Origin of the sequence: Wolbachia endosymbiont (group B) of Eupithecia inturbata (assembly GCF_964030915.1) — a bacterium.
Classification (GTDB): Bacteria; Pseudomonadota; Alphaproteobacteria; order Rickettsiales; family Anaplasmataceae; genus Wolbachia.
On record NZ_OZ034987.1, the window covers coordinates 57672 to 173014 of the forward strand.

The following is a 115343-nucleotide window of genomic DNA, read 5'->3' on the forward strand; positions in this document are numbered from 1 at the left end:
ATCTAAACCTACTGTTCCCATTAAGCTTTGCTGATATTGCCTTCCTGGTTCGCTTGCCACATAAACACCAAACAACGAATCAGATATTGTTGAAGATGCCTCAACTAAAGCTTTCATAGCATGTCCCAAAATCACAAAAGCCATCATAGCGGTGATATTAGGTGCATGTTTGGAAGCATAACCATAAATAATACAAGGATTAAAAATCTTTAAGTTAAGATTAAGTATACATGTAGGGCAGACCTCAAAATTAAAGACCGAATACACAATATAATCCATAACCTGGCTTATTAATGATATAAAAATTAAAAGCACTACCGGATGAATTGCAAATCTTGCTAAATTTTTGACCCAATTGTGAAACATCTGTCTAGTATATCCAAATAGAAGGCAAATAATAAAAAGAGGCGCCAAGGAAAGCAATAATGCAACTATTGCTATAGATGTGATAAAAGAAAATAAGGCGTTAAACATCGATAAGCTCACTGTTATCAAACCCCAAATCACCAAGCAAAACGATACAATACCCAAAGGACCAGAGAATATAAGAGATACTATTAGTAACACTGAGTGTGCTGATAAAAACCTATTGAGCGGTAAATCAAGAAATTCAAAAACATTTGATGTTGTACCTCTGAAATTTGCTATTTCTATTAACTGTTTTGGAGCATTAACAAAAATAGAAAATGCATTGTTATAAAAAAAACTCCAACTGTTATCGTTCAGCAATTGGGTAATAACTCCTATCTTTACACATATAATTAAAAATTCATATGTAGAAGCATGAGACAATCCAAAAAAGTAATAAAGGGTATATAAAGTTATATATAACACTAATAACGACACTATTGTGGATCTGATAGTCTTTGTTCTATTTGACGCTACAAAACTTTGATAAAGAGACTTCACGGGACTAGATTCAGAGTGATTCCATTCTGAATTTTTATAACTGGAACCAAAAAATGCAATTTTTACTTTTTCATCAAAAAAATTATATATCGCACTAAAAGTTCTTACAGGTGGCTCTTTAGTTGTAAGGTTAATGCTAAACTGACCTTCATTTTTCTTATAATCACAGCCATGATCTCTTATTCCGTAATATATAGTGCCACTCTTGTCTTTTAGCTTTTCTTTTAATCTTTCCATATACTCAGTATTATGAACTTCACTGATATTCACAGGTATATCCCCCAGAATTTCACCAGGATTGTGCTCAGGAAACTTATCAGAAACATGTATATATAAGTTTTTTGCTAGACTATGGCTCTTTGTGACCCTTATATTATATCCCCCTTTACCAGCATTCTTTTCTTTAGCATTTTTAAGTGTAAATACTAACTCTGTACCCTTATCATAGTTTTCTTTTTTGATCTTATAATCAAAGTTAGTTCGTATACCATCACTCCTTACATATTTAAAACTTTCCTTTCCTCCTATCGACACCTTTAATGATGGAATGTAAGTCTTTATCCTCTTCATTTTCTTTTTTCTTATATCATCCACAGCTCCCTTGGTATTTTTTTCTGTATTTACTTTATCCTTTTCACCATCTGAACTATCGCTGTGTCCTTTAGCTATGTTGCTATCATCTAACACTCCCATTATACCATCTACAGCCTTCTTGATAGCTTCTTCCTTACTTACTTTTCCAACAGCTAGTTCGTTGGCAAGATTTTTAGCTACATTACGTTTATTGCCATCTATAGTATTAGATTCAATTTGCACACAATCTTGACTGGCATAATAACATGTATTCTCACACGCAAGATTTAAAAGGTACGTATCTATCTCAACTTTCTGACTGCTTGAAAGCCTCCTGCAGTCTATATTTTCTCCTTGTTTTATAGAATTAATGATATTTTCAATCTCCTTTTCATCTTGATCAGATTTTACAAAACTTGGATTCCAGTATTCTTTTCCATTCAACCATTTTGCGTTACCTATGATATATTTATTAGGGCATATTTCACCTTGACAATTCTCTTGATTTAAAACATGTGCAAAATACTCCGTCTCTCCTTCACCGCAACTCTCGTCAATTTTTTTATAGGTGACCGTGCCATTATCGTTTTTACACATTTTACTTCCAACAACACTAAAGCTTATCGCATCGCCATCTTTAAGCGCAAACGGTAATGTAACGTTTCCTACTCCAGGTTCAATTGCAAAATCTTTATATTGCGAACAAAAATTAACCTTATTAGGTACTATATTAATCTCTGTTACTTTTATTTTATCCGAAATATAAACTCCAGAATCAACCCATTTCTGCTCTGTTGACACTATATCCAATTTCTCACGCAAGCCTGATGAATCTTCTGGCTTAATACACCCGCACCCAGATAATAAAAAGAGTATCACAAAACTTATGCATAGCTTAACCAAGTTTTGGTTGCTCAAATGTTCAAACATCTGTTACTCACCTGCGCTCACTCTCCACCTGGTTTTATAGATTCACTAGAGGAAGATCCCGATCCCTTATTATCATCTCCACCTCCTCCAATAGCCCCTCTTGCCTTATTTACAGCCGCAGCAGCAACTTGACCAGCACCTCCAGCAGCAGCTTTGGCAGCAGATAAAGCTTTATTCACCATTTGTGCAGGAGTGCTACCTGAACCAAGTGCTGCCCTGTGATTACCAGCAAGCTCAGCAGCCATGCCGGGAAGAACGTTTAAAAAGTGGTAAAAGAGGAATAATACTAAACACAATTTTAATAATTCTCCGATTAGAGAGCTGCCAAACTCCATGTATGTAAAGTCGAATAGACCAAGTATGCTGCTCTTTTTAAAGCTATAATTTTGCATCATACATGCGAGAGTAGTTTCATTTTTATCACATTCCCCATCTTTCAATTTAAACCACTGTTTTTTCTTACTATATGAGATTTCTGCTTGTTTCTTTTCATATGACTTGTCTGGTTGTTCATTTTTATATGACTCGTCCAGTTTAAAATTTAAATTTTTAAAATAGATTTTATCACATGCTATGAACATAAAGGATAAAAACGCAAAAAGGATAACCGGGTATAAGCTATAGGTAATCAACTCTTTCACCCAGCCGTCAAAATATCCTTTGGTGTGTTGGAATAAAACCATAGGAATAAACAAAGGTGATAGAATAACAATTACACTTAAAGCAACTAGAGATAAAATAAATACATAGCACATCCACAAAATAACCATCATCAGCAAAATGGCCATAAATATACAGACAAGAGCTACTAAAATTTGTCCACCAGCGAAAATAATACCAATCACCGAACCTGCAACTAACAAGACAGGAGCAGCGCCAAGCAAAACCGCTAACGTTGCAACACCTCCAGTACCAATTTTGCCACCAATTCCATCTAAAGGGGCACCTAAATAAAATAAAATTCTGCAATCAAGCCTATCCCAAGGTGCAAGATAACTGTAGGATACCTTCTGCCCTGCACGATCGTATTCATAATCTTTACCTGCCTCATAATTACATATATTTTTACTCTCAGATGAAGCTTTAAGCACTATTTCTGATAAGCCGTTCGAAAGTTTTGTTAATTCCCCGTAATAATGAGACATAGTGCTACCTGTCGTAAAGTAAATCACTAAAGCGAATTTAATGATCAACATGTACATTTCTTGCGGACTACGCACTCCACCAGACATAACTTTTATAGAGAACAGTATTAAAGCTAAAACTAGAACAGCAGTTACAGTATTTTTCAACCTTCCTTGTGCTACAGATAAAAAACTACCCTTCTCCTGTCCTTTTTTTTCTCCATCTTCATATTTTAGCTTATCACCATTTGAGTCAATACCTACAACTAAATTATCTAACGATTCCTTAATGCATTGCACTATCATAGAAGTTATAGGAATAGGAGATAATGACTTACTTCCCGCTTGATTGTAGCAAGCTTCAGAGACATACGAGCTAAAACAGCTTTTATTGTCATAACCTACAAAAATTTTTCCTTCTTTTTCTTTTTTCCTGATAAGAGTTTTATAATCGTCATCCCTGTTGATAAAACTCCTTTCTTCACCACCTGTACCATCTTTATTTTTGAATAATATCACAGATTGTTCACACATAGGAGCAATCGGATCAGGTGGTAATTCCGTGCATCCTATATCAATTCCTTGCGGCCAAGCAGTTCCAGCTGCCCTAACTTCAGCCAATTCCACACATAACCTACCCATTTTTTTCACTGCCCTGAACGTTGATCCATATATGTCTTCGCTCTGTCCTGCTTTGAGAACTTTACATTTCAGCTCACCATCGACCGTCGGGGACCATGACCCATCTACATATCCAGTATCTTTTTCCCTTACATCAAAGTCTATGTATCCAGGTTTTTCTCTGGAATCAAAGTCTCTCTTGTTAAAAAGATTACCAAATGTTAAAGGATTGCGATGACATACTTCTATGTATTCACTATATTGCACCCCATTTTTTGGCCAGTAGTAGTGTTCCCTATCAACATTCACAACATCCCAATCAGTAAAGTTTAAAATATCTTTCTCTGTTTGTTTTCCATCTTTTCCTGATCTTTTCTGTAATGCAGAAAAATATTCATCTTCTGTTCGATAATTTTTATCTGTATCACCACTATAACCTGTATCTTTTAGTTTAAAATTTTTATATCTCCCATCATTATCGTATGCAACTGGATGCCTAACAAAACTATGCTGACAAACAATAAGTCCCCCAACTGCCTTCCAGACTCCAACAATTGCAGCTATCATTCCAACGATAACAAGAGCAGTAAATAAACCAGCAGAAGAGACAATCAAAACAATACCAGTAAATATTGCACCAATAGCAATTGCTATCCCAGCAACTGCTGCAGATGTTTCAAACGCCTTACAGTCAGGATTAGAGGCACGGCTAAAGCTACCAGTAGAATTAAATCTGCTAACAAATTCCGTTTTGTCAGTACCACTTACTGTATCTGCAAACACTGGATACGAGAGCAAAAAATCTATATTTAACAAAAATATCGCAACTAACAGTAATGACAGTTTAGTTTTAAACATTTTTCACCTTTTGATAAAACACAGGCAACCACATCTTTGGATCATCTCCGACTTCTTTCAGTATATCATATAACAATAGAACACTTTCCGCACGTCCAGATAACACGTTGACCACATCATCCAAATCTTTCAGATCTATTCTAGCTACTACAGCATTAACTCCCTGCTTTACTAAAAAGAATCTAGTACTTGGATCTGTGTGTTTGATCAGTATGTACTCACGTTCAGTTAACATAAAAACATCTCGATAGACACTAGTAGCTTTCAGATTTGGCAAAAAAATTTGTGTTGCTGTCTGCTGTACAAGCGTATCACTAATAGCACTTTTACTTGCATCTTCAACACTCTGAGTAGCAAAAACTACAAAAGCATTTAACTTTCTCAGCACTTTCAACCAGTCTTTTATCTTAGGTGCAAAAACTGGATTATCTATTAACGCCCATGCTTCATCAAGAACAATAATAGATGGAGTGCCATCAAGCGATATACTAATCCTATGAAACAAATAAATCAAGACCGGACCAAGAGCAACAGGATCTTTTAGCAAGCTAGCCATTTCAAAGCCAAACACTCTTGCTTTTGAAAAATCTAGCAAATCTTCTTTATTGTCAAATATTGCAGCATGAGAGCCATCATCATGCCACATAGATATTGCTCCAGCTAGAGTATCAGGGCCCGCAAGTCCTAAAAATGGTACAAGATTTCTCAAAAATCTGTCTTCTTTTTTTAATTTAAAATTTCCCTCAATTGCATCATTAATTCTAGCAATATCTTCTGAAGTGAATTTATCGTTGTACACTAAAATTAAAGATTTTATCCATTCCATCAAAAATGTTTTATTATCAGGAGTATCGTCAAGTTGCAGAGGATTAAAATTTGTCTTAGTTCTTGGTTCTATTATAGTATAGATACCACCAAGTGCTCTTAAAAAAATTTCTGCACCGCGATCTTTATCAAAAAAGAATATTCTTGGAGAAAATTTCATTGCTTGAGCACATAAAAAATTCATTAAAACAGTTTTGCCAGCACCTGTTGGCCCAATTATCATAGTATGTCCAACATCCCTTATATGAAAGTTGAAGAAAAATGGAGTGCCAGATGTTGTATCAAAAACTGTAACAGCATCTCCCCAGTGGTTATTGAATTTTTTACCAGTAGGATAATTATGTTGAGATGCAAAACCGGCCAAATTAAGACTACTTATTGTACCTTTTCTTACTATATAATCAAAATTACCAGGAATTTGCGCCCAAAATGCTGGTTCTAGATTAACCCTCTCACGAACAGGATAAACACCACAATTAGAAAGCTCCGATTCAACCAATGATAAAGCATTGTCCAATGATTTAGGGCTTTTTTCTATACATAAGATAGTTAAATGGTGTTCACCAAACGCAATTTTACCACTCATTGCATCATCAAGCGCATGAGAAATTTCTGCTATTTGAGAAATAGCTTTATCTGCAGATTGTATCATACGATTTTGCTGTATCTGCATTTTCGCAATTGCCATTTGCCTATTTGTAAATTGAAAAGACTGCGTGATAATAAATTCATAAGGAAGTTGTAAAAAAGAATCAAGCATTCCTGCGGAAGTATTATTTCCATATTCTTTGATACTAACTATTCCAGCATATTTACTTTCATTATGAGTCACAACCTGTATCATCTTATGGCCAAAAAATAACCTATGAACTGGTAAGTATCTTGATATTTCAGTTTTTAGTGGAAAAAGCGTATTTGTAACAAAGCCACAATTTACAATTCTAGACAGAAACTCCATTATTTCACAAAACAGTCCGTTTGGAGTTTCTTTTACTCCAAGGACTTTAGGCGAATAATTCCTAAGGCTTGTTACTATACGATTTGTCGTTTCCTCTAAATCTTCATAGGTATCACGCATATCACTTTCCCAAGCATGTTTTGAAGTTACATGCCCAAATTTTTTCAGTAGATGTGATAAAAATTCTACTCCCTTTGTATCTGCCCTACGAATAATCGTAATGTATAAATCATTAATAAAAGATTGCCTAGTTGCGTGTTTTTCTCTCCATTTTAGATTTACATGGTTAGCAAAAAAATTTGGTAAACTCTGGTTTGCAAATTCATCAGAAAAGATATTCTTCTTACGCCTGATGGTATGAAAGTACAAACTAAATGCTGGAGATGAAATGCTTCTTAGCATCTGATTTCTGATATTATTTTGTATCACCAAGTCTTCATCATCGGCCGTTTCAAACGCAAAGCCATTTAATTTTATAAATTTAACTAACCAATTCTGCTTTGTTATCAAGGTTGTACTATTCCAATAGCAAGAATAAGGTATAAATTCGGCAGCGTGAACCTCTCTACTTAGAATAGATTTATTCTTTGATTGAATAGCTCTAAATCTCAACATTGCATAACATCAAGTAATGTCATAAGAATTGGCTCCATGATAAAACCGATTTAAACATTTGGAACATTTTCCCAACTTTACCATAAATAACTCAATAAACAACGGTTCCTTTGCAGAAGCTATATAGCCAAGTCCATGTATACCTGGTAACATCAGGAGAATTACTCTAAGATCATTTGTATTAATGAAAATTAGCATGCAAATTAGAACGTTTAATATTGCAAACATATAACTCACACCAAAGAGCATTGCAGGTCTTGTAAGACCTTTAAATAATTGATTCGTTTGTATGCTGCCAGTAGACATATCTTTAACCTTCTAATAAGAGCTCTAACACTAATACTACATCATTAATTAAAAATCTATTGAAATGAATAGCACTTTAGGTAAGATAATTAATTTAAATTCAATGATTATAAGCTGGCCATTTCAAGAAGCAGAAAAAATACTACAAGAATTCCCTAATAAAAAAGAGATAATATTTGAGACTGGTTATGGTCCATCGGGTTTACCACATATTGGTACTTTTGGGGAAGTTTTTCGTACCACAGTTATTGCAAACGCTCTAAAAAAAATAGCTCCTAGTATAAAAACCAAAATCATTGCAGTTTCCGACGATATGGATGGTTTGCGAAAAATACCAGATAATGTACCAAATCAGGAAATGCTAAGAGAGAATCTGAACAAGCCATTAACCATGATACCTGACCCATTTGGCACTCATGAGAGTTATGGTCATCACATGAATTCGTTGTTGTGTAAATTTCTTGATTTGTTTGGATTTGAATACGAATTTAGGAGTGCAACAGAGTGTTATAAATCTGGCGTTTACGATGAAAAACTTTTACTCCTGCTGAAAAATTATGATAAAGTGATGGAAGTAATGCTTCCATCATTTCGGGAAGAAAGGCAGCAGACTTACAGTCCATTCTTGCCGATATGCCCAAAAACTTCCCAAGTTTTACAAGTTCCAGTAATTGAAACAAATACAGATAAAGGAACAATCACGTATGAAGACCCAAACGGGGAAAAAATAGAAGTTCCAGTGACAAAAGGAAAATGTAAACTGCAATGGAAACCTGATTGGGGGATGAGGTGGGCTGCATTCGGAGTTAATTACGAAGCTCATGGAAAGGATTTGACTCCATCTGCTGTGCTTTCAAGTCAAATATGTAAAATACTTGGAGAAAAGCCACCGCTTTTGTTTTGCTATGAGTTATTTCTTGATAAAGAAGGAAAGAAGATATCAAAATCAAAAGGAAATGGTATTTCAATTGAGGAGTGGCTAACTTATGCACCCACAGAGAGTTTAGCGTTATACATCTTTCAGAGTCCTAAAAAAGCTAAACGTTTATATTTTGATGTGATACCAAAATCAACTGATGAATATTTAGAGTTTGCTAAGCGTTACAATGAGAGTGAAGAAAAGGATGTAAATAGCCCTGTATGGCACATCCACCAGGGTAAAGTTCCAAGCGTAGAAACTTCAGGCATAAATTTTTCGTTACTTTTAAACCTGGCAGCAGCTTGTAATGCTGAAAATAAAGAGATTCTTTGGGGTTTTATATCAACTTATGCACCAAACGTTACACCAGAAAGCAACAAAATGCTAGATAGGCTTTCGGATTTTGCAGTTAGGTATTATCACGACTTTATCAAGCCAACAAAAGCGTATAAAGCTTCAAACGAAAAAGAGAAAGAAGCGTTACTAGATTTAAAGAACAACCTACATTCCCTGCCTATTACAGCCACTGCTGAAGAGATTCAATCTCAGGTTTTCTCCATCGGAAAAAAACATAATTACAATAACTTACGCGATTGGTTTCAGTTGCTATATGAAACGCTGCTTGGCCAAAAAACCGGTCCTAGAATGGGATCTTTTATAAAGCTTTATGGGATAGATAATACAATCTCTCTTATAGAAAGTGCTACTGAACGTACACTTTAGAGTTTACCTTCTTTCATTTGAGCCCTCTAGTTTTATTACTTGACAAACCTTCCCACTTTCCTTATTATACTAATAAAGGTATTTATCCTTGTTTTTGGGCTCAACGACAAAATTCAGGTGTTTATTGGCAAATTACATAAAATTATAGCAGCTTTTTTTATTTTTTCTACATTCAGCCAAATCGCGCTTGTTAGCACATTATCAATTTACATTATTAAAACTCGCTATACGGGGATTCTTTTGTCTTTTTTTATTTAGTAAATTTCTTAATATTTGTAGCTAAAGTAATTTTAGAGAGCCAGCGCGTGACCAACCTGGTCAGTTTTCTGAATCCCAGTATTGGAATAACAAGAAAGAGGGCGCTGGAATAACACCATTTGCTGTCTTCAAAATGAATGTTAATACACCTAGGATGTTTAAACCTTAATTCTGTTTTGGTGTTAAGCAAGGTATCTAGATACCTTGCTAAATAAAAAATTGGAAAAAAAGGAAGAAGAGACTTCTTCCTTAAATAGCGCAAAAACTTTTTACATTATTTATAAAACCTTTTAATGGTGCCAGTAAGTGTGTTCCAGGATTTTCTAGACTACAATCAGGCTTACTATCGTCCACTGCACTATTCTGACTAAGCTTTGATATTTTTTTTGCAATAGCCTCCTTTAACTCATCACAAGGCTTCAACACTTCATATATAATGCCACCAGCAACAAGTCCTGTGAGTACAGCAGCAGCCACAGCTATCCCAGCCATAGCACCTACTGATAATGATACACCAATAAAATATGCAGAAGTAACTATTATCGCAGCTACAACAGATGCAATAACAAATATACCAACACCCGAGATTATTGCTAGCATAATTGCTTCTTTAGTAAGTTCTTTATCTAGAGTTTTGTTATCACGATTACCTAATAAAGGATCAGCACCTGCTTTTAATAGAGCTCTTACTATCTTTTTATGATGTCCCCGAGCAGCAACGTACAAAGGAGTGCGTCCACATGTATCTGGCAAATCAATAATTGTTAGGCCCCTTAGCTAATATAGCCTCTACTATCTCCATTTTGCCTTTCTCAGCAGCAAGATGTAAAGGAGTGCTTTCACTTTTATCTCGCAAATTAACATCTATACCTTCTACTGCTAATAGAGCGTTTACTATATTTTCGTTACCTTTTCTAATAGCCAAATGTAAAGGAGTGCTTTCACTTTTATCTCGCAAATTCAAACTATCCCCCTTATTTAATAGAGCTTTTACTATTTTTTCATTACCTTTTTCAATAGCCAAATGTAAAGGAGCTTTTCCATATTCATCTCGCAAATTCAAACTATCCCCCTTATTTAATAGAGCTTCTACTATTTTTTCGTTACCTTTTTCAATAGCCACATGTAAAGGGGTTTTGTCAAATAGATCTCGCGAACTAACATCTATACCTTTTACTGCTAATAGAGCTTTTACTATATTTTCGTCACCTTTTTCAATAGCCAAATGTAAAAGGGTTCTGTTACATTGATATTGGAAATTAACATTTATTCCGTCTACTGCTAATAGAACTTTTACTACATTTTCTTGATTATCTATAAATGCTGCATGTAATAATGTTAATTCTTCTTCTTTGCCATAATAATTATTATTACTAAATTTATAATTTATATTAAAATCTTTCTTCTCCCACTCTTGATAAGCAGGGAGGTCTCTTTTTTTTAGTTCCTCTTTTATTTTTTCAACTATGTTATTACCATTCAAATCATTTTCACGATTTACTATACTTAATATCTGTTTCAACAATTCTAAATACATATCAAACTCTCCTATATAATATACTTTAATTATTATATATCTAAGTAACAAAGTCAAGGATTTAATTAATTATCATAAATATTTAAACAAGAAACAGGGGCTTTTGTGCGAGCGTTATTAATCTTCAGTTTAATAGGATAAGATTCGTCAACGTTTCTGTAAGTATCTTCTATATAGAAGAGTTGCTACCAATAAAGCCTAAGCTGACCAAATACATTTCTGTAGATTCAGATCTACTTGACTTTGGTTTGAAGTATCTTACTGTTTTAAACATTTTTTTTAGCTCATTGCAGAAATCTTTATCAGACTCTCCTTGAAAAATTTTTACTACGAACTTGCCATCATGATTCAAAAAATGCTTTGCAAAATTGAGCGCTGCTTCGCATAAAAGCATAATTCTGATATGATCTAACGACTTTAAACCGCAAGATTCTGGTGCCATATCAGATAAAATTACATCAAATTTGTGATCCTTGAATTTTTCTCTTAAAATTTCAAGTTCGCTGATAATATCACACTGTATACACTCTACTCCACTAATTGCGTTTATTGGTTTTATGTCAACAGCAATCACACTCGCTCCTTTCTTAGATGCAACTTGTGACCACCCACCAGGAAAAGCGCCAAGATCAATAATTTTTTGCCCTTGTTGGAGTAGTTTAAATTTATCGTCTATTTCTATTAACTTATATGCCGAGCGCGATCTATAACCGTCCTTATTGGTTTTTTGAACATACTGATCATTCAAATGGCGATGTAGCCATCTTGTTGAAGATAACTTTCTACCTCTAGCTGTTTTTACTCTGGTCTTTATACTAATAACCTACTTATTATTGATTATATCTTTGAGCTCTTTTTCAACTACTTCTTTTACCAATGCATGTAGATACTTATTCAGCCACTCTGAAAGCTGAGGTTTTAAAAGAGATACAACTAATTCTTCAACAGTAAGATCCGCTCTTTTTTGTTGTTTATGCCGTAGTTCGCTTTGCATCTTTTCAAGCAATGTTTTAATTTCCTCCATATTTTCTTTTAAAACTAAATGCTCGTTACTTTGTTCTTGATAGCTCACTTTGTTATTACTCATTTGGATATTATCATACAAATTTTTCTCTTCTGAGTTGTAACTATTAAATTGGTTATTCATTTTCTCACTTTGACAATCATTCTCTTCTTCACTATTTTCTTTTTCTTCGATGTCTTCTGGGTACTCCTCTTCAAGGCATAGTACATCATCATCTTCATCGATTACTTCTGCTTTATCAACACTTGCATTTTTACCCGATATAGCTTTTTTTATATCTTCTAGGATATCTTTTACAGATTGATTATCGCTCATACCATTAAATTTAAAGGTTTATACTATTTATCATAAAAAGCAAGTTGTAAACACTAATTACATAATTGCTTTTTGCTCCAACCAGATCGGAGCGTGCTTTAAATAATGCATCTTCAGTGTCCAAAAGGTCAGATGTACTCTTTAAACTTAAGTTTACCTCTTGCTTAACTCCTTCCAATGCTAAAGCTGCTGCTTTTTCCGCTTCTTGACTTGCTTTAATAATAGCTTTTGCTGTCAGCACGTTATTCCAAGCATTTACAACTGCTTCTTCTATATTTTTTACCGTTTCATAATAATCGTAGGTAGATTTTTTTGCATCCATTTTAGCTTTACTGACACCAAAAGCATTCGCTCCTTTTTTAAAGATTGGAACATCAAGAGTAAAAACTATATGAACATTTTCTAATAGCTTGTCTAATTTTACACCATCTTTCCCAAAATTTTTGTTTGCTCTTAGATTTAAAGAAGGAAGCCACTTGGAGCTTTCAGCGATCACTTCCATTCCAGCAGCTCTTTTTTGATAAACTGCTGCTTTTAGAGATAAATTATTGGTTTTTGCTAATTGTAAACATTCATTTAGCTCTGGAACAGAAGGTAATTTATCATTAGCTTCAGAAAGTTCATCAGCATCTTCGCCAATCAAATGATAATAAGCAATATTTGCCAATTTTAATTTACCTTCAGCATCAACTCTTTCGGATATAGAAGACGAAAATTTTGCTTTTGCTAGCAAAACTTCAGCATTAGTAACTTCTCCAAGGGAAAAGCGTTTTTTCATAGCTGACAAATGTTCCAAAGAAACGCGTTCTCTATGTTCTCTGAGCTTTAATATTTCTGTCTTTTGTAAAACACTAACATATGCTTTCACAGCATTAAGTGCAAGCTCTTGTTTTGACTGCTGAAATTGCATTTTTGCTGCTTTGAGAAGATTACTTGATCGACTGAATGTAGCAAAGGTGCCACCACCATCTATTATTCTTTGACTTAATATTAGATCCTTTCCAGAGTTTTCCAGGCTAAAACTACTATCGAAATTATATTGTAAATTAATGTCAGGTAAAAATCCAGCTAACCCAGAAGATTTATAATATTTTTCTGCGCTTTTATATTGGTAAAATTGAGACTTTATTTTTGAGCTATTTTTGATAGCTTTGCTTATAGCCTCTTCCAAATCGATTGCATAGCAATCTATAGCACTAAAAGCGATTACAAATATAATAATCAATCGAAACATTTTGCTTTCTAGCATATTATTAAAGTTATTAGCATAAATTACTTTAATAATCAATAACTAATGTTGTTGACACTATCAAGCAATTTAGTATATCATAATCTACTGTTATGTATTGATATATGAAAACTTTTTTCTTAAAAGAGAAACAAGTCGATAAAAAATGGCTTGTTATAGATGCAGAAGGATTAGTAGTAGGAAGGCTTGCAGCGTTTGTAGCAGCGCTATTGCGTGGAAAGAATAAGCCTGAATACACACCTCATATGGATTGTGGAGATAATGTAATTATTGTTAATGCAGAAAAGGTACATTTTACCGGAAAGAAACTTAAAGATAAAATCTACTATAGGCATACAGGTTATTCTGGTGGTTTAAAGAAAACTACTCCAGATAATATTTTAAATGGCAAATTCCCTGAGCGTGTGGTAAAAATGGCAGTAAAAAGAATGCTTGATGATGGTCCTATGGCACGTAGACGGTTTGAAAATTTGTATGTTTATTCTGGTTCAGAACATAAGCATCAAGGACAGCAACCTGAAAAAATAGATTTTGCCTCTTTAAATCGTAAAAATAAGAAATAATGGAGCAAAAAGTGAAAATAAATAATAATGATCAGCCAAAAAAGGCAATGATTGACTCACTTGGTCGTTCATATGCCACAGGTCGAAGGAAAGAATCTGTAGCAAGAGTATGGATAAAGCCAGGAAGTGGAAAATTTAGTGTTAATAAAAAAGATGATTTAATTTCTTATTTTAAAAGAGAATCAGTGTGTCAAATGATTAAAGCGCCATTCATAGTAACTTCTATGTTAGATAGGTATGATGTGTTTGCAACTGTAAAAGGTGGAGGACTATCTGGCCAAGCAGGTGCCTTAGCTCATGGAATAAGCAGAGCTTTAAGTAGTATAAGTCAAGATCTACACTCTATATTACGTAAGGGTGGATTCCTAACTAGAGATTCACGTGTTGTTGAGCGTAAGAAATATGGTCAACATAAAGCTCGGAAAAAATGTCAGTTTTCTAAGAGATAATTGTTTCATAATGGTATTTTTTTGTAAATATTATACAAGTTCTTACAAGGGTTTATGACATTTTCTCTTTTTATGACGAATTTAGTTGACTATTGGCATTAGCATAATATGCTGTTTATGTAATTTTTCAATATTAAGGTAATTTATGAGTAAAGAAGATATAGTAAACCAACTGAGTCAAGAGTGCTCTAGTCAAGGTATAGATATAACAAAAGCTAGTTTGGGTAAGCTTCATGATATTTTTATGGAAATAATCAAGAACGATCTAAATCGTAAAGGTGAAATACGTTTGCATGGAATAGGGACATTCTCTACTGTTATAAGTAAGGAAAGACAATGCCGTAATCCTCAAAATGGTGAGATTATGACCGTTCCTGAAAAGAAAAGAGTAAGGTTTAAAGCAAGTCAAGCTCTTTCAAGTACTTTAAATACCAAAGAGAAAGTATAAGCTACTTAGATATTGTCATTTTCATCTTTTTAGTTACACTATGTAAGCCATGAAATATAGCCTCGCTGATTAAAGAATGGCCTATATTAAGAGCTGAGATGTGAGGTATCTCTTTTATTCTTTTAGCATGTTTATAATTTATGCCATGCCCTGCGTGGCATTCTATTCCTAGCTTATTAATGTATTCTGCAGAGTTAGTAATAAGTTTTAATTTTTCTTCTGATGGATTATCACAGTAATCCCCTGTGTGAATTTCTATTATGTCAGGCTTTCTTTCTAGCTTCTCAAGATATTTTAGTTGATTAATATTTGGATCGATAAACAGTGAGACTTTTATGTCAAAGCTATGCATTTCCTCTATTATACCAGAAAGTTTACTGTGCATATTCACGATATTCAGGCCACCTTCGGTTGTTAATTCTTCTCTTTTTTCTGGTACTATACAAATCGAATAGGGTTTTACTTCTTTTGCTATTTTGAGCATTTCTTCCGTAGCTGCGATTTCAAGATTTAACTCAGTGCTAATGTTTTGTTTTAGATTGAATACATCCTCATCTCTGATATGCCTTCTGTCTTCTCGTAAGTGTACGGTGATAAAATCTGCTCCAGCATCAATAGCTATTTTTGCTGCTTTTAATGGATCTGGATAAGAAGCTCCACGTGCGTTGCGAAGGGTTGCAACGTGATCAATATTAACGCCCAATTTCACAATTTACCTCAAAAATTATTTATAAATTATACATATTATTAGATCTTATGCATGTCATTGTTTAATGCCATAGCTGAAAGACGGAGCTAGCAGTTATACCAATTCTCATTGTTGGCAAGTCAAATAAGAAACATTCAAAATTGTTTGATTGTGGAAGTGGAAAGAGAAGTAATAAATTTGCATACACTTGCCCTTTTTTACAGTTAATCTAGTTTATAGAACTACTCGTGGTAATCCAAACAAGATTTTTTCTCATAATCAAGTTATAGTAAACGGGGAAAATTTTTCGCATCTAAAAAATTTTAGATTTAGGATTGAAATTAATAAGTGGAGTGATTATGTAATGCATGTATTAGTAAAAGGAGGTACAACATGAGTAATATAGTTCATTTAAATAAAAACAATAATCGTGATAATTTTAGTGTAAGAGGGTTACAAAGAGCCGTTGATGACATATTTGATAGCTTCTTTACAGGATGGAACCCAGAGCTTTCCAAAAGAGGCAGTAGTCTACTACCAGTTTGTGATTTTTATGAAACAAAGGAAAGCTATTGCCTATCATTAGAGTTACCAGGTATTCCTAAAGAAAGCATAGACATTAGTATATCTGGCGATAACTTAATAGTGAAGGGTGAAAAAACATTTGATAATGAATCAAAAGATAAGCAGTTTTACCATAAAGAAAGGTACTATGGTTCTTTCTATAGATCTATTCAACTTCCAACAAATGTAGAGCAAGATAAGGTATCTGCCAACTTTTTAGATGGGGTATTGCATGTAACCATACCTAAATCAGAGAAACACATCAAGAAAATTGATGTAAAGTAACCAGTAAGTAATAGCAGGCTTCTGACCTTGAGGCTTGCTATTTTAATATCTGTTCAGCAGAGTGGCAAAATAAGGTAAACGAGAAAAGACAACTAAATGAGTGTCATGAAAGTAGCTGATGCTGCCTCCCTTATGAAGGTGTCATCTTAGCACCCAGACACTGATTTTTTAATTGAAAATGTTGTCTTGTTTGTGATAAATTTTGCTCGATGCCAGTGTCGAGCACTGGCATGACATTATAGAAGCTGGAATTACAGTGTCAGCTACTTGAATAACAATATTTGCTGTGTAATTTACCTTAAAAAATGAAATTCCTACAGCTACGTGTAAGCTACTTTCATGATACTCATTTACTTGTCTTTTTTGCCACTTTACTGAACAGATATGTAAAATATTAACTTAGCAATACAAAAAATTATCTATAGATTAGACACACCATTAGATCTTATGCATAGTCATTTTTTAATTCCATAGCTGAGACGGAGCCTGCTCCCCTTATCATGAAACTGAAGTCTATATGGTACCACAGTATAATGATATAATAAAATATGAAAAAAATACCAATAAAAAAAGGCAAAAAAAGCCCGTATTAACTTTAACAATTTAAAATGATTTAATGTGAAAACCATAGGCGCCAATTGTTTTTTTAACTTAAAAATAAAAGTCAAGTATCAGGAATTCTAGACATAAACCCTCCTATATGAATAAAGAGCTAGCAAAAATAAACTTATATATTTTTTGCTGAAATTTGATTATTTGGTGAAAAAACCTGCAGGTGAAGATAGACTTTGGATCCTAAAAAACCTTCATTCTCCACTATAATGAAGCTACTAGAGTCTGTCAAGCAATTTTTTATTTAAACTGCTCGCAATCTTTTTATACACTCATCTTTACCAAGAATTACCATGATATCGATGATTCCAGGCGCATCCATTATTCCAGTTATTGGGGCGCGTAATGAGTGGTATATATCGCTCATTTTTATATTATGTAATTTTGAAAATTCCTTAATCTGAGAAGATAAAAAATTCTTATTCCAATCTTCACTACCTACACTCGAAAGAAATGATGCAAGTAACTTAATTACATCGAGGTTAGATTTGACAATTTGCTGAGCTTCTTCACTAAAATCAACTTGAATATAAAATTTTGCTAAGTCCAATAATTCGGTCAGATAGTTTGCTCTTTTTTTCAGCTCTGTCAGTCCCTGCAGTAAATAGCCCTTTTTTTTGTCAGTTAGAGTATTTTCTCTAAGCATTAGAGTCAGAATATCTTCATTGCTCATATTACTAATATAGTGGTTATTCAAATGCTCCAGTTTTTTGAAATCGAGCCGTGCAGGTGAACGACCGATGCTTTCTAAATTAAACCACTCTATTGCTTGCTCATCGCTAATAATCTCATCGTTGCCATGACTCCAGCCAAGTCTTAGCAAGTAATTACGCATTGCCTGTGGCAATATTCCCATCTTTTCATAATCGCAAACACTTGTAGCACCATGCCTTTTAGATAGCTTATTCCCGTCTTCTCCATGGATAAGAGGTACGTGCGCGAAGCGTGGGACATCAAAATCAAGAGCTTGGTATATCAGTAATTGTTTAAAGGTATTAGTAAGGTGATCAGAACCACGTATAATATCAGTTATTCCGGCATCATGATCATCAATTACCACAGCGAAAATGTATGTTGGAGTATTGTCAGAACGTAAGATTACTATGTCATCAAGCTGGTCGCTACTTATTGTAACTTGGCCGTATATTTTATCGTCAACAACAATATCTTCTGAGTCTGGCACTTTGAAGCGAACAACAGGCTCTGCATTTGATGTCGAATGAGTACACTTATGCTTATATATTTTTCCTTCTTCCCTTGCTTTTGCCTTCTTTTCTGCAATTTCATCTTCAGGGCAATAACAATGATACGCCCTACCCTTTTCAACTAAAAGATTTGCAACTTCAATATGTCGCTCTATTCTTTTTGACTGATATACTATTTCTCCATCATAGCTTATTCCAAGCCATTTTAACCCATCTATTACTGCATCAATTGCTTCTTGTGTTGAACGTTTTCTATCGGTATCCTCAATCCTTAGTAAAAACTGGCCACCATGACGCTGCGCATAGAGCCAATTAAATAAAGCTGTGCGAGCTCCTCCAATATGTAAAAATCCTGTTGGTGATGGAGCGAATCTAGTGACTATACCTGGCATATTTGTCTATTGTGATAACGTAACCGATGATAACTAAAATTTGTACTTGCAACAACGTGGAACTATAGTAAATTTGAAAGATCAATTTACATTTATTTTTAACAAACTGCATTGTATAATTTAATATTAGTGAATGCAGTGAGGTGTATATATGGATAATTTATTTGAAATTGCAAGAGGAGTTGTAACAAAAGAGGATGAAAATAAATTTATTGAAGCTTGCAAGAAAAGAGTTGCTTGTGTAGCTAAGCATAGAATTGATGAAAATGGAAACCCATTTCATATAGCAGCAAGTAAAGGGTTTCTATTATCTGCGTTACAGGGGATCATAAAGTATTTAGAAAAAGATACTGAGAGCAAAGTCAAGAAAGCAAAAGAAGCTAAAGATTGGGAAAAAGTAAAAAGATTAGAAAAGGAATTTAAGAATAACAAGAAATATATTAAGGAAGCACTCCTCGATAAAAGCTATATTAAGGATAATAAGGCAGTATCACCTCTTTACTTCTTGGATCCTTCAGAGCAGAAGGAAGTTAAGCAAATTGCAGATATAAAATGTGGCTTTATATGTAATAAGAAGTTTCATATATGCTTATATATAGTAGGAGCTATAGTGTGTGCTACCGCTATGTGTGTATCTTTGTATCTTCTATTTTCGGCTTCTCAATCTCTTGCATTGGCTTCAATAGCGACAATAGCTTCTGGAGGGTCTTCATATCTGTTATTTAAGGCATGTAACGAGGTATATGGCCTCTATAACGAAAGTACTATAGTGACAGATCCTAATGTTATGCAACTTTTAGAGGGTGGTTTAGCCCCAACATGAAGTACTTGCAAGGAATAATATAGAAATTTACTTTCTTAACTTAAGAAAGTATACTGATAAGATGATAAGAAAGAAGTATAGTAAAATTTTAATAGCAAATAGAGGAGAGATTGTTTGCAGGATAATCAAAACTGCGCGCAAGATGGGTATATCTTGTGTATGCGTATATTCAGATGCAGATGTAAATTCTGTGCATGTAAGGCAAGCAGATGAGTCGAAGTACATTGGTCCTTCACCTTCTTGCCTGAGTTATTTAAATATTGAAAAAATATGCGAGGTGGCAGTTGAAACAGGTGCTGAAGCGGTTCATCCTGGCTATGGGTTTTTAGCAGAAAATCCAGATTTTCCCCGTGCTCTGGAAAAACATAACATAGATTTCATTGGTCCAAGTGCAGAAACAATAGAAGTTACAGCCAATAAAATAACAGCAAAAGAAGAGGCAAGAAAAGCTGGAGTAAATGTAGTGCCAGGATATATGGGTAAGATCGAAGATGCTGCCCACGCAGCCATCGTTGCTGAAGAGATTGGTTTTCCCGTTATGCTCAAAGCTGCATCAGGTGGTGGTGGCAAAGGAATGCGAATTGTATATTCCAAAAAAGAAATTGAACTAGCATTTACATCAGCAACAAATGAAGCAGAGAAAAGTTTTAAAGATGGCAGTATTTTTATAGAGAAATATATAGAGCTGCCAAGACACATTGAAATACAAATCATAGCAGATAAATATGGCAATATAGTGTGTCTTGGAGAGAGGGAATGCTCGATACAAAGGAATAACCAGAAAATAATGGAAGAAACTCCAAGTCCATTTATTAGTGAAGAAGTAAGACAAAAAATGTATGCCCAATGTGTTTCTTTGGCAAAGCAAGTTGGTTATTTTTCAGCAGGTACTGTCGAGTTTGTTGTAGATAAAGACCAAAACTTCTATTTTCTTGAGGTAAATACGAGATTACAAGTTGAGCATCCAGTAACAGAATTTATAACTGGAATAGACATAGTAGAAGAAATGATTAGAACTTCCTGTGGAGAAAAATTGAGATTCAATCAGGATGATATTAAACTTACTGGTTCTGCAATAGAAAGCAGAATTTGCGCTGAAGATCCATCAAAGAAATTTTTCCCTTCCAGCGGAAGAATAAAATATTACGATAAACCGGATGAAAATAATTATGTAAGAATAGATGATGGAGTAGCTAGCGGTTCAGAAATCAGCATGTTCTACGATTCGATGATTGCAAAAGTTATAACATATGGAAAAGATAGAATAGAAGCAATCAGCAGAATGCAAAAAGCTTTGTCTGAGTGCTATATAGGGGAAGTAATAAACAACATAGAATTTCTAGAATCCATCTTCCATAATCCAAATTTTATTGCAGCAAAACTCCACACAAGATTCATTCCAGACCATTATCCCAGTGGGTTTCAAGGCGATTTTATCACAGAGGAATATATTAAAATATTTATCTTTACTGCACTGTATATTCACTTAGAAAATGAGGGAAAGTATTACAGTAAGTCAATAGATGAAGCATTCATAGTGAAAATAGACGATAATGAGTACTCCGTAAATGCAAAATATCAAGATAACACATTAACAACAGTATATAACCACAATAAATACTCCGTGGTAGGTAGGTGGAAATCAAGTTATAGATTGCTACATATCATAATTAATGGCGATACCAACATAGCACTTAAAATAGAAAGGCAAGGCAGCAAATACTTTATAAGACACGCAGGTATGAAAGCTAAATGTTGTGTATTGAAACCTCATGTAGCTAAACTAAGCAAATTAATGCTAAACAACAAAACAGAAGGGATTTCAGTAGACACTGTGAAATCTCCAATATCTGGTTTATTGGTTAAATTACATGTAAATGCTGGAGATCATGTAGAAATAGGACAACCCCTGTTTGTTATAGAGGCAATGAAAATGGAAAACATTATATGTGCCGAATCAGAAATGGTGATAAAAAATATCCCTGTTAAAGAGGGGAAAAATGTACAGGCTGGTGATTTGGTATTAGATCTGGCTTCTTAAATAACATAAGCAGTATAAACTTGACCCAAATAAGATAAATGAAAACATTTGATGAGCTATGGCAATGGCCATTGGTATATGCAGCAACAAAGTTACTACTCCTAAAACTATCTGAATGATGACGGAAAGTAGCATAATATATGCTGGTTTTACACTAGCATTTTTTATTGTGAGTATTGCTGTCAGAACTAATATCAGCAATGCCAATGCCCGGTGTATGAATTGCACTGTTACTCTATTTTCAAAGATATTTAGCCAAGCAGGCTGTAAGTAAAATAAATCTTCTGGAACAATTTGTCCATCCATCAGTGGAAAGGTATTGTAAATTAAACCAGCATTTAGCCCTGCAACAAATGCACCGAAGATTATTTGTACTGTCACTAGGATTAAAATTATCCATATGTAACATGTACTAACCTTAAGTTTAGTTTGCCTTGGTTTGATTTGGTAATCAAAAAATTGATATGACAATAATGCAAAGATAACCAACGCAAGCAGTAAGTGAAGTGCAAGCTTATAGTGACTAACATGAGGATTAGATACCAAACCGCTTTTTACCATATACCAACCAGCAAAAGCTTGTAAAATTCCAAATAATAGTGCTGTAGATAACCTTATTACTGCATTTTTAGGTATTCTTTTTTTTAGTGTAAAGTATATAAATGGTAAGATAAAAACTAAACCTGTCAGCCTTGCAATCAACCTATGCACATACTCTATTAAGTATATGGTGCGGAACTCTTCCATACTCATACCATAATTAAATGCTTTATATTCAGGTGTAGCTTCATATTTTGATTTTTCTTTTAGCCAGTCTTGTTCACTCAGCGGTGGCAATGTTCCGGTAATTGGTTTCCATTCCGTGATTGACAATCCTGCTTTTGAAAGTCTGGTAAATCCACCAATTCCCACCATGCAAATCACCATGAGAGAGCAGAGAAAAAGCCAAATAGCTACAGGTTTTGCTTCCATAATCCATGCTGAGTTTTATTCCATTGCTGAGGGTGAATAACAAATTCCCACAAAGCGAGAAAAGCTGCAACGCTATGTAGTAGACTATAGACGGGAAAAAATATTGATACTATATAAAAATAAAAAGGCATTTTTTGTTGTCTGATAGCTATTATCAAAAAAATCAAGTTAATACCGTATACTATTATAAAATAATATAAGAATAATTCATTCAAAATTTGAGTCAGCACCAATGAAAGTAACAAAAAAGGAGTCGTGAAAAATATAAAAGCTGAGGAACCAACAAAAAGGTTTAATAGCAAAACTCCCTTAAGCCCAGTGTGCTTAAAAAGTAATTTTATATTTTTTAAATGAACGATATAAGTTTGCATATAACCTTTAATCCAGCGTGCTCTTTGTTTGATCCAAGCAAACACAGTAGTTGGTGATTCTTCCAATGTTTCTGAATCAATAATCCTGGTTTTATATCCCATTTGCGCAAGTCTCAAACCAAGGTCAGCGTCTTCAGTGACATTGTAAGCATCCCAAAAAAGCACTTTCTTTAAAATTTCCACTGAAAAATGGTTACTGCTACCACCCAAAGGTATTGGCATGTTCATTTTTTGAAATCCAGGCAAAAAATATTGAAACCAGTTCATATACTCGAGAGAAAAGAATTTTGTAAGAAAATTGCAACCAAAGTTATAGTAATTTAATTTCGCCTGTACACAAGCCAACTTTTCGTCGCCCTTATTAAATTCAATTAGTGCTTTTTTTAACTGCAACGGATCTGGCTTGTCATCTGCATCATATATTACCACATACTTTCCTCTAGCAAAGCTCATAGCATAATTGCATGACTTAGCTTTTGTTCTAGGCAGAGAATGAGGCACTTTTATTACTTCAAAATACTGTGGTAAAGTGCATTTTTCTATAGCTGCCAACATTTCTTGATCATCGCTCTCTATCACAAGCTTTACATCTAATTTTGATTTTGGATAATCCAAACTTTCAATGCTCTTAATCAATTGCTTTATAACCGCATTCTCTTTAAAAGCAGGCAATAAAATAGTATATATAGGTTCATTCATCTTATCATAATCTGCTTTTTGGTTAGAAATTTTACGCAAGCCAAAAATTTTAGTTACAAATTTGAATAAAGAACTAGAACATCCGATTATAAATATCAACACCAAAGCAAAATATGCATATTTTTTTGTCAGTGTTAAAGTCGAAATCATAACAAAGAAAGAGGAAAAAAAGATTGAACTGAGCCTAATGCTTTTAGCTGAAAAATTAGGATTCTTATAATATAAGTAGTTACTTGCGAATTCTGAAATACCAAAGTGTGAGTTAAGAAGATTTAAAATCTGTTTGCTCTCTACTTTTATCAATACATATTCAATACCGTAATGAGATTCGACCCAAAGGTTGATATCTTGGCTTATGTCTTCAACCATAAAAAAAGTAGTATCACTTAATTTTTGCCAAGGAATTATATTAAACCTATAGTAGAAAAGTTTCTCTTGTTCTTTGCATAAACTAGAATCAAATTTAATTTTTTCTACATTATCAGTTTGAAGTACAGGCATTAAACTTAATGCAACTTTTTGCTCAAGTCACGTGAAAACGAAGATATAACCTCACTACTACGCTTATCATCTTTACGTTCATGCATTATTTTTTTTACAGCATCAGCAGCTATACTCGCTGTGTTAGCTTGTAAATCCCCAAGAGCTTTTTCAACTTGGTCAGTAACTTTCTTCAAATTAGAATGGGCATTTTCATCTAACGTTTGATCGAGTTGCTGTCTATTATGCTTAATAATACTATTAGCCTTATCAAGTGCTTCATTCATCATTTTGTTAACTTCTGCATCTAATTTTTTGTATTTTTCAGAAGATTTTTTGTAATACTCCAACATATCTTTTCTGAATTTTTCAGTTTCTTCACTTGAAAACTTGCTTTTGTTACGTTTATTGTTAAGCGCGTTTTTTATTACCTTCCTTAGCAATTTATATGAGAGGATAAAACCTACTAAAAAAGCAAGGCTTATAACTAGTAATGTAGACATAAAAACCCTAAAATTCTTTTGACACCAAGTCAGCAACAAATTCCTCTTCAATCTCAGAATTAGTTAACTTAGTATAGTAAATCAAAGCAATACTAGTAGCCATTTGTTTTAATTCACTAATATACTTAGATTTAAATTGTACTACCTTTTCTTCAACAAGTTTAATCATCTTCTTGTCTTCCTCTTCCAATATATCCTTAACATTCGCTCTCATTTCTTCTACTTGAGCAAATGCATCATCTATGATTTTTTTTGCCCGTACTCTAGCTTGATTTAAAGCTGCATTATACTTGGCAATTTGCTCTTCTGTAAGTCTTAAAAGGTGAATAGAACTATTAAATGAATCTAACACTTCTTTACTTCTAGTGCTTATTATTTCATCTAACTTCGGTAAAAACAAACAACTCACTACAAAAAAAAGTGAAGAGAAAAAAATTAAAAACCAAAAAATTTGAGAAGAGAAAGTTGAAACATCAAGCTGTGGCATCTATTAAGCAGCAAATATTAATAACATTGCAAGTACAAACGCAAGCAACCCCATGATTTCAACCATGGCAGCACCAATATAAACGTAACTTTTCATTTTACCTTCTGATTCAGGATTTCTCGCAATCCCATTTAACATAGCAGAGAAGATATTAGCTATACCTAAACCAGCACCGAGCATTCCAAATACAGCCAAACCAATTGCTATAAATTTTAAAGCCACTAAATCCATATATTACCTTTAACTATTTCTTTATAATATAATTGTAAAATATTCTGCAAGGAAGTCAATTACTTTACTGCATCTGACAAATATACACATGTTAATATAGTAAATATATAAGCTTGCAAAACTGCAACAAATACTTCAAATCCTATTAGTGCAATTATAAACAAAAAAGGTGCAGGTGTAAAAAATATGTTCATATTTATGACGAATCCTGCTATCACTTTGATGATTGTATGACCCGCAATCATATTTGCTGCAAGCCTTATTGATAAACTAATCGGTCTTACTAAATAAGCAAATAATTTAATAATGATGATTATAGGTGCAAGCCACGAAGGAGTTCCTTTTGGTAGCAATATGCGTAAAAATTCTACTCCTCTTTCTTTAAACCCAACAATCGTTATATAAGTAAAAACCACCATTGATAAAGCGAAGGTAACTATCACATGACTTGTAACTGTGAAACTATAGGGAAGAACACCAACTAAATTACACGATAAAATGAAAATAAATACTGTAAATATCAAAGGAATGTGCTCCAAACCTTTGCTTCCAGTGTTACTTTCTATTATTGAAACAACAAAATCATATACATATTCAACTGCAGCTTGCAAATATCCTGGTATTACTGCACCTTTTCTTATTCCAAGGAGCAAAAACAGTACCATTAATATCACCGAGATCATCATAAAAAGAGATGAGTTGGTAAAGTTTATGTCATACCCAAATAATTTTGGTAGTTCTATTATTGTATATACTTTAAATTGTTCTAGCGGATTTAACGCCATTTTGACCCTGTATACTTAAACTGCAGCAGTAAATAAAGTATAAATTTTATAGAATAAAGTCAAGAATTAATATAAGGAGCTCTGTATTATTATAGCATTAACATATTAACAAAATATACAATTAAAATGCAAATTATAGTCAGCTACCAATCTTATTCTAAATTCTTGACTTAACATCTTATTTTAACTATAATTTAATTTTAATATGAGGCAATTATGAACGAAATAGATTTTACTAATCCACCTTTAAATTTAGAACAGGAATGTGGTAACGGGTACATCAAGTTTACAGATTATTCTTCTAACTCAGACACTGGTCTTTTCCACATGGCAGGTGAAATGCTAAATGAAAGCCATGATGTTATAGGAAATTTCACTGGTGATGCTTACATTTATAATTTCCATATAGATGATCACAATATGAACATTCAACTCTGCATGAAAATGGACTGCAAAGGTGATATAAAGAAAATTCTTTCTTTGTAGAAAGAGTAGGCTTCTCTGTTGTTTCTTGCAATATAGAAGCCACTTATTACAACAAACTTTAAAAACATCACATTTTACATTACAATGAATTTTTGTTTCTTGTTAGATAAATGAAGTTCACATTATCTTGGTTATTAGAGTACTTAGAAACCAATGCTAGTTTAGAGGAAATTACTGATAAATTAACTCACATAGGGTTGGAAGTAGAGAATGTGATCGACAATTCCAGATTGGCCGGGTTTGTTGTTGCAGAAGTATTAGAAGTCGCACCTCATCCAAATGCTGATAAATTAAAATTATGTAGAGTAAATGATGGAAGTAAAGTTCTGCAGATAGTTTGCGGAGCAAAAAATGTTAAAGAAGGCATGAAGACTGTACTTGCATCTCTTGGTAGCACATTGCCAGAAAGCAACTTTACAATTAAGCCTACAAAAATAAGAGGAGTGCTAAGTGAAGGGATGCTCTGCTCTGCCTCTGAGCTTTCGCTGACTCAAGATGAAAGTGAAGGAATAATCGAGCTTTCTGATGATTATAAAACAGGAGATAAATTTTTCAATTGCGATCCTGTAATTGACATAAACATCACTCCAAACCGTGGAGATTGCTTAGGTGTTTATGGAATAGCACGTGATCTAGCAGCAACTGGAATTGGAACGTTAAAGACTTTAATCATTCCACAACTTACCGCTTCTATGAACTCACTAATAAACGTCAAAGTCATCGATGGGGAGAGTTTTATTAGTGGAGTATATATCACTAATGTAAAAAATAAAGAGAGTCCAAAATGGCTAAAAGATAGTCTGGAATCGATAGGAATGCGCTCCATTTCTGCAATAGTTGATATTACTAATTACATCATGATATCCTTTAATCGCCCAATGCATACATATAATGCAAAAAAAATAGAAGGAGAGCTCACAGTACGTAAAGCAAACGATGGAGAAAAATTTATTGGTTTAAATGATAAAGAATACTCATTGAACAAAGACATAAGCGTTATTTCTGATGATAAAAACGTTCAGGCAATTGCTGGAATTATGGGAAGTAAGTACAGTGAATGCACTCTTGAAACTACTGATATCTTTTTAGAGTCTGCTTGGTTTGACCCCATCTCCATCACTAAATCTTCAAGGCAGCTAGGCATCTCCACAGACTCAAGTTACAGATTTGCACGTTCAATTGACCCTGAATTTACCCTTGATGGACTCAATCTTGCAGCCAAAATGATTTTGGATTTATGTGGCGGAGAAGTGTCAAGCATAGTGTCTGCTGGCAATTTGAATAAGGCTTATACCAAGATAAATTTTGATTATCAGAATGCAAACAAACTTGGAAGTGTATCTGCATCACCTAATGAGGTATTCGATATTTTAACAAAGCTAGGGTTTAGTATCGATAAAAAAACCGAAGGTAATTGGAATATACAAGTACCAAGCTGGAGACCGGACGTAACCATACCTGCTGACTTAGTTGAAGAGGTAGTAAGAATATACGGCTATGATAAAATAAAGGAAGAGCAACTAGCAGAAGACGTTACAGTAGAAGAAGAGACACAAGATGATTTGCGCATTTTAATGACAAGCAGAGGGTTTCATGAAGTGATAACTTGGTCTTTTATGAGTGAATCAACAGCTAAGAAGTTTGGTTACTTGAATAAATTATTTATTATCGACAACCCATTTAATAATGACTTTAATATAATGAGACCAAGCATCATACCAAATTTGTTAAAAGTTACTGCAGATAATACTGCCCATGGTACACCTGATTTTGCAATTTTTGAAATTGGGCCAATTTATAATAACGAAGCGCAATCTAAGTACGTTTTAAGTGGAATTAGATCAGGAAATAATTCGCCGAAAAACCACTATAACACTGATAGAAAAATAGATATTTTTGACGCAAAGGCTGACCTCATAACAGCTTTGGAACTTTTTAATGTCAATTGTGATAATTTAGCAATAGAGAGAGCAGAAAAAGAATATTATCACCCAGGAAAATCAGGCTCCTTATCTTTTAGAAGTAAAATAGTTGGTTATTTTGGAGAATTGCATCCGAGTATATTGGATTTTTTTAACATCAAACAAAAAATTGTAGGCTTTGAGTTGATATTAGAAAATATCGAAAATTTACCTATAAGTAGAAAAAAATTTATCGATTATAAATATCAAAGTGTAAAACGCGACTTTGCATTTATTGTAAATAAAGATGTAGCAGCAGGCAGTATAATCAATATGGTGAAAAAAAGCTCAGAGCTCATCACAGAAGTTTTGATATTTGATGTATATCATGGAAACAATATAGAATCGAATAAGATGTCTATAGCATTTTCAGTTACTTTCTGCTCTCCAACTCACACTTTAACTGAAGAGGAAATCCAAAAAGAATCAAATATGATAGTAAACTTAGTGTGTGAAAATACTGAAGGAACTTTGAGAGCTCATTATTAAGCCGTAATCGCCGTTTCCTGATTTTGCTGTGTCACGTTTACTTCATCCAATTTATTCCCTATCTTGAATTCAATATCCTTGAAAAACCTATCCCACATTCCATGCAAATGCTCTTCTACTTTAGGCCAGACATCATTTTTAAATGTCGTTCCATCATCAGAAAATAAATTACCTAAAAAAACTCCAATTTCTTCATAACTTGATTGAAAATGTTGAAGAAATGTCTCTACTTCCTTATTAGTATCATGTGCCACACTCAATGCTTTCCCTTCTGTGCTATTATCTTTGTTTACAGTAGCTGACCATCCAATCACATTATAATTAAAACCAACTTTGAGAGAGTTCCAAATCCTCCACACACCACTCTCATTATCTTTTGGTACATTATTTATTATAAGATTTGCTAATCTATCTACTAGAGGAGACAATAAATCTTGACAAAAGTGTTTGATATTATCTTTCATTTTAATTACAGGACTTTTTATGCACTTTTCTGCCAAATAGTACCCAAGCTCTGCTTTCTCTAGCAACTTCTTAATTGCTTCTTCATCAAAAATTTCATGCTCGAACGCCTCCAGTAAATCATCCTCTATTATTGCAAATTTTATTTTTTCACGAGATTCTAGCTCTTCTCTATAATTATTTTTTGTTTTTTCATTTATCAATAATCCTTCTTTTTCTAATTTTAACTGTTCTAATGCTTTTAGAATTTCTTTGTTATTTTCTAAGTGCTTCTGTATTAGCTTTGCATTTGGATGCTTTTCTCCTTTTCTCTTTCGCTCATCTTCTAAGTACTTATTTAAATCCTCACTTTCTTCTATTACTTCTATTACTTCTCTTAACGATATAGGTTGATCTAAGCATTCTGCAATTTTCACTCGGTGCACATTAATCCTCTGTACTAAATCCGGCTCCTTTTCCTCTAACAGCTTACATGAATTCTCTATACCCTTTGCTTGACTTTTAAACAAATCTTGCGTTTTACGTTTCGTTATTTCTAAATACATCTTTGCTATAAAATCATTCACTTTACCTGAAGCTTCTTCTAAACTTTCCCCATTCAAAGGACCTTTTATCTCCTCTTCTAAATCTCGAAACTGGTCTATTAAGCTTAGTATTCCTAACAGGCTTAACTCACCCTTTGCTTTTCTCATTACTGATTTTACTAGCCTTCGCTCAACTTCTTGATCACCATACTCGAACTTAAAAAGACCTTCTAATTTCCTTTTTAAATCATTGTCTGTTAAGTTATTTTTTCCTTCATCATATATTGCTTTCAATTTTTCATGTATCCTAATATATCTTTCCTGTCCTTCTTTTTTTAAACACTTAATCTCTCTTTTAGTGTTATCTAGAGCTTTCTTCGTTTCTTGAGGATATATATCCTTATAAACATCAATGATTGTACTCTTAGCTATTTTCCCTTCTTCTTTAAGTCGTTCCCACTCTGCTTTAAATACAGGAAGTGCATCATCACTTATATCTCTTGTTATCCCACCTACTTTTCCCAATGCTTCTAATCGATCATCTTCATCAGCTAAATCAAGTGCCTCTTTATTTTTCAGTTTTTTTATATCTCCTATTATCATCTCTTTCTCATTTGGTAATTCCTTACCTTGACTTTCTAATTTCTGTTTCACTAAAGTATTTTTTAGCTCATCCTCCAGTGAAAAATCTTCTCCCCGTCTATTTTGCTGAAACTTAATTGCTTGTATGAAGGCAACTTGATAAGCATTTTCTATCAAATGAGTTGTCAATTGATGGCCTATACTATCTACAACTTTCAGCCTGAATTCGTTCAACAATTCCTTCAGTTTATCATGTGTAATATCTTTCTTTTCTAGCTTCATCAGCTCTTCCATAGTTCTTGCGCATTCTTGAATCGAAGTTGCAAGCACACTCTTGATTTTATTACGCAAGGGCTTAAGACCATTTTTTAAATTGATGTTAGTTGACAATTTCAGTACGATATTGCGCTCTGAATCCCGCGTTACACTAAACCACTGATTATTTTCATTATCGCATAAATCTCTAAGTAATTGTTTAAATTGCGGTGGAAACTTTATTTCCATATCATATGCAATGCTTGACTCAGAAACCTCCATTTCATGAAAAGATACCTCTATATTTTGGTGCTTATTAGAATACTGCCCCATAGTTATTTTAAGAGCAGTAACTAAAGAGTGAGATAAATCTCTATTTAAAAGATAAAAAGTAGCCAAAGCAACTGTTGCAGGAACGATTAAGGCTACAAGCACAGTCACATTAACAAAAATTGCCATTGCAGCAAGAGCGCCATATGCCAATCTTTTTGGCACACCTGTTTCACTCTTTTTTGTCTTATCTTCCACTACACCTTCTTGTGTCTTGCTATTTGCTTTAAATCTACTGTATATGACTAACCCCAGTGCAGTAAAAGCAATATAAGGGAGCATTAAAACTGACAGAGCTAAATTTAATATTTTCTTCTCTGGGCAAGCTCTGTTTATCTCTTTCAATATTTCGCTTGACATATTATACCAGGAGGTAAAAAAGTCAGAATTATAATCTTTATAATGAAATATACTGAGCGGAACATTAAAAGCAGCTATTTGTTTAATTAACCAATCCTGCTTACTTACAGCATCAAAAAACTCTTCTTCCTCTTCTGAATTAGCAAGACCTAAATCATTCCCTTCTTCTACATTAGAAACATCTTCCATAGCATCAAAAAACTCTTCTTCCTCTTCCAAAGCAACATTGGAAATAGATTCTACTTTACCTAAACCATCACTATTGTTATTTAAATCAATAACTTCTCTATGACCATCTGCAACAACTTGATTCATATCACCACCCTACTTAAAGCAATTTAAGTATAGCATAAACATTACTAACTTTGCAACTTTATTAACTTAATACCAACTGTCAAACCTTGGTATTCCTTAGAATAGAAATCGGCCTCGATCTCTTTATTAGTGTCCAAAGATAAGGCAAGGGTCTGATCTTTTATATATTCAACCCATGTATTTATTGCTTCCTTAATTTTCTCATCTTCTGCTTTGATTATTACTCTGATTCTATCTGATATATAAAAATCAGCCTGTTTTCTAGTTTCTTGAATAAGCCTCACAATATCTCTTGCCAGCCCTTCTAGAATTAGTTCATTATTTAATTCAGTATTTAGAATAACAACTCCTTTGTTATTATCAAACACAGCAGAATATTCACTGTTTGCTTTTAATAATAGTTCATATTCACCTTTTTCCATAGTATAGCTCTCTGTTTCATCTCCCAAAAATATCTGTTCGTTTTCAACTTGCTTCCACTTTCCTTCCTTAACGTATTGAACTAGTTTCTTGATTTTGTCTGGAACTTTTCTTCCAAGCACAGGAAAATTTAATTTTAACTCTAGTGATGCAACCTCTTTCAATTCACTTACTATTTCTAGTTCTTTTACATTCACCTCATCTCTTACCATCTCTTGATATTCATCTTCAAGAAAATTGCAGGAAGACTTATGATAAATAGTCATGCTACCAAGTGGCTGCCTTATACGTATGTTAAACATGTTTCTAATAGAGAGTGCAGCATTACATATTTCCCTTACCAAATCCATCTTGGCAATGAGTTCACTATTATATCTATCTAATTGTGGAAAATCAGCCAAATGAACAGATGTTTCTTTATACTTCAGCCCCTGCCATATAGTCTCTGTTATAAGTGGCAACAAAGGAGCTGCAGCCCGTAGTATGTAATAAAAAACTGTGTACAGAACATTATAAGCGTCGGTTTTATCTTGATCTAAGTCACTTTTCCAAAAACGCTCGCGACTGCGACGAATATACCAATTATTTAGCACTTCAAAAAAATCTGTCAAGATTTTGCAAGCTTCCTGAGAGTTATAGTTGTTCATAGAAGCTCGCATACCTTCCACAGCTTCAAAACATTTTGAAATCATGTAGCAATCAATAGTATTCTGATAATCCCTACAAATCTCAGCTTTAATTCCATCTGCATTTGCATACATAGTAAAAAAGTGATAACTGTTCCAAATAGGTTTTATTACGTTTTTCAGAACATCACACACTAAATTTCCTTCTTTGTCGAGTAGTAAATTACCACCGCAGACAATGGAACCAGACAGCATAAGAAAACGCAGCGCATCAGAACCATATTTGTCAAACACTTCCATTGGGTCCGCATAATTATTCAGACGTTTGGATAATTTCTGCCCTTTCACATCAAGAACCACACCGTGGCATATGCAGTTCTTAAATGGCTCACTGTCAAATAAAGCAGTGGAAAGCACAAAAAGCGTATAGAACCATCCTCTTGTTTGTGCTATATATTCAGTGATAAAATCCGCAGGGAAATTTTTCTCGAACCATTCTTTATTTTCAAACGGATAGTGAACTTGCGCGAACGGCATCGAGCCAGACTCAAACCAACAATCAAACACATCAGGCACACGACGCATAACTGATTTTCCTGTTGGATCATCAGGATTTGGTCTCGTCAAAGTATCGATAAACGGTCTGTGCAAGTCATCTATCTTAACATTAAAGTCTCGCTCTAGTTCTGCTATTGAGCCATACACATCCACTCTTGGATATTTTGCATCGTCTGATTTCCACACAGGAATTGGAGTACCCCAGAATCGATTGCGTGAAATAGACCAGTCGTGCGCTCCTTCAAGCCATTTTCCAAATTGACCATCTCTTATATGATTTGGCATCCAATTAACTCTCTTATTTAGCTCTGTCATTCTTCCCTTAAACTTTGTCACAGCAACATACCAAGAAGGCATAGTGCGGTAGATTAAAGGAGTGTCAGTTCTCCAGCAGTGTGGATAATTGTGAATATATTGCTCAGTTTTAAACCAGCTCCCCTGCCTTTTTAATTTCTTGATTACTGTATCATTGGCATCAAAAACATGAACTCCTGCCAAATCTGAAACTTCAGTAGTAAATTTTCCAGCGTTATCAACTGGACAAACAGCTCGAATATCATGGCTTTGGCAAAGGTAAAAATCTTCTTCACCAAATCCAGGAGCAGTGTGCACAACACCAGTACCATCTTCTCCTGTAACATAATCAGCAATGAAAACACGGAACGCATTCTTTGTATCTTTAAAGTAATCAAACAGTGGTTTATAGGAAAGACCTGCAAGATCACTCGCTTTAAGTTTTGTATTACAGTTTTCATATTGAATATTGCTTTGTTCACAGTGGCTGACAAATTTCTCTAAATAACTTTCAGCAAAGATGCAGACTTCACTATTTACTAACACCATACAATACTCAATATCCTCCCCTACTGCCAGTGCAAGATTGCTCGGCAACGTCCAAGGCGTTGTAGTCCAAGCAAGTAATCTACATTTTTGTTTAAATTGCTTTGGATTTTCTAAAAGTTCAAAAGCAACAGTTACAGCTTTGCTAATTTTTTCTCTATATGCATTATCAAGCCTTGTTTCAAAATTAGAGAGTGGAGTTTCGCACGCCCAGCTATAGGGAACAACGCGTATTGATTCATACACCAGACCTTTATCATAAAGCTGCTTAAATGCCCACATGACCGACTCCATGAATGACTTATCCATAGTCTTATAGTCATTGTGAAAATCTACCCATCTTGCTTGTCTATTTACATACTTCTCCCATTCTGATGAAAATTTCATCACAGAAGTACGGCAATGATTATTGAATTTTTCAATGCCAAATTTCTCTATCTCAGTTCTACCAGATATTCTAAGTTCCTTTTCCGCGCCCATCTCAGCCGGTAGCCCATGGCAATCCCAACCAAATCTGCGTTCAACCCTTTTTTGCAGCATAGTTTGATATCTTGCAAATGCATCTTTTATAAAACCAGTAAGCAAGTGTCCGTAATGCGGAAGTCCATTTGCAAACGGAGGCCCATCATAAAATACAAAACAATGATCCTTGGAACGTTTCTCGACTGACTGCTCAAAAATTTTATTTTCCTGCCAAAATTTTATGATTTCCTTTTCTAGCAATGAAAAATCAGGACTGCTGCTTGTATCAGGATAATACTTCATATTCATTTTAACTGGATAAAATCAAAGAATATAGAGCTTTCTGGAAAATTACAAATCCAAAAACTCTGTTTCTATAAACATTGATAGGTGTTGACATTATTATACAGCATATTAATAAATCAGACTTATTTACTTAAGTTAAAGATGAATAAAGACAATAACAGTTGGCCTTATCAGAAATTTCACGATGCTAACAAAAATAATAGTAAAAGCAGCGTTATTTGGAGATCGCTTTCTTATGAATATAATAATTCTGGAAAGGTTGAAAAAGTACACTATCAGTGGGAAAAGAAAAAAAATCCCGCAAATCTATTATATCAAGTCTCATATGATTGCGTAACAGAGAGTTGTAGTCCCTTAAGGATTAAATCTAGATAGCTTGTAAACTTATAAAAACACACAAAGTGCTTCTACATGAGACCATGGGAGCACTTTTCTCTAATTAGGCAGCGCATCCCAACAAACTATTTTGCCGAGCTTCCAATATCCTTACATTTACTATTTTATCTTTGTATTTATCGTCAGGATCATCAACGCATACTGATTGCATGTATGGGCTTTTACCAATAATTTGATTTTGGTGTTTACCTTTTTTATCACTGAATAGAACAGGAATAGTTTTTCCTATCATACTCTGATTAAATTCAAGTTGTTGCTTGCTAATTAATTCCTGTAAACGAAGAAGACGCTCTGTTTTAAACTCTTCTGGTACTTGATCTTTTCTTTCCGCCCCTGGCGTTCCTGGCCTTGGGCTATATTTAAAACTATAAGCCTGAGCGTACTTTACTTTTTCTACTAACTTCATAGTTTCCTCAAAATCTTTTTCAGTTTCTCCAGGAAAACCAACAATAAAATCAGAAGAAAATTCGATTTCAGGTTTCAATTTGCGCAATCTGTCTATTATTCCCAAATATTCCTCTGCCGTGTGTTTTCTATTCATTGCATGCAATATTTTATTCGAACCTGACTGCACAGGCAGGTGAACAAACGGCATGAGTTTTGATTCCTCCGCATGTACCAAGTAGAGAGATTCGTGCATATCTCTTGGATGAGAAGTTGTGTAGCGGATTCTTTCTAGCTTTTCAATTTTAGCAATGTGACTAATTAATTTTCCTAAATCCCACACCTCTCCTTCGCACTCTCCATGATAAGCATTAACATTTTGACCGAGCAAATTGATTTCCCTTGCCCCATTTGCAACTAACTTCAATGTTTCACGGAATATTTCATTTACTGGTCGTGAATACTCAGCCCCGCGTGTATATGGTACCACACAAAACGTACAAAATTTATCACAACCTTCTTGTATGGCAAGAAACGCAGAAGACCCCTGGCTATTGCCATAGCATTCATCTGGCAATTTATCAAACTTCGCAACTTCTGGAAAATCAGTATTTATTACATGACCTTTACTTCTGCTTGCTTTGACTATTAACTCCGGTAAAGCAGAAATACTCTGCGGACCAACAACAATATCAACAAAAGGAGCCCTTCTGAACACTTCTTCTCCCTCTGCTTGCGCTACACATCCAGCCACCACTATGGTCATTTCCTTATTTTTTTGTGATGAATGGATTCTTCCAAGCTCTGAGTAAAGCTTTTCTGCTGCCTTTTCTCTAATATGACAAGTATTTAATATCACCAAATCAGCTTGTTCTGCATCACTAACAACGTTGAACCCTAAAGGCTTAACTATATTCTCCATTAAAATGGAGTCATAAACGTTCATCTGACAGCCGTAAGTTTTAATATATAGGCCTTTCATATTTAAAATTCTTCACACAAATTCTAGCAAATTATACGAAAAACTGAATTCTAGTACAACAGCCAATAAAGATTGCTTGACAAACCTTCTCGCTTTCCTTACTCTAACAGTATAGGTATTTTAAGAGCTCAAAAATCTATCTTCGCCTGCAGACTTTTCAGTCAATTTTTCAAAAAAAAACGTAGTGTATCTTCTTCAGTACGTGTTCAAATTCTGTTGTATATGCGCTGCATTTTCTTTCTAATCTTTCAGGAGGATTTTATGTCCAGAATTCCAGATACTTAACCTTTATTCTTAAGCTAAAAACCGATTGGTACCTATGGTTTTTATAAAGAAAGTGCAAAAAATACTTTAAAGAATATGAAATAAAGGTAGAAAAGGTTTGAGTAACCAAAAACTGTTTCCAGGCATAAATTTGTTATGTATACAAAAAAGTAATTACACTAATATAATATTCACACTTATATGCTAATATAGATATAATACTAATTAAAGAGCATGTTATGCAAGAAGAAGTATCAGATTTTACAGATGCTCTTTGTCAAAATAAATGTGATTCCTTTCGAGTGACACTCTCCTATATCTTTCTTTAGGTTATACAGAAGTCTAACACAATTATAGAACAAGCGTAAAAGTTCTGGTAAAGTAGTTTTATTTACAAAAAATATGCTACTTGATATTGAAAAACGCAGCATAACAAATGCACTGTGGAAGTTACAAGAAGCAGATCAAAGGGAGATTTTTACTCTTATACAGAGATTTGAGTTGCCAGAAATATTAGCAAGAATATTAGTTGCTCGTGGTGTTAACATAGAAAATGCACATGACTTCTTACACCCACTAATCAGATCGCTATTACCAGATCCCTTTCACCTCCTTGATATGGATAAAGCTGTTTCTCACATAATAAAAGCAATAAACAATAATGAGAATATTGCAATATTTGGTGATTACGATGTTGATGGTGCAACGTCATCAGCATTGATTAATAGGTACCTAAGAGCGATTGGAACACACTCTATAATCTATATTCCAGATCGTGTTGATGAGGGCTATGGATTGAACACAGATGCTTTATTACAACTTAAAAAGAATGGTATTGATTTATGTATTTCTGTTGATTGCGGTACGCTTGCATATCAACCAATAGAAGATGCAAAAGTCTTTGGACTTGATATTATAGTTGTCGACCATCACCTTGGAACAGAAAAATTACCAAGTGCTGTAGCAGTTGTTAATCCCAACCGCCTTGATGAGAGCTCTCCTTATACTAATCTTGCAGCAGTTGGAGTGTCATTTCTGCTAATTGTTGCTCTTAATAGAAGCCTACGTGAGCAAGGATTTTTTACCAACAAAAAAGAACCAGATTTATTTGATCTACTGGATTTGGTTGCTCTTGGAACTGTTTGCGATGTTATGCAGATTACAGGCCTAAATAGGGCTTTTGTTTTACAAGGATTAAAAGTTATGTCAGCAAGAAAAAATGTTGGCTTACGTGTTTTGTTTGACGCTTTGGGAATCCTTGAAAAACCAAGTGTTTCACGATTAGGGTTTAGCATTGGACCGTGCATAAATGCCGGAGGAAGAATTGGAGAAGCATCGCTCGGTGCAAGGTTGCTTTCCACCGATGATGATGATGCACATTCAATCGCGCTAAAATTAATAGATTTAAATAATGCAAGAAAAATGCTAGAAAATGAGGCTATTTTGGAAGCTACAACACAAGCAGGAAAATTTGCACAATTAGGTGTAAATTTTATAATGGTAAGTGGCAACTGGCACCAGGGAATAATTGGTATAATTGCATCAAGACTAAAGGAGCAATTTCACTTACCAACGATAGTAATATCTTTAAATAATGGAATAGGAAAAGCAAGCTGCAGATCAATTTCTGGGGTAGATATTGGTGCTGCGGTTCTTTCTGCAAAATTTACCAACCTAATCATTGAAGGTGGTGGTCACAGTATGGCAGCAGGATTTTCGATTAAGGAAGATAAAATAAGTGATCTACATGATTTCTTTACTGAAAGATTTGCAAACTCTACAAATGACAAAATCATAAAAGCTGATGGTATAGTAACAGCTAAAGCAATAAACTTATCCCTTTGGAATCAACTGCAGCGCTTAGAGCCATTTGGAGCTGGCAATCCTGAACCGAGATTCATCATTCAAGGAGCAAAGATAAGAAAGCCGGAAGTTATAGGAGTTGACCATATAAAATGTTTTATTGCTGACGATAATGTTATGGTCAAAGCTATTGCGTTTCGCTGTGCAAATACTGAGCTTGGCTCTGCTATTATGCAGGGTAATGTTAAAGCCATTTTGGGTAAAATCTCTATGAATTACTGGAATGGCAATGAATTTATACAATTTATGATAGAAGATGTCTTAACCATTAGTTAAGTTACTATTTTAAAATAATTACCTATCAATCTCACCAAAGACTATATCGAGTGAACCGATAATTGCTGCAATATCAGCAAGCATATGTCCTTTTGCCATGAAATCTAAGGCCTGTAAATGTGCAAAGCCAGGTGCTCTTATTCGACATCTATAAGGTCTATTGGTACCGTCTGAAACTATATATACTCCAAATTCGCCTTTTGGCGCTTCAACAGCCACATAAGCCTCACCTTCTGGCACATGATATCCTTCTGAGTAAAGCTTAAAATGATGAATCATAGCTTCCATGGATTCTTTCATTTCTGCTCTTGGCGGTGGAGAAATTTTTCTATCTTCAGTTTTTATTGGCCCTTCAGGCATCTTCTCTATGCATTGCTTCACCAAGCTGATAGATTGTCTGATCTCCGCCATTCTTAATAAATAACGGTCATAACAGTCACCATTTTGGCCAATTGGTATATCGAAATCTAATTGGTCATATATCTCATATGGCTGGCTTTTTCGCAGATCCCAAGCAAGCCCAGCAGCACGGAGCATTGGTCCACTAAAGCCCCAATCAAGCGCCTGTTTTATTGATATTTCACTAATTCCCACAGTGCGTTGCTTCCATATCCTATTTTCCGTTAAAAGTTCATTAACATCATCTATATACTTTGGAAATTGCTCTATAAATTTTGCAATATCTTCAATCAAACCTTCTGGGATATCTGCTGCAAGTCCACCTGGCCTTATATAAGCTGCGTGAAATCTTGCACCTGAGGCCCTTTCATAGAACTCGAGTATTTTTTCTCTCTCTTCAAAGAGCCATAAAAGAGGAGTCATCGCCCCAACATCAAGTGCTTGGGAAGAGATATTTAGTAAATGATTTAGTATTCTTGTCAGCTCACAAAATAGAACACGCAAATATTTTGCCCTAATCGGAACTTCGCACTGCAATAATTTCTCTACACATAACGAATATGCATGCTCTTGTGACATTGGTGACACATAATCAAGGCGGTCAAAGTAAGGCAGAGCTTGAAGATACGTTTTATGTTCTATTAACTTCTCAGTGCCGCGATGCAAAAGTCCAATGTGGGGATCTGCCCTCTCGATCACTTCACCATCCATCTCTAAAACAAGACGTAACACCCCGTGTGCAGCTGGGTGCTGAGGGCCAAAGTTTAGCATCATTGTCTTTAGATCAGGCATGCTTGGTAGCTTAAGGTATTGGAATTGTATAGGGTAAAATGTGCTTAAAGTCAATAGGCTTCTTGTACAAGCTATAACTCATCGTTACAATAGAAAAACTCTCAAAAACTTCACCACTTCTTCATAATCTGATAGACAATGTTTATGTGTCACATACAATTATTGCACTTATGTTGATCAAGGCAGCGAAATTATGTATAGATAATTTTGATTGAGAAATAGTTTTTCTACTATATAAATTCTACTTTAGAGTAATCAAAATTAATGAAAGACAATAAATATAGTTTAGGTTTAAGGATCATTCATTGGTTAATGTCTGCTTTTATTATTGGCATGCTTTGTTCTGGGCTGTACATGAAAAGTTTGCCGATTAGCAGTGAAATTAAATTCAGCATATACGCTGTTCATAAGGCTTGTGGTATCACCGTTCTTGGATTAATTATAGTACGTATATTTTTTCGCGTCTTTACTTATGTTCCGCCATTACCAGCCAATTTTTCTCGATTTGTAATCAATGCGAGCAAAACGATACACTTTGGTTTATATGCTTTGATGGTGCTAATGCCACTATCTGGTTATGTCATGTCTTCTGCTTCTAGCAAAGAGATCAAATATTTTTTCCATATCCCTTTATTAATTAACCATAATGAAGATCTAGCTAGTGCAGCTAATCAGTTACACTCGATACTTGCATATTTTATGATACTCTTTATAGCCTTGCATATAATTGGTGCTTTAAAACACACATTTATAGATAAACAAAACATTTTTAAACGTATGATATAGGTTATATGTTAAGTAGCCTCTGGAAAAAAGGAACAAATTTTCTCGGTAGTGAGTTTGCCATAATGGGTGGAGCTATGAGCTGGGTTTCAGAGAGAAATTTGGTTTCAGCAATCTCAAATGCTGGTGGATTTGGCGTGATTGCTTGCGGTGCAATGTTTCCAGACTTACTGAAAAAAGAAATCATAGAGACACAGAAATTAACTAACAAACCATTTGGTGTAAATCTAATTACTATGCACCCAAAGTTGAGTGAGTTGATAGATGTGTGCATTGAAACGAAAGTAAGCCATATAGTGCTTGCCGGTGGACTACCAACGAAGCCTAATATAGAAAAAATCAAGAGTGCGGGCATTGAAGTTATGTGTTTTGCACCAGCATTAAGCCTCGCGAAAAGGTTAGTAAAAATGGGAGTAGATGCGTTAATAATAGAAGGTATGGAAGCAGGAGGACATATCGGTCCTGTTAGCACTTCTGTTCTCGCACAAGAGATATTACCTCATTTTAAAAATGAGAAAACACCGGTGTTTGTTGCAGGTGGAATAGGAAGAGGCGAAATGATAGTGAACTACCTAGAAATGGGAGCAAGTGGCTGTCAAATAGGTACATTATTTGTCTGCACGAATGAGTCAATCGCTCACAAAAATTTTAAAGAAGTATTCATCAAATCAGCTGCGCGTAATGCTGTATCTTCTGTGCAGATTAGTGCTGATTTCCCTGTAATTCCAGTAAGGGCTATAGTTAACAAAGCAAGTGACGATTTTATGGAGCATCAAAGAGACATTATTGATAAATATCAAAATGGAGAAATCTCAAAAGAAAATGGGCAGCTTGAAATAGAAAAGTTCTGGGCTGGAGCCTTAAGAAGGGCAGTAATTGATGGAGATGTTGAAACAGGATCTTTAATGGCCGGTCAAAGTGTTGGCATGGTTGATAGAGAAAAGCCTGTAAAAGAAGTGATAGATATGTTAGTTCAACAGGCAAGCAATTATGTTGAAATGTAAAATCAGTAATCAGCAAAGAAAATAGTTAGCAAATTGCTATAATCATCCGCAATAAGGCATAACTGCCCAGTTTTAATGTAAAATTAACGCTAAAGAGGTATTCATACATTTTATTTATATGAGAGGAATGTTATGTTTGATTCATCATATGAGAAAAGAGTGCTATTTGATAGCGCAGTAGGAAACAATACTTACTCATCTACTAGCGATCCTATCAGAAGTTCACAAATCTCAGATAAGAGAAAGGAGAAAACAGGGAATTCTTCAGCATCAAAAACGAAAGAGTTGCACGAAATTATACACAAAAAGGTCACAAAAAAAAGACATAATCATGAAAATCTAAAAAAGGGAGATGGAACTATCGCAAAATGCATAGAGTTGTTCAACAAAGGAGCTGATCCGAACATATTAATTAAATTAGAAAAATTACTGAGAGAGCAAGAAAAATATTATAATTATTACACCGAGAAATTTCTTCCAGCATTGGAAAAAGAAGTGATAGAGTCAGAGGAATTAATGAAACCTTCAGTACTTAACAATAAAGAAAAATCATCACAAAGATCACCAACAAGAAGAGGAAAAATATTAGGAATAATTTTAGAGATTACAGGGATTACTAATAAAAGTAGTGACAAAAATCATTCTAGTAGCACTATTCAAAATCAAAAAAGTCGTAAAAACAATCAAACAGATAGGCAAGATAATGCTATGGGATTATTTAAGAAAAAAAGTTTTCCTGCTGAAGTTCCAAATTCTACAAGTTCGGACATGACTCCTCAGGAAGAGGATTCTGCAGGCAAGGGTGTAAGTGGAATAGGAATCTCTGGAACATATAATTCCTTGAGAAGTTTAGATAGTTATGATGCTTCAACAATTCTTACATCAAAACAATCGCAAGCAAGAAAGAAGATCACACAATCACAATTGAATAGTCAATCTGATCTTTCGATTGATAGTAAAGATTTAAAAAATGAAAAGCCTAATATAACTGTGAATGCTGTAGAAGTGCCAAGTGGTGCAAATACTTCTAAACTCAGTAGTAGTAGTGATTTAGATAGTCGAATAAATTCATCTAGCTTGGCATCAAGTAGCAGAAGGAACAGCTTAACTTCAGTAACAAGCATTTCATCTGAGGAAAGTGTACACTTAAAATTAAACCCTGCTGAGGAAGATAATAGTTTGCAACTAGAAGATGAAGGAAAAACAAAATTAGCACATCCGAACAAAACAAGGCCCAAAGGCCCAAGCGGAAGAAGATCCCCTTCTAAACATTATAAGAAGACTGAAGAAGGGCCTCATTGTGTGATCTCAGTGACAGGCAGTAAGGTAAAAGATACAATGCAATCCAATAATTATGAAAATAATAGTAAAATCAAAAACAAAAATCTTCACGTCGCACTTGTAACAAGTTCTGCTCTCTTAGCAATAGGGTGCATTGTTGCAGGAGCAATGACATCAGGATTAGTAGGAGCAGGACTGTTTGTGGTGGCTGCAGTGTTTGCTACAGCTGCTGCTGCTGAATTGTGTTCAAATATTCTGTCAAGTAAATTGATATCCATTAGTGTGAGTCCTCTTGTTGATAATAAAGGGCTAACACAGTGATAAAAGTTAAATATGAGTTACTTATGGTGAGCAAGTGAATTCGGTTCTTGCCTATTGATGTAAAAATTGTTACAGTTAAGGAGTATCTTAAAGGTATTTAGCTGATGCGTATTCAATTGGGTAGAGTTTTTGCTATTGTAGCCCTGTTAAGTTTTATCTTCATGTCATGTTCTAGCAAAGCAAGTGATGAATTGAAAAATATACCAGGAACGTTGAAAGAACTTATTTCTTCATTTTCAGTTAAAGATACTATGGAAAATATGAATCCTTCAACAATTATAGGGTTATGTATAGCTACAGTGATACTTGCAGTAGTGTTCAGAGGTCTAATTTTCTTCATGATACTGTTTGGTGTACTGATCATGATGTTTGGGAGTACAGAAAAAGCAACAGATTACTTGAAAGAAAAATTCAACTTTGCAAAAGATATAAAATTACAGCCCGACAGCGAAAAAAAAGATAAAAATTAAGATAGTATTTTTATGTTTTTTAATTATCTTTTTATTGAATACACATAATGTTGTATGCAACCAAAAGTACCGGCCACTAGCTCTAATTCTGAAAAAAAGAACAATTTAGCGTTACTAGAAAGTATTAATTTAGATTTTATCCCTTATGCTTGCCACTACGATGAAGAAACTATACTAACAAAACAGGGGGAATTGTTAAAAATAATCAAGTTAGAAGACTATTCTTCAGTTGATAACTATGGTGATCTTAGAACTGAAATTAGAAAAAGTATATCAAAAAATATCCAGAGTTTATATTTTACAGTTTGGATTCACACTGTCCGTAAGCGCAATAAACTGAGCTTACAGTGGAATAAAACTGCAGACTTTTCCGATCAGCTACACTCAACGTGGTTTAATAAACTAGTTGATAGTAAACTACAGTATATAAATGAGTTATACATTGTGGTGTTACTTAGTGATTTTGGCAAACATATTAATAATGCATTTTTTTTTGGCAGGATAAAGAATAGGCACAAGTTATTTTTACAAAAAAATCATCAAGAATTACAAAAAATAACTGACCTGATTCAAAAAGATTTAGAACCTTTTGGAGCTAAAAAACTGAGCCTTAGGTCTAGTGAAGGCAAAATATATTCTCAAATGATGGAATTTCTCCATTACATTATTACATTAACGCACAAAGATTATCCAATATGTGAAAGGGATCTATCGCAGCATGTGAAAAACCTAAAAGTAGCTTTTGGTTTCAATAAATTTCAAACATCGTTTGAAGGTCAACAGAAGTTTGGTTCTATTTTTTGCATAAAGGAATATCGAGAAATCCCCTTAGAAAATATAGATAGGTGTTTGCAACTTGACTCTGAGCTTATCATCACAGAAATAATAATATTTACTAGTAATAATAAAGCAGTAAAAGAATTCAAAAAACAAATTAATATACTGCAAATCAGTGAGGACAATACCTTACTTCAAAACTCAGGAATAAATGAAATAATAGAGCTTGAAAAAATTTCTGCTATGGATTTTTGTCAACAGAAAATTATTGTTACAATCTTTGCAGATGATAAGAATAGGTTAGCTAAAAATATCAGCGATTTATCCTCTGTAATGTCGTTAATCGGGTTGATGATGTTTAGAACTGATCTGCACATGGAAAATCATTTTTGGGCACAGCTTCCTGGAAACTTTGCTTTTGTTACACAACCAAAAAATATATTAGAAAAATATGCTTGCAGCTTTGCTATGTTGCATGATTTTACATCAGGTACGTTAAAAGGAGGAAGATGGAAAGAAGCAGTAACAGTTTTTTTTTCAAAAAAAGGCAGTCCTTACTTTTTTAACTTTCATGGAAAGAAAAATAATGGTCATACCACAATACTTGGAGCTCCAAATTCAGGTAGAACCTCACTGATCAATTTCTTACTTTCGGAATCAAGAAAATTTAACCCTAGGATTGTTATATTGGATAATACTGGAAAATCAATAATATTTACTAAAGCAGTAAGCGGCCAATATTACATAATTGATCCAAAATATAAAGATAAAAGTCTAAAATTTAACCCACTGAACATTGAAGATAGTGCTTCTAATCGCAATATGCTTGTTGAATTGATCAAAAGGATGGTTGCAGATGCAAGTTTGGTAGACGTAGAAGAAAAGACAAAAAAAATTGTAGATTCTATATTTGCTATACCAAGAGAATCGCGATCTATTTCTCAAATTTCTGAAGTGCTTTTACTTCTTGGAGGCAAAATAAGTAAATGGTGTGGTGAAGGTGAATTTGCTTACTTATTCCAAGATGGTGATGAGTCAGATATTGACTGGGGAACAAAAACTATATCCCTCAATACTGCAAATCTCACTAAGCAAAAAGAATGTATGTCCGTGATACTTTACTATTTCTTATACTCTTTCGAAGCAAAATGTGATGGCTCACCTGCAATACTTGTTTTGGATGAAGCATGGGAGATAAGTAATATTTTTCCTACAGAGGGAGAGTTTGACGACTGGATGCAAAGAATGACAAAGTTAAATGTTGTAGTAATTCTAAGTACTGAAAACTTAAACCTAGCATTTGCTAGCAAGTTTACTCAATATTTAGATAAGCATGTCGATACGAGAATCCTGATGCCGAACATAAATGCAAACAGGTTATACATGAAAGCATTTTCTCTGTCGAAAGAGGAACTGAATGTCATTTTGCAAACACCAACACAGGAAGGTTTATTTTTGATAAAGCAATACAAAGGTTTAGTAACTTTAAATCTAGATTTGAAGAATATGAAAGAAATACATGTACTTTCAGCTAATAAAGAGACTATAAAGTATATGTATGAAGCAATAAAGGAAAAAGGCGAAAAAGTGAGTAAGTGGTTACCGGCGTTCTATGAAAAATGTAAAGCTTAATTTTTTATTGATATTCTCCTTGATATTTTGTCTTTCTTATCAAGGATATGCTGATTGTCCGTATTTTGTAAAGAGCAATACTGAACTTGAGGTTGTAGGAAATAAAACAGGAAAAGGTATTGCAAATTTTTTTAAAGGCAAGTGGAGCGATTTAGACTTTGACAAAAAATTATTGCAATTTATTAAAGTTACAGCAGTAAATAATCAGGGACCAGAAGGTTACTTCGATCCAAAGATTAAGGTCTGCAATTACGAAGGGAACGACAACTGTTATATATTATCCAGTGGAACATCTTGCCACAAAATATATGGCACACAAGCCACAGGTGCTGGAGTTTCTGCAGCAGCTTTTATCGATTGGGAAGGAGATAAAATGTTAGCTGATGGAACAATTAAGACAGATAACAGTAAAGAAATCAAAGAAGGAATTGCGAAACGCCTTGAATGGGAATGGGCAGATGGTGTTACTGATGAAGAAAAAGTAAAATTTGTTAATGCCCCTAAAATATGCGCTTGTAGTCAAAAGGGGGCTTGTATGTCAGGAATTTCTTCATGGGGCTCTAGAGTATTTTCAGGGGAAAATATTTTCCGTCCAGGGAATATGGAAAATGTTTGCGATACCTGCTATCAAACCAAAGTACAATGTGTGCCTGTACCACTTGCACCTGGCCCACCTCCATTTTGTGAACAACTTGCGATGTCACCACCACAAGTTAGAATTGTTCCTATAACAAATGAAGAAAATGATTATTTCCATCCAAGAGTTGGAGTCATTATTGGTGAGCTGAAAGAAAGAAGGGAGCTACCTTTTCCGCGCGGTTTTTCAAATAGTGAGAATACTCCAATTTATCCATTTACTATTAAAGATACTATCCATTATCTCAAAACCTATAGAAAAAAAGGTCAGCTCTGTGCTGAATACTATGGTACTGAGGAAGAAGAGTCCGAAAGAAAATTACAATTTCCTGCTCGCTGCTTCCCAGCGCCACCTGCTCCAAAGATTGAAGAAGTGAGCATACCAAAGCCTAATGAGGGTAAAGGCGAAAATACGCTAAAAGTAAAAATGAAGATGAGTGAGAACGTTTGTACTTATGACGCACGTGGAACTCACAGTAATGGCATCTGTACTTTTTATGTTAATAAAAATTCTCCTACATATGTTGGCCATCTACCTTTAAAAGTAGTAAAGCCAGCAATAGTGGCAAAAACAACTGATAGCAGTAACAGTAAAAGCGACATCGATAGCGTAATAGAAGGTATATTAAAAAATAATTCGCAATTTGAAGTTCTAGAAAAATATGGGTATGTTCCCGATATCGAAGCAGAATGTAAAGAGCTTCAGAATGGTAAGTGCAAACTAGATGGCTCAGGATATCCAAAAGTAGAAATAAAATATAAAGAAAATCCTAAAAGTAAAATGCTATGCCTTTCTGGGTGGCAACCAGAACCAGAGGAGTTTGTTCTTAAAAAAGAAAGTAAGCTAATATCGCTAAAATCAATGGGGGCAAGATACAATAAATACAATACTGTTTATTCAAAGGAGTCTGATCAGCTTTATTATTTTCCCTGTAACGAAACAATTGAGGTTTTAGCAAAGCCACAAGATGCACTGAATGAAATAATATTTAATAAAAAAGGATATATTTCCATTCCTGCTGAAAATAAGTCTAGAGATAACTGCATGGCAAAAGAGGATAAAGAGGTAGATACAAAACAAAATTGTGACAAATGCAAAATAGTATATGAGTTAACAGATGGAAAGTATGAAGAAAAAAACTGTAATCACGGTGATGATGGTTGCCTCTGCTTTGATGGAGTATGTAGTCGCTCAACACAGTATGTAGATAAGAATGATAAACTATTTTACTTAAGATATGAGGAAGTGGATTGCAAGGATAAGGATGGTAAAACAGTAAAAAACGAGAAAGGTGAAATACAAAAGTGCACACAATTAAAAAATCAACCGATTAAAGCAAATAGAACAGAAGTCTTTTATGCTGATACATTGTGTAGGTTCGATTTAGAGGGTTTAAAAAAGAGATTACGTGAAATAATAATAGCACAATTGAAACATAAGAAGCAGATTATTGAAAACAGGGATCAAAAACTTTATGAGCTTGGAGATGGCTATACAGATGATCTGTCAATGTATGATTACGTTGAAATAGAAGCATGGGGAGGTGGTGAAGCTGGTCATATAGCTGATAAAGCTCAGTCTACTGTAAGTAGACTAGGAATGCCAGGTGATTACATTAAAGCTAAACTAAAAATCAACCCCAATTATCCCTATATTAAAGTAAAAGTGACAGAAGGAGGTGGTGGACAAGAAGATGATGAATCTAACAAGGATGGGGGACCAACTTTAATAAAAATGTGCAGAGACTCTTCAGAAACAATTTGTAAAGATTTAATTACTGTTGCAGGCGGAGGTACATACAGAACCTATGGGGGAAAGAATTACAAAGATACAATAATTCATGAACAAAGTTTAAAATTAAAAGAAGAAATTAAGAAAGGGGACAAGCTAAACTCTAGTAAAGATAATAAAATAGCATATATAGAAAATGGTGAGATTGGGTATAAAGATGTAACAAAATGTAGTAAAAACTACGTGAATAAAACATATGGTGCTGGTGGTTGTATCAACGAAAGCAGCAAAAGTTATAGCAAGGGCGCTCCTGGTTACGCAAACATTAAACCTATATTTGAGGAAATTAATGAAAAAAGAGTAAAAAAAATAGATGATGCTATTGAAAAAATGATACAAAATCCAGATGATATCACAGGTATTGATGATTCCTTAATAAATAAACTTGATCAAAAGATTATTGATACAATTAAAGAAGAAATTAGAAAAGAATTGTTAGGATTATAGTCAAAGGACCCTGATGGTTGCAAATGGGGTAAAGTTGAATTTACATCACTGAGGGGAATGTTCAAAAAAGTGTGTCAAAGCGAATTTTTAGTTCAACTCAATTTTTAACCTATCAGGAAAAAAGATATCAAGTTGAGATATAGTTAGAGCCCAATTAGGCAAAGCCATAGCCCATTTTTGCTCTATCTTTTTTATAGCACAATATACCAATTTGTACAAGGCATTTGTACTGGTAAATGAACCTTTGGTTTTAGTAAATTTTCTGATTTGTCTGTGCAACCCCTCAATTGGATTGGTGGTATAAATTAGCCTTCTAACAGGGCCAGAATACTTAAAATAACTAGACAAATTTTCCCAATTGTTTTGCCACGATTTTATGACTAAAGGATATTTTTCACCCCATTTTTCCTCCAGTTCAAGTAAATAATTTTCGGCGATTTCTCTACTTGTAGCACGGTATATTTTTTTCAAATCATTCATAAAAACTTTTATATCTTTGCTGGATACGTATTTTAGTGAATTTCTTATTTGGTGCACAATGCATAACTGTACCTCAGCATTGGGAAATACGCTATTTATAGCTGTAGGGAAGCTTTTCAGACCGTCAACACAAGCTATCAAAATGTCTTCTACTCCTCTCTCTTTTAAGTCATTTAATACGCCTAGCCAGAAGTTAGCTCCCTCACTTTCTGCTAAGTAAAAACCCAGTACTTCTTTTCTGCCATTTTGGTCTATTCCTAATATATTGTACATGCATTTACTTATGCAATGTCCATTCTCTTTGACCTTAAAAAACATCCCATCCATAAATACTATCGGGTATACTGATTGTAGGGGACGACTCCTCCATTCATTGATTATAGGCAGTAATTTATCTGTAATTCCAGATATCTCTGCTGCAGATATTTTATGGTCATAGATTTCTTCCACATAGGATGCTATATCCCTGTATCCCACACCGCTTGCAAACATGTTCAAGACCTTTGTTTCAAGTTCTGGATGTAAGCTTGTTTGCCTTTTTTTCACTATCTGTGGTTCGAAACTTCCCTCTCTATCTCTTGGTGTCAATAGTTCAAATACTCGTCTTCAAAGTTTTGCCATTCTTTCCGTTTCTTCGATTCTTTTCTTCTCTTTCATTGGATAAATGATGCTCTATTTCACCTTCTAGACTTGCTTCCAGCAGCCTTTTTACAAATGGTGTTAATGCTCCATCTCTCCCCATCAATGGTTTACCTTCCCTTATTGATGACAGTATATTTGCTTCCAGCTCTTTGTAATCTACCAGGCCAGTCGTTCCATTTTCTATTTTGTAACTCATATATCAAACCTCTATTTTTTGTTTCTATTTTATTTTTATTTCTCGGTTTGACACACTTTTTTGAACATTCCCTAAAAATCGTACTTCCTAGCAATGTAAATCCGTATCCTAGTCCTACTGCTACAATTTTTAAACTTATCAAGGCTGCTACAGTACCCATGATCGCCGTGGTTAAAGTTGGATATTTTTCTGCAAACTCTGCTATATATCTAGTTTTTTCTTGTAAAAATTCAGCTATAGATTTTAAAGTAGGCAACATCACTGAGCCCAGGTTCATACCAACTTCAGCTATTGCATTTCGAAGAAGTCGTAATTTATTAGCTGTAGTGTCTGCACGATTTTTGAATTCTTCTTGTAGAGAGCTCTTGTACTTTTCTGTATTAGCCAATAACTTTATTGCATCCTCATACTTATTAAAACTTCCAGCTAATAATGCAATATCATCTTGATATTCCTGACCGAAAAGTTTCATAAGGATTGTAGAACGTTCCTGGTTATCCATTTTCTTTAGAGTTTGAAAAAAATAGAGTAATGCTTCTTCGCCGTTTTCGCTTATTCTTTGTACTATTTCTTCTGCAGTTATTCCCATTTGCTCTAATGCTGCTTTAAAATCCCCTCCTTGTTCTTCAGCAGTCTGAAGTTTACTAAGTAGAGCATTTATAGCAGTTGCAGCTTTTGCTGGTTGTTTACCTAAACTAACGAAGGCATTTACTAAACTACTTGTTTCCTTGATGTCAAGACCAAATTGTTTTGCAGTACCACCAACTATTGCTAGAGCTTCAACCATATCTTTTGCTTTGGCAGCAGTGTTATCTGATAAGTGATTGATTACATTACCAACGTATTCCATTTTACTAACATCAATTCCATAAACGTTAGAGAGTTTAGCTATAGAATCACCTGCTTGCTCTGCAGACATATCAAATGCTGTAGACATTTTTGCCACTGTTTCTGTAAACATAAAAAGATCTTCTTTCTTGATACCAAGTTGACCACCACTTGCAGCTATTTGTGCCAGTTCTGCGGCTGATAATGGTATAGTACGTGACATCTCTTTTAACTTCTTTGCAAATTTAGTTGCTTCATCCGTCCCTTTTTTAAAATCTACCACTTTTGTAACATCAGCCATAGCACTTTCAAAGTCAATTGCAACTTTAACTGGAGCTGCAAGCGTTAGCCCTAGCCCAATAGTCTCTATAATTTGTGACTTAAAATGTGCTTTGCTTGCTAAAAAACTTTGGTGACTACGTATTGCAGATCCAAGCTTACCATACTTACCTTTTAATACTTCAATAGAAGAGCCAAGTTTATGTTGGTCACTTACTAAGTACTTAATATTTCTTCCACTTTTTCTTACTTCTTCATTAAATGAATGCAAAGCATCTCTCTTTTTCAAATATGCTTCTTTTGCTTTTATTGCAGAGGTTTTGGCCTTGTCAAATTCTGCTTTTAAAGTTTTGCTCGGTTTCTCTATTGCCTTCATTTGTTTAGCTAAAGATTTTACTTGATCTTCAAAGCCTTTCCATGACCTCTTGCTAGTCAAAACATCATGACCTAACTGCTTAAACTTTGATACTGATTTTAAAGATGAGTCAAGCTTTCTTATATTCTCACCAAGATGAGTAAGTTGACTGCTACTTCCTTTTATTACAGTACTGAAACTGCCATCTAAAACTGCTCCGATTTTTATAGATAATGTTGACATTGTACCTTCCTCGCTGCTTTATGCCATAAGATAAATTCATTAATCTCCATATCAAGTATTTGTTCAACCCCGCCTCCTACAACAGAGCTGAACATTAATACTTCTAATCTCAAGTTTTTTGGATAATCGGTGAAAAAAAATCCTTTAATACCTCTTGAATTTTCACATAATCAGCAATATCTAACTCTTCAATTGCTTCTTTTGCAACTGATGTCAAATTGGCAGTCAAAGTTACTTCTTTACTAAGGTCACTACCATTTAAGCGTTCAATTGCAAGATAGTCTCTAACTTTTGGACGTCTAACAGTAAGTTCTAAGACAGAAATTCCATCAACTGTTATTGGGTTATTAAGTGTTATAGCTTGCATGTTCCTCCTTAAAAAGTTAATTAAATAAAAGTCTATATCGGCTTTTACATAACTAATTTCTTTGTATGGTGCTATAAATAGGATTAGCTTTGATAAGAATCTTTTCTGTGTTCAATTGAAGTAATAACTACTGTATGTTCTGGTACATCTATATAATAAAGTATACGATAGGTACTCACCCGTAGACTACGTTGCCCACTTAAGTTGTGCTTTAATGGCTTTCCAAGTCCAATTGGATCAACTGTTAGACGCTCCATTATTGCCTTCTTAATCATTAACTTTACTTTTGCTGGAAGAGCCGGAATGTCTTTCTTTATAACAGATTCTGAATAGTCTATATTGTAAGGCTTAATCCCAGAAGGCATCTTGATGTTTAACCCTCTTTTCTTTATAGCGTTCGTCAGCAATCTTAGATAATTCCATATCTTCGATTTCTTCTTCCATTAATTCAGTTAATAACTTTAAAACGGACTTGTCTTGAGATTGTGCTACACTAACAAGTAAACCAGTTAGCTGCTCTATGGAATTTGTATGAGCTTTAGAATCCATATTAACTATATACCTACAACTTCTTATATTTTAACATTTTTATGTAATTTTGTCAACCATATTAGATCCCTAGAATCGTTTGTAGCAAGGCCATTTGATCAACGCCATTTATCTTTCTAATCATATTTTCAGCATCGATTTCTATCAGCTCATTACCGCCTATAGTAAGTTTATAGTAATGGGCAGCTACAGTACATTTCAGCGTTGCTTTCTCAGCAGGTTTCCAGTTACCAAAATCAAATTCTTTAAAAATGCCTCTTAAATTGATTATTACTGCTCCAATATCATTACTTCCACTACCTTGCATTCCACCTCTGAGCGTCAAAGATACCGAATTTCCATTTATCAACCCAAATAGCCGAAAGAGCTCTGTATCGTATTCAGCAAAAGTGAAATCTGCTTCAAGCTTTTCCATGCCCATGTCAATATTTATTGGAATATCCATACCACCAGCACGGTACTCTTCTGTTTTTATGGTAAGCTTTGGTAGCGTAATTTCATCTATTTTTCCTGCATAACCACGACCATCTACAAATACGTTAAAATTTCTCAGTATTTTGGGTAACACTTCGCTTTCTCCTAACTTATTACACTATTATTTACAAGATGGGATCTGAATATTATTTGCTCAGCTGGATATGGCGGTGTAAACTCACAATCAAAAGACACTTTTCCGCTTGCAATATTTGCCGGTGTATTGAGTTCGGGAGTTGCATAACATTTTCCACTGATAATTGCTCCTTGCGCTTTTAAACTTGCAAGGTAAGAATTCACCCCCTCAATCACATCATCTATATAAGTTTTTGTGATATTGCGATCAACTGCCCAGAGATGAGCTCGAAGTAAACTATCGTTAATTAAATCTGCAGTGCGCCTTACTGATAGAAAAGCCCATTTCGAATCGTTTGAACATGTTCTATTTCCCCAAAGCCTATAGCCATTTTGATGAATTATCGTTGTTACTTCATTTTCATTTAAATGGTTTGCTCTACAATTTGTATTACCGAGCGTAAAATCAATAGGCCTGCTTGTTCCAACAATACCATTTATCTCTTTATTTGAAGGTGAGTGCCAAAATCCTTGTTCGCTATCTACTTTTGCTATTAAACCAGCTACAAATGGGCTTGCTGGCAAGGTTCCTTCTTTTCCTTCAATAAATACCTTAACCCAAGGGTCAACTACGTAAACTCTTGAGCTGCCTACACTTTTTCTCCATTTTATTGCTTCTTCATCATTAGTATTTGGTCCATCTGCAACAATAATTGCTCTTAATTTTTCTGCTATGGAAATTAAAGCACTCACTACTGGATTTACTCCATCTATTTCAGGTAACTGATGAGTAAACTGAGGTGCAATTAATATTCTTGGAGCAATATGAACTATGCTTTCACTACTGAGGAATGCCTCTATCCCTTGATACTCTCCAGTCTCTTTATCAACACCGCCAATTATATTTTGGATAGTTTCACTTTCTTTGAGCTTTGAATCGCTGTTTTCACTTTCTTTAACTCGAATAACTACTACTGTTGCACCAATCTGGGAAAATATTCCGTTTGTTGCAGAAGGTAAACTGCCACTCTTTCCAAGTCTTGCTGCTTCTTTTAAGCTTCCTGCAATTAACACTGGTTTATTTAGCGGAAACTTTTGCTCATCAGCTTCAGGTGCAGTACCAATTACACCTATCACTGATGATTTAGCTGTACGTACTGTCTTTGCTCCTGAGGTTACCTCAATAACATTTACTCCGTGTAAAAATTCTTCAGCCATTTCTTTGTATCTTTTGTTTAAAATCGTTTAGTAAGTTCTCTAGCTCATTTTTACTTTTGGCTTCTGCAATTTTCTTCTTGGTAATGTCTTCCAACTCTTCACATTTAATTATTTCTTTTACTGCTTTTTTTGCTTTTTCTTCAATTATTCTTGCCATTTCAATAACTGTAATACCACGGACTTTTGCTAATGGTTCTATAATTTCTGTATCCTTTTTACTTATAGACTCTGGTGCTGCTAGAATGCTTTTTGCGGCTTTTTCTTGTATTTGATACGATTTAGCTTTTTGGTGAGAATTTCCAGCGTATTCGTTAGTATAGTTATTAAAATAAAAACGCACACTATCAAGTGCAGAAAGTTTCGCATTTTCCAATAACTCCAGCTCAATATCTTCCTTATTCCTTTCAACAATTTTCTCTCCTTCTTTTAAACAATAACTTTTTTGCCAGTCAAAATTCTTTGGTGCTTCATACCAATCATTTCCAGTTGGCTTGTTTTCAAGTGTTGTTGTTTCAATCTGCTTGTGGTTTTCAAAACGTATATAAATAGTCACAAATTCCTCCTCATTGCCATATTTGATCAGTTCGTTCTAACCCTGGACATTGCCAACCCCTGAGCGTCCTTTCCACATCTACCTCAAGCCCTGTGGTGAGAAAATTGCTACGTATGTTATAAATCCCCCACTGAATAAATTGACCATAGTTGTGTACATAATTTGATGCAAGCATACCTTGACTAACTTGTGTTCTGGAATACAGGTAAGATGATGTGTAAAGTAATATTGCAACTGTTTTTCCTGCTGGAATCTCCACATTACCAGATCCAGCTAATTTGCTATCAGAACTCGTGTATTGGTAAACATTTTTCCATATTATTCTTGAAATTCTTGATTTATTAGAATTGGTATTATCTGGTGTTCCCACAAATAATCCTGCTCCCCCATACTCCGTACTCGAATACGATGATCCAACAAATTCCATTGTCTTATTTATGTTCACATTGGTTGTATTTTTTACAAATACTACTCCAAGTGCAGCATACGGGTAATAGTATATCTCATCATAACTACCCGAAAAACTTTTTGTGCATAACTCTCCGTAAATAAATGTTCCTTTACTTCCCTCTATAAAACTTAGTTGTCTTGGCCGATAAAAACTAACGTAATCTGTATTGTACGTATGGCTACCTGCTAGTAGTTGTAACATATAGTCAGTTTTTGTTATATCACTACTCCACTTTCCAAGCTCTGTCGTAAAAGTTCCGTGGCCAAAATAATTATTTTTTCTGCCAAGTACACCAAATAAGAAAGGTAATGACCCTGGTTCAACCATGTTGCGCTTTCTTATTTCATTTATAAGAGACACTTTTAACTGTTCATCCCGAGTTTTTACCTCATTTATCAGGGATGTTTTTAATTGGTTATCACGAGTTTCTATTTCCCCAATAATTGATGAGCCAGATGGTACATTATTAACAGCACGAAAATCTTCTACTAAACCTTTAAGACCATCTTTATGACTATTACTAATGCTATTTATTGCTGCAATATTGGCATTCTTTCTCGTATCAAGTAGCGATAAATTTGTTGTTCCTTTTTCATCAATGCTGTATTAGAGGATTTAAATTTAGATTGGAAGAAGAAACATTGCCGTGGATAATAGAAGAATATGGTTTAGAAGAAATACTACGCTGGGTAAAAGATAGAAGAAAAGCAGTAGTAGAAGGAGTAAAATTTCAAAGACTGCGAGGAACACCTAAATCACTTTAAATAGCACTCAAGTGGGCAAATATAGAAGACATTACAATCATCGAAGAACCACCCGGTAAACACTTTTTTGAGTTGCAAGTAGGGATAAAAGAGGTACCAAATGACTTCTTCGTAGATGCAGTAGTAGAGCTGGCAAAACTATCACTGCCTGTAAGATCGAGGTTGATGAGGATTTTTAACGATTATTATAATGTGCAGAGATTTATATTGGATGAGAGTTTATTTGGAGATCTTCTTTCTGATTATTCAGGGGTAAAAATAGAAAAAGATGGACCAGTGTTATCATTTGGAAGAGTAAATTTTTTCAGGTCTAGTGGTCCAGTTATTAGGATTATAGAAAACTATCTACGCGATCATTATGAACGAGCTTTAAGCAATGATATATATCGCCTAGATGTAGCAATCCTTGGAGAAACAGAGCCTCACACAAAGAATTATAACGGTATTTATGAAAGAAATCATTTGTGGTACAACTTAAAAGCACTATATCCATTACCACAGAGTTTATTACCATCGATTAAATTTGCAAAAGCGCAGATAGTATTATCAGACAGTTGGGATTTAGGAGACATAAATACGTGCTTTCCAGTTAGTAGCGTAGAAGAAAGAGGAAATAAATTTGTATTGGGAAGCGATAAACTTTCAGGGCAATATTGGAATTTAAAACACAAGCCAATTTTAGAAAGATTTAGCGTTACTCACAACTATAAAGTAGAAAATTATACAGATCAGAAGGTCAGAAAATATGTTTTAGCAGAACACAACGTTTACTATAAAAACGATTTAGATTCAGAGCAAAAAGACTCAATACACGAATTAGAAAAGCACATTTTAGTATTTTACCCGGGAGTACTGAAGTGGCACGAACATCGACATTTGCACAGAAGTTGGAAAGATAGTCGAATAATATCTCTAATAAGTTAAGCACTTATATTTAGATCCTCATATATTATATTAATAATAGGTAAAAGTGTATGAAATAAAAAGAAAAGGACTTGCTTTCTCATGCTAAAAAGGACATGACTTGAATAGCAGCAGGTAAATATAAGAAATTTGTCTGGCGCTAGAAAAGCTAATTTTGTGAGGTATGAAATGAGTTTTAGCAAGAGTAAGTTTTTTAAAGAAGTATCAAGTAACGGGTTTAAAAACATTAATAAAAGAAATGAAGAAGGAGAGACGATCTTGCATCAAGCAGTAGAAATCTCCGATTACACAACAGTGAGGTTATTAATAAAAAAAGGGGCAGAGGTAAATGCAAGAGATAAAAATGGTTATACACCACTACACTGTGCAGTATTTGCAAAAAGCTTAGAAAATGTAAAAGTGCTGCTAAGGGAAGGAGCAGAAGTAAATGCCACTCAATATGTCAGTGGATGTACGCCATTGCACTCTGCATGCAAAATAGGAGGAGCAGGAGTTGAAATAATAAAAGAGCTAGTAAAAGCGGGAGCTGAAGTTAATCAACTGAATAAATATGGTGCAACACCAATGTATTACATCTGGGAAAGTGAAAAGTATTCTCTGTGTGATAGCAAAGAAAGTGAAAAGGCGAGTAAATTTCTGAGAGAAAAAGGAGGAGTAACAAAAAGTAGAGAACTGACGTGCTATGGAATAGAGGGGCTAGTGGGAGAAATAGCAGACATGTTGAATGGGAGCTATATGCCGGAGCTAAAAATAATAGAGATAGGAGAAATAAGGAAGAGAGACAAATCGCTAATAAAGGAAGAATGTAAAAATTTAGCAAGCAAGATAATGAGCCAAGTGAACGAAATGATAGATGAGGTAGCGAAAAGGAAGGTTTAAAAGAGGGATTTAAATTTAAAGAAAAGGTGAGGTGGATTATGTTAAAGCTTGGCAAATTTAATAAATCAGCAAAAGAATTATTAGAGAACTCATTTAAAAGTATTTATGCAAGAGACAGAACAGCTCTGCATTATGCAGTAGACGCAAAAACAGTGAAGTTATTAGTTGAAAAAGGAGTGAATGTGAATGCAGCAGATGTGAAAGGATACACAGCACTGCACCTAGCGGTAACGGAGAAACGTCTAGAAATCGTGAGGGAATTGATAAAATCAGGAGCAGACGTAAATGCTGAGGAATATGGAAATAAATGCATACCTCTACACCTTGCGTGCATGGTAGGTGAAAAAGAAATAGTGGAGGAGCTGGTAAAAGCTGGAGGAGAAATAGAACAAGAGGATGAATTTGGAATGACAGCGATGGATTATGCGAAAAATAGCAAAGAAATAGCCGAGGTATTAAAGAAAGAAACAGAGAAAATGGAAAGTTTGTTAAAAAAATAAGAGTCGTATCAGAAAGCGCAACAGCAGTTGGTAAAGGAAGGGCTAGACCAAATTTGAAGGCTGTAGCTGATAAAAGTTGGTCTTTTTCATAAGAGTAAATGGATTGATGGAAAAAAGGAGTGGTAAGGCTCCTTGCACTACAAAAACATTTGCAGGAGAAACTATGAGAAAAAGAACATTAACTTGCCGATACGAGCCAGATGAATTAGCGGAACAACATCTAGCAGACGCCTATGAGCTGTTACTAAGGTATGCGGTAAAAAGAAACAATGAAAAGGAGATAAAGAAAAATGATAACAGTGGCCTTATATGCAAGAGTTTCATCGAAGAGTCAAGCGCAGAACAATACAATAGAGAGTCAAATTGCCGAGCTCAAGCATAGAATTGCTGCAGATAAGCATGAGTTATTGAATGAGTATGAATTTAAGGATGATGGGCTTAGTGGGTGGAGTTTAGAACGTGAAGGTTTAGATGCATTACGTGATAAAGTAGGAGAAGATCAAATTGATAAAATTTATATTCATTCACCTGACCGACTATCAAGAAAATCTGCACATCAAATGATACTACTTGATGAATTTGAAAAAGCAGGAGTAGAAGTAATATTCTTAAATCATAAGACTGAAAATAATCCAGAGTCTAAATTGTTATTGGGAATGCAAGGATTAGTGGCAGAATATGAGTGTACAAAGATTATGGAACGTAGTCGTAGGGGAAAACTCCATAGAGCAAAAAAAGGCTGTGTAAGTGTAATTGGCATTGCACCTTTTGGTTATAATCGTATAAAGCATGTAGATAGAGAAAAGACAAAGTTTGAAATAAATGAAGAGGAAGCAAAAATAGTAAAGCAGATATTCATGTGGGTAGGGCAAGAGAGAATAAGTATAAGGGAAGTGATACGTAGACTAAGAGATAAGTCAATTAGAACAAGAACTGGAAAGAAGGTGTGGTGTCCAATAATAATTTGGAAGGTGTTAAGAAATCCAGCATATAAAGGACAAGCAGCGTTTGGTAAATTAAAGAGGGTTGAAAAAAGAGAAAGAAATAAACAAAAGATTTCTATCTGTCGCACAGATGAGGACAGCTGGATTTATATACCAGTACCAAAAATAGTTGATGAAGGGTGATTTAATAAAGTACAAAAGCAACTGGATGAAAATAGAAAAAGAGCAAGGATGCAGAGAGAGGGAGGAAAAAAGAAATACCTATTACAAGGTCTAGTTGTGTGTCAAAACTGTGGATATGCGTATAGTGGTGCACAATGTGGAGTTGAGGGAAAAAAGTTTAGCTATTATCGCTGTAGTAGTACTATACGTATTACTGATGGTAGGGAGAAGTGTACTAATAAATTGGTCCGTACAGATATGTTAGAAACAGCTATATGGGAAAAGGTGAAAAATTTACTAAAAAACCCAGAGATAATAAAAAATGAGTATCACCGTAGAATTGCAGAAAATAAAAATGATGAATCATCAGATAAGAAGCTTGCAAGAAGAGAAAATCAAATAAAACAAGGCATCGAAAAGTTAATGGAAGACTATTATAGTCAAGAAAATGTAGGAGATAAAGGATATATAAGTGAGGAAGAATTTAAACAGACGATGAAAAGAATGAGGGAACGCTTAAGAGGTATAGAAGAAGAGAAGAAAAAGGTAGTTGATCAAAAAGCGATAGAGAAGGGAATGAACCTTATCATCAACAGTATAAAGAGTCTTTATTCCAGTGTAAAATCTAATTTGGAACAGCTAGATTGGCAAACTAAGCGTGGCATCATTAAAGCATTAGTAGAACGAATTCAGATTGGTTATGACCAGGTAGAAGTGGCGTTTAGAATAGAAGAACCAGCACAGGATGGAGAGATTTTTAATTTGCAACATTGTACTGGACGTCATGATAATAAGAGTATTTATCCTTATTTTTGACCTGCAGGCTCAATCAAAAAATCAGTAAAAAACTCAAATATTTATTGGCAAATTACATAAAAATTATAGCGGCTTTTTAAATTTTTTCTACATTCAGCCAAATCACGCTTGTTAGCACATTATCAATTTAAATTATTAAAACTCGTTACACGGGGACTTTTTTGCTTTTTTTTGCTTGGTAAATTTTTTAATATTTGTAGCTAAAGTAATTTTCGAGAGGTGTTATGTAAGTAGCTGACACACAGCTGTACGAGCATTCATTTTTGAAAGTAAATTGCGTAGCAAATGGTGTCATTCAAGTAGCTGACGCTGGGATCCATCTCTTAATACAGCCTCATCAAAAATGTTGTGTTTTAACATAAAATTAACTGCTTCTATGCTCATAAACTTAATATCTAATCAAATTTCCTGGATCCCAGTGTCAAGCACTGGGATGACAAGGGAGGGACTACTCGAATAACACCTTTATGGTGGCTTAAGTCACAAGTTCGTGCAATGATGGTGCTCCTTAAAGAAGCACCATTTGCTAATGTTTTGAAGCTTTAATGCTTATTATACGCATGTATTTTTTGTTGCATCCCATCTTTTACCATCAGGGCAAGCAGTTGCACCATCTTTACAGATCACACCACCTGGTACTATTTTTGAAACAACTACAGGTGCACCAAAAAACACAGCAGTAAATGCACCGAGTGCAAAGAGCGCCGGCCACGGCATTCTGCCAAATATCGCAAGCAAAGCTGCACCTATTATCACTATTGTAATCATAGGCCCACCTATACCGTGAGTATAGCCTACTATTTTGCATATTGTATTGGTTGTTGCATCATCAGTAACAGCAGCAGCAAAAACATTATCAAATGCAAAGGAAAGAATTAAAGCTACAAGTAGAAGAAAATTTTTCATTATGCCTCCGTATTTAACGCTGGATTATCTATCATTTTGATTAAATTTAAGTAAACGGTGAGGATTTTTTGCTTAAAAGTATGCTTTATTTCATTTAGAATACTTTTCTTAGTTTATTTATATTACAAGTGCTACAGAAATTTTATAGTATCGTTTATTGCCTTTATCGTGCTTTAATTGACACAATTTATAATGATGGAGTGGAGCACGCAGGGTATCTATCATTTTTAATCCTGTTATCAATATTTCCTTTTCTTATTGTTTTAATAGCCATGGCATCAACGTTCGCAAATTTCTTAGATCAATACAATGTCGGCTGGGCATTTATTATTGATAACATGCCACAGGATATTTTATCATCTTTGATGCCACGTATTAGGGAGATAATATCAGGCCCTCCGCAAAGCTTATTAACCTTGGCAATTGTAGGCGCTGTTTGGACTGCCTCATCGACAATTGAAGGATTTAGAACGATATTGAATAAGGCCTATAAAGTTCCGGTTTCATCGCCTTATATATGGAGAAGGGTGCTTAGTATATTACAATTTTTAGTAATTACGCTTGTTACAACTCTGACTATAGTATTTTTTACATTAGTGCCAATGTTAATTGATTTTTCTTACCAAGGGCTAAGTTATACTAGATATTTACTTATTGAGTTTGTGCTTTTTACTATAGTATCTTGGCTATATTTCACATTGCCAAACATAAAGCAAAACTTATCAGACGTATTTCCCGGATCTTGTGTGGCTGTTATTCTTTGGACGATCTCTGCTTCAGCTTTCAAGCAATATTTAAAAGCTTCCTTTGATCAACTGAATTTGATATATGGAAGTTTAGGTGGTGTGGTAGTATCGTTACTATTTTTTTATGTGCTAAGTTTGATTTTTATATATGGAGCAAAATTTAATTTTCAGCTAAAATATTTCAATGGATCTTGCTAAGGAGAAAGAAATGGGTAAGTTAGAAGGTAAAGTAGCTTTAATTACCGGGGCTTCAGGTGGAATAGGCTCTGCTGTTGCAAAAAGGTTTGTAAGAGAAGGTGCATGTGTGATTCTGATTTCAAGGTTTATCGATCACCTCAAGCCACTGTATAATGAAATTGAAGAGCTTAAAGAAGGCTATGTGAAACTAATTCAGCTTGATCTTTTAGACTTTGAAAACGTAGAAAAACTGGCAAATATGATAGAAAGCCCAAAATTATCAGAATCTGGCACACTTGATATACTGATTACATGCACTGAAATTTTATGTAAGTTGAGCCCTGTTCACGATTGTGAGCTTGAAGATCTACAGAAGGTAATGAATACAAATTTTACTGCCAGTTGGTACTTGCTAAAAAATTTGGGTCCGATACTAAAAAAGTCTAATGCTGGAAGAGCGATATTCATGACCTCAAAGATAACACTTTCTCCTTCCTCTTATCCATATTGGATGCCATATGCTGCAAGTAAAGTTGCACTAGAAGCAATGGTGAAGATATATGCATCTGAGACAAAACATACGAATTTGTGCATAAATGCCGTGTATTCGGAAGAGCCTATCGATAGTGAAATGTATAAGCAAGCATTTCCGGGAAAAGATATATCTGAATTGGTGCCACCTGATAAACTGACAGACAAATTTGTGGAACTTGCTTCTGAAGATTGTAGCATATCAGGACAAATCTTACCACTTAGCAAATCTCCCGAGTAAATTACCATAGTATCTGCAAAGATACCGTTAAGCCCACAACTGTATGAACATTGTGATTTGAGTCCACTAGGAAGGATGTCATCCCAGTGCCTCTATGGTGTCATTCCAGTGTTTGACACTGGAATCTAGTCTTTATTGTGCGGCCACTTATTTAAAGTTAAGTTTTCTGGATCCCAGACTGGGATGACACCTCTGGGCACTGCCGTCATAAAGGAACCAGTGTCAGCTACTTGAATGACATCATTTGCTGTGCAATTTACCTTCAAAAATGAATGTTTGTACAGCTGTGTGTCAAGCACTGGAATCTGCCACGCAAATTGCAATGTTCGTACAGTTATGCGTCAAGCCTAAAAGTAGTTAGCTAATAGGTTTAATAAAAATTCACATATACAGGAAAGATTGGTAACATTACTTGAATAGAGATCGTTATTGTAATTATGCCAAAACGCACAGATATAGAATCTATATTAGTAATAGGAGCAGGCCCAATAGTTATAGGTCAGGCATGCGAGTTTGATTATTCTGGAACGCAAAGCTGTAAAGTATTAAAAAGTGAAGGTTATAAAGTCATTTTGGTTAACTCCAACCCCGCAACTATAATGACAGATCCTGAATTCTCTGATGCAACTTATATTGAGCCGGTACTACCTGAAATCATAGAAAAAATTATAATTAAGGAGAGGCCAGACGCAATATTACCAACAATGGGAGGGCAAACAGCACTTAATTGTGCAATAAAACTTGCAGATGATGGAGTGTTAGACAAATACAACGTAGAATTAATAGGGGTAAATAGAGAAGCAATAAAAAAAGCGGAAGATAGAGAATTATTTCGCCAATCCATGGATAAAATAGGGCTAAAATACCCCAAAAGTATCATTATAAAAAATCAAGAACAAATAAAAAAGGCTTTGGATTACATTGGATTACCAGCAATCATCCGTTCATCATTCACTCTTGGTGGCGCAGGTAGTGGCATAGCATACAATAAAGAGGAGTTTTTCAATATCACAGAAAGTGCTCTAAAAATTTCACCAATAAATGAAGTTCAGATAGATGAATCAATTATCGGCTGGAAGGAATATGAAATGGAAGTTATCCGTGACTGCAAGGATAACTGTATAATAGTGTGTTCAATAGAAAATGTTGATCCAATGGGAGTGCACACCGGAGATAGTATCACAGTTGCTCCTGCTTTGACTCTGCGTGATGCTGAATATCAACAAATGAGAAATGCATCTATAGCAGTGCTGAGGGAAATTGATGTTAGTGCCGGTGGTGCAAATGTTCAGTTTGCAGTGAATCCTAAAGAAGATGGAAGCCTCGTTGTAATTGAAATGAATCCAAGGGTTTCTCGCTCTTCTGCACTTGCCTCAAAAGCAACAGGCTATCCTATTGCAAAAGTTGTCACTAAACTTGCTATTGGCTATTCGCTCGATGAAATACGTAACGACTGTGCTCCAATAATACCAGCAGCATTCGAACCAGTGATTGATTATATCGTCACTAAAATTCCTCGATTTGAGTTTGAGAAATTTAAGGGGACAAATTGTGAATTATCAACCTCCATGAAATCAGTGGGAGAAGTGATGTCAATCGGCCGTACTTTTAATGAGTCACTGCAGAAAGCTTTTCGCTCACTTGAAACAGGGCTCACGGGACTTGATGAAGTGTTTTCTGAAGACACAGATATTAAATCTCAGTTAGCAAAATTGCTGCCAAACAGATTACTGATTGCTGCTGACGCAATGCGCCACGGAATTAGCATAGAAGAAATAAATTCGATTACAGGTTATGATTTATGGTTTTTGCAAAATATACAGCAAATTATATTAGCTGAACAAAAAATCAAGGAAAACGGCCTTCCTGAAACTGCATATGAAATATTAGAGCTGAAAAAAATGGGCTTCTCAGATGCAAGGCTCGCAAAGTTAAGTAATAGACCTACCTCTGTCATCCCAGCTGGGATCCAAGAAAAAAATAGGTGGATTCCAGTGTCACGCACTGGAATGACATCAGAGCAAATTGAAGCAATGAGGAAAAAATTTGGTGTTAATCCAGTTTATAAACGTGTAGATACCTGTGCAGCTGAATTTGAATCGAGCACTGCTTATATGTATGGATGTTATGAGGGAGACATTACAAACAGGACAGAATGCGAAGCGGACATTTCTGACCGAGAAAAGGTTGTCATTTTAGGAAGTGGTCCAAATCGCATTGGTCAAGGTATTGAGTTTGATTATGCATGCGTTCATGCAGTTTCTGCCACCAAAGAAATGGGATACGAAACAATAATGATTAACTGCAATCCCGAAACCGTTTCAACTGATTATGATACCGCTGATCGTTTATATTTTGCACCACTCATTGCAGAGGATGTGCTTGAAATACTAAGTAAAGAGCAAGAAAATGGCACACTAGTTGGTGTAATAGTTCAAATAGGTGGTCAAACGCCTTTAAAATTAGCCAAAGTGCTGAACGAAAGAGGTTTTAATATCTTGGGTACATCTTTTGATTCTATTGACCTTGCAGAAGATCGCATGAGATTTAAAAATCTTGCTTTGCAACTTAATTTAAAACAACCTGAAAATTCTATCTGTCATTCAGTGGAAGAAGCGTTAATCAACGCAGAAAAGGTGGGGTTTCCATTAGTAGTGAGGCCATCCTATGTCCTTGGTGGTCAGTCTATGTCAATTTTGCATGATATTGATAGCTTCAAAGAGTACGTCCTGAATCACACTAAAATCTTTGAGCATGGTTCGCTGCTTCTTGATAAATTTTTAGTCAATGCAGTTGAGGTTGACGTTGATGCTGTATGTGATGGGGAAAGAGTTTTCATTGCAGCGGTTATGGAGCATATTGAAGAAGCTGGTATCCACTCTGGCGATTCAACATGTTCAATACCGACAAATACATTGAGTGACGAAGTAATAAAAGAGATCGAGCTCCAAACTGAGAGAATAGCATTAGCATTAAAAGTGAAAGGTCTGATAAACATTCAGTTTGCTGTTCAAGAGAGTGATGTATACATACTTGAAGTGAATTTAAGGGCTAGCCGTACAGTTCCTTTTATTTCCAAGGTAATCAATATTCCTATTGCAAAGCTTGCCACTCAGGTTATTTTGGGTAAAAAATTGAATCAGGAAAACAAGCCTTTCAATCATTTTGCAGTTAAAGCTGCTGTTTTTCCATTTACGCGTTTTTCGGGAATTGACACTTTACTTGGTCCTGAAATGAAATCAACAGGAGAAGTGATGGGAATTGACTTATCTTTCGGAGCTGCACTTGCAAAAGTGCACATGGCTGCAGGATACAAGTTACCAACAGAAGGAACAGCTCTGGTTTCAGTAAAAGATGATGATAAAGAGTATATATTGCCTGTTGTACTAATGTTGAAAGAACTGAGTTTTGAAATATATGCCACCAAAGGCACAGCTTTGCATCTGAACAATAACGGCATTGCTGCAAAAGCTGTAAATAAAGTGAGAGAAGGCAGACCCCACATAGTTGATATGCTCAAAGATGGAAAAATAAATCTAGTAATCAATACTTCAAAAGGTGTGAAATCAGTCTCAGATAGCAAAGATATCAGGAGAACTGCTATTTTGCAAAATATAGCTTATAGCACCACAGCTTCTGGGAGTAAAGCGTTAGCGCTTGCAATTCAATATGTAAAGAATAGCAAATTGGAAGTGAAATCATTACAGCAGATACAAAATATTTAAATATCAAGACTATAATAAATTATTACTTATTTCAAAATGAGGATCGTGTAAGCTAAGGAGAGAGAAATTTAATTAAAGGATTTTTGTGTCAGTATCAATATATAACTGCCTTGAGCGTTTGTTGAAAGGCTTTGTACTAATTTTCTTGATTCAAACAATATGCTAGACTTTAACTTAAAAATCTTTGTAAGTGATCACGACTGAAAGGTGTTTTCATGCATTTTTTACCTGAGTGCAATAAGTGTAATTCATTGAGTTTCCAAAATTGATAATGAAGAAAAGCATTACTCGTCTAATAAAAGCAATTCAATACTCCTGTGAAGGAATAAAATCAGCTTTTGTATCAGAAGTTGCGTTCAGACAGGAGTTACTGCTTTTTATAATATGTGTTTCAACTTTGTTTGTTTTAGATGTAAGTAATTTAGAACGTGCAGTAATGGTAAGTAGCCTATTTTTGGTGTTAATTATAGAAATTATTAACACTGCTTTTGAAACAATAATTGAGCGTATTTCCAGTGAACAACATATACTTTCAAAAAAAGTGAAAGATCTAGGTAGTGCAGCAGTTTTTCTCTCATTAATTAACTTCTTGATAACATGGATGATAATATTGATATGAATGTTGTTAAGATATATTTTCAAAGGGAATGTTCAAAAAAGTGTGTCAAAGCGAATTTTTAGTTCAACTCAATTTTTAACCTATCAGGAAAAAAGATATCAAGTTGAGATATAGTTAGAGCCCAATTAGGCAAAGCCATAGCCCATTTTTGCTCTATCTTTTTTATAGCACAATATACCAATTTGTACAAGGCATTTGTACTGGTAAATGAACCTTTGGTTTTAGTAAATTTTCTGATTTGTCTGTGCAACCCCTCAATTGGATTGGTGGTATAAATTAGCCTTCTAACAGGGCCAGAATACTTAAAATAACTAGACAAATTTTCCCAATTGTTTTGCCACGATTTTATGACTAAAGGATATTTTTCACCCCATTTTTCCTCCAGTTCAAGTAAATAATTTTCGGCGATTTCTCTACTTGTAGCACGGTATATTTTTTTCAAATCATTCATAAAAACTTTTATATCTTTGCTGGATACGTATTTTAGTGAATTTCTTATTTGGTGCACAATGCATAACTGTACCTCAGCATTGGGAAATACGCTATTTATAGCTGTAGGGAAGCTTTTCAGACCGTCAACACAAGCTATCAAAATGTCTTCTACTCCTCTCTCTTTTAAGTCATTTAATACGCCTAGCCAGAAGTTAGCTCCCTCACTTTCTGCTAAGTAAAAACCCAGTACTTCTTTTCTGCCATTTTGGTCTATTCCTAATATATTGTACATGCATTTACTTATGCAATGTCCATTCTCTTTGACCTTAAAAAACATCCCATCCATAAATACTATCGGGTATACTGATTGTAGGGGACGACTCCTCCATTCATTGATTATAGGCAGTAATTTATCTGTAATTCCAGATATCTCTGCTGCAGATATTTTATGGTCATAGATTTCTTCCACATAGGATGCTATATCCCTGTATCCCACACCGCTTGCAAACATGTTCAAGACCTTTGTTTCAAGTTCTGGATGTAAGCTTGTTTGCCTTTTTTTCACTATCTGTGGTTCGAAACTTCCCTCTCTATCTCTTGGTGTCAATAGTTCAAATACTCGTCTTCAAAGTTTTGCCATTCTTTCCGTTTCTTCGATTCTTTTCTTCTCTTTCATTGGATAAATGATGCTCTATTTCACCTTCTAGACTTGCTTCCAGCAGCCTTTTTACAAATGGTGTTAATGCTCCATCTCTCCCCATCAATGGTTTACCTTCCCTTATTGATGACAGTATATTTGCTTCCAGCTCTTTGTAATCTACCAGGCCAGTCGTTCCATTTTCTATTTTGTAACTCATATATCAAACCTCTATTTTTTGTTTCTATTTTATTTTTATTTCTCGGTTTGACACACTTTTTTGAACATTCCCAAAATATCTAAAATTCTGTCAATTTATTTGCACAGTCAATCACTTGAGAATTCGGAAATTGATTTTTAAACCAAGTGTACTGGCGTTTTGCATAATGCCTTGTGTTTGTTTGAGCAATCTGTATTGCTTCGTCTAAAGTAATCTCCCCTTTTAAGTATCTTATAATTTCTGGTACTCCATGTGCTTTCATAGCTGGCAAATGTGGAGATGGGTTCATGCTAAGTAGGTTTTTTATTTCATCAATTGCTCCATTTTCAACCATTTCAATAAAACGAGAATTTATTTTTCGGTATATATCCTCACGTTTAGGTAGAATTGTATATACCTTAAAATTATTGAACAAAGGAGGCTGTCTATTTTCTTGCCATACAAAGATTGTCTTGCCAGTTTCAGTGATAACTTCAAGTGCTCTTGAGAGGCGATGTGAGTCATTAATAAATATTTTACCTTGAATCCTTGGATCTTTGCTTAGCACTAATTTGTAGAATTCCTCTTTACTTAAATTTTTCCTAAGTTCATTTACGTTTTCTCTCACTTCCTGGCTTATTTGTGGAATCGATGATAATCCCTTGATTAAGCTGCTAATGTAAAGCCCACTTCCTCCAGTGATGATGGGTATTCGTGAATTTTTCAGCGCGTTGTTAACTTCCCTCTTTAAATCCTCTAGCCATAAACCTACGGAATAATTTTCTCTTGCTGAAACATAACCGTATAGCCTATAAAATTCTTTCTGCTTTGGTGGTTGAGCAGTAATTACGGGAATCTCTTTGTATACCTGCTTTGAGTCACAGTTTATTATGCTAATGTTTTTATACTTTTTTATCAAGTTATCGCATAATTCTGATTTACCTGAGGCTGTAATTCCTGTAATAATTACTATATTATCCTTCATTTATATTAATTTAACTAACCTATGATAGGGTGTAGTAAAAATTTGGATTCTACAATCTAAAATTTGGAGACTTTTATGGCAGAAAATGATAACGATAACTCGTTTACTAAGCGTTTTACAAATAGGACCTCTAATGAGACAAGAGGAGGTTTTTCCAGTAAGTATTCATCTCAAAATACCAAAGAACATGCACTAGGAGCAAAAGGAAAAATTTCTGAATTGGCAAACAAAAAAGCTGAAGCCAAGGAAGCTTTTTCTGAAAGTGGCGGCATAAAGAGTAAAAGCAGAACTATCAACGAAAGATCCTTTGCTGATGCAACAAGAAGAAGTAGATCAGATCTCATATATCTAGTTCGTGGTAAAGATCGAGGAAGATCAGCTTGGCACTATGTATTAGTTGATAAAGATAAAAGAGAAATGTTTCTGGCAAAAAGTAGAACTGGCTCTATAGATGTTGCAGATTATGGAGAGATTTTATATTCAGGATGGGGAGATGATCCACCACAGGAGATAGTCGATAAAATCAATGCGGAGTTCGGATTGTAGTAAATCTGTTGTAAAAACAACAAGGACAACATTGCAAATTTAGAGTTCAAAAGGGTTATTCCTCGAGAACTCCTGCGTCAGAAAGCTGGCGTTGAATTTGTATATAATGTTGATCTTGGAGGTTTTTATGAATAATAGTGAGAGAAAAGAGAAATTAGAAACTCGTATTCTATCAAGCAGAGGTAGGTCTTTGCTTGACCATGAGCTACTGGAACGTAATCTATCTGCATACACAGAAGGAAGAGAAGTTGCCAAAAAGCTAATGGAGCTCTTTAGTAGTTTAGGAAGGGTAATTAATGCTGATCTTCACGAGCTAAAAAATGTTACAGGAATGAACGATGGAGCAATAGCAAGTATCTTTTGTCTGAAAGAGATTTTTGATAGGATATTGAAAGGTAAGTTAAAAAAGCTGTCGATTCTTGATAATAGAGAAGAGCTACTAAAATACTTTAAAGCAGCAATAGGGCAGTCAAGAAAGGAAAGCTTACGAGTGGTATACTTAGATCGAGGTGGTCATTTAATATATGAGTATATTCAAGACTGTGGAACTATAGACAGAGTGCCTCTGTATGTGAGAGAAATAATAAAACAGGGATTACTGATTGATGCAGCATCTGTTGCAATTTCACATAATCATCCAAGCGGAGATATAGAACCATCAAAGGAGGATGAGGATAACACACTCACATTAGCTGCAACCTGCGAAAATGTAGGAATGAAATTGATAGATCATATAATCGTAACACAGAAGAGCCACTTTAGTTTTTATGACAGTGGCTTATTGTAATCTGTAACCCGGAAGGAAAGTTCTCTAGCTTTCCTTCTTTTTTTTCCACTTTATGAATTAAGAAATTCGCTGTAAGCTTGAACAAATAAAATTAGCAATGAAAGGTGGAATTAGGCAAAAAAATAAAGGAACTTAGGTTATACTGTGGTTTGACACAAACTGAATTAGGAAAAAGAATAGGTGTTTCATATAGACAGATACAAAGGTACGAAAATGATTCGAATTACATTTTAGCCAGTAGACTATATGACTTAGCAAAAGCCCTATCGATAGATGTTGCTAACTTTTTCACTGATATGCACGCTGACTCACATGAAGCTTACGATGAAGAGGTGTTAAAGTTAGTCAAAGGATATAATGAAATTAAGAGCAAAAGGTTGCGTAGTGTAGTTTATATGTTAGTAAAATCTTTTTCTCAAAGTTACAATAAGAGTTAGTATTGCTTTAAAAAATGGGTATGCAACATCCTATTGATAAACAAATAGGTGAAAGGATAAGGAAAAGAAGGCTAATGTGTGGTTTTAGCCAAAGAGACTTAGGAAAAAAGCTTGGAATTTCATTCCAGCATATACAAGGATATGAAACTGGAGAAGTAAGGCTTATATTTGATAGGTTGTATAATTTGGCAGAAGCTTTGTCAGTTGATATGTCATATTTTTTTACAAAAGCCTCTGAGGATTTACATGATAAGGCCTTCCATAGCGATACAAGTAGTAAAGAAATATCAAGGCTAGTGAGGGAATACAGGAAAATTAAGGATGGAACGTTGCGTGATATTATTCATTCAGGGAATGTTCAAAAAAGTGTGTCAAAGCGAATTTTTAGTTCAACTCAATTTTTAACCTATCAGGAAAAAAGATATCAAGTTGAGATATAGTTAGAGCCCAATTAGGCAAAGCCATAGCCCATTTTTGCTCTATCTTTTTTATAGCACAATATACCAATTTGTACAAGGCATTTGTACTGGTAAATGAACCTTTGGTTTTAGTAAATTTTCTGATTTGTCTGTGCAACCCCTCAATTGGATTGGTGGTATAAATTAGCCTTCTAACAGGGCCAGAATACTTAAAATAACTAGACAAATTTTCCCAATTGTTTTGCCACGATTTTATGACTAAAGGATATTTTTCACCCCATTTTTCCTCCAGTTCAAGTAAATAATTTTCGGCGATTTCTCTACTTGTAGCACGGTATATTTTTTTCAAATCATTCATAAAAACTTTTATATCTTTGCTGGATACGTATTTTAGTGAATTTCTTATTTGGTGCACAATGCATAACTGTACCTCAGCATTGGGAAATACGCTATTTATAGCTGTAGGGAAGCTTTTCAGACCGTCAACACAAGCTATCAAAATGTCTTCTACTCCTCTCTCTTTTAAGTCATTTAATACGCCTAGCCAGAAGTTAGCTCCCTCACTTTCTGCTAAGTAAAAACCCAGTACTTCTTTTCTGCCATTTTGGTCTATTCCTAATATATTGTACATGCATTTACTTATGCAATGTCCATTCTCTTTGACCTTAAAAAACATCCCATCCATAAATACTATCGGGTATACTGATTGTAGGGGACGACTCCTCCATTCATTGATTATAGGCAGTAATTTATCTGTAATTCCAGATATCTCTGCTGCAGATATTTTATGGTCATAGATTTCTTCCACATAGGATGCTATATCCCTGTATCCCACACCGCTTGCAAACATGTTCAAGACCTTTGTTTCAAGTTCTGGATGTAAGCTTGTTTGCCTTTTTTTCACTATCTGTGGTTCGAAACTTCCCTCTCTATCTCTTGGTGTCAATAGTTCAAATACTCGTCTTCAAAGTTTTGCCATTCTTTCCGTTTCTTCGATTCTTTTCTTCTCTTTCATTGGATAAATGATGCTCTATTTCACCTTCTAGACTTGCTTCCAGCAGCCTTTTTACAAATGGTGTTAATGCTCCATCTCTCCCCATCAATGGTTTACCTTCCCTTATTGATGACAGTATATTTGCTTCCAGCTCTTTGTAATCTACCAGGCCAGTCGTTCCATTTTCTATTTTGTAACTCATATATCAAACCTCTATTTTTTGTTTCTATTTTATTTTTATTTCTCGGTTTGACACACTTTTTTGAACATTCCCTTTTCAAATTCACCGATTAAGACTTGCATGTCTTGTGGTAAATCAGAAACAAATTCTATATATTCTTTATTTTTTGGATGATATAAGCCTAGCGTGTGAGCATGTAGTGCCTGTCTATTGAAATTACGGATAAAGTCAGAGTTTTTAGCATGTTTTTCACTTTTACTACTATTTTTTCCGTAAACTTGATCACCAACTACAGAATGTCCTATGTGGCTCATGTGTACTCGAATTTGGTGTGTTCTGCCTGTCTCTAAAGTACATTTAACCAGGCTTGCTTGCCCTATAATTTTCTTCACTGAATAATGAGTGATTGCTAATTTACCTGCTGTTTTTGTGACACACATCATTTCTTTATTACTGCGTTTTGGAGCAATATGGGTTTTTACTGTTCCTTGCAGATTAGGTAATGCTCCCCAAATTACTGCTAAGTATTCCCGTTTTATTTTACGATTTGATAGCAGTTCAGACAAGAAGCTGTGGGATTGTTCATTTTTTGCAATTACCATGAGTCCACTAGTATCTTTATCAAGCCTGTGAACAATTCCTGGTCTTGTATTTATATATGGAATTTTGCCAAGGTGAGCGATCACTGCATTCAGGAGTGTATCATTGTTTGTTCCAGCACCTGGGTGTACTGTTAATCTACTTTGTTTACTCAGAACTATAATGTCCCCATCTTCGTAGATGATATCAAGCTTTATATTATAGTTAGGTTCAATTGATGTGGATATGTCAGGTTGAACGAGATGTACTATATACTCTTCACCTGGTTTTACTATGTGGTCATTATTAATTATCGGCGTGCCAAGTAATGTTACCCGCTCATCTTGTATCAATCTTTGTGCTTTACTGCGTGATATGTTACACTTTTTAGCTATGTAAGTATCTAGCCTTAATTTTTTTTCGTCACTATTAACATTTAAGGTTATATCTATGGTCACTACCCTGCGCAAGCTACTTTGAATGCTGCATGAACATCTGGATTCACAAAATCAACTTTTGTACTAGGTTGAATTTGAAGACCGTCTTGTTTTTTAATATGGCAAATTGTTTGAGAGCCATCTTTCCAGTAAATTATTATTTTATTATCAAAATCCCGTAGCGTTAACTCCCTCTTTTCTTCTTTTTTATCTTTTTCTTCTAGCTTAATAGACTCTAATAAATAATATAGAAAGTCACTTGCTTTACCGTTAACTTTTTTTCTCCATTCATCCATTTTTTCTTGTTCAGATAATTCTTTTTCCAATTTTGCATTTTCTTGCTCCAGCTCTTTCATCCTTTTTTTTGATTTTAATAATCTATGTTTTTCTATTGCTTTTTTCTCTTCATCTCGCTGTTTTTCAAGAGAAGTAGCAGTAATACTGCCTTCACTGCTATTAGGTTCATTTGATTGAGTCTGTTTATTCTTTAATTCTGCTAGCTCATCTTTTACTTTTTTTAGTTCTTCTTCTAATTCGTTCTTTATCTTTTCCGCTTCTTCTTTTTGTTTTTCCAATGTATCTATGAACTCACGATCATCGCTAATTGTTCTTTCTCCAGATTGAAAAAAGCCAACTAATCTGCTTGGTTCAAATCGCTCAACCTTATCTTCAGCGATTTTAATAGTATTCTCTAAACTAGAAAAAATGCTTTCAATTTTTAGTGAATTTGTTCTTTTTGCCAGCTCTTTAGCTTCGCTTAAAATGACCATCATTTCCTTACGCAACTTATCTAAATCTTTTTTGATGTCTCCTCTAATTCCTTGTAGATGAACAAGTGTTTCTTGAATTTCATCATTTGCAGGTTTTAGAAGTTTGCTATCAAGTAGATCTTTAGCTTCATCTAAGCGCTTATCAAATGAGTCAACAATTTTATCTGTAAAATTAGTCAAGTGCTTATCTAGTAATTTTATTAATCGAGATATTGGATCATTTTCTTCCTCATCTTTTGTCTTTTTTTCCATTACCGATACAAAACCACCTCTTCTGCATGGAAAGAGAATATCTAAATTATTAAATTTTTTAATAATATTATGATTATTGTTTATCTCATTGGTTTTTAGCTTGCTGAATGTTATACATATTCCAACGATAGCAATGATACTAGCCAGTACAACTGGAACCCATTCCAAAGCCTGAATATTGGCAAAGCTCAATCTATTTTGTATTAACGCACCAACTATAATTACAGCACTAATTACATATGGTATGGTAAGAAAAATGGCCTTATTTTTATTCTCTTGTATTTGATTATCTAATATTTTTTTCTGATTTTCAGAAATTGGCAAAACTATTGAAAAGTTTGCTTTTTTGGAATCTATAAGACTTAAATTTGGTTTTATCTCTATTTTCAGAGCATTTTCAGCGATTTCACTCATCTCGTTGTCTTTGCCACCTCTAATTTTATTATTTATTAATTCCTCTATCAACTTTTCTCCTTCTTTTATCTCCTGCTTATGCATATATCTCATAGCAGAAGAGGCTACAAAAGTTGTTAAAAGAATAATAGAAACCAAAGTGTAAATTGGCATGAATGTTGGGTTAAAAATATCTGTAATAAACCTTAGATCATTATGGGTTATTATTATTGCAGCTACATAAGCCAAAGAAAATTGAAGCCAAATATTTACAATCGCTATGGGTAGAGTGTTACTTACAGAATATTTCTTTGTTGCACGCCATAACCTAGGAAAAAAACCAATAGCATCATCTATTTTGGCAAAATTATGATCTACTTTAACATTGAAAGGATTTGTTGTATCTAAAGGCATAAATTTCCTTGCATCCTAATTAAGTAATTATATATAAATGATACTTTAAAAACAAGTTTTTGGCTTATGCCAAGGACGATTAGAACGGACTTTGCTAACCTTTATGCCACTATTTGCTAGCCAAACAGAGTGTGTGCCATATGCCTCTAAGTCAGAGTATTTGATGATTTTAGTATTGCAAGCTGGATAGTTAAACTTGCTTAACTGAATTACTAGATCGACATTGTTACAATTTTCTAAAATATCTTCTCTTTTATGAGCTAGCAACACTGACTTATTATTTCCTTTATTATATGTACAGTCATAATCATTACATTTTAGCCTTTTGTTTGAATTACTGAATTTAGTATGATTCACAATTTGATTCTGCCCGTTTTGCTTTGCCCACGTTTTGACAACAAAATTTCTGTTTTTTCTAGTAAGGGAATATAGTAAATTGTCATCTTCTTTTACAGCAAGATTATCAGCACTGACTAGAATGTCAGGAGTTGTATACATAGCGCTAGAGAAAATACCTAGCACAATAAAGAAAATTCCAAAGAAACGCCAATTCCTTTCCCACAAGCATAACCATAATAGCCCAAGCGTTATTATAATAATTAATGAGGCAGGAAAAGTGCGAATAGGAATAACCAAATACTGAAGACTGGCAATTGCGTTTGTTATATATAAAACGCTGTCAATTGGGCGTTCCATGAGAGGCGTTATAATCCACTGAGTACCTAAAGGAATCAATAAAACATATATTATTCCAAGTGGAATAATAATGAGTGTAACTATTGGTATAGCAATCAAATTTGTGATAATGCCACTGATTGAAAAATAGTTAAAATTGTATATTGTGTACGGAACAGTTGCTAAACTTGCTATTATTGAGCTGATCATTATCGACACAAAATATTTTATTATTTTTATTTTGAATAACTTATTAGCATTGATCTGATAGCTGGCAACTAGTGCCAAAACAGCAGAAAATGACATTTGAAAACCTGGCTTTAAGATTGCTTCTGGCTCCACTATGAGTATCACCGAAGCAGCAAACGCAATTGCTATTAATCCTCGATATTGACCTTACCCAGAAAAAGTAGACAGAAAGTTAAGACGTTTTTGAAGTAAAATAAAACGTTTTTTCAAAGAGGTGTGGTATGACAAAAAGAAAAGAATATACAGCAGAATTCAAAATTGAAGCTATAAGACTAGTAAAAGAAACAGGTCAATCATCAGCAAAAATAGCAAGAGATTTGGGTATTAGCGGTGATTCATTAAGCAGATGGGTAAAAACATACAATGATAGAATGTCTGGAGTAGATGCGTTTCCAGGAAAAGGGAAAGTAGCTCATTGTGACAAAGAAAAGTTTGATTTAAAGAAAGAGCTGGCAAGAGTAACGAGGGAAAGAGACATTTTAAAAAAAGCCCTGGGATATTTTGCAAACCAAAAAGAGTAAAATATTCTTTTATAAAAGAACATGAAAACTGCTATAAAATACGGGAATTATGCAGATTTTTGAACGTATCTGCTTGTGGTTATTATAAATGGATTACTAAGGAAAAAAACAACAAAAAATCAATAAGAGAAGAGCTCATACAAGATATTCAGAAGGTATATCGAGCATCACAATGCAGATACGGAGCTCCTAAAATTCACGCTGAATTAAAGGCTTTAGGTAAAAATTATAACATCAAAACAGTGCAAAATGTTATGCAGAAAAATGGCATTCAAGCTAAGCTTAGACGAAAGTTTAAAAGTAAAAAACCACAAATAGACAATAGAGTTATAACTCCTAACATATTAAATCAGAATTTCATCGCTGATCAACCTAACAAGATATGGGTAACTGATATTACGTACATAAAAACTAATGAAGGATGGTTATATTTGGCAGCAATAATAGATTTATATTCACGCATGGTGATTGGCTGGTCAATGAGTAATGCAGTAAATAGGCAATTAGTTATAGATGCGTTATTCATGGCTATTGGTAGGCGCAAATCTGCTAAAAATCTACTATTTCATAGCGATCAAGGATCGCAATACACCTCTAAAAATTATCAATTTTTACTAAGTACAAAAAATATTACTTCTAGTATGAGTCACAAAGGTTGTTGTTATGATAATGCTGTTTCAGAGAGCTTTTTTAGTTCACTTAAGAGAGAGTTACTCATTGATACTTCACAACACTCTGCACAACAAGCTAAAACCGCAATATTTGAATATATAGAAATTTTTTATAATAAACAGCGTAGACATTCTACTATTAACTATTGCATTCCTGAGCTTTTTGATTCATCATTCTCATAGCAAAAACGTCTTAACTTTCTGTCTACTTTTTCTGGGTAAGGTCAGGTTGCCCGATTCGCACTGATGCGTAGACTCAGACGGCAAAACATCTGGTTTAATAAGTTTTAGAATCCTTTCAGTTTCTTTCTGAATGAATTCCTCTCCTTTTAAACAATATGACCGAAGACTTTCAGGTCGCACCATCTCAACGATATACCAGAAGGCATGTCCAAAGAACATGAACAAATTTTGAGAGAATATAGCAACAGCGCTGAATATAAAATTAAAAATTATGTACATACTATCAGTAGTATTGGTGTTTCTTTTGGAGTTGGAGCAGGACTAGTTGCTCTTGGTTTTACATCACCAGCAGCTATAGGTGCTTTAACTTTTGTAGTGAGTATGATTCCTTATATTTCTTTAAGTTTCTTAATTGATAAAGCAATTGAGTGCTTTTTTCCAGAAGGAAATAAACAGCCAGGTAGCTCAGTTGATAGTGATGTGAAAATTGTTGGTGGGTATACGTGCAGGGAAGTATTTTAAGAAACGATAGATAGAAGTTTTTGAAGAGGATTTAGCTCATTTTTTTCATGTTAAGTATAATTGAATTATCCGCTCAAGTCCTAATCCTGCATAGCTAGTTGATTTTTCCATCCAAGAATCATTTTATTAGCTTGCCTCAATGTTTCAATAGAAGGCAAGTCTTCTGTGCTTAGTGGTAGACGAACAGTTTTGTGTTCTATAAGCCCAATGTCATGCAAGAGTGCTTTAGTAGGTATTGGATTGCTGGCAGTAAATAGAGTTTTGCAAGCTTGTTGCCAACTGTCTGCCTGAGGGTTCTCGCCACTCATGCATTGCTTAACATATTCATGTACTACACGTGGCCAAACATTGGCAGCAACAGAAACCAGACCAGCCGCACCCTTAGCAGCCATATCGGGTATCATATTATCATCTCCGCAAAAGACCTCAATATTTGGTGCAACTTTCTTATACTGAGTTAAAGTATCAACGGTGCCACTTGAATCTTTGATAGCCCAAAATTTTTCGTGGCTGGATAAGTTGCGTACAGTTTCAGCGTGAAGACTCACTCCTGCTCTTGATGGAATATTGTAAAGCATGGCTGGCACATGTGCTTTTTCAAGCAGCTTTTCAAACCATAAAGTTTGCCCCATGATTCCAGGCTTTGCATAAATGGGAGTTGTCATTAGATAGCCATGAATAGGCATACCCTTGCAAAAATCAAGCCATTCAAGAGTCTGATATAGATTCACTCCTGGTACACCAATTATAATTTTCGTATTTAATTTTAGCTCACATACAAATTCAACTAATGTGCGCTTTTCAGAATCAGTAAGTGATAAGCTTTCACCTGTGCTACCTAGCAACACTACACCATTTTCAGCTTCAGCTTGCATTGTTAGTAAACGCTGCAAGCTTTGGTAATCTATACTATCTCCACTGCAATTAAAAGGAGTAACACAAGCAGTCCATAAAAATGTAGATTTCAATTGAAGTTATTAAAATGGTATTTCATCATCGATTAGTTCGTCTTTTATATCGTTGTCAAAACTTCCGTGTTTATCTTTTTGTTCTGTTTCATTTTGTTTGTATTCACTTGGCTTGTAATCAGAGTTTGACATACTGTTTCGTGAATCTAAAAGGGTAAGGGCACTATTAAAGTTATATAGCACCACCTCTGTCGTATACCTTTCGCTACCATTTTGGTCAGTCCATTTTCTAGTTCTCAGAGAACCTTCAACGTAAACTTTACTACCTTTGCGCGCAAAATCCTTAACAATTTTTACTAATCCTTCACTAAAAATTACAATATTATGCCATTCTGTCTTTTCAGAGCGCGTACCAGAAAATTTGTCAGTCCAACTTTCAGATGTGGCTATCGAAAAACTTGCCATCTCTTTTCCATTTTGTGTAGTCCTAATTTCAGGATCTTTTCCTAAATTACCAACTAATATGACTTTATTTATAGTACCACTAGACATAATTATGCTTTAAAATAAATCTCTTTATTATCTTATGTGAGAGTATTATTGTCAAATTTAATTAAAAACGCGCTTGGAGGGATTCGAACCCACGACCTTTGCCTCCGGAGGGCAACGCTCTATCCAACTGAGCTACAAGCGCAGATGTATTAGATTATTTAATAGATAAACTATCTAAATCAAATTTTTGTTCTGGATAAAGCGTAAACATAATACCTCCATGTCCAAAATGTACATTTTTAGAATTGCTTATCCGTTCTTTTGTTATCTTTTGGTTTACAGCCCATGAAAAAGTTACATAATTTTCAGTTACTGAGTGCACTTTTAAATCCTTAGTATTTATAAACAACTTTCCATTTACCCATATTTTCCATGTATCGGGGGAAAAGTATAAAATTGAATCTAAACTGACTACTTTACAATTGAAATTTTCTTCCTCTGTAACTACTGAAGACTGTAAGTTAAACTTTTCCATCTCACTAACTATTCTATTAACCTGCTCTTCATCAAAAAAAATGCTTTTTATGCTACCATATTGCGATAAAGTACTCTCTGCTGCCTCTTTTATTATATCGTCTCGATCTATATAATAATTGTTGATAAAAAAACACTCCTTCGCACGCAAATTTGCTATATCAATGAAGTCATTTATTTCTTGATTTCCAACTTTTAAAATACTTTTTAAGTACTTCTTTTCTATAATCATTCCATCATTAGAATGATGACAGACCATTTCATCATTGCCTTGTCTTTCTATATATACACATAAATTTTCACTATTTAACCCTAATATTTTATGCTCAATAAAATCTTCATTACTAATATGCTGTTGGCAAGAATATTTTTTACAAATCCCTATATTTTCTACAAGATCTTCGCAATTGCAATATGCACTAAAATTAAAAAATAGCAGCGTAAAAATAAAAAACAACTTTATATTCATCTACTTAATATGGTATACCAATCAAAAACTATACTAGCTCTCACTATCTCTATCATATTACCACTTAAAATCTGGTTTATAACTTTAGCATCTATATTTCTCTGCTTATTCAAGGTAAGAGATCTGATCATAACATAACCAGGAAGATTTGGAATAGACTGTAGAAATAAAAAAATATGCTTATCGCTAATTGAGCTTAAACTTAGAACCACTTCACTTCTTATTACTTTTGTATGTTCACTTTTATTGTGGAGTTCAGCTTCTTCAGGTATAGAAATTGATATTTCAGGTTCTAACATGTAGTGTTTTTTATATAGCTTGTTAAGCTCAAAATTTAAATTTGTAATGTATCTGCTACTATGTAAGTTTGAAGAAGAAATTCTTTTCCATAAATCTAGGTTTTTATTTAGAACGACTTCTTTCTTTTGAATTTCAATGATCTGTAAATTAATAGAGCGTATTTCCTCAGCTGCAGTTTGATTTTTATTATAAACCTTTTTGTTATAGATAATAAAACACGTTGATAACCCTATTAATACAATAGATAACAATAAGTAATATATGCACTGAATTGTAGCTTTTCTTTTTAGTTGAGAGATAGTCATCAATCTACATTGCCTCTCCTATTTCAACATCAATAGATAGATTTTTCTCTTTAGTAGTAGGTAAGCTAGAAATACTAATATCATGAGTACGGAAATTATCGTTTAAATTTTTCTGTAGTTTCTCGTATTGATAAGAAATGTCTTTACCAGATTGAAAATTAAACCTTAAAGTTGTGGTAATATAACTTTTTGCCTCATTATAATTCCACTCAAATAATTGAAGCTCTACATCTGGTACTTTTAGCTTTTCTACATACTTAACTTGTGTGAGAGGAGAGTACTCTATTTTTGATAAAATATTATTGATATTAATAAAATCGTAAACTTCATCTATCTTTTTTACATTATAGCTTTGGCTAAGTTTTATTAGTTTGTTATTTAAAGCACTCCGCTTTGCAGATAAATTATCAGCAATATTAAAATTCGAATACAAATTCCGCAAACAAAAGGTGTTAATTACAATTAAAGTCAAAAGGAGGTATAGAAAAATCCGAGGAGAGTTTAAATAAAGGTAATTGAATAGATAAAATTCTTTAGTTTCTTTTGTATTAAAAACATCTGTTGGCTTATTCTTAAAGCTATGGAACAAAATTGTAGTATCACAAAAGCTATCTTTTTCGCATATAGCTAATTCTGCTCCCAATAGTTTACCTAGCTCATATGGAGTCAATATGTTCACACTATTCTCTGAAAAATTTATAACTGATAAACTAGATTTAATAGCTTCTGATACTATGATGCAAAGGTCGATAGGGTCATTTTTTTCAAATCCAAACTTAGTTAAAGATTGAATTGTATTTTTCACTTCCTGATATATTTCACCAGCAATGATTCCTGGTAAATTATCATTAGTAAATGGTATTAAACGTGTAAATATCATTTTGTTCTCTTTAAGAACCACTTGTCTATAGCCACCTGTTTTAGTTGCAGCAACTATAATTTTCCAGTTACTAGGATCTTTGTGTAGAATCTTTTTTGCTATACTGACTAGTTCTATAGGAAACATTAATATTCCTTTAAAGTTAGAGCCTATTTCAACAAACACGTCCAACCAATATTCTATTAAATGATTTGCTTTTGATGAAACAAATAGATACCACCAGTTTTGATTAAATTTATTCGGCTTTTCGACCAAGAGAATAGAATTTATATCGTTATTATGAGCAAAATGCTCTACTTTTGTTTTTGCTGATAGATAAGCACTAATCCTATTTACTCTTGGGATAGACTGTAGCAAATAGTTCTGATCAGTGTGATTGAGAACCAGATATAAGGGTGCTTTTTTATCTGATGAGAGACATGAAATTAAGTCAGAAACAACTTTATTATTTTTGTCCTTAGCAAAATATCTTTTATTTAAAGTATCATTTTTAAAATATAGTAACATTGTGCCTTCTTTTCCTATAGAAAGCATAAACTTACTTTTGGGTTTTGACCCAAACATATTAACAAAGTGTATACTCATCTAGAATTAAAAAGGTAATTTATTGAAATTCATTAAACATTAGATGACAATATTACTTATATTATAAGTTTTTGATAAAATTAGTAGTAATATTAACCCTTTTGTATGATGAAGGTTTTTTATATTTGTGCTAGACACAACTTAACCTGACAAACGAGGATTAATTATATCTCAGCTTGATATTTTATTCTCCAACAGACTGAAAATTGAATTGAGCTAAAGACTTGATTTGACGCACGTTGTTGCACATTACCATTTAGTATACTTGAACTGAACATTTTCAGTGAATCCATCTGGCATGACTGAAACTTTTGTATTCATATTTATTTTTAAGTAATTTACTAGCTCATCAACTAATATATCAGGAGCAGAAGCACCTGCAGTAATTCCTATTTTTTCTGCGCCCTGCAACCAATTTTTGTTCATACATTTATAATTATCAATCAAATAGGCTCTTTTTCCTCTGGAAATACACAGGTCTAATAAACGGTTTGAATTTGAACTGTTTTTGCTTCCTACAATTAACACTACGTCTGTAATTTTAGCCAATTTTTTAACAGCGTTCTGCCTATTTTGTGTTGCATAGCATATATCTTTTAAGTCGGGGCCTGTAATGCTTGGAAATCTGAGCTTCAGTGTAGCAATAATTTCTTTGGTATCGTCAATACTTAACGTGGTTTGTGTTACATAAGATAAATTATCTGGATCTTTGATTTGTAAATTGTATACGTCTTGCATAGTTTGCACTAGAGATATAGGATTACTTACTCTTCCTATAATTCCTTTAACTTCTGGATGATTTTCATGTCCAATTAGAATTAATTCTTTACCACTATCCTCATACCTTTTTGCCTCTTTATGTACTTTGCTAACTAATGGACATGTTGCATCAATCACTTGAACACCCTTTCTTTTTGCCTCATCCTCTATACTTTTCGACACTCCATGTGCGCTAAAGATCAATATTCCTCTATTGTCTTTAATGTCTTCTATGCTGCTTACAAAAACCACTCCTTGTTTCTTGAAGTCCTCTACTATATACTTATTATGAACGATTTCGTGTAGTACATAAACTTGGCGTTCATTTTTGTATTTCTCTAAAGTGATTGCTAATATGTCTACAGCTCTTTTAACCCCTGCACAGAAACCGCGTGGTTCAGCTAAGATAATCTCCATTTTTTTTCAAATCAAGTAAGTATGTAAACATTGCTAAAAAGTAAGCTCCGCTCACTATGTTTCATATCATGACTGCTTTACTATAATTTCAAATTTATCATTACCAAGATTCTTATTAATATACCAGGAACCGTCATCTTTAATTACAAATTCAGGACCCTTGAGGTCTCTTGTTATTGTCCTTCCATCTTGGTCATCCATGGCAATATGGATATCGAATGTAACGATGTCTAGATTTATTATAGCTTTTTTTCCACTGTATGAATTTAGACTAAACTTGCCCAACATGACATCATTAATACTCACTTCTCCTGCATAAGTATCACACTGACCATCTATACAACACTCACTTTTAATATAAAAAAGATCTAACATATTTAAATCTATAAAAAAAAGAACTAAATTTATATACTAAATACAATTCATCATTAATAAGCAACTATAGATTACTTTGGCTACAGCAATAATGCAACTGGAAGTATAACATAATTAATTGTATAAGAAACTACACTTTAGAGAAATGGTTGTTTGGTTTTTTTATTAATTTTTTTCACCATACTGTCAATCATGTGTTTTATTCCTTGATATACAGAGTGTGTACTTTCATCACTACGCATATAAGCAGAGCAGGAAAATATATTATGCTTTTCGTCTTCTATTGATAGCTTTGTATCGCATGTTATATGTTCGCCGCCGAGCTTCTCTATCAACTGGTCTTTGTCGTTTCCTATAGTTACCTTAATCTTACTTTCTTCTTTACCTATCTTGCTACTTAAAATTAAAACAATAATGGCTGGAGATATACATATAGTTCCTATTGGCTTTTTTGCAACAAAGAACTCTGAGACTAATCTTTCAAACTCAGGCATTACTGTTTTATTTTCAGCTAAGTCAGATAAATTTTTCGCAACTCCATATCCACCAGGTACGACTAGCATGTCAAAATTTTCAGCTTTAGCTTCTCTTAAATCATTTATCTCACCTCTTGCAATTCTTGCTGATTCTACAAGTACATTCCTTTTTTCTTTTACTGCTTCTTTTGTTTTGTGATTCATAACTTGTGTGATATCAACATCAGGAGCAAAGCACGTGACTTCAACTTCCTGCTGATCAAGCACAAGCAGAGTTAAGACCGCTTCTCTCACCTCTGTGCCGTCGAGGTGGCCGCATCCTGATAAAACCACAGCGGCTCTTAATTTTTTCTCACCCATAAAATACCTTGATTTCATATAATCTAGGTATTGTAATACAAATTCCATATTTGGAAAGGAGTAATTATTTTATGTCAATTATAATATAATTAATAATTAGTATATATAATTAGGCATGTTTATAATTTATAGGAATTGAATATGGTACAAGGTGGTGAAGTAGATACTGGCAACAGTGAGTATCTTACACAAGGTGTACTTGAAATTATTCAGGGAAGTAAAAAGTTACAAGAAGAAGCAAAAAATTTTCTGGATAAAAATAAAGATTTAAAAGATCTAGATTTAACTGAAGAGGGAAGCGTAATTCTTTTATTAAGTAGTAGGAAAAGCGAAGAATTTTTGGCAGCTATGTCAAAAGGATTATCAGAAGAAGAGAAATTCAAAAAACTAGCTGAGCAAGTTGGTAAAAATCGAGTAATGGAGGAAAAGCTTGAAGCTTTAGGTAACCAACTGTTAGCTCAGGGGGTAATAAGTGGAGCAGCAGTTACAACACTAACAGGTGCACTAGCAGGTACATTAGCAATAGGGGGAGTGACTGGTGCATTAATTGTTGGCGGAGCAGCATTTGTAGGATTTATGGCACTAGTTGCTATAGCTGCTATTGGTTATGCTATATATCAGAATAGAAGTGAGATAAAAGAGAGCGTAGGTAAGGGTACCAGTAAAGCAGTCCAGGGTATAGTTGAATCGGGAAAAGAAGTGAAAAGTTTTGTGAAAAATGTGATCGATAAATTACCTACGATTCAAGCAAGAGAGAGTAATTTTGATAAGTTCAAAAATGACTTGTCTGGGCGTATTATAGAAATTGATACGGCACAAAAGCGAGAAGGAATTGGAGAAGATGAAACTAAAAACAATCTTTCTAATAATCTAAAAATGGTAAAAATGCTTCAAAACAAAGAGCAATTAATGGCCATAAAGGAATTAATAAAAGATTGTAAGTTAAAAATGTGATATAAAAGAGATAAGAGGGAAAGATAGCCCTACTCACTATAGGAATAGAGCTATCACGGGCGTGTGCGACCGAAAAAAAGTTGGTATTACAACCGTTTCCATCAAGGTACACTAGCCCATCTCTCGATACGTTTGAATAGTTGTGTGGGACATATATATGCACCCGTTTACAATCTTAAATTAATAAAACTATCGAGGTTATAATGGTTAGATCTTATCAAAATTTTATTGGTATTGACATCGGAAAATTCAAGAATGTTGTTGCAGTTCACAAGCAGAAGAATGCTGTTGAATTTGACAATAATACTTCTGGTTGGCAACAATTGTGTCAAAAGTTCTCAGATATCTTACCTAATTCTTTAGTGACTTTAGAAAATACAGGAAAATATGAGCTTGGTTTGTCACATTTTCTTATTGACAAGAATATCACCGTACATCGAGCTAATACCCGTAAAGTAAAAAGTTTTATTTTATCTCACGGAACTTTAGCAAAATCCGATAAATCAGATGCAAGAGCTCTTGCTCAATATGGATTTGAACGCCATAGAACTCTCTCTCTATTTGTACCTACTTCTGAAAAACAATCAACCTTAGTTGCACTTTGTCAACGTCGTGATGACATCACGCAAATGAGAACTCAGGAAAAATGTAGACTGGAAGCACCTGAAAACGACCATATAAGAGAAAGTTGTCAAAAAACTATTGAATTTTTTAATGGCCAAATAGATGAACTAAATAATACTATACAAAGAATCATTGATGAAAGTCATGAGTTACAAGAACATCAAAAAATCCTTAAAACAGTTCCTGGAATAGGTAAAAAGTTATCACAAGATTTTCTGTGTTTAATACCGGAGCTTGGTTACTTAAACAGAAGGGAAGTAGCAAGTCTTGCTGGAGTTGCACCTCATCCTAGGGAAAGTGGTAAAGCTGTTGGTTATCGAAGGATTATAGGTGGTAGAAGTAATGTCCGTAAAAAGCTTTTTACAGCTGCCATGTCTGCTGCAAGGTCCAAATCTGTACTTGGTGCCTTTTATTCTAAGCTTGTTGAAAGTGGTAAGAAGAAAATGGTAGCTATAACAGCTCTAATGCGGAAAATCATAGTAATTGCTAATGCAAGACTTAAAGAAGCAATTAATTTGCATACTCTCACAACGGTGACTGAAATTGGCTAATGAATATGTGCGTCTACACAGACTTAAAGCACATATTCATTAGCTAAACAGAAATTATTATGGCAGCTGTTTGATATAAAATTTTATTTCTATGACACACGGGTTTTTATTGTCCACATGATTGAACAAAGTTACAGAATTACACAAATAAAAAATTTTTTAAAAAACATAGTTGATTGTAAAGTGTTTACCAACTTAGTTGGATTGTAAAGTGTTTACCAACTTAGTTGGATCCCAGTGGGCTTTGTTGCATCGCTCAAGTGAAAAGAACTGGCAGTTACTGACAAAATTCATTATAAAACAGCCATTTAACTGTTGAAGAAAAAATATGCCACAGAAAATGAAAGTCAGTAACCAAAACGAATATAACAAATTCCTTGAAAAAAGGGGGAATATTTTTTGTTACATCGATGAAGCTATCGAAAATTGGTATGAAAATAGTCCAAAAATGCAGGGCGGCAACTATATTTATAGTGATAAAGTTGTGATTTTAGTGCATATAATCGTCAGTTTCTTTAGAATTGGTTTAAGACAAACAGTCGGGTTTATAAAAGGGTATTTGCAACAAATAGGAAGAGATTTGCAGCTATTCACAAGCATCAAAAAAAACTTAATATTAAGATAAATGATTGCAGGATTGATAAAAGCAACATGGAAAATATTGAAATTATCATAGATAGCACAAATTTACAGTAACACTCCTGGCCACAGTAAGGAAAACAGTGCAGATAGAAAGTACCGAAGCTACGAGCAAGTAAGAAAGTTACATGTTATGTTAAGTGTGAATAGTAAAAAAGCTATAGCTGCAAGATACAGTAATGGCGTCTACTCTGACCACTTGCGATTTGCTTGAAGAAGTTAATTTTCAGCACAAAATAAAAGCATTATATGCAGATAGGGCATACGATAGGCAAAAACTTTATAAATTGTGTAAGAAATACGATATAAAGACAAAAGTTCTACCAAAAAAGGATGCAGCAGAACATTCAAAAATAGATTATATGTCTGACAGAAATGCTGCTATTAGGTTAATAAAATTATATGGACAAGATGGTGTAAAAGAGTGGAAAAAGGAAGTACATTATGGGAAAAGATCTTATATAGAAGGATTTTTCTCAAGGTTGAAGCAAGTATTTGTTTAGGAATAAATCTGAAGTAAATCGTGAAAAAGAATTACTAATTAAGTGCTATTTGCTCAACAAATTCACTGGTATTGGTATGGCTAAATTTGAAATCATTACATAAATTTGTCGTAAACCATCACTGCTTAAGGTGCTATGCAACAAAGCCATCCCAGTGTCAGCTACTCTGATGACACCAAAGGGGCACTTGGATAGAGGCTACTTGAATAACACCATCATAAGGTGAAACTAGATTCCAGTGTCAAACTGGAATGACATCATCTGCTATGCAATTTACTTTCAAAAATAAACGTTCCAGAATTTCCTTCTGCTGTCATGACATCTCATTGAAGATCAAGATTTTGAATGATTTTAATGAGATGTTCTATAAAAGTGATGAGTTTGTATAATAAATATTATTATTAATATATTAATTGACTAATGGTATAAATTATTCTATTATTAAGATATATAGTTAATATCTTAATAACCAATATGCCAAAATATGTTAATCATATTGCTGAATCTACTGTATTGAAAGTCTATACTGACAAGGAGAATGCTAAAATTAGAGTGTTTTCTAAAATTAAAGATGGAGAGGTTGAGAAAACACTTTCAAAGCAGCAAATTGTAGAATTTTTAAATTTATTTACTAATATAAGGAATCAAGGAAATAAAGAAATTGCTATCAGTAAAAATATAGAACGTGGTATCGTTGAAGATATAGAAGGTATACGTAGAGAAAATGGTAGATATGTATATAAAGCGCCAGATTTATCAGCTGAAGAACAATATAATAAATTATTTGAAAGTGAGCAAGCCATTCAATTTCATTTGAATGATTTCATGTCAGATAGCATATCTGGAATTGGACAATTAAAAAGTAGATTTGAAGAAATTTTAGATTTTGACCCTGAAGAAGGGTTATGTCACCCATTAAATTACTTTATTACCTTTATAAGATTAGAGAATAGGAAAGATTTTGTTCAATTCCTCGAGTCTGGTAATATTATATCTGAACAAGATTTTATGGACTATATTGATGGAAGAAAAGAACAAACGATTGAGTTATTAATGATGCAGTTTTTATTGCAATTCTTACCTGTTCTCGATGTTCAGAGCATTGAAAGGCGAGAAGGAGATCCATTTTATGATGAGACGATATATGAACAAGCATGTAACGATTTATCTTCAACAGAGGTATGGGTCTATACTAATCAAGAACAAATCAAACGTGCTTTAAATGATGTAGAGATAGGATGCTACTTAGAATTTAGTTTTTCTTGTTATGCTTGTAATGGAGCAGATGATGAAGATGACGAGAATATTGCTCATTCTATGTTGGTATATAAAGCAGAGAATGATAAATACATATTTTTTGATCCTAGTAAAGGAGCGATTGGCTTTTGTCCTGATACAGGAGTTGCTAATTTTACATTAGAGGAAGTTTGTAGGGCAATAGAACTTGCTGTAAACCATTATTCATATAATATGTATGTTGAAAATTCTCCAGATTATTGCGAAATTTTTATTACGCTTAGAAATGCAACACTGATGTTAAAGAAAGCTGAAAAGCTTTATGAAATAACAGAAAGAACAAATTCAAAAATAATTGATATATCAGTTGATAAAGGCATGAATCAATTGTTGTTCACACCTGCAAGTCTGTGAACGTACATATCTTGATCTTTTTGGTTATTTACAAAGTATAGACATCAACTTATCCCATTCTCTTTTACCAATACCACTTTCTTCTCTCGTAACATTTTCTCCTTTTATTAGCTTGCGAATTATTTCAAGACCAGTTTTTGAAATACAGGCTGATTTTAAGGAGTATTCAATGAAAGCATTATAGGCCAGCGGGACCCATTTCTTTACTATGTCCAACATAACTTCTGCATAGACTCTAATTTCATATTGGGCGTGCTGATCAGCTCTAAGCCTTAAAAAGTGAAAAAGGTTATGTAAATCTATTTTCCAATAAAACTGAGTATAGTAATTAAGTGTTAGATTAGTTCGGGCAATTTCCCTTGCAAGGCCCTGTTCAATAAATTTCTCATAATGAGAATATACTAAATTAGAATCATTTATTAGAGAATCTATTATTTCTTTTGAAGTACTTGAGTCAAAAGCTTCACCGCTGCCTTGTTTATTATTATCAGATTGTTTTGCAACCTGTTCTGGTATATAAAATTCATTATCAAGTATCGAATACCTTCCGGAATATTCATTCACATTTGCAGTTCTGTGTCTTATCCACTGTCTTGCAATAAAAATTGGAAGTTTCACGTGAAACTTAATTTCACACATTTCAAATGGAGTTGTATGATGATGTCTCATCAAGTATTTTATAAGCGCTTCATCTTGATTTATCTGTTTCGTTCCTTTTCCATAAGAAACGCGAGCAGCTTGAACTATGGCGCTATCAGAGCCCATATAATCAATTACTCGAACAAATCCATGATCTAACACCTTATGTTCTTCGTATAGAATTTTATCTATCTCTTTTACTGTAGTTCGCTTAGTTGTCTCATTCATAATATATTCTCAAGATGAAACAGAGATATCAGCTCCACATGAATTGAGTTTTTCGTGCATTGCCTCATATCCTCTCCATAAATGATGTGAGTTATTTATTGTAGTTTCTCCTTTAGCTACCAAAGAAGCGAGAATTAAAGCTGCTGTTGACCTTAAGTCATTAGCATGCAGATTAGCTCCAGATAGGCTCTTTGTTCCACTTATAGTAGCTTTACTTTTTTCGATGCTGATATTAGCGCCTAATTTTCTTAGCTCATTTGCATGTGCAAATCTACTTTCAAAAATGTTCTCTTCAATGATTGATATTCCATCTGCAATGCACATTGCAGACATTAGTTGTGGTTGCATATCACTGGGAAAGTTGGGATATGGATTTGTTGCAACGTGAGCAGATTTAATAGAGCCATTTTTTCTAGAAATAATAATACCATCATCATGTAACTCAACTCTGGCTCCTATAGTCTTCAATTCATTTGCAATACATTCTATATCAGACAAACTTACTCCTTCTAACTTTAGCTCGCCGTCGGTAATGATAGCAGCCAAAGCATAAGTACCGGCCTCTATGCGATCTGGTATTATTTTATGCTCACACCCATTTAATGCTTCAACACCTTCTATTGTGATTTTTGTATTATTAACTTCAATATTGGCACCCATAATCTTCAGAAACTCTATTAAATCAAGAACTTCCGGTTCGATTGCAGCATTGTTTATTATTGTTACTCCCTCTGCAAGTGTTGCTGCCATTATTATATTTTCTGTTGCACCAACACTTACTTTTTCAAATGTTATTTCTTTGCCTTGCAATTTCCCCTTTGTTGTTGCAGTTATATTACAGCTATCAATTTCAATTTTAGCTCCCATTGCTTCAAGTGCCTTAATATGAATGTCAACAGGACGTTTTCCAATATTACATCCACCAGGAAATACTGTTGAAACTCTACCAAATCTGCTGAGCATTGGACCTAGCATTAAAAAAGATGCTCGCAGTCTGCTTGCAATTTCATGTGATATTAAATAGTTATTGATATTGCTACAGTCAATTTCCAAAGTGTGATTTGCTTTATAGTCTTTATTGCATATAAAATTTACTTCTGCACCAAGACTCTTAAGCAGCTCAGACATCAAATGCACGTCAATTAAATCAGGTACGTTATGCAAAGTTATTGAAGAATTACTAAACAAGCTTGCCGCCATTATTGGCAAGACGGCATTCTTTGAACCATTAATCTTGATTTTTCCAATCAAGGGCTTATGGTTACTTCTTACTAATATTTTATGCATTTAATCAAGCGATAGAACTTATCAAGTAAGTATAATAGGTTAGCGGTAAAAGGCAAAATTTTGCTTTTTCTTCTTCTGTCATTCGAGTAGTTGACACTGGGATCCATTTCTTCATCATCATCAAAATGTTATATTTCAACATTACTTTTATGCTGACCAATTTAACTGGATTCTAGTTTCAGCTACTCGAATAACATTTTCGTAGTCGATTCAAAATAGCATAATTAACTACACCTTTCCAAAGATGAGAGACGCGTTGGTACCACCAAAACCAAATGAATTAGAAAGCGCATATTGAATTTTATGCTCTTGAGCTTTAAGTGGTACAAAATTTAAATCACACCCTTCTGAAGGTTTGTGTAGGTTTAAAGTTGGTGGAACAATTCCATTGTTTAATGCAAGGATACTAAATATTGCTTCAACACTTCCTGCGGCACCAAGTAAATGTCCTATAGAAGATTTAGTCGAGGAAACAGGTATTTTATAGGCATAGTCACCGAATAACTGCTTCATTGCTATTACTTCAACTTTATCCCCAAGTGTTGTTGAAGTCCCATGTGCATTGATATACCCAATTTGACTTGGGCTTACTTGTGCACTCCTTAAAGCAAGTTCCATTGCCTTAAGTGCGCCTCTTCCTTCTGGATGTGGTGCTGTGATGTGGTGCGCATCTCCTGTTAACCCATATCCAGTGAGTTCTGCATATATTTTTGCTTCCCTTTTTTTTGCATGTTCATATTCTTCCAGAACTAATATACCGGCCCCTTCGCCCATGACAAATCCATCGCGTTCTTCGTCCCATGGCCTTGAGGCCTCTTCAGGCTTATCATTGAATTTAGTTGATAGCGCCTTCATCGATGCAAAACCTGCAATTCCAACTCTGCATAACGCACTTTCTGCTCCGCCTGCAATCATAATGTCAGCTTCACCGAGTTTTATAGCTCTTGCTGAGTTTATAATCGCATGCGCACCTGTTGCACATGCAGTTACCGCTGAGTCATTTGGACCTATAAATTCGTATTTAATAGAAATATGACCAGATATCAAATTTATTAGACTTGCAGGAACAAAAAATGGGCTAACACGTCTAGGCCCCTTCTCCTGCATGGTAATTACATTTTCCTGAATTGATGGAAGACCACCTATACCAGAACCAATAGCTACACCTATTCGCTCTTTATTAATATTTTTATTTTCCAAAATTAGTGAATCTTCTACTGCCTGAACAGCTGCTGCAATTCCGTAGTGAATAAAACGATCTGTTCTTTTTAGGTCTTTTTCAAAAATATAATCTGGTGGATTAAAATAGTGCTCAATGTTATCGGATTGCACAGGCACCTGCCCTGCAACCTGACAAGCAAGATCAGAAGAGTCGAACCTATCTGTATTGATTGCTTTGATGCCAGATTTACCTTCTTTCAGCTTTGACCAGGTGTTATTAACATCTGCTGCTAGTGGAGTAATTAAGCCAACACCGGTAACTACTACTCTTCTGCTCATTCAACATCAATTGTTTGCTTTGTTTACTACATATTCAACTATCTGTTCCATAGTTTCCATTTTTTGTGCATCTTCATCAGGAATCTCTATACCAAATTCTTCTTCAGCTGCCATGATTATTTCAACTGCATCTAAACTATCTGTGCCATGGTCTGAAAGCTTTGAAGAACTACTAAATCCCTCTACATCCTTACTGATGTGCTCTAGTATAATCTTCTTTACTTTTTCTTCTATATCTTCCCTAGTGCTTTTTGCCAATTCGCTCATTTCTTACTAAAAAATAACCTATTCTCTGATGTTATAAGAAATTTTGATGTTTGCAATAGCTTTTATGATTATATAAACTATTAAAAACTTCCTATCTCTTAGCACTCGATAATTAATAAATTTAAAAATGCTAGACGAAACAACAAAAAATTTGCTTGTTGTAGAAGTGAATAAGCTCTTACCTGAAAATAGCGAGAATAGACTTATATCAGCTATGCGTTATGTGCTTCTTGCTCCTGCAAAACATATACGTTCTTTTTTAGTTATAAAATCTTCGTCGATATTCAACATAAAGGTTGAAAAAGCAATAACAGCAGCAGCAGCGATTGAATTTATTCATGCTTACTCCCTAATTCACGATGATCTGCCATGTATGGATAACAGTGACACCCGCAGAGGCCAACCAAGCTGCCACAAAAAATTTGGTGAAGCAACAGCAGTACTGGCCGGAGATGCATTACTTACCCTGGCTTTTGAGGTATTATCTTTGTTAAATTGTGAGATCGTAAAAGTGCTCTCTCAAGCAATAGGAATGAAGGGAATGGTGGGAGGGCAGATTTTAGATATAGGTGCAGATTTTGACAAAATAAAAGAAATTCATTTGATGAAAACTGCAAAACTATTTGCAGCTTCATGTGAAATAGGGGCTATAATAGGCGGCGCTACAGACAAGGAGCGGGAAGCATTATATAACTATGGAATAAATCTAGGGCTTATTTTTCAATCCAAGGATGATATCGAAGACTATGAGCAAGATAAAACAAACAATTTAATGTCCGTGCTTGGCAAAAATGAAATGGAAAACTATATAGATAGTCTCTTTAAACAGGCCTCAGATAATTTAAGTACGCTTTCAGGGAATACTAATGACTTATATGATTTATTGAATCAAGTAAAAAAAGATGGTTAGAAAAATTATATTACAAATGTTTATCTCTGTAGTAATGATTCTCACTTTAGCTTCTGCTTTTATAATTACGATTGTTTATATAAACAAAGATAAACCAGAGAAAAGGGAAAAGCTTTACGAAATAAATGCTACACATGGTGGTTTGACACAGATGATAGCAAGTTATTTGGTCAGGCCGATACTTGAATCAGCTCTTGATCGTTATATTGAAAAGCATGGGTTAGCAGAATATTTAGAAGAAATAACACAGCAAAAAGAAGAAGAGATGATAAACTTTTATGAAATTACTGAAGGCAGTGGCAGTAAAGTTTTCTGTGGCCAAGAAGTTCTGCTACAAATGTACAAAGTCTCCAACAACCTAGCAACGCTACTTCCGACTGATGTCAATTTGAAAATAGGTCAGGATTACTTAAAAGAAGTGAGTTTAGGGGTAATAGGTATGAAAGAAGGTGGAGAGCGTGTAGTTACTATTGCCGCTGATGACAACAAAATGAGTTTTAACTCTTATTACATCAAACTGATTGAAGTAAAAGATAAATATCCTGATTCAGTAAATAACCTAATGATTTTTAATGACTTAATTAACAAAACTGGAAAACGAGTAAAATGTGGCGATGAGATATCAGTTCAATATAGCATAAAGAGACATAATGGTGAGTATATAATCAAAGATCAAATAGTGCAGTTTAAGGTTGGTGACAAAAAAATACCACTTGCTATAGAACTTGGAGTTGTGGGAATGAGAGCTGGTAATAAAAGAACAGTTCTTTCTCCACCTGATCTTTTAACTGATGTGTTAACAAAAGGCATAGATTGTGATATTGCAATAATTGATTTAAGCTTGAATTCTACTATTGGAAAATAGCTTGAAGAATTACGAAGTAAGAAAAAATAAAACCTCTTGAATGCTCTATATTACTTAAAGTAGGCTTCCTCTAAAGTATAAATTTAGATAAATCAAGCTGCTTTGAAATTGACTCTAGTTTATCTCTTACATATTTGCTATCTATAACAAATTTTTCACTATTTTTTTCAGAAGCGATAAAACTTATTTCATCCAAAAGCTTCTCCATGACAGTATGAAGTCTTCTTGCACCTATATTTTCCACTTCTCTATTAACTGTAAATGCTATTTCAGCTATAGTCTCTATACCATCATCAGTAAACTCAAGTGTTACATTTTCCGTTTTCATTAACGCTATATACTGTTTTAACAAACTAGATTCTGGTTCCTTTAATATTTTTATTAGATCCTCTTGAGTAAGCGCCTTAAGTTCCACTCTAATTGGCAATCTACCCTGTAATTCTGGTAAAAGATCAGATGGCTTAGATAAATGAAAAGCACCAGATGCAATAAATAATATATAGTCTGTTTTTACGGGGCCATACTTAGTTGAAACAGTTGTTCCCTCAAGTAATGGTAACAGATCGCGCTGCACTCCTTCTCTGTTGACTTCACCTTTTATTTCTGTACGTGCTGCAATTTTATCTATTTCATCTAAAAACACTATGCCTTCATTGCTAACAAGATCAATCGCTTCTTTGATTATCTTGTCTTCATCCATTAACCTTTCGCTTTCTTCATTAATCAATATTTCACGTGCTTCTTTCACTTTAACTGTAATAGTTTTTGTTTTTTTGCTCCCATTAAACATCTTGCCCACGATTTCTGTTACGTTCATCACACCAATTTGCCCACCTGGCATGCCAGGTATATCAAAAGTGGGTAACATACCCTTGCTCTCCCTGACGTTAATAGAAACTTCTCCATCTTCAAATTCCTTATTTCTCAGTCTTTCTCTGAAAACTTTTTTGCTTTCCTCGGTTGCATCTTCACCAACCATGGAGTTGACTATTATCTTTTCAGCCAAACCTAAAGCTTTTTTAGTTAAGGCTTTACGTGCTTTTTCCTTAACTAAAACTATTGCTGCGTCAACTAAATCACGTATTATCGAGTCAACATCACGTCCAACATATCCTATTTCAGTAAATTTCGTTGCTTCAACTTTTATAAAAGGTGCACCAGCAAGCTTTGCTAAACGGCGAGCTATTTCAGTTTTACCAACTCCCGTATGGCCTATCATGAGTATATTCTTAGGTATAATCTCTTCACGTAGTGGAAGTGGGACTTTATTTCGACGCCAACGATTTCTGAGTGCAATAGCAACAGCGCGCTTTGCATCATTCTGCCCGATTATAAATCTGTCTAATTCTTTAACTATCTTCTGTGGTGGTAGATCATCTAATAAAGCTTGTGAGCTTTGAATGCTGCTACTTCCTGTACCTTCATTTTCATAGAGGCTATTTTTCTCATTATAGTCATCATTATTATCAAATTGACCTACTACAGATTGACTAGAAAAATTGGCACACAAAGTTCTTGACATATTACTCCTCTATTTTTTCGATAATTAGATTATGGTTTGTATAAACACATATATCGGCAGCTATCTTCATAGCCTTTTTTGCAATCTCCTCTATTGATATTCCTTCAACGTCAATCAAAGCTTTTGCTGCAGATAAAGCAAAATTTCCTCCAGAGCCAATGGCTGCAATGCCATCTTCAGGTTCAAGAACATCACCCGTTCCTGTAATGACCAATGAAATGGACTTGTCTGCCACGATCATCATAGCTTCTAATTTTCTTAGATATTTATCCATTCTCCAGTCTTTTGCAAGTTCAACACATGCCCTCATTAACTGTCCTGGGTGCTTATCAAGTTTAGATTCTAGCCTTTCGAAGAGAGTAAATGCATCAGCTGTTGCTCCAGCAAAACCGGCAATTACGGAATCACCAGAAAGACGCCTAACTTTTTTTGCTCCAGATTTTATAACGGTATGGCCTAGCGAGACTTGCCCATCACCTATTACTACTACATTTTTGTCTCTTCTAATTGACAGTATAGTAGTACCATACATTTTACTGCTGTCATGATGAATCATTTTTTTGTTATTTTAATTCGTTATATTATATTAAGATTATAACTTATAATATAGTACTTTTCTTATAACATTTAAAGTGTAGATGCAAAACATAATTCATCCAAATCTGGAAAAAGATATAAATAATTGGTTCAAAACAAAATTTAATGGTTTTACATTACCATTTTATAGCTCCATAGATCTTAGGAATTCAGGCTACAAAATTGCTCCAGTAGACGCCAATTTATTTCCTGCAGGGTTTAATAACCTAAGTGAAGTATCAAAAGCGATAGCAGCAAAATTGATAAAAAGCTACTTCGAAACAAAACAATATAAAAAGGCCCTTATAATACCGGAGAATTACACACGAAATAAAATGTATATAGAAAATGTATTTGCTATAGAAAAGGTACTGCAACTCGCAGGTTTTGAAACTAGAATTGGCCTCTTTCATAATGAAACGTACAATTTAATAGAACAGTATGAAACTGTTGTGAAAGAAAACTCTTTGCTGAAGACAACTTCAGGATTTGTGCCTGATATTATTATACTGAACCGTGATATGACGAGCCACATTCCAGACACGCTAGAAAACGTAAAACAAGAGATAGTGCCAAGTCCATTATATGGCTGGCACAGTAGGCAGAAATTTCAATATTTTGAAATCTATCAAAAATTAGTGTCCGAATTTTGTGGCGAATTTAAAATGGACCCATGGCTTATTTCTGTGCTTACAGAAAGCTGTAATGGAGTTGACTTTAATGATGATTCATCACTAGGAGCAGTAGCGACTAAAGTTGACCAAATATTATCTCTAGTGCAAAAAAAATATGAGGAATATGAAATAAAAACACAACCTTACGTTTTTATCAAAGCAAGCAATGGCACATATGGAATGGGCATTATAACAGCAACAAGTGGAAAGGAAATATTAAATCTCAATAAAAAAAAGCGTCATAAAATGAAAAAGATAAAAGAAGGAATAGCAATCAATAGTGTTATTATACAAGAAGGTGTACCAACTATTGACATATTTAAAAGTAGTTCTGCAGAACCGCTAATATACTATATAGGAGATACTCCAACATGTTACTTATACCGATGTAATAGCAGGAAAGATGTATATTCTAGCTTGAATTCCACTGACTGTGAATTTTATGACATCAGCCAAGAAAATAAAACTTTGCCACTTTGGAATATTGTTAGCAAATTAGCAGTGCTAGCATTGGCAGTAGAAATTAAGTCTTTTCATCTCTAATAATTAATTTCTACAATGCTGCCATTATGCTGAATATGGTGAGCGTCATCAAGTCCAGTAGAAGGATCAGTACCATTATTAGGTTGATTGACAAACTTATCGATGTTTGATACTAGATATGCTATGCTTAGTATCAAACTGACCGTAACAGTTAAGTTGAAATTATAGATTATGCCACCACCCAAGTCTATTGGTATGGTTGGAAGTTCCATTCTTTTTAATATGAAGCTTAACAAGCCCAATGACAAAGCGAATGTGCTAAAAATAACTTCTTTGCCATATTTAGCAGACTTTTCAGAATCCTTATTATCTAGATACTTCTTCCATGTATAATAACAGTTTATGCATTCTGAAAATAGAAATAGAACTGCTGATGTTAAGCTAATATAACTTATTACATCCTTGTTGTTTCTAGCTAAGAAATGAATGATTTTTGTCTGCATCAATATTCCTATGACACAGTTTGCCAAGAAGGCTAAGCTACCCACAACCTGTATTGGTTTTTCAGGTTCATTTCCCCCTTTACCATTCTGAAGTTTTTTAGATTTATATCCAGCTAAATTGAGACCAAAGTGAAGAGCAAATATTATTGATGTTGGTAGTTTTATGAACTTAGAAATATCTAATATAGTACAAATATTGGATCTGTTGTTATCAATAAACTCGCAACAGAATTGCAATGAAATTTTACACAATATGCCTGTTAAACCTACTGCAATACAATACATCTTTCTAATATCATGATTGTGAGCATCATGTATACTTTCTATAAATGTATTTGGCTTACCTTTTGGCATAAGTAGATAATAAAATAATAACTTTTTAATATTATACTATAAAAATCTAAAAAGAAAAGTGCTATAAATCAGTACTTTGAGAGTGATCTAAACATAAATCGGCCAAGCACTTGATAAATAAGAGATCAGTACTGAGAGTTGGTACGCGAAAGTAATATCCGTCTTTGATAATTGCTTTATACTCTATATCAAGTTCAACCAGTGTTTCAGAATGCTCAGAAACAAAAGATATAGGTGATAAAACTACAGGTATATTATCGTCTTTTGCGCGTGATAGCTCACTTTCAGTGCTAGGCTCCAACCATTTTACAGGGCCAACCTTACTCTGATAACATATTCCCCAATCAAGATCTTCAATATTCAATTTTTTTACTATTAATTTTACTGTTTTTTCTATCTGTGAAGCGTAAGGGTCGCCTTTTTTAATGATACTAAGAGGTAAGCTATGAGCCGAGAATAGGACTCTTGGCTTACCGATTTTGCTAGCTAATTTATAATATTTAGACGTCAGATTAACATGAGCTTCAATAAAGTCTTCATTGTCATAATAATTATTGATTATTGTTGTGTTACATTCTAGGCTATGTTTTTTGGCATTTTTTTGCCAATTCTCGATGGATGATAGAGTTGTGGTGGTTGAATATTGAGGATATAGTGGTAACAGAATGATTTCGTCAGGGTCGAATTGCTTTACGCTTTTAACAACTTCATCAGCAAATGGATGCCAATAACGCATGCAGATGAATATCTTATACACATGGTTTCCATCTTCATTTAATTTTAGTTCTAAAGCATCAGCTTGTGCTTTTGTATTCTCCAAGATTGGCGATTTACCTCCAATGTGCTCGTATATTTCTTGTGCAGTACTTTCTCGCCTTTTGGAGATAAACTTTGCTAAAAGGAAGCGAAAAGGATTTGGTAGATTTATTATTCTTTTATCGTAAAAAAGATTAAATAAGAAAGGACGGACCGCACTTAGTGAATCAGGTCCGCCTAGGTTAAATAAGATTACTGCCTTCTTCACTGACAGCACCTTTCTTCAGGTTTGCCTATAAAATCAGCTACACACTCATCAAGTTTAGTTACAGGCACTAAATTTCTTACACTGGCATACAATAGATGAGCAGATCTCTTCATGTTACTCTGTGTAGATGCAAAGCCTCTATCGAAAACCACATCAACACAAAAACTTGGCACTGCTTCAAGAAGTTCAACAGCAGCCAAAGATATCATTATGCAGCTTTGTAGAGCCTTCAGAAAAATCGTAAGGGGGAAAAGTAAAACCTTAACAAAAAGAGAGGGAGGACTTTCATTCATTAGTTGTCCTGGATTAGGAGAATTATATTCAATATGCTGTCTGTTTTTATCAAAGATAGGAAATTTTATAGTGTCTTTCTTAAATTCCTGCTCTATTTGTTCCTCGGTATAATTTTCATTATTAGTCATTTTTTTCAATAACTTTTCACGCAAGTAAAAGGTTCTCACAACAAAACATGTTGCAACCATCAGTGCAGCACATATAAGCGCACAATGCATGAGGTTCATCCCACCTATCATAGATGGTAATGCAAGACAAACAAATGGCACTATGATAGCCATTTCGAAAAATGGAATAGTATTCCTTTTTATTGCAAAAACAGCGCCTTCTTTTAATTTTGTATTATTGTGTAAGCTATACTCTAAATAACTCAAAAATGCCAAATTAAAAGTTAAAAATCCTTTTGTCCCACAAAAAATTGATGACTTGAATTGATTAACCCATTCTTTAGCAGTAAGTGTAGTTTCAATTGATTGTTTAACATTAGGATCGACTGGTTTGTTGTTTTTTTTATTACAACACCCCATAAAACACCTCCTTGATGGTTTATTCTTAACTATAAGTGAAAAATTGCTTTTATCAAATCAAAGTTTATAATAAAATAAATCTATAAATATACGATCTTAATATAAGGGAATGATATGGCAATTGAGAGAACACTTTCGATATTAAAACCTGATGCAGTAAAAAATAATATTACAGGCAGTATAAATTCTTATATTGAAAAATCTGGACTAAAAATTATAGCACAAAGAATGATGATGCTGACAAAAAAACAAGCAGAGCTGTTTTATGAAATTCATAAGGATAGGCCTTTTTTTGGAGAGTTGGTGGAATTTATGACTTCTGGGTCTGTGATAGTTCAAGTTTTAATCGGTGAAAATGCAGTCAGTAAATACAGGCAAATCATGGGTGCTACAGATCCAAAGCAGGCAGATAAAGGTACAATTAGGGGTGATTTTGCTGATGATATTAGTGAAAATAGAGTGCATGGTTCTGATAGTCTAGAGAATGCTCATAGAGAAATAGCTTTCTTTTTTGCTGAATGTGAATTGGTGTAGTTTTACTTTTTTACATATTAAATTTCTGAATTTTATGTTGAACTGTATAATATTAGCCCAATTTTTAGTTTAAGCAATATTAAGGGAAAGCTTTTTCATGCACAGTATAGATAATATTTAAAATGGATCATGTTGTTAACGCTTATAATAGATCTGAAGCTTCTATAGTTAGAGGAGAAGGAGTATATCTCTTCGATAAGGATGGTAAAAAATATTTAGACTTTGCTGCAGGAATTTCTACAACCTCTCTAGGGCATTGTCATCCATACATTACAGATAAACTGAAGGAGCAACTGGATTCATTATGGCACTGCTCTAATATTTTTACTATTCCTCAGCAGGAAAGTCTTGCTCAGCGTTTAACAGAACTTACCTTTGCCGATAAAGTTTTTTTCTGCTCAAGTGGACTTGAAGCAACAGAAGCTGCAATTAAATTTATTCGCCGCTATTTCTACTTAAATGGACAAGAAAAGCGCAGTCACATCATTACAATTGAAGGAGGTTTTCATGGCCGCAGTATTGCTGCAATTTCAGCTGGGGGAAATGAAAAATCACGCGAAGGTTTTGCTCCACTCCTTTCTGGTTTTGATAAAGTTCCAAGAAATAACATTGAAGCATTAGAAAAGAAAATCAATAGCGAAACAGCTGCCATATTTTTAGAGCCCATACAAAGTGAAGGCGGAGTACATCCATTGGACGTAGAGTATCTTAAAAAAGTAAGAGAGATAACAAAAGCTCAAGGAATAATTTTATGCTTTGATGAAGTGCAATGCGGATATGGACGGATTGGCTCTCTATTTTACTATCAAAATATAGGAGTTGAACCTGATATGCTCACTTGTGCGAAGGCTATGGGTAATGGATTTCCTCTGGCTGCATGTTTAGTAAAAGATTATATAGCAGAAGCAATCACTCCAGGAACTCATGGGTCAACTTATGGAGGTAATCCACTTGCCATGACTGTTGGTAATGCAGTACTCGATGTAATGCTAAAGGAAGGCTTTTTTGACCATGTTAAGAAGGTCAGTAAATATCTAAAAGAAAAGTTGTTGCCTTTGACTGAAGAATTTCCGAAGATCGTTTCAGAAGTTCGTGGGGAGGGTTTATTGATAGGGATAGAGCTTAGAGTACCTTTGGCTGATAAAATTGTTAAACAATCTCTTGACAAAGGCTTAATAATGACTAAAATTTTAAATAATAGGGTAATAAGAATAACTCCTCCACTTGTTGTTGAGAATATGCATGTGAATGCAGTGTGTGATATATTTCATGATTTATTTTTTTATATTAAAGATATATAGACTTGCAAATGCTTCTTACAACATATAAAATCAACTCTGTTTCTATATCGCAATAACATCATACTTTAATGGATTGGTTATTGATTTCAGTATTGTCAGCAATTTTTTTCTTATTGATTTTATCGTTTTTGTTCTCAGGAGCAGAAATAGGGTTAACCTCAATTAGCCGATCCCGAGTGAATAAACTAAAGCTAGAAGGTAACAAAAAAGCCAAGATAATAGAGCTTTTGTTAGGTAAAAAAGAATTAACAATAGGAACAATATTACTGTGTAATACAATTATTAACATTACTTGCTCTGCTTTATTTACAGTAATATTTATAAATTCTTTTGGGAGTGAGGGCATATTTCTTTCAACATTCATGATGACGTTTTGTATTTTGCTATTTTGTGAAGTTTTACCAAAAACTTACGCCATGCAAAATCCTGAAAAATTTACATTACTTTCTGCTTATTTTATGCTGTTTTTTGTCAAGGTTCTTTCTCCATTGACATTAGGCATTCAGTTTATTGTCAATATCATTCTGAAGTTATGTGGGCTTCATAAGAATAGGGAGGTAATATCTGCAGCAGATGCAATGCGTAATATGATTACTCTTCACCGCAGTGAGGGCACTATGTTACAACAGGATTTAGATATGCTAAATAGTATACTTGATTTGGCTGAGACAGAAATATCACAAATTATGACCCACAGGAGAAACTTATTTTCTCTTGATATAGATCGAAACAAAGAAGAGTTAATAAGAGAGATTTTAACCAGTAGCCATAGCAGAGTACCTTTATGGCAAAAAGAACCAGATAATATTGTTGGAGTGGTTCACGTGAAAAATCTAATAAATGCCTTGCGTGAAAAGGATAATAAAATAGAGATTGCCAAAGTTATGTCAAAGCCTTGGTTTATACCAGAAAGTACGCCACTCAGTGTACAACTTCACAACTTCCGTAAAAACAGGAAACACCTTGCATTTGTTATTGATGAGTATGGAGCACTACAGGGAATCGTAACTCTTGAGGATATACTGGAAGAAATAGTTGGAGAAATTTCAGATGAACATGATTTGATCACAGAGAATTTTATAAAAAAGATATCCGATAATATGTATCACATAGAAGGAAAATCTACTATTAGGGATATTAATAGACAGTTACATTGGGATCTTCCTGATGAAGAAGCTACAACTCTAGCAGGTATGATTGTAAACGAGATAGAGCGCATTCCTGAAGAAAATGAAGAGTTTTCCATGTACGGTTTTTACTTTAAGATTTTAAAAAAAGATAAAAATATTATTACTATGATTGAAGTACAAGTAAAAACTGATAATACTGTAGTAGCAATTAATTAGTTGGGTTCTATGGAAGATACAGTAAAAATAACGGCTGAAGATTTGAAGAGCTATATAGAGAGAATCGAAAAACTTGAACAAGAAAAGAGGGATGTGCAAGATCACATTCGTGATGTATATGCAAAAGCTGCAGATGAAGGTTGGGATATAAAAGTGATGAAACAGATTATTAGGCTAAGAAAGATGGATGATGATGACAGGGAGGAACAGGAAATATTACTTTATACCTACAAACGTGCATTGGGAATGAATTACGAAGGTGAATAGTAGGATTGTAATTGGAATAAGTGGAGCATCTGGTTCTATTTACGGTGTACGGATTCTAGAGGCACTAAAAAATACCAATCATGAAACTCATTTAGTGATCAGCAGTGCTGGAAAAATAACTATAGCTCATGAGATTAAAGAAAAACTTGAAGATATTATATCGCTTGCAGATTTTTACTATTCTGAAGAAAAAATAGGAGAAAAAATAGCAAGCGGCTCATTTAAAACCTCAGGTATGGTTATTGCTCCATGTTCTATGAAAACAATGTCTGAAATAGCATCGGGGGTGACTTCCAATCTATTAACAAGGGCTGCAGATGTAACTCTAAAAGAAAGAAGAAAATTAGTTCTTATGGTGCGAGAATCTCCACTACATCTTGGACATCTCCGAAATATGTTAAAACTAACGGAGATGGGAGCAATTATTGCTCCGCCGATGCCTGCTTTTTATATTAAACCAAAATCTTTGGATGATATTGTAAATCATGCTGTTGGTAAAGTATTGAATTTATTTGATATTGCATTACCTGACTTCAAGGAGTGGCAAGGAAATGTCAATTATTATTAACGGTAAAAAAATAGCAAATGATCTCTGTGAGGAGCTATCAAAAAAAATTGATATTTTAAAGAAAGAGTATAATGTTTTTCCTTGTCTTAAAGTAATTCTTGTGGGTAGCAATCCAGCAAGTCAGGTCTACGTTCGTAATAAACAAAGAAAAGCAGAATCAATAGGCATAAGTTCTGAAACTATTGTTTTGCCTGATAGTATCTCAGAAGATGAATTGATTGAAAAAGTTAATACATTAAATGAAGATTCATCTGTGCATGGAATTTTAGTTCAGTTACCTTTAGCAAAGCACATCAGTGCAAGTAGAATAATTAATACAGTAAGTGTTGAAAAAGATGTAGATGGCTTTCATGATGAGAATGTTGGCAGGTTAGTTAAAGGTGAAAAAAATTGTCTGATACCTTGTACTCCCAAAGGTTCTTTGCATTTAATTAAGTCAGTTGAAAATAATCTGTCCGGTAAAAATGCGGTAATCATTGGCAGATCAAATATTGTGGGTAAGCCAATGTTTCACCTATTGTTGCAAGAAAATTGCACTGTTACCATCTTGCATTCACAAAGTAGGGATTTAGCTGATTATTGCTCTAAAGCGGATATAGTAGTTGCAGCAGTTGGAAAGCCAAATTTTGTTCAAGCAGATTGGATAAAAAAAGGTGCAATAGTGATCGATGTTGGCATAAATAGCGTTAACTTGGGAAATCAAAGTAAGCTTGTGGGTGATGTTGACTTTGAGGGAGTAAAAGAAAAAGTCAAGGCTATTACTCCAGTACCCGGGGGTGTTGGCCCAATGACAATAGCATTTCTTATGATGAACACTGTAATTGCTGCTTGCTTGCAGCGGGGAGTTGATGCTTCTGATTTCATTAATTGAGGGCATAAGAAAAATAGATACCCGTCTCTAGATAATAACATCGAATTTTTATCCAAATAGCAAACCTCTTTGCAGGATTATCTTATTCACTACAAGAAATATGCAATTTAGAACATTAAAAATTATAACGTATGCCTACTTCTATGATTGCATCTGGTATTTGTACTGGTGGCTTGAAGGCACTTAATTGCCCACTTGCAGCAATAGCAACTGTAGCAACTATCTGCGGAGTAAATTCATAATCAACACCTACCTTTAGTTTATAGGAAATAGAACTCAGTATTTTGTCTACTAAAGATGGATCAGACGTTACTTTGCTTCCATCAGCAGCTAGTAGAGCTGGAGCTTCTTGATTCTCTTCTTCCTCTTCCCTTTTATTATCGTTTTTTGTACCATCTCTATTCACAATGTTACCTGAATCACCGCTATCTGCAACATTTTTGACTGTAGTTTCACCTGTACTACTGCCACCGAAGCCAAAAGAAGGCAATACTTGGATATATCCACCTAAACCTACACTAGCATATAGTTTAATAGGATCAATTTCAAGATCAGGATAGTAACGGTAATTCGCCAACAAGCTAGCTCCTACTTTCCTTTTTTGTTTATCAGTTATATCACTTATGTTGGCAAGAACCTCAAGTTCAAATTTAGAATTTTTGTCATAATTATAACCAAAAACAACGCTAGGTTTCATTTTAAAAGTATCACCCCATCCAGCACCAAAGTTTAAACCTACATAGTACTGATCTTCGTACCGATCTTCTAACTCACTTGCACTACTACTAGCTGTACTTGCTAAAGATGAAGCAAGCAATATAGCAAACAATTTTTTCATTTTCATATTACTCATATGTAACATTCCTTAAAACATACTAAAATAAGTGTTCAAACATGCTAGCAGCAAGTTTTGAGCATTGCTTATGGTTACACCTAAACATGTACACAATGCCATCCAGCATTAAAAACTATAACGTACTCCTACTTCCAGCATCGCATCTGGTATTTGTTTTGCTTTTAAACCACTCAGTTGCCCGCCTACGGTTAAAGCAGCTGTACCAACTATCTGTGGAGCAACTTCATAATCAACACCAACCTTCAGTTTGTACGAAATAGCACCCAGTATTTTATCTAGTGTTTCAGTGCCAACAATGTCAAAAGGATATACTTGTAGATGTCCTCCTAAACCTCCACTGACATATAGTTTCACAGGATCAATGTCAACGTCAGGATAATAACGGTAATTTGCTAATAAACTAGCTCCCATTTTCTTGGTTGCCTTACCAAACATATCACTTACGTCGGTGAGAATCTCAAGTTCAAACTTAGAGCTTTTATCATAATTATAACCAAAAACTAAGCCAGGTTTTATTTTTAATCCAGTGCCCCATCCACCACCAAAGTTTAAACCTGCGTAGTACTGCTCTTTTGCACTATTACTAGCTGCACCTGCTAGAGATGAAGTGAGCAAAACAGCTAAAACACACAATCCTTTTATTTTCATATAACTACCCATACAAAAAAATATATAATGCACAAGTATATATCCTTTATATTAAAAAAGATATAACCTCATATCAAAAAAAGTATACCTACGAAATTAGGGACATGCTACTCAAAATTTTTATATAACTATGTTTACTACCTTATTTGGTACAGCATATATAGTGCGAATTTTGCTTTGATCGATTTTGTTAGATACAGAATCTGTTGCTATTTTCTTCAATTCTTCTTGAGATAAACCAGTTGCTACTTTGATGGTCGCACGCAACTTTCCATTGATCTGCACTGCCACAATTACCATATTATCAATTAGTAGTGATTCATCAGCTTGTGGCCAAGGCTTTAGATATAGCATACCTTCGCCTCCTATTTTTTGCCATAAATTTTCAGCCAGGTGTGGCATGAATGGCTCAATTACTCTGATTAGTATGCATATACCTTCATCAATAAGAGATTTTCCAGTTTTTACGTCTATTTCAGCTATTAAATTTGTCATTTCACGAAACTTTGCTACCACACAGTTTAATCTGCAGTTTTCCAAGTCATCTGTAAGCCCTTGCAATAGTTTATGGATTTTTTTTCTGTACTCTAGGAGTTTACCTACAATGTTTTCATTGTCATAGTGTATGTTTACGGGCCTAAGTTGCACTACCATACGCCACAATTTATTTATGTAGCGAAAACAACCTTCCACGCCATCATCAGACCATTCCATATCTTTTTCTGGGGGGGTATCGGATAATACAAACAAACGAGCAGTATCAGCACCGTATTTTTCTATGATAAAGTTTGGGTCAACTGTATTCTTCTTTGACTTACTCATCTTTTCGACTTTTCCAACTTGGATCTTAGCACCCTTCGCAATCAACTCTTTTGCTTTTTCGGGAAAGAGCCATTTGCCATTCTCATCTTTATAAGTTATATGGCAGACCATTCCTTGAGTGATTAAAGTAGAGAAAGGCTCTTTAACGTCAAAATAGCCACATTTAGTTAAAGCACGGCAGAAAAACCTTGAGTAAAGCAAATGTAGAATTGCATGTTCTATTCCACCTATGTAATAATCAACAGGCATAAAACGATTACAAGTATCTTTATTAATCGATTTATTTTCACTGCAAAATGCAGCAAAATACCAAGAAGATTCAAAAAAAGTGTCAAATGTATCAGTTTCACGTTCTGCTTGCTTTCCGCACTTTGGACAATCAACAAATTTCCAGGTTGGGTGCTTATCCAGGGGATTACCACCACTTGTAAATTCTACATCCGTTGGTAGAACAACAGGGAGGTCTTTTTCTGGAACTGGAACAATTCCACAATCTTTACAATGTATAATAGGTATAGGACATCCCCAATAACGTTGCCTTGAAATTCCCCAATCGTGTAGACGATAGTTTATTGTTTTCTTACCTATTCCTTTTTCTTCAAGTTTTTTTATGATTACTTTTTTTGCCTCATTAATCATTAGTACGTTTAAGAATTCAGAATTGAACATCACTCCATCACCGAAGTACGGTTCTTTTAAGATCTCTGTGCTCTCTTCACAAACTACAGGAATAATCGGTAAACCATACTTCTGTGCAAATTCAAAATCACGCTGATCATGTGCAGGGCAACCAAAAATCGCACCTTCTCCATACTCCATCAACACAAAATTCGCTATGTACAGTGGCAACTCTTTATCAAGAAATGGATGTTTGACATTTAATCTTGTGTAAATCCCGATTTTTTCATCATTCTCCCTCTTTACCTTCACACTGTCGATAAAGCCTTGTATGTCTTCGTCCTTAAGATCTCGCACAATAGGATGCTCTGCTGCTATTGCAAGAAAAGAAGCTCCAAATAAAGTATGAGGAGAAGTTGTAGAAATCTTTAACTTCTTATTCAAGCCAACTATTTCAAAATCTATAGTTGCCCCTTCAGATTTTCCTATCCAGCACTCTTGCATAGTTTTGACTTTTTCTGGCCAATTTTTTAAACTTTGCAGACAATGAAGCAAATCTTCAGCAAAATCAGTAATCTTTAAAAACCATTGGAATAACTTACGTTTTTCAACAACTGCACCTGATCGCCATCCTTTTCCATCAACCACTTGCTCATTTGCAAGCACTGTTTGGTCCACTGGATCCCAATTAACCCACGACTCTTTTCGATAGGCAAGACCATGCTTTAAAAAATCCAGAAAAAATTTCTGTTCGTGTTTGTAATAATCAGGCTCACATGTGGAAAGCTCGTGATTCCAATTGTAGGAAAGACCTATAGATTTTAGCTGTGCACGCATATTGTCTATATTCTCTTTTGTCCACGCTGCAGGGTTAATATTATTGTCCCTTGCTGCATTTTCAGCTGGTAATCCAAACGCATCCCAGCCAATTGGGTGCAAAACCTCAAATCCATGAGCTCTCTTGTAACGTGCTATAACATCTCCTATTGCATAGTTACGCAGGTGCCCCATATGAATCTTACCAGATGGATATGGAAACATTTCCAACACGTAACATTTCTTCTTTTTACTATCTTTGCTTACAGAAAAATCCCACTTATTTTGGTAGAATTTTTCAACGTTTTTAAAATCATATTTCATAAATTCAATCACAGTTTATATGTACTAAAGGATCGACTGCTTGACCATTATGCCTTATTGTGAAACACATCTGCGGATCTTTATCTTGTGTGCTTGATTTACCTGCAGATCCAATTACTTGACCTTGTTTTACTTTATCACCAATTTCAACTTGTATGTTTTTTAAATAGGAGTACATAGTCATGTAATTATCTTTATGTTCCACTATAATTAAATTTCCGTACCACCTCAGGCCTTTGCCTACGTATATTACTTTGCCAGGTGCAGAAGCAATAACCTTTGTTCCACTTTGAGCAGTAATTTTTATGCCATCTTGACATATTTTATCAGAAGAGGTAACTGCACCTTTAACCGGTATTACAAATTTACACATGCTTTGTGCATTATTGTTATATACCTTATCTACAAAGGCTTTTCTACTTTCTTTTCGCAGCGAAGAATCAACATTTTCTTTAATCAAATGATACTCCCTTGTGTACTCTAGGTCTCTTTTCCCATAAAATTCTTCGCCTTTAAGTAGTACAGGTGCAGGTTTTTGCAGGCCACAGCTTATCAGTATTGCTGATAATATAAAGAACAAGGCTATACGACACATACACTTATCTCTAGATATATCAACTTTCACAAAACTTTATAGTGTTTTTCGTCTATTTATTACTTTCTTCATTTATTTTATCAGTCAAATAGTCTCTTAAATCGGTAAGTTCTTGCAACAAATTTCTTGAATAATGATCAATTCTTACATCGTTACCAAATTCCTTTTGTACTCCTTTTATTGTATATCCTTTGTCATATAGCATATATTTTATTTTCTTTATTGCCTCTATACACTTATGATCATATAGTCTTCTTCCCTTCCGTTTTATGGGTTTAATTTGATGGAATTGACTTTCCCAGAATCTTAAAACATGCTGCTCCAAATGTAGTTCTTCAGCTACTTCTCCAATTGTGTAAAATAATTTTTCCTTATTCATCGGTTGTTTATTAATTTCTTCATCATTTTTGAAGGTCTAAAAGAAATTGATTTTCTCGCTTTAATTACTACCCTTTCCGATGTCTTTGGTATATTTCCTGGTCTTTCTTTCTTGTTTTTAACCAAAAATGTTCCAAATGAAGATATTTTTACTATTCCATCCTTTGCTAAGCTCGTTTTTATCTCATCCAATATATCATCTATTATTGCAATAGAGTCTTCTTTCGATAATCCAATTTCCTGGTTTATACATTCAGCTATTGTTGCCTTAGTTACTGTTGTGTCTTTTGTTGTCATAATTTATTACAGTATGTTAATATAATATAACAATCGACTCAAGATTCAGCTACTTTATTTTTATAGTATGTTTCTTTTGTAGCGTAATTAAAAATACTAGCAAATGTTAACATTGCAAATATTGTGAAAAGCGCCATTTGATGATCTGAAAAAAGTGCTAAAATTGACACTAAAATTCCACTCATAACAAACATAAATCCATTGATAATGGATGATGATGTGCTAATATACTTCTGCTCAACAATCTCACTACCAACAGTAAAATTAAGCATATGTCCTCCTGCAAAAAAACCAAACATTAACATACAAAAGTATATAATATGAACTGTTAAATTACCGCATAGTAAAATAATAGCTGAAATACTTTGCAATGTGGCAAAAGCAGAGATTACGTGCCTTCTATTTTTAAATAGATTTGAGATTAGATCTGCAATTGGAGCACCAACTGCAAGACCAAGCCACAATATTGCAGTTGCCACACCTAACTCCATTGTATTGAGTTCTAAGTTGCTTAGTAACCTTGGTGCCCACAGCATATTAAGCGCTAAAAATGTTCCAAAAGTAATAGCACCCACTATTGAGGTTATCTAGATATCTCTTAATTTTAGCACTGTTAGTACAGAACATATTACTGTTTTTATAGAGCTCTTTATTGTGTATTCCCCCAAATTTTTTTTTGAAAATCCTTTCGGATAAAAAAACATAAGTACAAATATCGATACGCCAAATAATATTACGCATACAATAAGATTTTTCCAATCTGCACCTTCGGCAAGCAAGCTAGAGAAGCACATTTGAATCATCAAAGCAGAAAGACTTGAAATTGTCTGCACTAGTGAGAACATCAGTCCAAATTGAGTAAGGGGAAAATATGTGCTACTTACATGAGCAGCGCCAATAAAACCAAACGATGCTCCAATTGCGATCAAAAATTGAGATAAAATTAAATGGGCAAAATTGTCACTCTTGATAAGGACAAAAAAACCAAAGAGCATGATTGACAATGAGAAAAAATAAATTTTTTTGCTGGAAAAAACATTAAACATTGCCCCACTAAAAAATTGTGAGATAGCAAAAGTCCAAGTATATGCTGAATTAGCTAGTGCAACTTGCGCGATTGTGAGCCCAAGTTCTTTTTCAAGATTCACGCTTATAAAGGTGTAGATTATCTGCATATTGCTGAATACAACAATCAAGTTACTGATTAGCCAAATGAACCAAGCTTTATTTTCCATAAGATTTTTTATAAATAGTCCATTGATAATAAACCTCTTTTAGGCTCTGATTATTGTTAAAACAGTTGCAATTATAGTATGATATAAAAGCTATGAAACAACAAATTTGTTGTGAGATTTAATTTGTTAGAGTCTGTACATAATCTCAAGAAAGAAATAAGTTCAACAATCATTACCTATAAGATAAAAGGTGAAAATTTGAAATTATCATGAACTGGCTCATTTTTCTGCCACTTAGATGATGTTTTTTCAAATTGTTGATAAATCAAAGTCAGTTTAGCTATTAATTATTCATCTTTTTTCTAATTATGCAGTGGATCTATTATTAAACCTTTCAATAATACTTTTTATTTTTGCTGCCTCTTCAAACTCTAAATTTTCAGCATGCTTCAACATTTGTTTTTTCAAACTGCTTAGATCATTCTGACTAAAATCCTCAATCACCACTTTTTCCCGTAAAGTATTTGATATAGGCTTTATTATAGTTTTTGGTACAATATTATGCAGTGTATTATGCTCTGTCTGTTTCTTTCTTCTCCTTTCAGTTTCTTTCAGTGCACGATCCATAGAATTAGTAATTTTGTCTGCATATAAAATTACTCTGCCTTCAACATTTCGTGCAGCACGACCTATCGTTTGAATGAGCGAAGTCTCTGATCGTAAAAACCCTTCTTTGTCAGCATCTAAAA

Annotated in this window: 97 protein-coding genes, 1 tRNA gene and 10 pseudogenes (2 of these 108 cut by a window edge); 45 read left to right on the top strand and 63 right to left on the bottom strand. The window is 34.2% G+C overall.

Going from position 1 to position 115343, the window contains the following annotated elements; all coding sequences use genetic code 11:
- The 4 genes in view from ACQH21_RS00275 to ACQH21_RS00290 are tightly spaced (at most 17 nt apart) and all read right to left on the bottom strand, a layout consistent with a single transcriptional unit that may run on beyond the window.
- A protein-coding gene (locus ACQH21_RS00275; protein ID WP_425384247.1) for a type IV secretion system protein crosses the window boundary here: on the bottom strand, positions 1-2412 show its 5' portion. It extends 120 nt beyond the left edge of the window; only the first 2412 of its 2532 coding nucleotides appear in the window; it begins with the start codon at positions 2410-2412; the stop codon falls past the left edge of the window.
- 17 nt (positions 2413-2429) lie between these two features.
- On the bottom strand, positions 2430-5015 hold the full coding sequence (locus ACQH21_RS00280; RefSeq protein ID WP_425384248.1) for a type IV secretion system protein: 2586 nt from the start codon (positions 5013-5015) through the stop codon (positions 2430-2432).
- Positions 5008-7413, bottom strand: coding sequence for a VirB4 family type IV secretion/conjugal transfer ATPase (locus ACQH21_RS00285; RefSeq protein WP_010402460.1), 2406 nt, complete (start codon positions 7411-7413; stop codon positions 5008-5010). Before ACQH21_RS00285 ends, ACQH21_RS00280 begins: the two co-directional genes overlap by 8 nt.
- A 9-nt stretch (positions 7414-7422) precedes the next feature.
- Positions 7423-7719, bottom strand: coding sequence for a type IV secretion system protein VirB3 (locus tag ACQH21_RS00290; protein WP_006015054.1), 297 nt, complete (start codon positions 7717-7719; stop codon positions 7423-7425).
- Between the two features lie 64 nt (positions 7720-7783).
- Between ACQH21_RS00290 and ACQH21_RS00295 the strand changes: the two genes are divergently transcribed.
- Positions 7784-9361: a lysine--tRNA ligase gene (locus ACQH21_RS00295; RefSeq protein WP_425384249.1), complete on the top strand. Its 1578-nt coding sequence runs from the start codon at positions 7784-7786 to the stop codon at positions 9359-9361.
- Between the two features lie 507 nt (positions 9362-9868).
- Here ACQH21_RS00295 and ACQH21_RS00300 read toward each other — a convergent pair.
- From ACQH21_RS00300 to ACQH21_RS00320, 5 genes are all read right to left on the bottom strand, one after another.
- Positions 9869-10372 carry a hypothetical protein gene (locus tag ACQH21_RS00300; protein WP_425384250.1) on the bottom strand — a complete coding sequence of 168 codons (504 nt, stop codon included), beginning with the start codon at positions 10370-10372 and terminating at the stop codon, positions 9869-9871.
- A gap of 1 nt (position 10373) precedes the next feature.
- Positions 10374-11156 carry an ankyrin repeat domain-containing protein gene (locus tag ACQH21_RS00305; protein ID WP_425384251.1) on the bottom strand — a complete coding sequence of 261 codons (783 nt, stop codon included), beginning with the start codon at positions 11154-11156 and terminating at the stop codon, positions 10374-10376.
- Positions 11157-11325: 169 nt separating this feature from the next.
- Entirely contained in the window at positions 11326-11904 is a 579-nt protein-coding gene (locus ACQH21_RS00310; RefSeq protein WP_064085440.1) for an RlmE family RNA methyltransferase, read from the bottom strand.
- A 75-nt stretch (positions 11905-11979) separates the two neighbouring features.
- Entirely contained in the window at positions 11980-12495 is a 516-nt protein-coding gene (locus ACQH21_RS00315) for a PopZ family protein (RefSeq protein WP_010402496.1), read from the bottom strand.
- 10 nt (positions 12496-12505) lie between these two features.
- Positions 12506-13744 carry a TolC family protein gene (locus tag ACQH21_RS00320; RefSeq protein ID WP_264686708.1) on the bottom strand — a complete coding sequence of 413 codons (1239 nt, stop codon included), beginning with the start codon at positions 13742-13744 and terminating at the stop codon, positions 12506-12508.
- A gap of 104 nt (positions 13745-13848) precedes the next feature.
- Between ACQH21_RS00320 and rplM the strand changes: the two genes are divergently transcribed.
- The 3 genes from rplM (at position 13849) to ACQH21_RS00335 (ending at position 15204) form a co-directional block, all read left to right on the top strand.
- Positions 13849-14307, top strand: a complete 459-nt coding sequence (gene rplM, locus ACQH21_RS00325) for a 50S ribosomal protein L13 (protein ID WP_425384252.1) — start codon at positions 13849-13851, stop codon at positions 14305-14307.
- Positions 14307-14756, top strand: a complete 450-nt coding sequence (rpsI, locus tag ACQH21_RS00330; RefSeq protein WP_010402504.1) for a 30S ribosomal protein S9 — start codon at positions 14307-14309, stop codon at positions 14754-14756. The genes rplM and rpsI overlap by 1 nt, the downstream gene beginning before the upstream one ends.
- A gap of 145 nt (positions 14757-14901) precedes the next feature.
- A complete protein-coding gene (locus tag ACQH21_RS00335; protein ID WP_425384253.1) occupies positions 14902-15204 on the top strand; it encodes an HU family DNA-binding protein in 303 nt (100 codons plus the stop codon).
- A gap of 1 nt (position 15205) precedes the next feature.
- On the opposite strand, the gene ACQH21_RS00340 is transcribed toward ACQH21_RS00335, so the two are convergent.
- A complete protein-coding gene (locus ACQH21_RS00340; protein WP_010402508.1) occupies positions 15206-15913 on the bottom strand; it encodes a pyridoxine 5'-phosphate synthase in 708 nt (235 codons plus the stop codon).
- A gap of 372 nt (positions 15914-16285) precedes the next feature.
- On the opposite strand from ACQH21_RS00340, the gene ACQH21_RS00345 reads away from it, so the two are divergent.
- Positions 16286-16741 carry an Hsp20/alpha crystallin family protein gene (locus ACQH21_RS00345; protein WP_425384254.1) on the top strand — a complete coding sequence of 152 codons (456 nt, stop codon included), beginning with the start codon at positions 16286-16288 and terminating at the stop codon, positions 16739-16741.
- A gap of 856 nt (positions 16742-17597) precedes the next feature.
- On the opposite strand, the gene gltX is transcribed toward ACQH21_RS00345, so the two are convergent.
- Positions 17598-18950, bottom strand: coding sequence for a glutamate--tRNA ligase (gene gltX, locus ACQH21_RS00350; protein ID WP_425384255.1), 1353 nt, complete (start codon positions 18948-18950; stop codon positions 17598-17600).
- 151 nt (positions 18951-19101) lie between these two features.
- Here gltX and ACQH21_RS00355 point away from each other — a divergent pair, with 151 nt between their 5' ends.
- Together ACQH21_RS00355 and ACQH21_RS00360 are read left to right on the top strand one after the other, a co-directional pair.
- Entirely contained in the window at positions 19102-19773 is a 672-nt protein-coding gene (locus ACQH21_RS00355; RefSeq protein ID WP_425384256.1) for an ankyrin repeat domain-containing protein, read from the top strand.
- A 61-nt stretch (positions 19774-19834) separates the two neighbouring features.
- The gene (locus tag ACQH21_RS00360) at positions 19835-21814 is read left to right on the top strand and encodes a biotin carboxylase N-terminal domain-containing protein (RefSeq protein ID WP_425384257.1); all 1980 of its coding nucleotides are present in this window, start codon (positions 19835-19837) and stop codon (positions 21812-21814) included.
- Here ACQH21_RS00360 and ACQH21_RS00365 read toward each other — a convergent pair.
- From ACQH21_RS00365 to ACQH21_RS00390, 6 genes are read right to left on the bottom strand one after another with little or no spacing between them, the layout of a single operon-like run.
- Complete coding sequence (locus ACQH21_RS00365; protein ID WP_425384258.1) at positions 21797-22786, bottom strand: COX15/CtaA family protein; 990 nt, start codon at positions 22784-22786, stop codon at positions 21797-21799. The two genes, ACQH21_RS00360 and ACQH21_RS00365, sit on opposite strands and share 18 nt — an antisense overlap.
- Positions 22768-24357 carry a glycosyltransferase family 2 protein gene (locus tag ACQH21_RS00370; RefSeq protein WP_425384259.1) on the bottom strand — a complete coding sequence of 530 codons (1590 nt, stop codon included), beginning with the start codon at positions 24355-24357 and terminating at the stop codon, positions 22768-22770. Before ACQH21_RS00370 ends, ACQH21_RS00365 begins: the two co-directional genes overlap by 19 nt.
- Positions 24358-24362: 5 nt before the next feature.
- Positions 24363-24839, bottom strand: coding sequence for an ATP synthase F0F1 subunit B (locus ACQH21_RS00375; RefSeq protein WP_052264897.1), 477 nt, complete (start codon positions 24837-24839; stop codon positions 24363-24365).
- A 7-nt stretch (positions 24840-24846) separates the two neighbouring features.
- Positions 24847-25326 (bottom strand): ATP synthase F0 subunit B, encoded by a 480-nt coding sequence (locus ACQH21_RS00380; RefSeq protein ID WP_007302046.1) that lies wholly within the window; start codon positions 25324-25326, stop codon positions 24847-24849.
- A 3-nt stretch (positions 25327-25329) separates the two neighbouring features.
- Positions 25330-25557 (bottom strand): F0F1 ATP synthase subunit C, encoded by a 228-nt coding sequence (locus ACQH21_RS00385; protein ID WP_006014985.1) that lies wholly within the window; start codon positions 25555-25557, stop codon positions 25330-25332.
- 59 nt (positions 25558-25616) lie between these two features.
- Entirely contained in the window at positions 25617-26342 is a 726-nt protein-coding gene (locus ACQH21_RS00390) for a F0F1 ATP synthase subunit A (protein ID WP_007302047.1), read from the bottom strand.
- 216 nt (positions 26343-26558) lie between these two features.
- Here ACQH21_RS00390 and ACQH21_RS00395 point away from each other — a divergent pair, with 216 nt between their 5' ends.
- On the top strand, positions 26559-26828 hold the full coding sequence (locus tag ACQH21_RS00395) for a hypothetical protein (protein ID WP_254229521.1): 270 nt from the start codon (positions 26559-26561) through the stop codon (positions 26826-26828).
- Between the two features lie 110 nt (positions 26829-26938).
- Positions 26939-29278, top strand: a complete 2340-nt coding sequence (pheT, locus tag ACQH21_RS00400; protein ID WP_374699559.1) for a phenylalanine--tRNA ligase subunit beta — start codon at positions 26939-26941, stop codon at positions 29276-29278.
- On the opposite strand, the gene ACQH21_RS00405 is transcribed toward pheT, so the two are convergent.
- The 3 genes from ACQH21_RS00405 to miaB form a co-directional block, all read right to left on the bottom strand.
- Positions 29275-32106 carry a hypothetical protein gene (locus ACQH21_RS00405; RefSeq protein WP_425384260.1) on the bottom strand — a complete coding sequence of 944 codons (2832 nt, stop codon included), beginning with the start codon at positions 32104-32106 and terminating at the stop codon, positions 29275-29277. The two genes, pheT and ACQH21_RS00405, sit on opposite strands and share 4 nt — an antisense overlap.
- A gap of 44 nt (positions 32107-32150) precedes the next feature.
- Complete coding sequence (gene ileS, locus ACQH21_RS00410) at positions 32151-35321, bottom strand: isoleucine--tRNA ligase (protein ID WP_425384261.1); 3171 nt, start codon at positions 35319-35321, stop codon at positions 32151-32153.
- A 436-nt stretch (positions 35322-35757) separates the two neighbouring features.
- Positions 35758-37080 (bottom strand): tRNA (N6-isopentenyl adenosine(37)-C2)-methylthiotransferase MiaB, encoded by a 1323-nt coding sequence (miaB, locus tag ACQH21_RS00415; RefSeq protein WP_395461184.1) that lies wholly within the window; start codon positions 37078-37080, stop codon positions 35758-35760.
- 666 nt (positions 37081-37746) lie between these two features.
- On the opposite strand from miaB, the gene recJ reads away from it, so the two are divergent.
- Complete coding sequence (gene recJ, locus ACQH21_RS00420) at positions 37747-39483, top strand: single-stranded-DNA-specific exonuclease RecJ (protein ID WP_425384262.1); 1737 nt, start codon at positions 37747-37749, stop codon at positions 39481-39483.
- Between the two features lie 18 nt (positions 39484-39501).
- Here the strand turns inward: recJ and ACQH21_RS00425 are convergent, their stop codons facing one another.
- On the bottom strand, positions 39502-40674 hold the full coding sequence (locus ACQH21_RS00425) for an NADH-quinone oxidoreductase subunit D (protein WP_425384263.1): 1173 nt from the start codon (positions 40672-40674) through the stop codon (positions 39502-39504).
- Between the two features lie 264 nt (positions 40675-40938).
- Here ACQH21_RS00425 and ACQH21_RS00430 point away from each other — a divergent pair, with 264 nt between their 5' ends.
- From ACQH21_RS00430 to ACQH21_RS00455, 6 genes are all read left to right on the top strand, one after another.
- Positions 40939-41460: a cytochrome b gene (locus ACQH21_RS00430; protein ID WP_213863969.1), complete on the top strand. Its 522-nt coding sequence runs from the start codon at positions 40939-40941 to the stop codon at positions 41458-41460.
- Between the two features lie 5 nt (positions 41461-41465).
- Positions 41466-42461, top strand: a complete 996-nt coding sequence (locus ACQH21_RS00435; RefSeq protein ID WP_007302056.1) for an NAD(P)H-dependent flavin oxidoreductase — start codon at positions 41466-41468, stop codon at positions 42459-42461.
- 132 nt (positions 42462-42593) lie between these two features.
- Positions 42594-44063, top strand: a complete 1470-nt coding sequence (locus ACQH21_RS00440) for a DUF350 domain-containing protein (RefSeq protein WP_425384264.1) — start codon at positions 42594-42596, stop codon at positions 44061-44063.
- Between the two features lie 104 nt (positions 44064-44167).
- Positions 44168-44533, top strand: coding sequence for a hypothetical protein (locus ACQH21_RS00445; protein ID WP_010402638.1), 366 nt, complete (start codon positions 44168-44170; stop codon positions 44531-44533).
- 54 nt (positions 44534-44587) lie between these two features.
- Complete coding sequence (locus ACQH21_RS00450; RefSeq protein WP_425384265.1) at positions 44588-46942, top strand: type VI secretion protein; 2355 nt, start codon at positions 44588-44590, stop codon at positions 46940-46942.
- The gene (locus ACQH21_RS00455; RefSeq protein WP_425384266.1) at positions 46923-49817 is read left to right on the top strand and encodes a hypothetical protein; all 2895 of its coding nucleotides are present in this window, start codon (positions 46923-46925) and stop codon (positions 49815-49817) included. The genes ACQH21_RS00450 and ACQH21_RS00455 overlap by 20 nt, the downstream gene beginning before the upstream one ends.
- Positions 49818-49904: 87 nt before the next feature.
- Here the strand turns inward: ACQH21_RS00455 and ACQH21_RS00460 are convergent.
- The 9 genes and pseudogenes from ACQH21_RS00460 to ACQH21_RS00500 all read right to left on the bottom strand — a co-directional run.
- Positions 49905-51135 (bottom strand): annotated as a pseudogene (locus ACQH21_RS00460) (IS256 family transposase).
- Between the two features lie 76 nt (positions 51136-51211).
- Positions 51212-52840 (bottom strand): annotated as a pseudogene (locus ACQH21_RS00465) (phage tail tape measure protein); the annotation flags it as partial.
- A 109-nt stretch (positions 52841-52949) separates the two neighbouring features.
- Positions 52950-53207, bottom strand: a complete 258-nt coding sequence (locus ACQH21_RS00470) for a phage tail assembly protein (RefSeq protein WP_425384267.1) — start codon at positions 53205-53207, stop codon at positions 52950-52952.
- An 83-nt stretch (positions 53208-53290) separates the two neighbouring features.
- Entirely contained in the window at positions 53291-53572 is a 282-nt protein-coding gene (locus ACQH21_RS00475) for a type II toxin-antitoxin system RelE family toxin (protein WP_010082215.1), read from the bottom strand.
- A complete protein-coding gene (locus ACQH21_RS00480) occupies positions 53556-53756 on the bottom strand; it encodes a hypothetical protein (protein ID WP_007303020.1) in 201 nt (66 codons plus the stop codon). Before ACQH21_RS00480 ends, ACQH21_RS00475 begins: the two co-directional genes overlap by 17 nt.
- A 61-nt stretch (positions 53757-53817) precedes the next feature.
- On the bottom strand, positions 53818-54324 hold the full coding sequence (locus ACQH21_RS00485; RefSeq protein WP_253303050.1) for a phage major tail tube protein: 507 nt from the start codon (positions 54322-54324) through the stop codon (positions 53818-53820).
- An 11-nt stretch (positions 54325-54335) separates the two neighbouring features.
- Positions 54336-55523 carry a phage tail sheath subtilisin-like domain-containing protein gene (locus tag ACQH21_RS00490; protein WP_425384268.1) on the bottom strand — a complete coding sequence of 396 codons (1188 nt, stop codon included), beginning with the start codon at positions 55521-55523 and terminating at the stop codon, positions 54336-54338.
- Positions 55516-56076 carry a hypothetical protein gene (locus ACQH21_RS00495; RefSeq protein ID WP_425384269.1) on the bottom strand — a complete coding sequence of 187 codons (561 nt, stop codon included), beginning with the start codon at positions 56074-56076 and terminating at the stop codon, positions 55516-55518. Before ACQH21_RS00495 ends, ACQH21_RS00490 begins: the two co-directional genes overlap by 8 nt.
- Positions 56077-56086: 10 nt before the next feature.
- Positions 56087-57127: pseudogene (locus tag ACQH21_RS00500) on the bottom strand (hypothetical protein); the annotation flags it as partial.
- 2 nt (positions 57128-57129) lie between these two features.
- Between ACQH21_RS00500 and ACQH21_RS00505 the strand changes: the two are divergent.
- The 6 genes and pseudogenes from ACQH21_RS00505 to ACQH21_RS00530 form a co-directional block, all read left to right on the top strand.
- Positions 57130-58215, top strand: a pseudogene (locus ACQH21_RS00505) (phage tail protein); the annotation flags it as partial.
- Between the two features lie 168 nt (positions 58216-58383).
- Positions 58384-59094 carry an ankyrin repeat domain-containing protein gene (locus tag ACQH21_RS00510; protein ID WP_425384080.1) on the top strand — a complete coding sequence of 237 codons (711 nt, stop codon included), beginning with the start codon at positions 58384-58386 and terminating at the stop codon, positions 59092-59094.
- Positions 59095-59132: 38 nt separating this feature from the next.
- A complete protein-coding gene (locus ACQH21_RS00515) occupies positions 59133-59594 on the top strand; it encodes an ankyrin repeat domain-containing protein (RefSeq protein WP_425384079.1) in 462 nt (153 codons plus the stop codon).
- Between the two features lie 76 nt (positions 59595-59670).
- Complete coding sequence (locus tag ACQH21_RS00520) at positions 59671-59976, top strand: hypothetical protein (RefSeq protein WP_264730491.1); 306 nt, start codon at positions 59671-59673, stop codon at positions 59974-59976.
- Positions 59885-60721, top strand: coding sequence for a recombinase family protein (locus tag ACQH21_RS00525; protein ID WP_425384078.1), 837 nt, complete (start codon positions 59885-59887; stop codon positions 60719-60721). The genes ACQH21_RS00520 and ACQH21_RS00525 overlap by 92 nt, the downstream gene beginning before the upstream one ends.
- Positions 60722-60769: 48 nt before the next feature.
- Entirely contained in the window at positions 60770-61516 is a 747-nt protein-coding gene (locus tag ACQH21_RS00530) for a zinc ribbon domain-containing protein (RefSeq protein WP_425384270.1), read from the top strand.
- A gap of 552 nt (positions 61517-62068) precedes the next feature.
- On the opposite strand, the gene ACQH21_RS00535 is transcribed toward ACQH21_RS00530, so the two are convergent.
- Positions 62069-62422 carry a TrbC/VirB2 family protein gene (locus tag ACQH21_RS00535; protein ID WP_425384271.1) on the bottom strand — a complete coding sequence of 118 codons (354 nt, stop codon included), beginning with the start codon at positions 62420-62422 and terminating at the stop codon, positions 62069-62071.
- Positions 62423-62550: 128 nt separating this feature from the next.
- Here ACQH21_RS00535 and ACQH21_RS00540 point away from each other — a divergent pair, with 128 nt between their 5' ends.
- The 4 genes from ACQH21_RS00540 (at position 62551) to ACQH21_RS00555 (ending at position 68461) form a co-directional block, all read left to right on the top strand.
- Entirely contained in the window at positions 62551-63366 is an 816-nt protein-coding gene (locus ACQH21_RS00540) for a YihY/virulence factor BrkB family protein (RefSeq protein WP_007302309.1), read from the top strand.
- Positions 63353-64117 carry an SDR family oxidoreductase gene (locus ACQH21_RS00545; protein ID WP_007302308.1) on the top strand — a complete coding sequence of 255 codons (765 nt, stop codon included), beginning with the start codon at positions 63353-63355 and terminating at the stop codon, positions 64115-64117. The genes ACQH21_RS00540 and ACQH21_RS00545 overlap by 14 nt, the downstream gene beginning before the upstream one ends.
- Before the next feature lie 437 nt (positions 64118-64554).
- Positions 64555-67842, top strand: coding sequence for a carbamoyl-phosphate synthase large subunit (carB, locus tag ACQH21_RS00550; RefSeq protein ID WP_425384272.1), 3288 nt, complete (start codon positions 64555-64557; stop codon positions 67840-67842).
- A gap of 271 nt (positions 67843-68113) precedes the next feature.
- On the top strand, positions 68114-68461 hold the full coding sequence (locus ACQH21_RS00555) for a diacylglycerol kinase (protein ID WP_425384273.1): 348 nt from the start codon (positions 68114-68116) through the stop codon (positions 68459-68461).
- A 58-nt stretch (positions 68462-68519) separates the two neighbouring features.
- Here the strand turns inward: ACQH21_RS00555 and ACQH21_RS00560 are convergent.
- Positions 68520-69750, bottom strand: a pseudogene (locus ACQH21_RS00560) (IS256 family transposase).
- Positions 69751-69829: 79 nt separating this feature from the next.
- Positions 69830-70714 (bottom strand): tRNA (adenosine(37)-N6)-dimethylallyltransferase MiaA, encoded by an 885-nt coding sequence (gene miaA, locus ACQH21_RS00565; protein WP_264337026.1) that lies wholly within the window; start codon positions 70712-70714, stop codon positions 69830-69832.
- Positions 70715-70789: 75 nt separating this feature from the next.
- On the opposite strand from miaA, the gene ACQH21_RS00570 reads away from it, so the two are divergent.
- From ACQH21_RS00570 to ACQH21_RS00585, 4 genes are all read left to right on the top strand, one after another.
- Entirely contained in the window at positions 70790-71260 is a 471-nt protein-coding gene (locus ACQH21_RS00570; protein ID WP_127464170.1) for a hypothetical protein, read from the top strand.
- 127 nt (positions 71261-71387) lie between these two features.
- Positions 71388-72047, top strand: coding sequence for a JAB domain-containing protein (locus tag ACQH21_RS00575; RefSeq protein ID WP_425384274.1), 660 nt, complete (start codon positions 71388-71390; stop codon positions 72045-72047).
- Positions 72048-72196: 149 nt separating this feature from the next.
- On the top strand, positions 72197-72484 hold the full coding sequence (locus ACQH21_RS00580; protein ID WP_425384275.1) for a helix-turn-helix domain-containing protein: 288 nt from the start codon (positions 72197-72199) through the stop codon (positions 72482-72484).
- Positions 72485-72498: 14 nt separating this feature from the next.
- The gene (locus ACQH21_RS00585) at positions 72499-72924 is read left to right on the top strand and encodes a helix-turn-helix domain-containing protein (RefSeq protein WP_425384276.1); all 426 of its coding nucleotides are present in this window, start codon (positions 72499-72501) and stop codon (positions 72922-72924) included.
- Here ACQH21_RS00585 and ACQH21_RS00590 read toward each other — a convergent pair.
- The 4 genes and pseudogenes from ACQH21_RS00590 to ACQH21_RS00605 form a co-directional block, all read right to left on the bottom strand.
- Positions 72869-74099, bottom strand: a pseudogene (locus ACQH21_RS00590) (IS256 family transposase). The gene ACQH21_RS00585 and the pseudogene ACQH21_RS00590 overlap by 56 nt on opposite strands.
- 35 nt (positions 74100-74134) lie before the next feature.
- On the bottom strand, positions 74135-75115 hold the full coding sequence (locus ACQH21_RS00595; protein ID WP_425384277.1) for an RluA family pseudouridine synthase: 981 nt from the start codon (positions 75113-75115) through the stop codon (positions 74135-74137).
- Complete coding sequence (locus tag ACQH21_RS00600; protein ID WP_353281594.1) at positions 75115-76923, bottom strand: coiled-coil domain-containing protein; 1809 nt, start codon at positions 76921-76923, stop codon at positions 75115-75117. The genes ACQH21_RS00595 and ACQH21_RS00600 overlap by 1 nt, the downstream gene beginning before the upstream one ends.
- Positions 76924-76968: 45 nt before the next feature.
- Positions 76969-77991, bottom strand: a pseudogene (locus ACQH21_RS00605) (ComEC/Rec2 family competence protein); the annotation flags it as partial.
- 77 nt (positions 77992-78068) lie between these two features.
- Between ACQH21_RS00605 and ACQH21_RS00610 the strand changes: the two are divergent.
- Together ACQH21_RS00610 and ACQH21_RS00615 are read left to right on the top strand one after the other, a co-directional pair.
- Positions 78069-79222: pseudogene (locus ACQH21_RS00610) on the top strand (IS3 family transposase).
- Positions 79223-79426: 204 nt separating this feature from the next.
- Entirely contained in the window at positions 79427-79744 is a 318-nt protein-coding gene (locus ACQH21_RS00615) for a hypothetical protein (RefSeq protein ID WP_425384278.1), read from the top strand.
- A gap of 80 nt (positions 79745-79824) precedes the next feature.
- Here the strand turns inward: ACQH21_RS00615 and dapA are convergent, their stop codons facing one another.
- The 9 genes from dapA to elbB all read right to left on the bottom strand — a co-directional run bounded on the left by dapA (position 79825) and on the right by elbB (position 86604).
- Positions 79825-80712 carry a 4-hydroxy-tetrahydrodipicolinate synthase gene (dapA, locus tag ACQH21_RS00620; protein WP_264376660.1) on the bottom strand — a complete coding sequence of 296 codons (888 nt, stop codon included), beginning with the start codon at positions 80710-80712 and terminating at the stop codon, positions 79825-79827.
- A gap of 9 nt (positions 80713-80721) precedes the next feature.
- The gene (gene ssb / locus ACQH21_RS00625) at positions 80722-81204 is read right to left on the bottom strand and encodes a single-stranded DNA-binding protein (RefSeq protein ID WP_006014313.1); all 483 of its coding nucleotides are present in this window, start codon (positions 81202-81204) and stop codon (positions 80722-80724) included.
- A gap of 68 nt (positions 81205-81272) precedes the next feature.
- A tRNA-Arg gene (locus ACQH21_RS00630) sits at positions 81273-81346 on the bottom strand.
- A gap of 12 nt (positions 81347-81358) precedes the next feature.
- Positions 81359-82147, bottom strand: coding sequence for a hypothetical protein (locus ACQH21_RS00635; RefSeq protein WP_264376093.1), 789 nt, complete (start codon positions 82145-82147; stop codon positions 81359-81361).
- Complete coding sequence (locus ACQH21_RS00640; protein ID WP_010406999.1) at positions 82144-82752, bottom strand: hypothetical protein; 609 nt, start codon at positions 82750-82752, stop codon at positions 82144-82146. The genes ACQH21_RS00635 and ACQH21_RS00640 overlap by 4 nt, the downstream gene beginning before the upstream one ends.
- A 4-nt stretch (positions 82753-82756) precedes the next feature.
- A complete protein-coding gene (locus tag ACQH21_RS00645; RefSeq protein ID WP_010406997.1) occupies positions 82757-84196 on the bottom strand; it encodes a hypothetical protein in 1440 nt (479 codons plus the stop codon).
- Between the two features lie 270 nt (positions 84197-84466).
- A complete protein-coding gene (gene ispH, locus ACQH21_RS00650) occupies positions 84467-85393 on the bottom strand; it encodes a 4-hydroxy-3-methylbut-2-enyl diphosphate reductase (RefSeq protein ID WP_213863831.1) in 927 nt (308 codons plus the stop codon).
- Between the two features lie 66 nt (positions 85394-85459).
- Positions 85460-85768: a hypothetical protein gene (locus ACQH21_RS00655; protein WP_425384279.1), complete on the bottom strand. Its 309-nt coding sequence runs from the start codon at positions 85766-85768 to the stop codon at positions 85460-85462.
- Between the two features lie 137 nt (positions 85769-85905).
- Positions 85906-86604: an isoprenoid biosynthesis glyoxalase ElbB gene (elbB, locus tag ACQH21_RS00660; RefSeq protein WP_425384280.1), complete on the bottom strand. Its 699-nt coding sequence runs from the start codon at positions 86602-86604 to the stop codon at positions 85906-85908.
- Positions 86605-86745: 141 nt separating this feature from the next.
- On the opposite strand from elbB, the gene ACQH21_RS00665 reads away from it, so the two are divergent.
- The 4 genes and pseudogenes from ACQH21_RS00665 (at position 86746) to ACQH21_RS00680 (ending at position 91525) form a co-directional block, all read left to right on the top strand.
- Entirely contained in the window at positions 86746-87558 is an 813-nt protein-coding gene (locus tag ACQH21_RS00665) for a hypothetical protein (protein ID WP_425384281.1), read from the top strand.
- A gap of 203 nt (positions 87559-87761) precedes the next feature.
- Positions 87762-88733 (top strand): IS110 family transposase, encoded by a 972-nt coding sequence (locus ACQH21_RS00670; RefSeq protein ID WP_425384015.1) that lies wholly within the window; start codon positions 87762-87764, stop codon positions 88731-88733.
- A gap of 328 nt (positions 88734-89061) precedes the next feature.
- Positions 89062-89978 (top strand): annotated as a pseudogene (locus ACQH21_RS00675) (IS5 family transposase).
- Positions 89979-90349: 371 nt separating this feature from the next.
- Positions 90350-91525 (top strand): hypothetical protein, encoded by a 1176-nt coding sequence (locus tag ACQH21_RS00680; RefSeq protein ID WP_264375143.1) that lies wholly within the window; start codon positions 90350-90352, stop codon positions 91523-91525.
- A 24-nt stretch (positions 91526-91549) separates the two neighbouring features.
- On the opposite strand, the gene thyX is transcribed toward ACQH21_RS00680, so the two are convergent.
- The 4 genes from thyX to acpP all read right to left on the bottom strand — a co-directional run bounded on the left by thyX (position 91550) and on the right by acpP (position 95446).
- Positions 91550-92392: an FAD-dependent thymidylate synthase gene (gene thyX, locus ACQH21_RS00685; protein WP_425384282.1), complete on the bottom strand. Its 843-nt coding sequence runs from the start codon at positions 92390-92392 to the stop codon at positions 91550-91552.
- A gap of 9 nt (positions 92393-92401) precedes the next feature.
- Positions 92402-93679, bottom strand: coding sequence for a UDP-N-acetylglucosamine 1-carboxyvinyltransferase (murA, locus tag ACQH21_RS00690; protein WP_265030754.1), 1278 nt, complete (start codon positions 93677-93679; stop codon positions 92402-92404).
- 228 nt (positions 93680-93907) lie between these two features.
- A complete protein-coding gene (fabF, locus tag ACQH21_RS00695; protein ID WP_015588005.1) occupies positions 93908-95179 on the bottom strand; it encodes a beta-ketoacyl-ACP synthase II in 1272 nt (423 codons plus the stop codon).
- A 6-nt stretch (positions 95180-95185) separates the two neighbouring features.
- Positions 95186-95446, bottom strand: coding sequence for an acyl carrier protein (acpP, locus tag ACQH21_RS00700; RefSeq protein ID WP_064085853.1), 261 nt, complete (start codon positions 95444-95446; stop codon positions 95186-95188).
- 127 nt (positions 95447-95573) lie between these two features.
- Here acpP and ACQH21_RS00705 point away from each other — a divergent pair, with 127 nt between their 5' ends.
- Positions 95574-96356, top strand: a complete 783-nt coding sequence (locus ACQH21_RS00705; RefSeq protein WP_265041868.1) for a polyprenyl synthetase family protein — start codon at positions 95574-95576, stop codon at positions 96354-96356.
- Positions 96349-97221, top strand: coding sequence for an FKBP-type peptidyl-prolyl cis-trans isomerase (locus ACQH21_RS00710; RefSeq protein ID WP_265041869.1), 873 nt, complete (start codon positions 96349-96351; stop codon positions 97219-97221). Before ACQH21_RS00705 ends, ACQH21_RS00710 begins: the two co-directional genes overlap by 8 nt.
- A gap of 70 nt (positions 97222-97291) precedes the next feature.
- Here ACQH21_RS00710 and hslU read toward each other — a convergent pair whose 3' ends face one another.
- A complete protein-coding gene (hslU, locus tag ACQH21_RS00715) occupies positions 97292-98743 on the bottom strand; it encodes an ATP-dependent protease ATPase subunit HslU (protein ID WP_010406444.1) in 1452 nt (483 codons plus the stop codon).
- A gap of 1 nt (position 98744) precedes the next feature.
- A complete protein-coding gene (hslV, locus tag ACQH21_RS00720; protein WP_010406442.1) occupies positions 98745-99299 on the bottom strand; it encodes an ATP-dependent protease subunit HslV in 555 nt (184 codons plus the stop codon).
- 82 nt (positions 99300-99381) lie between these two features.
- Between hslV and gshA the strand changes: the two genes are divergently transcribed.
- Positions 99382-100536, top strand: a complete 1155-nt coding sequence (gene gshA / locus ACQH21_RS00725; RefSeq protein ID WP_010406439.1) for a glutamate--cysteine ligase — start codon at positions 99382-99384, stop codon at positions 100534-100536.
- On the opposite strand, the gene ACQH21_RS00730 is transcribed toward gshA, so the two are convergent.
- From ACQH21_RS00730 to ACQH21_RS00740, 3 genes are all read right to left on the bottom strand, one after another.
- Positions 100533-101333 (bottom strand): hypothetical protein, encoded by an 801-nt coding sequence (locus tag ACQH21_RS00730; RefSeq protein WP_006014617.1) that lies wholly within the window; start codon positions 101331-101333, stop codon positions 100533-100535. The two genes, gshA and ACQH21_RS00730, sit on opposite strands and share 4 nt — an antisense overlap.
- A gap of 61 nt (positions 101334-101394) precedes the next feature.
- A complete protein-coding gene (gene hemH / locus ACQH21_RS00735; RefSeq protein ID WP_265041871.1) occupies positions 101395-102357 on the bottom strand; it encodes a ferrochelatase in 963 nt (320 codons plus the stop codon).
- Positions 102354-103178 (bottom strand): hypothetical protein, encoded by an 825-nt coding sequence (locus ACQH21_RS00740; protein WP_264336351.1) that lies wholly within the window; start codon positions 103176-103178, stop codon positions 102354-102356. Before ACQH21_RS00740 ends, hemH begins: the two co-directional genes overlap by 4 nt.
- Before the next feature lie 114 nt (positions 103179-103292).
- On the opposite strand from ACQH21_RS00740, the gene ndk reads away from it, so the two are divergent.
- The 6 genes from ndk to folD all read left to right on the top strand — a co-directional run bounded on the left by ndk (position 103293) and on the right by folD (position 108065).
- Positions 103293-103712 (top strand): nucleoside-diphosphate kinase, encoded by a 420-nt coding sequence (ndk, locus tag ACQH21_RS00745; RefSeq protein ID WP_149168695.1) that lies wholly within the window; start codon positions 103293-103295, stop codon positions 103710-103712.
- Between the two features lie 122 nt (positions 103713-103834).
- Positions 103835-105013, top strand: a complete 1179-nt coding sequence (locus tag ACQH21_RS00750; protein WP_425384283.1) for an aspartate aminotransferase family protein — start codon at positions 103835-103837, stop codon at positions 105011-105013.
- Between the two features lie 68 nt (positions 105014-105081).
- Complete coding sequence (locus ACQH21_RS00755; protein WP_029237684.1) at positions 105082-106359, top strand: HlyC/CorC family transporter; 1278 nt, start codon at positions 105082-105084, stop codon at positions 106357-106359.
- Positions 106360-106368: 9 nt separating this feature from the next.
- Positions 106369-106626, top strand: coding sequence for a DUF2312 domain-containing protein (locus ACQH21_RS00760; protein WP_064085427.1), 258 nt, complete (start codon positions 106369-106371; stop codon positions 106624-106626).
- Positions 106619-107194, top strand: coding sequence for a UbiX family flavin prenyltransferase (locus ACQH21_RS00765; protein ID WP_010406412.1), 576 nt, complete (start codon positions 106619-106621; stop codon positions 107192-107194). The genes ACQH21_RS00760 and ACQH21_RS00765 overlap by 8 nt, the downstream gene beginning before the upstream one ends.
- Entirely contained in the window at positions 107178-108065 is an 888-nt protein-coding gene (gene folD / locus ACQH21_RS00770; protein ID WP_425384284.1) for a bifunctional methylenetetrahydrofolate dehydrogenase/methenyltetrahydrofolate cyclohydrolase FolD, read from the top strand. The genes ACQH21_RS00765 and folD overlap by 17 nt, the downstream gene beginning before the upstream one ends.
- 115 nt (positions 108066-108180) lie before the next feature.
- Here the strand turns inward: folD and ACQH21_RS00775 are convergent, their stop codons facing one another.
- The 8 genes and pseudogenes from ACQH21_RS00775 to uvrB all read right to left on the bottom strand — a co-directional run.
- A complete protein-coding gene (locus tag ACQH21_RS00775) occupies positions 108181-108909 on the bottom strand; it encodes a hypothetical protein (RefSeq protein WP_425384555.1) in 729 nt (242 codons plus the stop codon).
- A 117-nt stretch (positions 108910-109026) separates the two neighbouring features.
- Positions 109027-109569 carry a hypothetical protein gene (locus ACQH21_RS00780; protein ID WP_425384285.1) on the bottom strand — a complete coding sequence of 181 codons (543 nt, stop codon included), beginning with the start codon at positions 109567-109569 and terminating at the stop codon, positions 109027-109029.
- Positions 109570-109689: 120 nt separating this feature from the next.
- Complete coding sequence (leuS, locus tag ACQH21_RS00785; protein ID WP_425384286.1) at positions 109690-112149, bottom strand: leucine--tRNA ligase; 2460 nt, start codon at positions 112147-112149, stop codon at positions 109690-109692.
- A 4-nt stretch (positions 112150-112153) separates the two neighbouring features.
- Complete coding sequence (locus tag ACQH21_RS00790) at positions 112154-112744, bottom strand: murein hydrolase activator EnvC family protein (protein WP_007302156.1); 591 nt, start codon at positions 112742-112744, stop codon at positions 112154-112156.
- 52 nt (positions 112745-112796) lie between these two features.
- On the bottom strand, positions 112797-113123 hold the full coding sequence (locus ACQH21_RS00795) for a MerR family transcriptional regulator (RefSeq protein WP_010402982.1): 327 nt from the start codon (positions 113121-113123) through the stop codon (positions 112797-112799).
- Positions 113120-113419: an integration host factor subunit alpha gene (locus ACQH21_RS00800; protein WP_007302154.1), complete on the bottom strand. Its 300-nt coding sequence runs from the start codon at positions 113417-113419 to the stop codon at positions 113120-113122. The genes ACQH21_RS00795 and ACQH21_RS00800 overlap by 4 nt, the downstream gene beginning before the upstream one ends.
- Positions 113420-113457: 38 nt before the next feature.
- Positions 113458-114654, bottom strand: a pseudogene (locus ACQH21_RS00805) (MFS transporter).
- 306 nt (positions 114655-114960) lie between these two features.
- Positions 114961-115343, bottom strand: partial view of an excinuclease ABC subunit UvrB gene (gene uvrB, locus ACQH21_RS00810; RefSeq protein ID WP_425384287.1) — the end only. 1552 nt of this gene lie beyond the right edge of the window; the window shows 383 of its 1935 coding nt (coding positions 1553-1935); its start codon lies beyond the right edge, outside the window — the gene reads right to left on this strand; it ends in the stop codon at positions 114961-114963.

Excerpts from the sequence above, each read along its gene's own strand:
- ACQH21_RS00280 (WP_425384248.1), bottom strand. The coding sequence starts at position 5,015 with ATGTTTAAAACTAAACTGTCATTACTGTTAGTTGCGATATTTTTGTTA.
- ACQH21_RS00285 (WP_010402460.1), bottom strand. The coding sequence starts at position 7,413 with ATGTTGAGATTTAGAGCTATTCAATCAAAGAATAAATCTATTCTAAGT.
- ACQH21_RS00290 (WP_006015054.1), bottom strand. The coding sequence starts at position 7,719 with ATGTCTACTGGCAGCATACAAACGAATCAATTATTTAAAGGTCTTACA.
- ACQH21_RS00295 (WP_425384249.1), top strand. The coding sequence starts at position 7,784 with ATGAATAGCACTTTAGGTAAGATAATTAATTTAAATTCAATGATTATA.
- ACQH21_RS00305 (WP_425384251.1), bottom strand. The coding sequence starts at position 11,156 with ATGTATTTAGAATTGTTGAAACAGATATTAAGTATAGTAAATCGTGAA.
- ACQH21_RS00315 (WP_010402496.1), bottom strand. The coding sequence starts at position 12,495 with ATGAGCGATAATCAATCTGTAAAAGATATCCTAGAAGATATAAAAAAA.
- ACQH21_RS00320 (WP_264686708.1), bottom strand. The coding sequence starts at position 13,744 with ATGCTAGAAAGCAAAATGTTTCGATTGATTATTATATTTGTAATCGCT.
- rplM (WP_425384252.1), top strand. The coding sequence starts at position 13,849 with ATGAAAACTTTTTTCTTAAAAGAGAAACAAGTCGATAAAAAATGGCTT.
- rpsI (WP_010402504.1), top strand. The coding sequence starts at position 14,307 with ATGGAGCAAAAAGTGAAAATAAATAATAATGATCAGCCAAAAAAGGCA.
- ACQH21_RS00335 (WP_425384253.1), top strand. The coding sequence starts at position 14,902 with ATGAGTAAAGAAGATATAGTAAACCAACTGAGTCAAGAGTGCTCTAGT.
- ACQH21_RS00345 (WP_425384254.1), top strand. The coding sequence starts at position 16,286 with ATGAGTAATATAGTTCATTTAAATAAAAACAATAATCGTGATAATTTT.
- gltX (WP_425384255.1), bottom strand. The coding sequence starts at position 18,950 with ATGCCAGGTATAGTCACTAGATTCGCTCCATCACCAACAGGATTTTTA.
- ACQH21_RS00355 (WP_425384256.1), top strand. The coding sequence starts at position 19,102 with ATGGATAATTTATTTGAAATTGCAAGAGGAGTTGTAACAAAAGAGGAT.
- ACQH21_RS00360 (WP_425384257.1), top strand. The coding sequence starts at position 19,835 with ATGATAAGAAAGAAGTATAGTAAAATTTTAATAGCAAATAGAGGAGAG.
- ACQH21_RS00365 (WP_425384258.1), bottom strand. The coding sequence starts at position 22,786 with ATGGAAGCAAAACCTGTAGCTATTTGGCTTTTTCTCTGCTCTCTCATG.
- ACQH21_RS00370 (WP_425384259.1), bottom strand. The coding sequence starts at position 24,357 with ATGCCTGTACTTCAAACTGATAATGTAGAAAAAATTAAATTTGATTCT.
- ACQH21_RS00375 (WP_052264897.1), bottom strand. The coding sequence starts at position 24,839 with ATGTCTACATTACTAGTTATAAGCCTTGCTTTTTTAGTAGGTTTTATC.
- ACQH21_RS00380 (WP_007302046.1), bottom strand. The coding sequence starts at position 25,326 with ATGCCACAGCTTGATGTTTCAACTTTCTCTTCTCAAATTTTTTGGTTT.
- ACQH21_RS00385 (WP_006014985.1), bottom strand. The coding sequence starts at position 25,557 with ATGGATTTAGTGGCTTTAAAATTTATAGCAATTGGTTTGGCTGTATTT.
- ACQH21_RS00390 (WP_007302047.1), bottom strand. The coding sequence starts at position 26,342 with ATGGCGTTAAATCCGCTAGAACAATTTAAAGTATATACAATAATAGAA.
- ACQH21_RS00395 (WP_254229521.1), top strand. The coding sequence starts at position 26,559 with ATGAACGAAATAGATTTTACTAATCCACCTTTAAATTTAGAACAGGAA.
- pheT (WP_374699559.1), top strand. The coding sequence starts at position 26,939 with ATGAAGTTCACATTATCTTGGTTATTAGAGTACTTAGAAACCAATGCT.
- ACQH21_RS00405 (WP_425384260.1), bottom strand. The coding sequence starts at position 32,106 with ATGAATCAAGTTGTTGCAGATGGTCATAGAGAAGTTATTGATTTAAAT.
- ileS (WP_425384261.1), bottom strand. The coding sequence starts at position 35,321 with ATGAATATGAAGTATTATCCTGATACAAGCAGCAGTCCTGATTTTTCA.
- miaB (WP_395461184.1), bottom strand. The coding sequence starts at position 37,080 with ATGAAAGGCCTATATATTAAAACTTACGGCTGTCAGATGAACGTTTAT.
- recJ (WP_425384262.1), top strand. The coding sequence starts at position 37,747 with ATGCTACTTGATATTGAAAAACGCAGCATAACAAATGCACTGTGGAAG.
- ACQH21_RS00425 (WP_425384263.1), bottom strand. The coding sequence starts at position 40,674 with ATGCCTGATCTAAAGACAATGATGCTAAACTTTGGCCCTCAGCACCCA.
- ACQH21_RS00430 (WP_213863969.1), top strand. The coding sequence starts at position 40,939 with ATGAAAGACAATAAATATAGTTTAGGTTTAAGGATCATTCATTGGTTA.
- ACQH21_RS00435 (WP_007302056.1), top strand. The coding sequence starts at position 41,466 with ATGTTAAGTAGCCTCTGGAAAAAAGGAACAAATTTTCTCGGTAGTGAG.
- ACQH21_RS00440 (WP_425384264.1), top strand. The coding sequence starts at position 42,594 with ATGTTTGATTCATCATATGAGAAAAGAGTGCTATTTGATAGCGCAGTA.
- ACQH21_RS00445 (WP_010402638.1), top strand. The coding sequence starts at position 44,168 with ATGCGTATTCAATTGGGTAGAGTTTTTGCTATTGTAGCCCTGTTAAGT.
- ACQH21_RS00450 (WP_425384265.1), top strand. The coding sequence starts at position 44,588 with ATGCAACCAAAAGTACCGGCCACTAGCTCTAATTCTGAAAAAAAGAAC.
- ACQH21_RS00455 (WP_425384266.1), top strand. The coding sequence starts at position 46,923 with ATGAAAAATGTAAAGCTTAATTTTTTATTGATATTCTCCTTGATATTT.
- ACQH21_RS00470 (WP_425384267.1), bottom strand. The coding sequence starts at position 53,207 with ATGCAAGCTATAACACTTAATAACCCAATAACAGTTGATGGAATTTCT.
- ACQH21_RS00475 (WP_010082215.1), bottom strand. The coding sequence starts at position 53,572 with ATGCCTTCTGGGATTAAGCCTTACAATATAGACTATTCAGAATCTGTT.
- ACQH21_RS00480 (WP_007303020.1), bottom strand. The coding sequence starts at position 53,756 with ATGGATTCTAAAGCTCATACAAATTCCATAGAGCAGCTAACTGGTTTA.
- ACQH21_RS00490 (WP_425384268.1), bottom strand. The coding sequence starts at position 55,523 with ATGGCTGAAGAATTTTTACACGGAGTAAATGTTATTGAGGTAACCTCA.
- ACQH21_RS00510 (WP_425384080.1), top strand. The coding sequence starts at position 58,384 with ATGAGTTTTAGCAAGAGTAAGTTTTTTAAAGAAGTATCAAGTAACGGG.
- ACQH21_RS00515 (WP_425384079.1), top strand. The coding sequence starts at position 59,133 with ATGTTAAAGCTTGGCAAATTTAATAAATCAGCAAAAGAATTATTAGAG.
- ACQH21_RS00525 (WP_425384078.1), top strand. The coding sequence starts at position 59,885 with ATGATAACAGTGGCCTTATATGCAAGAGTTTCATCGAAGAGTCAAGCG.
- ACQH21_RS00530 (WP_425384270.1), top strand. The coding sequence starts at position 60,770 with ATGCAGAGAGAGGGAGGAAAAAAGAAATACCTATTACAAGGTCTAGTT.
- ACQH21_RS00535 (WP_425384271.1), bottom strand. The coding sequence starts at position 62,422 with ATGAAAAATTTTCTTCTACTTGTAGCTTTAATTCTTTCCTTTGCATTT.
- ACQH21_RS00545 (WP_007302308.1), top strand. The coding sequence starts at position 63,353 with ATGGATCTTGCTAAGGAGAAAGAAATGGGTAAGTTAGAAGGTAAAGTA.
- carB (WP_425384272.1), top strand. The coding sequence starts at position 64,555 with ATGCCAAAACGCACAGATATAGAATCTATATTAGTAATAGGAGCAGGC.
- ACQH21_RS00555 (WP_425384273.1), top strand. The coding sequence starts at position 68,114 with ATGAAGAAAAGCATTACTCGTCTAATAAAAGCAATTCAATACTCCTGT.
- miaA (WP_264337026.1), bottom strand. The coding sequence starts at position 70,714 with ATGAAGGATAATATAGTAATTATTACAGGAATTACAGCCTCAGGTAAA.
- ACQH21_RS00570 (WP_127464170.1), top strand. The coding sequence starts at position 70,790 with ATGGCAGAAAATGATAACGATAACTCGTTTACTAAGCGTTTTACAAAT.
- ACQH21_RS00575 (WP_425384274.1), top strand. The coding sequence starts at position 71,388 with ATGAATAATAGTGAGAGAAAAGAGAAATTAGAAACTCGTATTCTATCA.
- ACQH21_RS00585 (WP_425384276.1), top strand. The coding sequence starts at position 72,499 with ATGGGTATGCAACATCCTATTGATAAACAAATAGGTGAAAGGATAAGG.
- ACQH21_RS00600 (WP_353281594.1), bottom strand. The coding sequence starts at position 76,923 with ATGCCTTTAGATACAACAAATCCTTTCAATGTTAAAGTAGATCATAAT.
- ACQH21_RS00615 (WP_425384278.1), top strand. The coding sequence starts at position 79,427 with ATGTCCAAAGAACATGAACAAATTTTGAGAGAATATAGCAACAGCGCT.
- ssb (WP_006014313.1), bottom strand. The coding sequence starts at position 81,204 with ATGTCTAGTGGTACTATAAATAAAGTCATATTAGTTGGTAATTTAGGA.
- ACQH21_RS00635 (WP_264376093.1), bottom strand. The coding sequence starts at position 82,147 with ATGAATATAAAGTTGTTTTTTATTTTTACGCTGCTATTTTTTAATTTT.
- ACQH21_RS00640 (WP_010406999.1), bottom strand. The coding sequence starts at position 82,752 with ATGACTATCTCTCAACTAAAAAGAAAAGCTACAATTCAGTGCATATAT.
- ACQH21_RS00645 (WP_010406997.1), bottom strand. The coding sequence starts at position 84,196 with ATGTTTGGGTCAAAACCCAAAAGTAAGTTTATGCTTTCTATAGGAAAA.
- ispH (WP_213863831.1), bottom strand. The coding sequence starts at position 85,393 with ATGGAGATTATCTTAGCTGAACCACGCGGTTTCTGTGCAGGGGTTAAA.
- ACQH21_RS00655 (WP_425384279.1), bottom strand. The coding sequence starts at position 85,768 with ATGTTAGATCTTTTTTATATTAAAAGTGAGTGTTGTATAGATGGTCAG.
- elbB (WP_425384280.1), bottom strand. The coding sequence starts at position 86,604 with ATGGGTGAGAAAAAATTAAGAGCCGCTGTGGTTTTATCAGGATGCGGC.
- ACQH21_RS00665 (WP_425384281.1), top strand. The coding sequence starts at position 86,746 with ATGGTACAAGGTGGTGAAGTAGATACTGGCAACAGTGAGTATCTTACA.
- ACQH21_RS00670 (WP_425384015.1), top strand. The coding sequence starts at position 87,762 with ATGGTTAGATCTTATCAAAATTTTATTGGTATTGACATCGGAAAATTC.
- ACQH21_RS00680 (WP_264375143.1), top strand. The coding sequence starts at position 90,350 with ATGCCAAAATATGTTAATCATATTGCTGAATCTACTGTATTGAAAGTC.
- thyX (WP_425384282.1), bottom strand. The coding sequence starts at position 92,392 with ATGAATGAGACAACTAAGCGAACTACAGTAAAAGAGATAGATAAAATT.
- murA (WP_265030754.1), bottom strand. The coding sequence starts at position 93,679 with ATGCATAAAATATTAGTAAGAAGTAACCATAAGCCCTTGATTGGAAAA.
- fabF (WP_015588005.1), bottom strand. The coding sequence starts at position 95,179 with ATGAGCAGAAGAGTAGTAGTTACCGGTGTTGGCTTAATTACTCCACTA.
- acpP (WP_064085853.1), bottom strand. The coding sequence starts at position 95,446 with ATGAGCGAATTGGCAAAAAGCACTAGGGAAGATATAGAAGAAAAAGTA.
- ACQH21_RS00705 (WP_265041868.1), top strand. The coding sequence starts at position 95,574 with ATGCTAGACGAAACAACAAAAAATTTGCTTGTTGTAGAAGTGAATAAG.
- ACQH21_RS00710 (WP_265041869.1), top strand. The coding sequence starts at position 96,349 with ATGGTTAGAAAAATTATATTACAAATGTTTATCTCTGTAGTAATGATT.
- hslU (WP_010406444.1), bottom strand. The coding sequence starts at position 98,743 with ATGTCAAGAACTTTGTGTGCCAATTTTTCTAGTCAATCTGTAGTAGGT.
- hslV (WP_010406442.1), bottom strand. The coding sequence starts at position 99,299 with ATGATTCATCATGACAGCAGTAAAATGTATGGTACTACTATACTGTCA.
- gshA (WP_010406439.1), top strand. The coding sequence starts at position 99,382 with ATGCAAAACATAATTCATCCAAATCTGGAAAAAGATATAAATAATTGG.
- ACQH21_RS00730 (WP_006014617.1), bottom strand. The coding sequence starts at position 101,333 with ATGCCAAAAGGTAAGCCAAATACATTTATAGAAAGTATACATGATGCT.
- ACQH21_RS00740 (WP_264336351.1), bottom strand. The coding sequence starts at position 103,178 with ATGGGGTGTTGTAATAAAAAAAACAACAAACCAGTCGATCCTAATGTT.
- ndk (WP_149168695.1), top strand. The coding sequence starts at position 103,293 with ATGGCAATTGAGAGAACACTTTCGATATTAAAACCTGATGCAGTAAAA.
- ACQH21_RS00750 (WP_425384283.1), top strand. The coding sequence starts at position 103,835 with ATGGATCATGTTGTTAACGCTTATAATAGATCTGAAGCTTCTATAGTT.
- ACQH21_RS00755 (WP_029237684.1), top strand. The coding sequence starts at position 105,082 with ATGGATTGGTTATTGATTTCAGTATTGTCAGCAATTTTTTTCTTATTG.
- ACQH21_RS00760 (WP_064085427.1), top strand. The coding sequence starts at position 106,369 with ATGGAAGATACAGTAAAAATAACGGCTGAAGATTTGAAGAGCTATATA.
- folD (WP_425384284.1), top strand. The coding sequence starts at position 107,178 with ATGTCAATTATTATTAACGGTAAAAAAATAGCAAATGATCTCTGTGAG.
- ACQH21_RS00775 (WP_425384555.1), bottom strand. The coding sequence starts at position 108,909 with ATGAAAATGAAAAAATTGTTTGCTATATTGCTTGCTTCATCTTTAGCA.
- ACQH21_RS00780 (WP_425384285.1), bottom strand. The coding sequence starts at position 109,569 with ATGAAAATAAAAGGATTGTGTGTTTTAGCTGTTTTGCTCACTTCATCT.
- leuS (WP_425384286.1), bottom strand. The coding sequence starts at position 112,149 with ATGAAATATGATTTTAAAAACGTTGAAAAATTCTACCAAAATAAGTGG.
- ACQH21_RS00790 (WP_007302156.1), bottom strand. The coding sequence starts at position 112,744 with ATGTGTCGTATAGCCTTGTTCTTTATATTATCAGCAATACTGATAAGC.
- ACQH21_RS00795 (WP_010402982.1), bottom strand. The coding sequence starts at position 113,123 with ATGAATAAGGAAAAATTATTTTACACAATTGGAGAAGTAGCTGAAGAA.
- ACQH21_RS00800 (WP_007302154.1), bottom strand. The coding sequence starts at position 113,419 with ATGACAACAAAAGACACAACAGTAACTAAGGCAACAATAGCTGAATGT.